The 112,506-nt window shown below is 71.6% G+C and carries 103 protein-coding genes, 1 tRNA gene and 1 pseudogene (2 of these 105 running past the window's edge); 56 read left to right on the top strand and 49 right to left on the bottom strand.

Features of this window, described 5'->3' with window-relative positions:
• The 4 genes from fxsBH to fxsT form a co-directional block, all read left to right on the top strand.
• Positions 1-1,108: the 3' portion of a radical SAM/SPASM protein FxsBH, inactivated beta-hydroxylase extension form gene (fxsBH, locus tag OG917_RS07135; RefSeq protein ID WP_328316693.1), read on the top strand. Its footprint begins 1,100 nt before the window's first position; the window shows 1,108 of its 2,208 coding nt (coding positions 1,101-2,208); its start codon lies beyond the left edge, outside the window; the stop codon is at positions 1,106-1,108.
• A gap of 37 nt (positions 1,109-1,145) precedes the next feature.
• Complete coding sequence (locus OG917_RS07130; RefSeq protein ID WP_328316692.1) at positions 1,146-1,868, top strand: AAC(3) family N-acetyltransferase; 723 nt, start codon at positions 1,146-1,148, stop codon at positions 1,866-1,868.
• A gap of 71 nt (positions 1,869-1,939) precedes the next feature.
• Complete coding sequence (fsxC, locus tag OG917_RS07125) at positions 1,940-3,271, top strand: FxsC protein (protein ID WP_328316691.1); 1,332 nt, start codon at positions 1,940-1,942, stop codon at positions 3,269-3,271.
• Entirely contained in the window at positions 3,255-7,208 is a 3,954-nt protein-coding gene (gene fxsT / locus OG917_RS07120) for an FxSxx-COOH system tetratricopeptide repeat protein (protein ID WP_328316690.1), read from the top strand. Before fsxC ends, fxsT begins: the two co-directional genes overlap by 17 nt.
• A gap of 30 nt (positions 7,209-7,238) precedes the next feature.
• Here the strand turns inward: fxsT and OG917_RS07115 are convergent, their stop codons facing one another.
• Positions 7,239-8,105: an alpha/beta fold hydrolase gene (locus tag OG917_RS07115; protein ID WP_328321704.1), complete on the bottom strand. Its 867-nt coding sequence runs from the start codon at positions 8,103-8,105 to the stop codon at positions 7,239-7,241.
• Between the two features lie 395 nt (positions 8,106-8,500).
• On the opposite strand from OG917_RS07115, the gene OG917_RS07110 reads away from it, so the two are divergent.
• Positions 8,501-9,586, top strand: a complete 1,086-nt coding sequence (locus tag OG917_RS07110) for a S1 family peptidase (RefSeq protein WP_443058917.1) — start codon at positions 8,501-8,503, stop codon at positions 9,584-9,586.
• 92 nt (positions 9,587-9,678) lie between these two features.
• Here OG917_RS07110 and OG917_RS07105 read toward each other — a convergent pair whose 3' ends face one another.
• A complete protein-coding gene (locus tag OG917_RS07105) occupies positions 9,679-10,713 on the bottom strand; it encodes a DUF3533 domain-containing protein (RefSeq protein ID WP_328316688.1) in 1,035 nt (344 codons plus the stop codon).
• A gap of 150 nt (positions 10,714-10,863) precedes the next feature.
• On the opposite strand from OG917_RS07105, the gene OG917_RS07100 reads away from it, so the two are divergent.
• The 3 genes from OG917_RS07100 (at position 10,864) to OG917_RS07090 (ending at position 16,340) form a co-directional block, all read left to right on the top strand.
• Positions 10,864-14,325: a DNA polymerase III subunit alpha gene (locus OG917_RS07100; RefSeq protein ID WP_328316687.1), complete on the top strand. Its 3,462-nt coding sequence runs from the start codon at positions 10,864-10,866 to the stop codon at positions 14,323-14,325.
• Positions 14,322-15,359, top strand: coding sequence for a DNA polymerase Y family protein (locus tag OG917_RS07095; protein ID WP_328316686.1), 1,038 nt, complete (start codon positions 14,322-14,324; stop codon positions 15,357-15,359). The genes OG917_RS07100 and OG917_RS07095 overlap by 4 nt, the downstream gene beginning before the upstream one ends.
• 120 nt (positions 15,360-15,479) lie before the next feature.
• A complete protein-coding gene (locus tag OG917_RS07090) occupies positions 15,480-16,340 on the top strand; it encodes an esterase/lipase family protein (protein WP_328316685.1) in 861 nt (286 codons plus the stop codon).
• A 67-nt stretch (positions 16,341-16,407) separates the two neighbouring features.
• Here OG917_RS07090 and OG917_RS07085 read toward each other — a convergent pair whose 3' ends face one another.
• Positions 16,408-17,415, bottom strand: coding sequence for a lytic polysaccharide monooxygenase auxiliary activity family 9 protein (locus tag OG917_RS07085; RefSeq protein ID WP_328316684.1), 1,008 nt, complete (start codon positions 17,413-17,415; stop codon positions 16,408-16,410).
• A 320-nt stretch (positions 17,416-17,735) separates the two neighbouring features.
• Between OG917_RS07085 and OG917_RS07080 the strand changes: the two are divergent.
• Positions 17,736-18,308 (top strand): annotated as a pseudogene (locus OG917_RS07080) (class I SAM-dependent methyltransferase); the annotation flags it as partial.
• Between the two features lie 52 nt (positions 18,309-18,360).
• On the opposite strand, the gene OG917_RS07075 reads toward OG917_RS07080, so the two are convergent.
• A complete protein-coding gene (locus OG917_RS07075; protein WP_328316683.1) occupies positions 18,361-18,843 on the bottom strand; it encodes a DUF402 domain-containing protein in 483 nt (160 codons plus the stop codon).
• Between the two features lie 145 nt (positions 18,844-18,988).
• Between OG917_RS07075 and OG917_RS07070 the strand changes: the two genes are divergently transcribed.
• Positions 18,989-19,363 (top strand): GntR family transcriptional regulator, encoded by a 375-nt coding sequence (locus OG917_RS07070; RefSeq protein WP_328316682.1) that lies wholly within the window; start codon positions 18,989-18,991, stop codon positions 19,361-19,363.
• A gap of 121 nt (positions 19,364-19,484) precedes the next feature.
• Here the strand turns inward: OG917_RS07070 and OG917_RS07065 are convergent, their stop codons facing one another.
• On the bottom strand, positions 19,485-20,579 hold the full coding sequence (locus tag OG917_RS07065) for a DUF5925 domain-containing protein (RefSeq protein ID WP_328316681.1): 1,095 nt from the start codon (positions 20,577-20,579) through the stop codon (positions 19,485-19,487).
• Positions 20,580-20,856: 277 nt separating this feature from the next.
• Between OG917_RS07065 and OG917_RS07060 the strand changes: the two genes are divergently transcribed.
• Positions 20,857-21,666 carry an SGNH/GDSL hydrolase family protein gene (locus tag OG917_RS07060; RefSeq protein ID WP_328316680.1) on the top strand — a complete coding sequence of 270 codons (810 nt, stop codon included), beginning with the start codon at positions 20,857-20,859 and terminating at the stop codon, positions 21,664-21,666.
• Positions 21,667-21,902: 236 nt separating this feature from the next.
• Positions 21,903-22,166: a hypothetical protein gene (locus OG917_RS07055; RefSeq protein WP_328316679.1), complete on the top strand. Its 264-nt coding sequence runs from the start codon at positions 21,903-21,905 to the stop codon at positions 22,164-22,166.
• Between the two features lie 346 nt (positions 22,167-22,512).
• Here OG917_RS07055 and OG917_RS07050 read toward each other — a convergent pair whose 3' ends face one another.
• Positions 22,513-23,736: a type ISP restriction/modification enzyme gene (locus OG917_RS07050; protein WP_328316678.1), complete on the bottom strand. Its 1,224-nt coding sequence runs from the start codon at positions 23,734-23,736 to the stop codon at positions 22,513-22,515.
• A gap of 67 nt (positions 23,737-23,803) precedes the next feature.
• Positions 23,804-24,691, bottom strand: coding sequence for a helix-turn-helix domain-containing protein (locus tag OG917_RS07045; RefSeq protein ID WP_328316677.1), 888 nt, complete (start codon positions 24,689-24,691; stop codon positions 23,804-23,806).
• 84 nt (positions 24,692-24,775) lie between these two features.
• Between OG917_RS07045 and OG917_RS07040 the strand changes: the two genes are divergently transcribed.
• From OG917_RS07040 to OG917_RS07030, 3 genes are all read left to right on the top strand, one after another.
• The gene (locus OG917_RS07040; RefSeq protein ID WP_328316676.1) at positions 24,776-25,387 is read left to right on the top strand and encodes a non-oxidative hydroxyarylic acid decarboxylases subunit B; all 612 of its coding nucleotides are present in this window, start codon (positions 24,776-24,778) and stop codon (positions 25,385-25,387) included.
• A 10-nt stretch (positions 25,388-25,397) separates the two neighbouring features.
• Positions 25,398-26,840, top strand: a complete 1,443-nt coding sequence (locus OG917_RS07035; RefSeq protein WP_328316675.1) for a non-oxidative hydroxyarylic acid decarboxylases subunit C — start codon at positions 25,398-25,400, stop codon at positions 26,838-26,840.
• 68 nt (positions 26,841-26,908) lie between these two features.
• The gene (locus OG917_RS07030) at positions 26,909-27,163 is read left to right on the top strand and encodes a non-oxidative hydroxyarylic acid decarboxylases subunit D (protein WP_328316674.1); all 255 of its coding nucleotides are present in this window, start codon (positions 26,909-26,911) and stop codon (positions 27,161-27,163) included.
• Between the two features lie 45 nt (positions 27,164-27,208).
• Here the strand turns inward: OG917_RS07030 and OG917_RS07025 are convergent, their stop codons facing one another.
• From OG917_RS07025 to hmgA, 4 genes are all read right to left on the bottom strand, one after another.
• On the bottom strand, positions 27,209-28,354 hold the full coding sequence (locus OG917_RS07025; protein ID WP_328316673.1) for a hypothetical protein: 1,146 nt from the start codon (positions 28,352-28,354) through the stop codon (positions 27,209-27,211).
• A gap of 11 nt (positions 28,355-28,365) precedes the next feature.
• Positions 28,366-29,493, bottom strand: coding sequence for an SPFH domain-containing protein (locus OG917_RS07020; RefSeq protein WP_328316672.1), 1,128 nt, complete (start codon positions 29,491-29,493; stop codon positions 28,366-28,368).
• A 155-nt stretch (positions 29,494-29,648) separates the two neighbouring features.
• Positions 29,649-30,398, bottom strand: a complete 750-nt coding sequence (locus tag OG917_RS07015; RefSeq protein WP_328316671.1) for a GntR family transcriptional regulator — start codon at positions 30,396-30,398, stop codon at positions 29,649-29,651.
• A gap of 74 nt (positions 30,399-30,472) precedes the next feature.
• Positions 30,473-31,828 (bottom strand): homogentisate 1,2-dioxygenase, encoded by a 1,356-nt coding sequence (gene hmgA / locus OG917_RS07010; RefSeq protein WP_328316670.1) that lies wholly within the window; start codon positions 31,826-31,828, stop codon positions 30,473-30,475.
• A gap of 101 nt (positions 31,829-31,929) precedes the next feature.
• On the opposite strand from hmgA, the gene OG917_RS07005 reads away from it, so the two are divergent.
• The 3 genes from OG917_RS07005 (at position 31,930) to OG917_RS06995 (ending at position 35,194) form a co-directional block, all read left to right on the top strand.
• Entirely contained in the window at positions 31,930-32,535 is a 606-nt protein-coding gene (locus OG917_RS07005; protein WP_328316669.1) for a TetR family transcriptional regulator, read from the top strand.
• Positions 32,536-32,696: 161 nt separating this feature from the next.
• Positions 32,697-34,091: an aldehyde dehydrogenase family protein gene (locus OG917_RS07000; RefSeq protein WP_328316668.1), complete on the top strand. Its 1,395-nt coding sequence runs from the start codon at positions 32,697-32,699 to the stop codon at positions 34,089-34,091.
• Positions 34,092-34,108: 17 nt separating this feature from the next.
• Positions 34,109-35,194 (top strand): Zn-dependent alcohol dehydrogenase, encoded by a 1,086-nt coding sequence (locus OG917_RS06995; protein ID WP_328316667.1) that lies wholly within the window; start codon positions 34,109-34,111, stop codon positions 35,192-35,194.
• Positions 35,195-35,310: 116 nt separating this feature from the next.
• Here OG917_RS06995 and OG917_RS06990 read toward each other — a convergent pair whose 3' ends face one another.
• Positions 35,311-35,967, bottom strand: coding sequence for a TetR/AcrR family transcriptional regulator (locus tag OG917_RS06990; RefSeq protein ID WP_328316666.1), 657 nt, complete (start codon positions 35,965-35,967; stop codon positions 35,311-35,313).
• Positions 35,968-36,046: 79 nt separating this feature from the next.
• Between OG917_RS06990 and OG917_RS06985 the strand changes: the two genes are divergently transcribed.
• The 3 genes from OG917_RS06985 to OG917_RS06975 all read left to right on the top strand — a co-directional run bounded on the left by OG917_RS06985 (position 36,047) and on the right by OG917_RS06975 (position 38,304).
• Positions 36,047-37,204, top strand: coding sequence for an acyl-CoA dehydrogenase family protein (locus OG917_RS06985; protein ID WP_328316665.1), 1,158 nt, complete (start codon positions 36,047-36,049; stop codon positions 37,202-37,204).
• Positions 37,205-37,288: 84 nt separating this feature from the next.
• Positions 37,289-37,576: a YiaA/YiaB family inner membrane protein gene (locus OG917_RS06980; RefSeq protein ID WP_328316664.1), complete on the top strand. Its 288-nt coding sequence runs from the start codon at positions 37,289-37,291 to the stop codon at positions 37,574-37,576.
• 104 nt (positions 37,577-37,680) lie between these two features.
• A complete protein-coding gene (locus OG917_RS06975; protein ID WP_328316663.1) occupies positions 37,681-38,304 on the top strand; it encodes a TetR/AcrR family transcriptional regulator in 624 nt (207 codons plus the stop codon).
• A gap of 95 nt (positions 38,305-38,399) precedes the next feature.
• Here OG917_RS06975 and OG917_RS06970 read toward each other — a convergent pair whose 3' ends face one another.
• Positions 38,400-38,861, bottom strand: a complete 462-nt coding sequence (locus OG917_RS06970) for a MaoC family dehydratase (RefSeq protein ID WP_328316662.1) — start codon at positions 38,859-38,861, stop codon at positions 38,400-38,402.
• Positions 38,862-39,022: 161 nt separating this feature from the next.
• Between OG917_RS06970 and soxR the strand changes: the two genes are divergently transcribed.
• Positions 39,023-39,508, top strand: coding sequence for a redox-sensitive transcriptional activator SoxR (gene soxR / locus OG917_RS06965; protein WP_328316661.1), 486 nt, complete (start codon positions 39,023-39,025; stop codon positions 39,506-39,508).
• Positions 39,509-39,523: 15 nt separating this feature from the next.
• Here soxR and OG917_RS06960 read toward each other — a convergent pair whose 3' ends face one another.
• A complete protein-coding gene (locus OG917_RS06960; RefSeq protein WP_328316660.1) occupies positions 39,524-40,135 on the bottom strand; it encodes a hypothetical protein in 612 nt (203 codons plus the stop codon).
• Positions 40,136-40,349: 214 nt separating this feature from the next.
• Here OG917_RS06960 and OG917_RS06955 point away from each other — a divergent pair, with 214 nt between their 5' ends.
• Positions 40,350-43,127, top strand: coding sequence for a penicillin acylase family protein (locus tag OG917_RS06955; RefSeq protein WP_328316659.1), 2,778 nt, complete (start codon positions 40,350-40,352; stop codon positions 43,125-43,127).
• Positions 43,128-43,217: 90 nt separating this feature from the next.
• Here OG917_RS06955 and OG917_RS06950 read toward each other — a convergent pair whose 3' ends face one another.
• Positions 43,218-44,468 carry an exo-beta-N-acetylmuramidase NamZ family protein gene (locus tag OG917_RS06950; protein ID WP_328316658.1) on the bottom strand — a complete coding sequence of 417 codons (1,251 nt, stop codon included), beginning with the start codon at positions 44,466-44,468 and terminating at the stop codon, positions 43,218-43,220.
• Positions 44,469-44,586: 118 nt separating this feature from the next.
• Here OG917_RS06950 and OG917_RS06945 point away from each other — a divergent pair, with 118 nt between their 5' ends.
• From OG917_RS06945 to OG917_RS06935, 3 genes are read left to right on the top strand one after another with little or no spacing between them, the layout of a single operon-like run.
• Positions 44,587-45,348, top strand: a complete 762-nt coding sequence (locus OG917_RS06945) for an SDR family oxidoreductase (protein ID WP_328321701.1) — start codon at positions 44,587-44,589, stop codon at positions 45,346-45,348.
• Complete coding sequence (locus tag OG917_RS06940; protein WP_328316657.1) at positions 45,345-47,009, top strand: class I adenylate-forming enzyme family protein; 1,665 nt, start codon at positions 45,345-45,347, stop codon at positions 47,007-47,009. Before OG917_RS06945 ends, OG917_RS06940 begins: the two co-directional genes overlap by 4 nt.
• Positions 47,010-47,065: 56 nt before the next feature.
• A complete protein-coding gene (locus OG917_RS06935; protein WP_328316656.1) occupies positions 47,066-47,662 on the top strand; it encodes a TetR/AcrR family transcriptional regulator in 597 nt (198 codons plus the stop codon).
• A 269-nt stretch (positions 47,663-47,931) separates the two neighbouring features.
• Here the strand turns inward: OG917_RS06935 and OG917_RS06930 are convergent, their stop codons facing one another.
• Both OG917_RS06930 and OG917_RS06925 read right to left on the bottom strand, forming a co-directional pair.
• On the bottom strand, positions 47,932-49,146 hold the full coding sequence (locus OG917_RS06930) for an acyl-CoA dehydrogenase family protein (protein ID WP_328316655.1): 1,215 nt from the start codon (positions 49,144-49,146) through the stop codon (positions 47,932-47,934).
• A 6-nt stretch (positions 49,147-49,152) separates the two neighbouring features.
• Positions 49,153-50,175 carry a phosphotransferase family protein gene (locus OG917_RS06925; protein WP_328316654.1) on the bottom strand — a complete coding sequence of 341 codons (1,023 nt, stop codon included), beginning with the start codon at positions 50,173-50,175 and terminating at the stop codon, positions 49,153-49,155.
• Positions 50,176-50,439: 264 nt separating this feature from the next.
• Here OG917_RS06925 and OG917_RS06920 point away from each other — a divergent pair, with 264 nt between their 5' ends.
• Together OG917_RS06920 and OG917_RS06915 are read left to right on the top strand one after the other, a co-directional pair.
• Positions 50,440-51,375 (top strand): NADP-dependent oxidoreductase, encoded by a 936-nt coding sequence (locus OG917_RS06920; protein WP_328316653.1) that lies wholly within the window; start codon positions 50,440-50,442, stop codon positions 51,373-51,375.
• A 123-nt stretch (positions 51,376-51,498) separates the two neighbouring features.
• Positions 51,499-52,431 carry an NAD-dependent epimerase/dehydratase family protein gene (locus OG917_RS06915; protein WP_328316652.1) on the top strand — a complete coding sequence of 311 codons (933 nt, stop codon included), beginning with the start codon at positions 51,499-51,501 and terminating at the stop codon, positions 52,429-52,431.
• 107 nt (positions 52,432-52,538) lie between these two features.
• Here OG917_RS06915 and OG917_RS06910 read toward each other — a convergent pair whose 3' ends face one another.
• On the bottom strand, positions 52,539-53,084 hold the full coding sequence (locus OG917_RS06910; RefSeq protein ID WP_328316651.1) for an NUDIX domain-containing protein: 546 nt from the start codon (positions 53,082-53,084) through the stop codon (positions 52,539-52,541).
• Complete coding sequence (locus tag OG917_RS06905) at positions 53,081-53,968, bottom strand: DMT family transporter (RefSeq protein WP_328316650.1); 888 nt, start codon at positions 53,966-53,968, stop codon at positions 53,081-53,083. Before OG917_RS06905 ends, OG917_RS06910 begins: the two co-directional genes overlap by 4 nt.
• 159 nt (positions 53,969-54,127) lie before the next feature.
• On the opposite strand from OG917_RS06905, the gene OG917_RS06900 reads away from it, so the two are divergent.
• Entirely contained in the window at positions 54,128-55,801 is a 1,674-nt protein-coding gene (locus OG917_RS06900) for an FAD-binding dehydrogenase (RefSeq protein WP_328316649.1), read from the top strand.
• A 231-nt stretch (positions 55,802-56,032) separates the two neighbouring features.
• Here OG917_RS06900 and OG917_RS06895 read toward each other — a convergent pair whose 3' ends face one another.
• Complete coding sequence (locus tag OG917_RS06895; RefSeq protein ID WP_328316648.1) at positions 56,033-56,455, bottom strand: ASCH domain-containing protein; 423 nt, start codon at positions 56,453-56,455, stop codon at positions 56,033-56,035.
• 148 nt (positions 56,456-56,603) lie between these two features.
• On the opposite strand from OG917_RS06895, the gene OG917_RS06890 reads away from it, so the two are divergent.
• The 4 genes from OG917_RS06890 (at position 56,604) to OG917_RS06875 (ending at position 60,520) form a co-directional block, all read left to right on the top strand.
• Positions 56,604-57,566 carry a hypothetical protein gene (locus tag OG917_RS06890; protein WP_328316647.1) on the top strand — a complete coding sequence of 321 codons (963 nt, stop codon included), beginning with the start codon at positions 56,604-56,606 and terminating at the stop codon, positions 57,564-57,566.
• A 22-nt stretch (positions 57,567-57,588) separates the two neighbouring features.
• Positions 57,589-59,142 (top strand): APC family permease, encoded by a 1,554-nt coding sequence (locus OG917_RS06885; protein ID WP_328316646.1) that lies wholly within the window; start codon positions 57,589-57,591, stop codon positions 59,140-59,142.
• 123 nt (positions 59,143-59,265) lie between these two features.
• The gene (locus tag OG917_RS06880) at positions 59,266-59,931 is read left to right on the top strand and encodes a molybdopterin-dependent oxidoreductase (protein ID WP_328321699.1); all 666 of its coding nucleotides are present in this window, start codon (positions 59,266-59,268) and stop codon (positions 59,929-59,931) included.
• The gene (locus tag OG917_RS06875) at positions 59,873-60,520 is read left to right on the top strand and encodes a cytochrome b/b6 domain-containing protein (RefSeq protein WP_328316645.1); all 648 of its coding nucleotides are present in this window, start codon (positions 59,873-59,875) and stop codon (positions 60,518-60,520) included. The genes OG917_RS06880 and OG917_RS06875 overlap by 59 nt, the downstream gene beginning before the upstream one ends.
• Before the next feature lie 22 nt (positions 60,521-60,542).
• Here the strand turns inward: OG917_RS06875 and OG917_RS06870 are convergent, their stop codons facing one another.
• The 4 genes from OG917_RS06870 to OG917_RS06855 form a co-directional block, all read right to left on the bottom strand.
• Positions 60,543-61,568: an L-idonate 5-dehydrogenase gene (locus OG917_RS06870; RefSeq protein WP_328316644.1), complete on the bottom strand. Its 1,026-nt coding sequence runs from the start codon at positions 61,566-61,568 to the stop codon at positions 60,543-60,545.
• Complete coding sequence (locus OG917_RS06865; protein ID WP_328316643.1) at positions 61,568-62,335, bottom strand: SDR family oxidoreductase; 768 nt, start codon at positions 62,333-62,335, stop codon at positions 61,568-61,570. Before OG917_RS06865 ends, OG917_RS06870 begins: the two co-directional genes overlap by 1 nt.
• 124 nt (positions 62,336-62,459) lie before the next feature.
• The gene (locus OG917_RS06860; RefSeq protein WP_328316642.1) at positions 62,460-63,854 is read right to left on the bottom strand and encodes a GntT/GntP/DsdX family permease; all 1,395 of its coding nucleotides are present in this window, start codon (positions 63,852-63,854) and stop codon (positions 62,460-62,462) included.
• A gap of 58 nt (positions 63,855-63,912) precedes the next feature.
• On the bottom strand, positions 63,913-64,422 hold the full coding sequence (locus OG917_RS06855; RefSeq protein ID WP_328316641.1) for a gluconokinase: 510 nt from the start codon (positions 64,420-64,422) through the stop codon (positions 63,913-63,915).
• Between the two features lie 143 nt (positions 64,423-64,565).
• Between OG917_RS06855 and OG917_RS06850 the strand changes: the two genes are divergently transcribed.
• The 4 genes from OG917_RS06850 (at position 64,566) to OG917_RS06835 (ending at position 68,647) form a co-directional block, all read left to right on the top strand.
• The gene (locus OG917_RS06850) at positions 64,566-65,267 is read left to right on the top strand and encodes a FadR/GntR family transcriptional regulator (protein WP_328316640.1); all 702 of its coding nucleotides are present in this window, start codon (positions 64,566-64,568) and stop codon (positions 65,265-65,267) included.
• A gap of 119 nt (positions 65,268-65,386) precedes the next feature.
• Positions 65,387-66,829 carry an amino acid permease gene (locus OG917_RS06845; RefSeq protein ID WP_328316639.1) on the top strand — a complete coding sequence of 481 codons (1,443 nt, stop codon included), beginning with the start codon at positions 65,387-65,389 and terminating at the stop codon, positions 66,827-66,829.
• 103 nt (positions 66,830-66,932) lie between these two features.
• Positions 66,933-68,018, top strand: a complete 1,086-nt coding sequence (locus OG917_RS06840) for an S-(hydroxymethyl)mycothiol dehydrogenase (protein WP_328316638.1) — start codon at positions 66,933-66,935, stop codon at positions 68,016-68,018.
• A complete protein-coding gene (locus tag OG917_RS06835; RefSeq protein WP_328316637.1) occupies positions 68,018-68,647 on the top strand; it encodes an MBL fold metallo-hydrolase in 630 nt (209 codons plus the stop codon). Before OG917_RS06840 ends, OG917_RS06835 begins: the two co-directional genes overlap by 1 nt.
• Before the next feature lie 54 nt (positions 68,648-68,701).
• On the opposite strand, the gene OG917_RS06830 is transcribed toward OG917_RS06835, so the two are convergent.
• From OG917_RS06830 to OG917_RS06820, 3 genes are read right to left on the bottom strand one after another with little or no spacing between them, the layout of a single operon-like run.
• Positions 68,702-69,508 (bottom strand): SAM-dependent methyltransferase, encoded by an 807-nt coding sequence (locus tag OG917_RS06830; RefSeq protein WP_328316636.1) that lies wholly within the window; start codon positions 69,506-69,508, stop codon positions 68,702-68,704.
• 58 nt (positions 69,509-69,566) lie between these two features.
• Positions 69,567-69,803: a DUF397 domain-containing protein gene (locus OG917_RS06825; protein WP_328316635.1), complete on the bottom strand. Its 237-nt coding sequence runs from the start codon at positions 69,801-69,803 to the stop codon at positions 69,567-69,569.
• Positions 69,804-70,664, bottom strand: a complete 861-nt coding sequence (locus OG917_RS06820) for a helix-turn-helix domain-containing protein (RefSeq protein WP_328316634.1) — start codon at positions 70,662-70,664, stop codon at positions 69,804-69,806.
• A 201-nt stretch (positions 70,665-70,865) separates the two neighbouring features.
• Here OG917_RS06820 and OG917_RS06815 point away from each other — a divergent pair, with 201 nt between their 5' ends.
• Both OG917_RS06815 and OG917_RS06810 read left to right on the top strand, forming a co-directional pair.
• Positions 70,866-71,324 carry an ATP-binding protein gene (locus tag OG917_RS06815; protein ID WP_328316633.1) on the top strand — a complete coding sequence of 153 codons (459 nt, stop codon included), beginning with the start codon at positions 70,866-70,868 and terminating at the stop codon, positions 71,322-71,324.
• On the top strand, positions 71,285-71,656 hold the full coding sequence (locus OG917_RS06810) for a hypothetical protein (RefSeq protein WP_443059061.1): 372 nt from the start codon (positions 71,285-71,287) through the stop codon (positions 71,654-71,656). Before OG917_RS06815 ends, OG917_RS06810 begins: the two co-directional genes overlap by 40 nt.
• 63 nt (positions 71,657-71,719) lie before the next feature.
• On the opposite strand, the gene OG917_RS06805 is transcribed toward OG917_RS06810, so the two are convergent.
• A complete protein-coding gene (locus tag OG917_RS06805; RefSeq protein ID WP_328316631.1) occupies positions 71,720-74,122 on the bottom strand; it encodes a glycosyl hydrolase family 95 catalytic domain-containing protein in 2,403 nt (800 codons plus the stop codon).
• A 650-nt stretch (positions 74,123-74,772) separates the two neighbouring features.
• Positions 74,773-74,860 (bottom strand) — tRNA-Leu (locus tag OG917_RS06800).
• Between the two features lie 188 nt (positions 74,861-75,048).
• Here OG917_RS06800 and OG917_RS06795 point away from each other — a divergent pair.
• The 3 genes from OG917_RS06795 to OG917_RS06785 all read left to right on the top strand — a co-directional run bounded on the left by OG917_RS06795 (position 75,049) and on the right by OG917_RS06785 (position 77,698).
• Positions 75,049-76,392 (top strand): M20/M25/M40 family metallo-hydrolase, encoded by a 1,344-nt coding sequence (locus OG917_RS06795; RefSeq protein WP_328316630.1) that lies wholly within the window; start codon positions 75,049-75,051, stop codon positions 76,390-76,392.
• 144 nt (positions 76,393-76,536) lie between these two features.
• Positions 76,537-76,770: a chaplin ChpH gene (gene chpH, locus OG917_RS06790; protein WP_328316629.1), complete on the top strand. Its 234-nt coding sequence runs from the start codon at positions 76,537-76,539 to the stop codon at positions 76,768-76,770.
• A 142-nt stretch (positions 76,771-76,912) separates the two neighbouring features.
• Positions 76,913-77,698 carry a chaplin family protein gene (locus OG917_RS06785; protein ID WP_328316628.1) on the top strand — a complete coding sequence of 262 codons (786 nt, stop codon included), beginning with the start codon at positions 76,913-76,915 and terminating at the stop codon, positions 77,696-77,698.
• Between the two features lie 69 nt (positions 77,699-77,767).
• Here the strand turns inward: OG917_RS06785 and OG917_RS06780 are convergent, their stop codons facing one another.
• Positions 77,768-77,956 (bottom strand): DUF5703 family protein, encoded by a 189-nt coding sequence (locus OG917_RS06780; RefSeq protein WP_164265516.1) that lies wholly within the window; start codon positions 77,954-77,956, stop codon positions 77,768-77,770.
• A gap of 47 nt (positions 77,957-78,003) precedes the next feature.
• Here OG917_RS06780 and OG917_RS06775 point away from each other — a divergent pair, with 47 nt between their 5' ends.
• Positions 78,004-78,714, top strand: coding sequence for a hypothetical protein (locus tag OG917_RS06775; protein ID WP_328316627.1), 711 nt, complete (start codon positions 78,004-78,006; stop codon positions 78,712-78,714).
• An 87-nt stretch (positions 78,715-78,801) separates the two neighbouring features.
• Here the strand turns inward: OG917_RS06775 and OG917_RS06770 are convergent, their stop codons facing one another.
• Together OG917_RS06770 and OG917_RS06765 are read right to left on the bottom strand one after the other, a co-directional pair.
• Complete coding sequence (locus OG917_RS06770; protein WP_328316626.1) at positions 78,802-80,991, bottom strand: ATP-dependent RecD-like DNA helicase; 2,190 nt, start codon at positions 80,989-80,991, stop codon at positions 78,802-78,804.
• Positions 80,988-81,971: an aldo/keto reductase gene (locus OG917_RS06765; RefSeq protein ID WP_328316625.1), complete on the bottom strand. Its 984-nt coding sequence runs from the start codon at positions 81,969-81,971 to the stop codon at positions 80,988-80,990. The genes OG917_RS06770 and OG917_RS06765 overlap by 4 nt, the downstream gene beginning before the upstream one ends.
• A gap of 128 nt (positions 81,972-82,099) precedes the next feature.
• Here OG917_RS06765 and OG917_RS06760 point away from each other — a divergent pair, with 128 nt between their 5' ends.
• Positions 82,100-83,149 carry an LLM class F420-dependent oxidoreductase gene (locus OG917_RS06760; protein ID WP_328316624.1) on the top strand — a complete coding sequence of 350 codons (1,050 nt, stop codon included), beginning with the start codon at positions 82,100-82,102 and terminating at the stop codon, positions 83,147-83,149.
• A 252-nt stretch (positions 83,150-83,401) separates the two neighbouring features.
• Positions 83,402-84,193, top strand: coding sequence for a ferritin-like domain-containing protein (locus tag OG917_RS06755; protein WP_328321697.1), 792 nt, complete (start codon positions 83,402-83,404; stop codon positions 84,191-84,193).
• Between the two features lie 67 nt (positions 84,194-84,260).
• Here the strand turns inward: OG917_RS06755 and corA are convergent, their stop codons facing one another.
• Entirely contained in the window at positions 84,261-85,253 is a 993-nt protein-coding gene (gene corA / locus OG917_RS06750; protein WP_328316623.1) for a magnesium/cobalt transporter CorA, read from the bottom strand.
• A 95-nt stretch (positions 85,254-85,348) separates the two neighbouring features.
• Here corA and OG917_RS06745 point away from each other — a divergent pair, with 95 nt between their 5' ends.
• From OG917_RS06745 to mshC, 4 genes are all read left to right on the top strand, one after another.
• Positions 85,349-86,035, top strand: coding sequence for a histidine phosphatase family protein (locus OG917_RS06745; RefSeq protein WP_328316622.1), 687 nt, complete (start codon positions 85,349-85,351; stop codon positions 86,033-86,035).
• A 72-nt stretch (positions 86,036-86,107) separates the two neighbouring features.
• A complete protein-coding gene (locus tag OG917_RS06740; protein WP_328316621.1) occupies positions 86,108-86,698 on the top strand; it encodes a DUF3090 domain-containing protein in 591 nt (196 codons plus the stop codon).
• Positions 86,662-87,480 carry an SCO1664 family protein gene (locus tag OG917_RS06735; protein WP_328316620.1) on the top strand — a complete coding sequence of 273 codons (819 nt, stop codon included), beginning with the start codon at positions 86,662-86,664 and terminating at the stop codon, positions 87,478-87,480. Before OG917_RS06740 ends, OG917_RS06735 begins: the two co-directional genes overlap by 37 nt.
• Positions 87,481-87,599: 119 nt before the next feature.
• Positions 87,600-88,829 (top strand): cysteine--1-D-myo-inosityl 2-amino-2-deoxy-alpha-D-glucopyranoside ligase, encoded by a 1,230-nt coding sequence (gene mshC / locus OG917_RS06730; protein ID WP_328316619.1) that lies wholly within the window; start codon positions 87,600-87,602, stop codon positions 88,827-88,829.
• Between the two features lie 139 nt (positions 88,830-88,968).
• Here the strand turns inward: mshC and OG917_RS06725 are convergent, their stop codons facing one another.
• The gene (locus OG917_RS06725) at positions 88,969-90,006 is read right to left on the bottom strand and encodes a PAC2 family protein (RefSeq protein ID WP_328316618.1); all 1,038 of its coding nucleotides are present in this window, start codon (positions 90,004-90,006) and stop codon (positions 88,969-88,971) included.
• Positions 90,007-90,272: 266 nt separating this feature from the next.
• Between OG917_RS06725 and OG917_RS06720 the strand changes: the two genes are divergently transcribed.
• From OG917_RS06720 to OG917_RS06700, 5 genes are all read left to right on the top strand, one after another.
• The gene (locus OG917_RS06720) at positions 90,273-91,598 is read left to right on the top strand and encodes an enolase C-terminal domain-like protein (protein ID WP_328316617.1); all 1,326 of its coding nucleotides are present in this window, start codon (positions 90,273-90,275) and stop codon (positions 91,596-91,598) included.
• The gene (locus tag OG917_RS06715) at positions 91,595-92,374 is read left to right on the top strand and encodes an SDR family NAD(P)-dependent oxidoreductase (RefSeq protein ID WP_328316616.1); all 780 of its coding nucleotides are present in this window, start codon (positions 91,595-91,597) and stop codon (positions 92,372-92,374) included. The genes OG917_RS06720 and OG917_RS06715 overlap by 4 nt, the downstream gene beginning before the upstream one ends.
• 137 nt (positions 92,375-92,511) lie before the next feature.
• Positions 92,512-93,549 (top strand): sugar ABC transporter substrate-binding protein, encoded by a 1,038-nt coding sequence (locus OG917_RS06710; RefSeq protein WP_328316615.1) that lies wholly within the window; start codon positions 92,512-92,514, stop codon positions 93,547-93,549.
• A 2-nt stretch (positions 93,550-93,551) separates the two neighbouring features.
• Positions 93,552-95,087 (top strand): sugar ABC transporter ATP-binding protein, encoded by a 1,536-nt coding sequence (locus tag OG917_RS06705; RefSeq protein WP_328316614.1) that lies wholly within the window; start codon positions 93,552-93,554, stop codon positions 95,085-95,087.
• Positions 95,084-96,118: an ABC transporter permease gene (locus tag OG917_RS06700; protein WP_328316613.1), complete on the top strand. Its 1,035-nt coding sequence runs from the start codon at positions 95,084-95,086 to the stop codon at positions 96,116-96,118. Before OG917_RS06705 ends, OG917_RS06700 begins: the two co-directional genes overlap by 4 nt.
• 36 nt (positions 96,119-96,154) lie before the next feature.
• Here the strand turns inward: OG917_RS06700 and OG917_RS06695 are convergent, their stop codons facing one another.
• On the bottom strand, positions 96,155-96,826 hold the full coding sequence (locus tag OG917_RS06695) for a FadR/GntR family transcriptional regulator (RefSeq protein WP_328316612.1): 672 nt from the start codon (positions 96,824-96,826) through the stop codon (positions 96,155-96,157).
• A 186-nt stretch (positions 96,827-97,012) separates the two neighbouring features.
• Between OG917_RS06695 and OG917_RS06690 the strand changes: the two genes are divergently transcribed.
• Positions 97,013-97,579, top strand: a complete 567-nt coding sequence (locus tag OG917_RS06690) for a MarR family winged helix-turn-helix transcriptional regulator (protein WP_328316611.1) — start codon at positions 97,013-97,015, stop codon at positions 97,577-97,579.
• On the opposite strand, the gene OG917_RS06685 is transcribed toward OG917_RS06690, so the two are convergent.
• The 11 genes from OG917_RS06685 to OG917_RS06635 are packed head-to-tail and all read right to left on the bottom strand — an operon-like array spanning position 97,573 to position 107,691.
• Entirely contained in the window at positions 97,573-98,610 is a 1,038-nt protein-coding gene (locus OG917_RS06685; RefSeq protein WP_328316610.1) for an aromatic ring-hydroxylating dioxygenase subunit alpha, read from the bottom strand. The two genes, OG917_RS06690 and OG917_RS06685, sit on opposite strands and share 7 nt — an antisense overlap.
• Before the next feature lies 1 nt (position 98,611).
• Entirely contained in the window at positions 98,612-98,836 is a 225-nt protein-coding gene (locus OG917_RS06680) for a recombinase-like helix-turn-helix domain-containing protein (RefSeq protein WP_328316609.1), read from the bottom strand.
• 25 nt (positions 98,837-98,861) lie between these two features.
• Entirely contained in the window at positions 98,862-99,809 is a 948-nt protein-coding gene (locus tag OG917_RS06675) for a PDR/VanB family oxidoreductase (protein WP_328316608.1), read from the bottom strand.
• Between the two features lie 10 nt (positions 99,810-99,819).
• Complete coding sequence (locus OG917_RS06670; protein ID WP_328316607.1) at positions 99,820-101,445, bottom strand: thiamine pyrophosphate-binding protein; 1,626 nt, start codon at positions 101,443-101,445, stop codon at positions 99,820-99,822.
• 10 nt (positions 101,446-101,455) lie between these two features.
• The gene (locus tag OG917_RS06665; RefSeq protein WP_328316606.1) at positions 101,456-102,244 is read right to left on the bottom strand and encodes an SDR family oxidoreductase; all 789 of its coding nucleotides are present in this window, start codon (positions 102,242-102,244) and stop codon (positions 101,456-101,458) included.
• A gap of 17 nt (positions 102,245-102,261) precedes the next feature.
• Positions 102,262-103,002 carry an SDR family oxidoreductase gene (locus tag OG917_RS06660; protein WP_328316605.1) on the bottom strand — a complete coding sequence of 247 codons (741 nt, stop codon included), beginning with the start codon at positions 103,000-103,002 and terminating at the stop codon, positions 102,262-102,264.
• Positions 103,002-103,523, bottom strand: coding sequence for a cupin domain-containing protein (locus tag OG917_RS06655; protein ID WP_328316604.1), 522 nt, complete (start codon positions 103,521-103,523; stop codon positions 103,002-103,004). The genes OG917_RS06660 and OG917_RS06655 overlap by 1 nt, the downstream gene beginning before the upstream one ends.
• 41 nt (positions 103,524-103,564) lie before the next feature.
• On the bottom strand, positions 103,565-104,362 hold the full coding sequence (locus OG917_RS06650) for an alpha/beta fold hydrolase (protein WP_328316603.1): 798 nt from the start codon (positions 104,360-104,362) through the stop codon (positions 103,565-103,567).
• Positions 104,359-105,147, bottom strand: a complete 789-nt coding sequence (locus OG917_RS06645) for an aspartate dehydrogenase domain-containing protein (RefSeq protein ID WP_328316602.1) — start codon at positions 105,145-105,147, stop codon at positions 104,359-104,361. The genes OG917_RS06650 and OG917_RS06645 overlap by 4 nt, the downstream gene beginning before the upstream one ends.
• A complete protein-coding gene (locus OG917_RS06640; protein ID WP_328316601.1) occupies positions 105,144-106,169 on the bottom strand; it encodes a VOC family protein in 1,026 nt (341 codons plus the stop codon). Before OG917_RS06640 ends, OG917_RS06645 begins: the two co-directional genes overlap by 4 nt.
• A gap of 22 nt (positions 106,170-106,191) precedes the next feature.
• On the bottom strand, positions 106,192-107,691 hold the full coding sequence (locus OG917_RS06635) for an aldehyde dehydrogenase family protein (protein WP_328316600.1): 1,500 nt from the start codon (positions 107,689-107,691) through the stop codon (positions 106,192-106,194).
• Positions 107,692-107,967: 276 nt separating this feature from the next.
• On the opposite strand from OG917_RS06635, the gene OG917_RS06630 reads away from it, so the two are divergent.
• Positions 107,968-109,368: an MFS transporter gene (locus OG917_RS06630; protein ID WP_328316599.1), complete on the top strand. Its 1,401-nt coding sequence runs from the start codon at positions 107,968-107,970 to the stop codon at positions 109,366-109,368.
• A gap of 113 nt (positions 109,369-109,481) precedes the next feature.
• On the opposite strand, the gene OG917_RS06625 is transcribed toward OG917_RS06630, so the two are convergent.
• The 3 genes from OG917_RS06625 to glpK all read right to left on the bottom strand — a co-directional run.
• Positions 109,482-110,540 (bottom strand): LLM class flavin-dependent oxidoreductase, encoded by a 1,059-nt coding sequence (locus tag OG917_RS06625; RefSeq protein WP_328316598.1) that lies wholly within the window; start codon positions 110,538-110,540, stop codon positions 109,482-109,484.
• Positions 110,541-110,673: 133 nt separating this feature from the next.
• Positions 110,674-112,278 (bottom strand): glycerol-3-phosphate dehydrogenase/oxidase, encoded by a 1,605-nt coding sequence (locus OG917_RS06620; RefSeq protein ID WP_328316597.1) that lies wholly within the window; start codon positions 112,276-112,278, stop codon positions 110,674-110,676.
• Between the two features lie 5 nt (positions 112,279-112,283).
• Positions 112,284-112,506: the final stretch of a glycerol kinase GlpK gene (glpK, locus tag OG917_RS06615; RefSeq protein ID WP_328316596.1), read on the bottom strand. The gene runs 1,307 nt beyond the window's last position; 223 of the gene's 1,530 nt are visible here — the last part of the coding sequence; its start codon lies off the right edge, out of view — the gene reads right to left on this strand; the stop codon is at positions 112,284-112,286.

Below are 112,506 nucleotides of genomic sequence, written 5' to 3'. Positions count from 1 at the left end.
CCGCACCGCGGCGGCCACCACCTCGCCCGCGCTCACCGATCCGGGCGAGCTGGACGCCGGGCAGCAGGAGCTGACGCGCACCCTGCTCGCGGCGGTGCACGCGGAACTCGCGGGCCGCGGCGGCGACGATTGGGCGCGGGCCTGGGAGCTGGCGGGCGCGGTCGAGCAGAGGTCCGACGGGCTCGACACGGTGCTCGCCCACCCCTACACCCGGACCTGGCTGCTCAGTTGCCTGGACGCCCTGCACGAAGGGCGGCCCGGAACTCCGGGCAGGCTCGCCGCCCATGTCGCCGCCGCTGCGCTGCGGGGCGGGCTCGACCTGCCCGTCACCGTGGCGTACACCGGCGCCCTGCTGCACCTTCCGACGTATGGCGCGTTACGCCTGCCCGGGCCCGCCGAGAGCGGCCGGGCCGAGGTCCGCCGTGCCGAGAAGGGCTTCCTCGTCAGGACCGCGGGCGCCGAACTGCGCGTTCCACGCCCGGACGAGGCCGCCGACGGCTGGCAGCCGGTGCGCCGGACCGACTGCGACGGTGCCCCCGATCTCGCACTGGACGATCTCGACCCGTACCGCGACTGCTTCGGCACACCGGCCGGTCCGCGTCTGACCCTGGCCGGAGCCGCCGGCTGGAGCCGGCGCTTCGCGGAGACCTGGTCCGCGCTGCGCGCCGCTGTCCCCGTCCACGCCGCGGACGCCGCAGCCCGCCTCACCACCGTGACCCCGCTGGCCGCGGGGGAGCCGGCCGTCGGCCGGCACGGCCACGGGGCCATCGGTGTCTCCCTGCCGGGGCTCACCCCCGGGGGGCTGCTGCGCGCGGTGCGCAGGACGAAGCTGCGGGCGCTCCTGGACGTCACCGACCTCTACGCCCAGGACGGCTCCTGGCTGCACCGGGTGGCCTGGCGGCAGGCACCGGTGCCGGTTTCGGAGCTCTTGTCCTGCGCCTACGAGGGCGTGGCGCTCGCCGCGTACGGGGGTGAGGACCGTGCGCGGACCCTGGCGCACACCCGGCAGGCGCTGGAAGCTCTGGAGGGCGCGGCCGAGCTGACCGTCAGCGGCAGGAGCCTGGTCGCCGCCCTGTGGGGCGAGTGGGAGGAGACGGCCCGTGGCTGAGGCAGCCGGGCCGGCCGCCGGGCTGAGAGCGCTCGGTGTGACCGAGGGGACGACGCTGCTGGTGCACGCGGCGCTCGGCGGCACCGGACTGGACGCGTGCACGCTGCGCGACGCGCTCCTGGAAGTGCTGGGCGCGGACGGGACGCTGGTGGTCCCTGCCTTCACCCCGGAGAACTCCACGACGTCGGACGCCCATCTGCGGCAGACCGCCGGACTCACCCCCGGCGCGCGGGCCCGCTTCCTCGACGCCATGCCCGCCTTCGACCCCGCCACCACACCGTGCCCGGGGATGGGCCGGCTGGCTGAATGTGTCCGGCTCTCCCCGGGCGCGGTACGCAGCGGGCATCCGCAGACCTCGTTCGCCGCGCTGGGCGCACGCGCCGAGGAACTGGTAAAGGGGCATCCCGCCGATTGCCATCTCGGAGAGGAATCCCCGCTGGGCAGGCTGGCCGGCTCCGGGGCCGAGGAATTGATGATCAATGTGGGATTCGGCGTGTGCACCTCCTTCCATCTCGCCGAATACCGGATTCCGGATATCCCCGGGAGGCTGTACCGGTGCGTGGTGAGTACAGCAGGCCGGCGCGAGTGGTTCGAATACCGCGATATCGAACTGGACGACAGTGATTTCGAACTGATCGGTGCGGATTTCCCCCGCGAGAGGATGCGTGAGGGGAAGCTGGGTAACGCGGCCGCCATGGTGTTTCCGATCAAGGACGCAGTGGCGCACGCGATGAAGTGGATGACCGAAAAGCGGCGTTGATTGACCGAACGTCGACGGGGTGGAGACTCTTCCCTCCGGAATGATGTCTTCATGGACGACGGGGGGCCGAGTTGGCAGCATCGGACGAGCCGAGAGCGGCGAACCACAGGCCGTATTTTTTTCTCAGCTACGCGCACACTCCGAAACACGGAGCCGTCGGGCCCGACCCGGACATGTGGGTCGAGCGGCTCTTCCGTGACCTCTGCGCCCATGTGATGGCGATGACCAACCTCCCCGCGGGAGCGCCCGCGGGCTTCATAGACCGGGAGCTGCGATCGGGGGAGGGCTGGTCGGAGCGGCTCGGTGAGGTGCTCGCCACCTGCCGGGTCTTCGTACCGCTCTTCTCGCCCCGCTATTTCGGCAGCGAGATGTGCGGCAAGGAGTGGTACGCCTTCGCCCAGCGCGCCATCCATGAACAGGTCCGCAGCAACCGCACCGCCGAGGCGATAGTCCCGGCCCTCTGGGTCCCCGTACCACCGCACCAACTCCCCGGCCCGGCAGCGCGGTTGCAGTTCAACCACCGCGCCTTCGGGGAGCGCTACGTGACCGACGGGCTCTACGGTCTCGTCAAGCTCCGGATATTCGCCGAGGAGTACGAGCGGGCCGTCTACGAACTGGCCAAACGCATCGTGAGCGTCGCCGACGCATCGGACATCGGCCCGTGCCGCCCCGTCGACTACCGGGCCATACCCAGCGCCTTCGGTTCGCCCAGCGCGGGGCCGCGCCCCATGAAGCTGACCGTCGCCGCCCCCACCCGGCACGATCTGCCGGAGGGACGGCACTCCGAGTACTACGGGGACACCCCGCTGGACTGGAATCCCTACCACCCCGTCTCCGCCCAGCCGCTGTCCCGGCTCGCCGAGGACCTGGTGCGCTCCCTCAACTACCAGGCCACCGTCTCCTCGTTCGACGAGGAGGTCCTCCACCTCGACGGGAAACAGCCTCCGTCCTGCCCCGAGGTCCTGCTCGTCGACCGCTGGGCGCTGCACGACGACGAACGGCGCCAGCGGCTCTCCGCCTTCGACTCCGAGCACCGCCCCTGGGTGAGCGTGGTCGTCCCCTGGAACCGCGACGACCACCAGAGCAGGGCCTCCGAGGCCGAGCTCACCGGCCGTCTGGAGGACACCATGCCCTCCAAGATGAGGGAGGGGCGCGCCCTGACGAGGGCCGCGGCCAAAGGCGTCCCGAGCATGGAGGCCTTCGGCCGGATCCTGCCCCAGGTGGCGGAGTCCGCCGCGCAGCAGTACCTCAAGCACGCGGCCGTCTACCCGCCCGGCGGCGGCCACCACGAACGGCCCCGGCTCATCGGCCCGATGGTGACCGAACAGGCCGCCACCCGCTCCATACCGGCTGTGCAGGATCTCGCGCTCGATGCGGAGGACACGGATGACAGCAGGTCGTGACGGACGCATCGTCACCTTCTATTCCTACAAGGGAGGTACCGGCCGGACGATGGCCCTGGCCAACACCGCATGGATCCTGGCCGCCAACGGCAAGCGCGTCCTCGCGGTCGACTGGGACCTGGAGGCGCCGGGCCTCTACCGCTTCTTCCACCCCTTCCTCGACCCGTCCACGCTCGGCGCCACCACCGGGATCATCGACCTGATCACCGAGTACGCCTGGGCGGCGACCAGCCCCGCTCCGCGCCCCGACGACTGGCACCGTGACTACGCGCGCATCCAGCAGCACGCGGTCTCGCTCACCCCGGAGACGCTGGGCTGGGAGTTCCCCGACGGGGGCACCCTCGACTTCGTGTCGGCGGGCCGGCAGAACCGCGAGTACTCCGCCACCGTCTCCACCTTCGACTGGGACAACTTCTACGACCGGCTGGGCGGCGGCCACTTCTTCGACGCGCTGCGCGACGACATGAAGGCCAACTACGACTACGTCCTCATCGACAGCAGGACCGGCCTCAGCGACATCGCCGACATCTGCACCGTCCATCTGCCCGACGCGCTCGTCGACTGTTTCACCCTCAGCGACCAGTCCATCGACGGCGCCGCCGCGGTGGCCCGCCAGATCGACAAGCACGACGGCGGCCGGGGCATCCAGATCCTGCCCGTCCCGATGCGGATCGACGAAGGCGAGAAGGAGAAGGCGGACGCCGGACGCGCCCTGGCCAGGCTCCGCTTCGACGGGCTGCCGCGCGGCCTCTCGGGCGAGGAGCTCACCGCGTACTGGGGGGCGGTCGAGATCCCGTACCGCCCCTATTACGCGTACGAGGAGACCCTGGCCACCTTCGGCGACGAGGCCGGGCTCACCAACTCGCTCCTCTCCGCCTTCGAGCGGCTCGCCTCCGTCGTCACCGGCCGCCAGGTCACCTCGATGCCGCAGATCCCCGAGGAGGTCAGGCTGCGCATCAGGGACGCCTTCACCCGCCGCCGCCCCGCGCTCCCCGCCGATCTGCTGCTCAGCTACGTGGCGGAGAACCGGATGTGGGCCGACTGGATCGAGGCCGTGCTCACCCGCGCAGGATTCCGCGTGGTACCGCGTGACGTGTCGGCGGAGGCGGTTCCCGCAGGCTCCGGGGCGGGGAAGTCCACGGCGGCCGAGACCACGGCGCGCACCGTGGTCGTCCTGTCCAGCGCCTACCTCAAGTCGGCCCGGGCGGTGGAGGTCTGGCAGCGGTCGGCGGCCGAGGACCCCTCCGGGACCCGCCGGCACCTGCTGCCGCTGCGCGTCGGTGACGTACGGCTGACCACGCAGTACATCGACCGCAACCCCGTCGACCTGTTCCGGCTGGACGAGGTGCACGCCACCGCGGCTCTGCTGCGCGCGGTGGACCGGCCGGGGCAGCCCGTCGACGGGGTCTCGCCCGGGCCGCGCTTCCCGGGGACCGTGCCGAAGATCTGGAACGCGCCGGCCCGCAACTCCGGCTTCACCGGGCGCTCCCTGGTGCTGGAGCGGATGCGCGACCAGCTCGGCGGGGGGATGGCGGTGGTCCTGCCGCAGCCCCAGACCCTGTACGGGCTGGGCGGTGTCGGCAAGACCCAGGTGGCCCTGGAGTACGTGCACCGCTTCATGGCCGACTACGACCTGGTGTGGTGGATCTCGGCGGAGCAGACCGACGATGTGATCGCGGGCCTCGCCGAACTCGCCGTCCGGCTGGGCACCCAGGGCGCCGAGGACATGGCGTCCGCCTCCCAGGAGGCCATCGACCTGCTGCGCCGCGGGGTGCCCACCTCGCGCTGGCTGCTGGTCTTCGACAACGCGGACGACCCCGAGCACCTGAAGCGCTTCTTCCCGCCGGGCGGCCCCGGCCACGTGCTGGTGACCTCGCGGAACCAGACCTGGTCGCAGTACGGCGACGCGCTGCCCGTCGACGTCTTCATGCGGGAGGAGTCCGTCGAGCACATCCAGCGCCGGGCACCCGGCCTCTCCGGCGAGGACGCGGCCCGGGTCGCCGATGCGGTGGGGGACCTGCCGCTCGCCGTCGAGCAGGCCGCCGCCTGGATCGCGGAGACCGCCACCCCCGTCGACACCTATCTGGAACAGCTGGCGCAGGAGGCCGAGAGCGTCCTCGGGCTCAACCAGCCCGCCGGATACCCCGAGCCGGTGGCCGCCACCTGGAACGTGTCCATCGCCCGTCTGAAGGAGCGCTCGCCGGCCGCCGTACGGCTGCTCCAGCTCTGTGCCTTCTTCGCACCGGAACCGATCTCGGCGAAGCTCCTCTACAGCCGGGAGATGATCGACGCGCTCAAGCCGTACGACGCGACGCTCCAGGAGAAGCTGGTGCTCGGCCGGGTCATCCGGGAGATCGGCCGCTTCGCGCTCGCCAAGGTGGACCCGGTGGGCGGCTCCATCCAGGTGCACCGGCTGGTGCAGGCAGTGATCAAGGCGCAGCTCACCCACCCGGAGCGGGACGAGGCACGGCACTGCGTCCATATGATCCTCGCGGGTGCCAGGCCCGACGGTGACGAACCCATAGACAACCCCGGCACCTGGCCCGACTTCGCCCCCATCTGGCCGCACCTGGGCCCGTCGGAGGCCAGGCTGTGCAAGGAGCCCGAGACCCGCCGGCTGATGATCGACCGGGTCCGATACCTCTGGAAGCGCGGTGACTTCGTCACGGCGGCGGCGCTCGCGGGCGAGCTGCGCGAGGTGTGGCGCGAACGCCTCGGCAACAACGACCTGCAGTATCTCTACCTCCGTTTCCACCTCTCCAACATCCTCCGCTCGCGCGGCCGTTACGTGGAGGCGATGGAGCTGGACGAGGAGACCCTGCGGCGCCAGCGCGAGCAGCTCCCGGAGCTCGGGCCGTCGCATCCGCACACCTACATGACCACCAGCGCCCTGGCCATGGACCTCGGAGCCGTCGGTGAGTACAGCAGGGCCATGACGCTGGCGACCGAGGCGTACGAGGGGTTCAAGGAGATCTTCGACGAGTCGCACCCGAGGACCCTGGCCGCGGCCAACAACCTGGCGCTGAACCTGCGGATCGCCGGCCAGTACGCCCGCGCGCGGGAGATGGACCAGGACGTCTACGACCGGCGCACCGAAGTGCTCGGCCCCGAGCACCCGTACACCCTCTCATCGGCGCAGAACCTCGCCCGCGACCTGCGTGAGGTCGGCCGGTACGAGGACTCCGTCGCGCTGCTGTCGCGGACGTACCAGATCTTCAAGGAGCAGCTGGGCCGGGCCTTCCCCGGCACACTCGCGGCTGCCAAGAGCCTGGCCGTCTCGCTGCGCAGGGCCGGCCGCCCGGAGGACGCCAGGCGGCTGACCGCGGCCACCCGGGACCGGTACCGCATCAAGTACACGGTGACCAATCCGGACTGGCTGGCCTGCGACCTGAACTTCGCGGCCGACCTGTTCGCCGCCGGGGACGCGGTGGGTGCGCGGGACACCGCGCAGGCGGTGGTCGACCAGTACATGAAGATCCCGGGGGAGCGGCACCCGTACACCCTCACGGCCATGAACAACCTCGGTATCTACCAGGGGGCCTGCGGCGCGCTCGACACGGCCGAGTCGATGCTCGCCGGCACGGTCAGGGTGATGAGCGACGTACTCAACCCCCTGCATCCGCACGTGCTGTTCGCGACCGTCAACCTGGCCAATGTCACGGCAGGACTGGGCGATCTCCCCAAGGCCCTGGAGATCGAGCGCCGGGTGGTCGCGGCCCTGCGCGAGGTCGTCGGGGCCCACCACCCGGAGACCCTGGCCTGTGCGTCCAACATGTCGGTGACGCTGGACGCGCTCGGCCGCAAGGAGGAGGCGCAGCTGCTGAGGGCCGAGACCGTCAGCGAGCTGCAGCGGCAGCTCGGTGACGATCACGACTACGTGGGGATCGCGGGCGACGCACGGCGGTTCAGCCGGGACCTGGAGCCGCTCGTCGTATGAGGGCCCGGGTCCCGCCGCGTGCCCCGCTCCTCACTCGTCCAGCAGCCAGGTGAGGATGCGGGGAAGCGCGTGCAGCGCGTCGAAGTGCGCGGCGGCCGGTTCGAGTACGGCCGTCGCGCCGGGGATGCGCCGTGCCAGCCAGCGGGAGTGGCCGACGGGTGAGAAGACGTCCTTCACCCCGTGCCAGAGCATGATCGGGGTGCGGATGGCGGCGGGGTCGAAGCCCCAGGGGCGGGAGAACGCCAGCGCGTCGTCGATCCAGCCGTACGGTGAAGTGCGCAGCGCCTCCTGGTAGTTGCGCAGCAGCATGGCCCGTACGCCTGCGTCGTTGACGACTCTGCGGTCGGAGTCGGTGAGGTCGCTGAACAGCTGGTCGAGCAGGCGGACGGGGTTCTTCCTGATCTCCGCCGAGCGGGGAATGAGCCGGGCCGCCAGACCGTCGGGGTCGTCGGACGCGCTGGTGTACTCCCGGACGTTGGACGCCGCCATGCCATCGAACCAGTCCAGCCCGACGGCGTCCCGGGGCGCGAGTGTCACCAGGGCGGCAGCCCTGGTGACGCGGTCGGGCAGCAGGGCGGCGCAGGCGAGCGCGTGGGGCGCGCCGCCCGAGCGGCCCGCGACGGCGAACTTCTCAAGGCCCAGGGCATCGGCGATCGCCCGGACGTCCTGGGCGACATCGGCGACGCTGCGGCCCGCCAGCCGGTCGCTGCCTCCGTAGCCGGGGCGGTCGAAGGCGATGAGCTGTGTGCGGCGCTGGTAGAGCACCATGCCGCGCGGGGCGGGCCCGAGCCTGCTGCCGGGGGTGCCGTGCAGCAGGAAGACCGGCCTGCCGCGCGGATCACCGAGGCGCTCCACTGTCAGATGACGTCCGTCCGGCGCGCGGACCCGTCCGCGCAGTCCCGGTCCCTCTGTGCCGTATGCATGCGTCGTGTGCACGGGCATCCCCCTCCGTTCCGATGATGGCCCATCAGCAGGACTCATGGAGTGAGGAGTTGGTGGCGAAGTGCAGATCCGGGCGGGGGTGCGCCGCAATCCGGTCCTGCTGCCGTGGATAGCGGACGGCGGGCCGTCGTACGGGGCGGGGATTTGTCCTTCTCCACGGCTTGCGTCGCTTTGTGTCCCCCTGGGTGGCCCGCCATTCGTGAACGGAGTGCGGGTGCCTTGTCGGTGTCGTGTGCCCGTCCTTGAGTCGACCTTGTGTGCGAGCTGTGACTGTCGGAATAGTGGGCGGCTCCATCCTCCGCTTCCGGTCACCCCACATGACCGGAAGCGGCCCCCACAGGAGGTCGAAGTTGAAGCACCGACGCATATCCAGGCGCCGAGTGATCGCGGCAGCGACCGGCGCCGCCGCGCTGATCGCCGCGGGTGTCACCTTCCAGACGGCCAACGCCAGCGAGTCGGCACCGGCATCCCCGGTGAGGACGCTTTCCGTGGCCGCGGCCGGGAACCTGGCATCGACACTGACCCGTGAGCTGGGCGCCGACGCGGCCGGTTCGTACTACGACGCCAAGAGCAAGCACCTGGTGGTGAACGTCGTCGACGAGGCGGCGGCCCAGGGTGTGCGCAAGGCGGGCGGCCGGGCGAGAGTCGTCCAGAACTCGCTGGCCGCGCTGACCGGTGCGCGCAAGACCCTGGCCGGCAAGGCGTCGCTGCCGGGCACCTCATGGGCGGTGGACCCGGTCAGTAACAAGATCGTCGTCACCGCCGACCGCACCGTCTCCGGTGCGAAGCTCTCGAAGCTGGACAGCGTCGTCAAGGGCCTCGGCTCCAAGGCCGAACTCAAGCGCAGCGCCGGTGAGTTCAAGCCCCTCATCGCGGGCGGCGACGCCATCTGGGGCTCCAGTGCCCGCTGCTCGCTCGGCTTCAACGTGGTCAAGGACGGCCAGCCGTACTTCATCACTGCCGGGCACTGCACCCAGGCCGTCACCAGCTGGTCGGACGCGCAGGGCGGCTCCGAGATCGGCACCAACGCGGCCTCCGACTTCCCAGGCCATGACTACGGCCTGGTGAAGTACACCTCGGACACCCCCCACCCGAGCGAGGTCGACCTCTACAACGGCAAGACCCAGCCGATCACCAAGGCGGCCGACGCGACCGTCGGCATGGCGGTCCAGCGCAGCGGCTCCACCACCCAGGTGCACGGCGGCACGGTGAAGGGGCTCGACGCCACCGTCAACTACGGCAACGGCGACGTCGTCAACGGTCTCATCCAGACCGATGTCTGCGCCGAGCCCGGCGACAGCGGCGGTGCGCTCTTCTCGGGTGACAGCGCGATCGGTCTGACCTCCGGCGGCAGCGGTGACTGCTCGGCCGGCGGCGAGACGTTCTTCCAGCCGGTGCCCGCGGCGCTGGCTGCCTTCGGGGCGACGATCGGCTGACCTCCGGTACCGGCGCGTTCCGCGACCACAGCACTGTGGCCCGGCCCGGACCGTCCTCGTGACGGTCCGGGCCGGGCCGCTGCCGTGAGTCCTCAGATCTCCGGCGTCGCCCGGGCGGGGCCCGGTGCGGCGCCCTGCTTCCTGCGGAACACGGACATACAGATCGTGATCACCGTGCCCACCACGGCCCAGCCGGAGAGCACCAGCAGCGGGCCGGTGACGGAGTTGCCCCTGAAGTACGCGAGGGAGCGCGCCGTCCAGGTGCCCGCGCCCGGGGGCAGCCAGGGGCCGATCGCATGCCAGAACGGCGGCAGCATCGGCAGCGGGAAGGCGCCGCCCGCGCTCGGGTTGCCCGCGATCACGACCAGCAGGACGGCCAGGCCGATCCCCACGATGCCGGTGAGCGCCTGCAGGGCGAGCGTGATCGCGCCGACCCCGAAGACGACCAGTGCGCCGAGCCCCCAGAGTCCCAGGACGCTGCCGGGCAGCGCGCCGAGCACCGGGCCGACGATGACCGCGCCCCCCAGCCCGCCCAGGACCGAGTAGAGCGCCATGGTGATGAGCCTGATCGCGGCGCGCCGTCCGTTGGCGGCCCGGGAGCCCGCGCTGATCGCCAGGATCGATGCGCAGAGGTAGCCGCCGACGCACCATCCGACGACCAGGTAGAACGCGGAGAGCCCGTCGAAGTCCGACGCCGAAGCCGGTGCCACGTCCACGGTGCGCACGCTCCGTCGCTGGGTCTTCTCCACTCCGGTGATGATCCGGTCGAGCGAGGAGGACAGTACGGTCCCGCCACCCGACGCGACCAGGAGTGTGTCCTTCGAGCCTCCGGGGCGGACGATCAGGGCGCCGTCGATGTCGCGGTCCAGGATCTTCCGGCGGGCCTCGGCCGGGCTGGAGACCGTACGCGGGTCCAGGGGGTCGCCGGGGAGCTGCTTGAGCCTGCCGGCGAGTCGCGGGGCCGCCTGCGCGGGCGCGACGACCCCGAAGGGGACGTCCTTCGGCTTGGGGTTGTGCAGGGCCCCCACATAGGACGCGATGAACAGCAGCTGCAGCACCAGTGTGCCGATGACGAGCAGCGCCGCGCGCGGAGTGACAGCGGTCTTCATCTCGTCCAGGAAAGTCATGGCCCCACGGTCCGGCAGGGCGGACGTTTGCGCAGGTGGGACGGGCCCGAATGGCTGACACACCGTTAATCGCACAAGTATTCGAAAGTGGTCTATGGTGGAGAAGGGGGTCAGGAACGGACTGGATCATCGGAGCAGGAGGTGCGGCGGATGCCCGGTTTCACGCATCTCCACACCGCCTCGGGATTCTCCCTGCGGTACGGGGCCTCCCACCCGGAACGGCTCGCGGAGCGGGCGGCCGAGCGGGGCATGGACGCCATCGCGCTGACCGACCGGGACACCCTCGCCGGCACGGTCCGCTTCGCCAAGGCCTGCGCCGCGGCCGGGGTGCGACCGCTGTTCGGCGCACGGCTCGCGATCGGCGGGCGGGCGCGCGCGGAGGGGCCCACCCACCGGATGCGCGCCCCCGTACGCGGCGGAGTGTTCGTCGACGAGTCCGTGCCCCGCGCGACCTTCCTCGCCCGGGACGGTGCGGAGGGCTGGGCGGCCCTGTGCCGGCTGGTCACCGCGGCCCACGCGGACGGGGAGCGCCCCCTGCTGCCCTGGGACGAGAACCACGGGGACGGCCTTGCCGTCCTGCTCGGACCGGACTCCGATGTCGGCCGGGCACTCGCCGCCGGCCGGCCGGACCGGGCCGCCGTCCTGCTCGGCCCCTGGCGGGAGGTCCACGGCGACGCGCTGCGCCTCGAAGCGGTCCACCACGGGCTGGGCGGCACCGGACCCGGCTCGCTCAGACTCGCCGCCCGTACGGTCGGCTTCGCCGCCGAGCAGGGGGTACGCCCCGTGCTGACCAACGCCGTCCGCTACGCCGACCAGGGGCAGGGTCCCGTCGCCGACGTCCTCGACGCCGCCCGCAGGCTGGTCCCCGTCGACCCCCGCAAGGGTCTCGACAGCGGTGAGCGCTGGCTCAAGGACGCGGACGCGATGTTCCGTACCGCCGAGCGGGTCGCCGAGGCGGCGGGCTTCCGGCGGGACACCGCGCACCGGCTGATCGACGAGACCCAGGCCCTGGCCGCCGCGTGCGCCGTCGATGCCGAGGACGACCTCGGCATGGGCACCGTCCACTTCCCGGAACCGCGCCTCGTCGGCGCCGCGCACCGCACCGCCCAGCGCGTGCTCGCCTCCCGCGCCGCCGCCGGCATGGTGGTGCGCGGCTACGACCGCAGGCGTGAGTACTGGGAGCGGATGCACCACGAGCTGGACATCATCGCCTTCCACGGACACGCCTCGTACTTCCTGACCGTCGCCAGGGTCGTGGACGATGTGAAGGAGATGGGAATCCGGGTCGCGGCCCGCGGTTCCGGCGCGGGATCCCTCGTCAACCATCTGCTCGGCATCGCCAACGCGGACCCCGTCGGGCACGGGCTGCTGATGGAGCGGTTCCTCTCCCGGCGCAGGCTCGCGCTGCCCGACATCGACATCGACGTCGAATCCGCCCGCAGACTCGACGTCTACCGCGCGATCATCGGCCGCTTCGGTGCCGAGCGGGTCGCCACCGTGGCCATGCCGGAGACCTACCGGGTGCGCCACGCGATACGGGACGTGGGGGCCGCCCTCTCCATGGACCCGGCGGAGACCGACCGGCTGGCCAAGGCCTTCCCGCACATCCGCGCCCGTGACGCCCGCGCCGCGATGGCGGAACTGCCCGAACTGCGCGCCGTGGCCGAGGAGTCGAAGCGGGACAGCGGGAAGTACGGACGGCTGTGGGAGCTGGTCGAGGGGCTCGACGCGCTGCCGCGCGGAATCGCCATGCACCCGTGCGGGGTGCTGCTCTCGGACGCCTCCCTGCTGCGGCGCACGCCGGTGGTGCCGACCAGCGGCGAGGGCTTCCCCATGTCCCAGTTCGACAAGGAGGACGTGGAGGACCTCGGGCTGCTCAAGCTCGATGTGCTCGGGGTGCGGATGCAGTCCGCGATGGCCCACGCCGTCGCGGAGATCGGACGGGCCACGGGGGAGCGCCTCGACCTGGACGACCCCGCGCAGGTACCCGCGGGCGACCCCGACACCTACGCGCTCATCCGCTCCACCGAGACGCTGGGCTGCTTCCAGATCGAATCGCCCGGCCAGCGCGATCTGGTGGGACGCCTGCAGCCCGCCACCTTCGACGACCTGGTCGTCGACATCTCGCTCTTCAGGCCCGGGCCGGTCGCCGCCGACATGGTGCGGCCCTTCATCGAAGCCCGGCACGGCCGCGCGCCGGTCCGCTTCCCGCACCCCGACCTGGCGGAGGCGCTGAGCGCCACGTACGGGGTCGTGGTCTTCCACGAGCAGATCATCGAGATCCTGCGGATCATGACGGGCTGCGGCCGGGACGAGGCGGACCAGGCCAGGCGCCGGCTCTCCGACCCGGAGTGGCAGGGGCGGATCCGCGCCTGGTTCGCCGGGGCGACCGCGGAGCGGGGCTATGCGCCCGAAGTCACCGCGCACACCTGGGAGATCGTCGAGGCGTTCGGCGCGTACGGCTTCTGCAAGGCGCACGCGGTGGCCTTCGCCGTGCCCACGTACCAGTCCGCCTGGCTCAAGGCGCACCACCCCGCGGCCTTCTACGCGGGGCTGCTCACTCACGACCCGGGGATGTATCCGAAGCGGCTGCTGCTGGCGGACGCGCGCCGGCGCGGGGTCCCGGTGCTGCCGCTGGATGTGAACCGGTCGGCGGCCGCCCACCGTATCGAACTGGTGTCCGGTACGTTCGGGGTCCGTCTCGCGCTCTCCGACGTCCACGGCATCAGCGAGGCCGAGGCCGGCCGGATCGAGGCCGGACGGCCCTACTCCTCACTGCTGGACTTCTGGCAGCGTGCCCGGCCGGGGAAGCCGGTCGCCCAGCGGCTCGCCCAGGTCGGCGCGCTGGACGCGTTCGGCGCGAACCGCCGGGACCTGCTGCTGCACATCTCCGAACTGCACGCGGGCCGCAGCGGATCCGCACACAGCGGCCAACTCGCCCTGGGAGAAGGGCGGAAGACGGCTTCGGCCGGGCTGCCTGATCTCAGCGAGACCGAGCGGCTCAGCGCCGAACTCGGCATCCTCGGCATGGACTCGTCGCGCCATCTGATGGAGGACCACTACGCCTTCCTGAAGGAGCTGGGCGCGCTCTCGGCCCGGCGGCTGCGCTCCGCCGAGCACGGGCAGAGTGTCCTGGTCGCGGGGGCCAAGGCCGCCACCCAGACCCCACCGGTACGCTCCGGGCGCCGGGTCGTCTTCACGACCCTCGACGACGGCACCGGCCTGGTCGACCTCGCCTTCTTCGACGACAGCCACGCCGCGTGCGCGTACACCGTCTTCCACTCCTGGCTGCTGCTGGTGCGCGGGGTGGTGCAGCGGCGCGGGCCGCGCAGCCTCAGCGTGGTCGGTTCGGCGGCCTGGAACCTGGCCGACCTGGTCGAACTGCGGCGCACCGGAGGGCTGGAGGCCGTCGCCGCCGCCCTGGCCGCACCCGCGCCCGGCGGAGCCGGGACGGATGAGGGCGAGGAATCGGGGCAGCCGGGCGGCGCCGGCCGCCGCATCCAGCTGTCCACCGGCTACGAGATGAACCCCTGGGCGGACCTCAGGCCCGCCGGGGACCAGACCGCCACCGGGCGCAAGCTCTGGCACTCCAGCCCGGGGAGCGCGGGATGATCCTCTCCGTACGGTTCGTGCCCGAGGCGCTGCCGCTGGCCCTGATCGAGGACCTCACCCCGCTGGTCCAGGCCTTCCCGCCCGATGCCGCACTCATCGATGTGCGCGGCGCGCAGCGGTACTTCGGGCGGAGCGCCACCGAGCTCGCCGCGCTGCTGCGGGTCCGGGCGCTCGCGCACCACGGTCTCGACTGTGTGATCGGGGTGGGACCCAACCCGATGCTGGCCCGGATGGCCGCCAGGGAAGCGCGGCCGGGCGCGACCCTGGTGGCCGGCGACGCCCGTACGTTCCTCGCGGACAGACCCGCTGCGGCGCTCCAGGGGGTCGGGCCGAAAATGGCCCGCACCCTCTGCTCGTACGGACTCGACTCCATCGGCAGGATCGCCGCCGCGCCCCTGGCCACCCTCCAGCGGATCGCCGGAGCGCGCGCCGGGCGTGAGCTTCAGGAGCGGGCGCGCGGCATCGACCGTACGCCGGTCGTGCCGAATGCCGCTGCCCGCTCGGTCTCGTCCGAACGGTCCTTCCCCCGCGACGAACTGGACCGCGGCCGGCAGCGCGGAGCCCTGCTCTCGCTCACCGAGGAACTGGGGAGCCGGATGCGCCGCGAGGGGCAGGTGTGCGGGGCGCTGGCGCTCACCGTGCGGTACGCCGACCGGACCACCACCACCCGCGGCCGCACCCTGCACGAGCGGACCGCGCACTCGGCCGCGCTCACCGCGGCGGCGTACGCGATCCATGACTCGCTCGGGCTCCAGCGCGCCCGGGTGCGCGGGATCGCGCTGCGCGCCGAGGGGCTGACGCCGGCCGAGCACGCCGCCCACCAGCTGATGTTCGACCCCGCCGACGACAAGGCGCGCAGGATCGAGGCGGTCGCCGACCGGGCGCGGGCGCGGTTCGGACCCGGGGTGATCGTGCCGGGGACGCTTGCGCAGAACCGGCGCCACACGCGCCGTGGCGCTCCGGCCCGCCACGGCGGACCGGGCTATCGTGACCGGCGAGGACCGGTCGCTGATCCTCCATCAGTTCTTTACTGACGCGTAACTTCCCCCGCTACCTTACCCGCGCGTAATTTGACGTGAGCAGAACATTCTTGTGGTCCGGACCGCAGGGCGAACATCCGTCGTCACTCCCTTGAGTCGCAAGGAGATCACTCGATGATGCCCTGGAAGCGTGCGCTCGGAGCCCTCCCCGCACTGGCGCTGGCGCTCGCCGCCGCCACGGTCCCCGCAGCCACGACGGCGCAGGCCGCCGCCCCCGGCAGCGGATGGAACAACTACTCCTGCAAGCCGTCGGCGGCCCACCCCCGCCCGGTCGTCCTCGTCCCCGGAACCTTCGGGAACGCGACCGACAACTGGCTGGTGCTCGCCCCTTACCTGGTCGACCGCGGATACTGCGTCTTCTCCCTCGACTACGGTCAGCTCCCCGGCGAGACGCTCTTCGACGGGCTCGCGCCGATCGACCAGTCGGCCGCCCAGCTCTCCGCCTTCGTCGACAGGGTCCTCGCGGCGACCGGCACGCCGAAGGCCGACATCGTCGGCCACTCGCAGGGCGGCATGATGCCGAACTACTACATCAAGTTCCTGGGCGGGGCCGCCAGGGTGAACTCGATGACGGGCATCGCCCCCGACAACCACGGCACCACACTGTCGGGCCTCACCGGACTCCTGCCGTACTTCCCGGGCGCCGCCGGCATCCTCAAGAAGGGTGCGCCGGGCCTCACCGACCAGGTCGCGGGCTCGCCCTTCGTCACCAAGCTCAACTCGGTGCCCGACACGGTGCCCGGAGTGCGCTACACCGTCATCGCCACCAAGTACGACGAGGTGGTCACCCCGTACAGGACACAGTTCCTGAGCGGCCCGGACGTCAACAACGTGCTGCTCCAGGACAAGTGCGCCGCCGACCTCTCCGAACACGTCACCATCGGTCTGACCGACAAGATCGCGTACCACGAGGTCGCCAACGCCCTCGACCCCGCCCACGCCACCCCCACCACCTGCGCCTCCGCCGTCGGTTAGGACGGGAGCGGGGGCGTGGTGTCCCCTCCCGTCCCCGGGCGGGAGGGGACACCACGCCGGAACCCGGTCAGCGGCCGCCGCGGCCCGCCGTACCGGACCTGCGGCGGACCCCTGCGAACAGGGCGGCCGCGCCGATGGCCACGGCGGCCGCACCGGCCGTCGCGAGATACGGGGTGCTGCTGTCCCCGCCGGTCTCGGCGAGGTGCTCCCCGCCGGCCGCGGCCGGGGCCGCCCGTCCGCCCTGGGGCTCCGGGGCATCCGTGCCCCCGGTGGTGCCCGCCGCGGTGCCGGCCGCCGCGCCCGGTGCGGCCTCGCCTGACGGCTCCATGGACCCCGTGCCGTGGTGCATGGGCATGCTGGACTTGCCGGCCCCGTCGGCGATCTCCTGCTCGGTCGGGGCGGACGCGCTGGGTGCGGCGGCGGCACCCGGTGCACCGGCGGACTGGCCGAAGACCACGTCGGAGCAGGTGTAGAAGGCCTCCTCGCTGTCCGAACGCTGCCAGACCGAGTAGATCAGCTGACGGCCCGTCCGCTGCGGGACCGTTCCGTCGAAGATGTACTCACCGTTCTCCAGTTTCGGGTCCGTGACCTGGGCGAACGGCTTCGACTCCAGATCCGTCCACGTCAGCGGCCGGGTGGGGTCGTAACCCTGCTTCGTGATGTACAGCGCGAAGGCGCCCTTGTGCGGCGCGGTGGCCCGGTAGTGGAAGGTGTGACTGCCCGCTGTCATCTTGGTGGAGGGCCAGTCGTCACGCGGCAGATCGAGGCCCTTGTACTCGTCCTTGCCCGCGCTGCACAGCTTGCCGTCGGGAACGAGCTCCTTCGACCGGCCCGCGGCATCGGCCATGTTGACCGCCGGCCAGTCGTACAGGGCCTGGGTGCCGCCCGCCGCGACGGCGGCCTTGCAGGCGGGCGTGGACGGGCTCTCGGGCCCTTCCGCGTAGCAGGCGGCGATCCGGCTGACCGGATCCGTCATCGAGCCGTGGGCGGCGGCCGGGGTGGCGGCCAGCCCGGTCAGCGCGAGCGGCACGATACCGAGGGCGGCGATACCGGCGGCCTTGCGACGAGCGGTCATCGGGGCGTACTCCTTCAGCGGTGGGGTGCGTGGGGGGGTGCCGGTGCACGGGGAGACCCGGCCGGACGCTCAGCACGCTAGCCCGCCGGAACCGCCGAAAAGGCTCTGGATACGGGCTGTTGGCGATCCTTATGGCGCGGTTAAGGACCCACTGAGCAGCGGTTAAGAGCGGTTGTATACGGATCCGCCGGTGCGGGGGAGCCGGGTGCCGCGTCCGCGCCGGGGGTACGAACTCCCCGGGTGCCGCCCGAGAGATACACATATGTTTCGCCGGGCATGGGATCAGCCGGATTGTCGGTGGGAGCTGAGAGCATCGGACCATGACGATCAACTGGGATGCCGCGGCAGACACGTTCGACGACGAGGCCGACCACGGCCTGCGCGACACCGGGGTGCGGGAGGCGTGGGCGGCACGGCTGAGGAAATGGCTGCCGGAAGGACCGGCCGACGTCCTCGACGTCGGCTGCGGCACCGGCAGTCTCGCGCTGCTCGCCGCCGGGCAGGGGCACCGGGTGACCGCGGTCGACCTCTCGCCCAGGATGGCCGAGCGGGCGCGCGCCAAGCTGGCCGGTACGGGCGCCGAGGTGCTGGAGGGGGACGCGGCGCAGCCGCCCGTCGGCGAGCGGACCTTCGATGTCGTGCTGGCCCGCCATGTGGTGTGGCTGCTGCCCGACCCGGAGGCGGCGCTCAAGCACTGGTGCTCACTGCTTGCCCCGAGCGGCCGGCTGGTGCTGGTCGAAGGGGTCTGGGGCGGCGTCGGGCTCTCCGCGGGACAGCTGATGGCGGCCCTCGACCCGCTCACCGAGTCCGTGCACCACGAACTGCTCTCCGCCGACCCCGCCCTCTGGGGCAAGGAGGTGGACGACGAACGCTACGTCCTGGTGGCGATGGCCTGAGGCGCGCACGGGGGCGGGCGGCGGAGGCCGGGCCCGGCCGCCGTGCGGGTCAGCCGGGCGGCAACCGGCCGCGTGCAGCGAGCAGTTCGAGCTCGTCCAGGGCCTGTACGGCCCGGCGCGCCGCCTCCGGGTCGCGCCCGGCCAGACCGCTCGCCTCGAACTCGTCCTCGTCCAGCCGGAGAATCCCGGACCCGTCCGCCGACACCCACAGGTCCAGGTCCAGGTCCTCCACGATCAGTTCGCCCTCGCGGACCTCGGCCGGGCGGGTCACATCGCAGTACCAGCCCTTGAGGTCACCGGTGCCGGTGCGGACCTCCTTGACCGCGTACCAGCGGTCCCGCCAGTAGTGCTCGGTGAGGACATCGCCCGGTTCGAACCGTACGAACCCGAAGTCCCGTACGCCCGCACCGGCCCACTCCGCCCGGACGGTCACCCGGGTGCCGTCGCCGGAGAGGACCACCGCCGGGTAACTGATCTTCGTGCGGCCCGCTTTCCGCAGGACGACCGTCACCCCGGCGGGACTCCCTGCCATGCCGTACCTCCATCGGGCACATCGCGGAGCCGGTGCACTTCCCCGGCCGACGCCGCAGATTACCCGGGGCCCCCGGCGGGCGGCCTCCGCTTTTGCGGCCTGCGCCGTCCCGGTGCGGCGGCGTCGCGTGGGGGAGAATCGCGGGGTGACTCTGAAGATCGCCATTGATGCGGATGCCGCCACCGCCCCGTTCGAGCAGCTGAGGGCCCAGATCGCCGGACAGGCGCGCTCGGGGAGGATTCCCGCGGGGTACCGGCTGCCCACGGTACGGGGCCTGGCCGAGGAGCTCGGTCTCGCCGCGAACACAGTCGCCAAGTCGTACCGGGCGCTGGAGGCGGACGGCGTGATCGAGACCCGCGGACGCAACGGAACCTTCGTGGCGGACGCCGGCGACGCGGCGGAACGGGAGGCGGCGGAAGCGGCGCGGGCCTTCGCCGAGCGCGCCCTGCGGCTGGGCCTCACACCGGAGGCCGCCCGCACGGCGGCCGAGGACGCGCTGCGGGCGGTCTACGGGAAGTAGCGTGTCCCGCGGCGGCGCCCGGCGCCGTCCACGGGAAGCGGCGCGCCCGCCGCGGGGTCGCTCCGGGCCGCGCCCGCGCAGGGAGCCCCCGGCCCCCTCCCGCCGCGGGGCCCCGCACCCGCTACAGGTACAGCCCCGCGTCCAGCCCCCGCTCCTGTGCGGGGACGGACGCGGGCCCCGCGCCCCGCCGCAGCGCGTACAGCTCCGCGAGGGTGGTGCCGTCCCGGCCGATGCCCTTCTCCGTGCCCAGCCACGCCGCGGACTCCGTGCGGGTCAGCGGGCCGACCTCGATCCGGGCCAGGCAGCGGCCCGGACGTACCACCGCGGGATGCAGACGCTCCAGGTCCTCATTGGTGGTGACGCCCACCAGGACGTTGCGGCCCTGGCCCAGCAGCCCGTCCGTGAGGTTCAGCAGCCGCGACAGCGCCTGACCCGCGGTGTGCTTGGCCTCGCCGCGGATCAGCTCGTCGCAGTCCTCCAGCAGCAGCAGCCGCCAGCGGCCCTTCGCCGAACCGTCGTCCTCCCCGATGGCGATGTCCATCAGATAGCCGACATCGCTGAACAGCCGCTCCGGGTCCAGTACGCAGTCCACCTGGCACCAGTCGCGCCAGGACCGGGCCAGCGTGCGCAGCGCGGATGTCTTCCCGGTGCCCGGCGGGCCGTGCAGCAGGAGCAGCCGCCCCGAGATGTCGTCGGGGGTGACCTTCATCAGGCCGTCCATCGCGTCGGCCACCGGCGCGGTGTAGTTGGCCCGCACCTCCTCCCAGGTACCCGCCGCGATCTGCCGGGTGGTGCGGTGCGGGCCGCGGCGCGGGGAGACGTACCAGAAGCCCATGGCGACGTTCTCGGGCTGCGGTTCGGGCTCGTCCTGCGCGTCGTCCGTCGACTGCTTCAGTACCTTCGCCGCCAGCTCGTCGCTCACGGCGGTGACGGTGACGTCGGCGCCGCGGTTCCAGCGCGAGACGAGCAGGGTCCACCCCTCGCCCTCGGCGAGCGTCGCACTGCGGTCGTCGTCCCGGGCCGCCCGCAGCACGGTCGCGCCGGGTGGCAGCAGGGTGAGCCCCTTCTTGACGCGGTCGATCGACGAGCTGTGCGAGAACGGCTGCTCGCCCGTGGCGAAGCGGCCGAGGAACAGCGCGTCGACGACATCGGACGGCGAATCGCTGTCGTCGACGTTGAGCCGGATCGGCAGGGATGCCTCAGGGTTTGCGGACATGGGCCCATGATCTGGTACCGGGGCGGCCCGTGCACGCGCTTTGTGCCACGCGTTCCGGTCCGGCACACCCGGCGTACGCCCATCCGGTCCACTGATGTCCTGTCACCGAAGTGATGAACGGCGGGCGTTTGCCCCCGGCGCCGCCAAGTGCCGGGTTTCACTGAAAACAGGGCGACCGTAAGCCGTCGGGCCGCCGAATACTTGGCATGGACACTTCCAGAAAGTGGCCGTGGGCTGGTACGACAGACGTGGCGGAAATCCTGCCCAGGGAGGTTCCATGAAATTGTCCAGATTTGTGACTTTCTCATCCTCTGTTCTGCTCGCCGTCGGACTCGCCCTCACCGGGGCAGGCGCGGCTCAGGCGGCCCAACCGGCCGCCTCCACCGGCTATGTGGCTCTCGGCGACTCGTACTCGGCCGGCGTCGGCTCCGGCAGCTACGACAGCGCCAGCGGGGACTGCAAGCGCAGCAGCCTCGCGTACCCGAAACTGTGGGCGGCGGCCCACTCACCCTCGTCGTTCGCCTTCGCCGCCTGCTCCGGCGCTCGTACGGGTGACGTTCTCTCCAGCCAGCTCTCGGCCCTGAACTCCTCGACCGGTCTGGTCTCCCTCACCATCGGCGGCAACGACGCGGGCTTCGCCGACACCATGACCACCTGCGTGCTGAAGTCCGAGGCGACCTGTCTCGCGAGCCTCGCCACGGCCAACACCTACATCGACTCGACGCTCCCGGGCCTGCTCGACAAGGTCTACGCGGCGATCTCCGCCAAATCACCCTCCGCACACGTGGTCGTGCTCGGCTATCCGCGCTTCTACCAGCTGAACGGCACCTGCATCGCGGGGCTCAGCGAGACCGAGCGCGCCGCGATCAACTCGGCGTCCGACCACCTCAACGCGGTGACCGCCAAGCGCGCCGCCGACCACGGCTTCGCGTTCGGGGATGTCACCTCCGCCTTCTCCGGGCACGAGATCTGCTCGTCCAGCAGCTGGCTGCACAGCGTGAACATCCTCAATCTGACCGAGTCCTACCACCCCACGGCAGCCGGTCAGTCCGGCGGCTATCTCCCGGTGCTCAACGCACAGGACTGACACCCGCCGCGGGGGAGGAGGCCCTGTCCCCAGGGCCTCCGTCCGGCTCCGGAGGTCCGCCGGGGCCTGCGGGGCCGGACCGGTCAACTCTCGCCGCAGGCAGATGTATTCGGAGAGTCACCGTCAACCTCCGTATGACAGAGGTGAATCCGGCGCCCGGGATACACGGGTGCCGCCGAGGGGCGATAGGGTTACTGTGCCCCGGGCCGGGTGCCCTCGTACGGGTGGGGAGTGACATGGAACAGATAACAGTGCGCAGCAGGCCACGAGTGCCTGCGATTACGTGCGGAAGCGGTGCGACCAGCTCGCGCCTCGACCGTCATCTCTCGGTGCTCGGCGGCCCTGTCGTCCCGCAGCGAGAGTCGGCAGAGGCGACGTCGCTGATGCGTGAGCTCACTTCACGCGATGTCGCCCACTCCAGGACGGGCAGAGGCGCACGGGTGAAGCTCTTCGCCCCGCTGCGACGACTGCGCCGCACGCTCTTCGGCAGCCGCGGCTGAAGCCACCGACTGGAACATCCGGTCCACGACCGGGCGACCACACCGTCCCGGTGCGGCGCTGCTCACGTCCCGCCCGTCATCCCCGGGGCGCGCAGTGGCGCTCCGGTGTGCTCGCCGGTCCGCGGGTTCCGGTCTCCGTACGTCATCGACAGCAGCCCTTGTTGCGCCCCCGCCCGGACCCGGGGCAGCCCTTCCGTCCTTCCGTGAGACGGCCCTCCGACACCCCGGCCCTCCGACACCCCGGCCCTTCTGGCGCCCGGCCAGCCGCGCCCGCCTTCCCGGTCCCGCGGGCCGCTCGTGCGTGAACGAACGCCGCAACGCGGTGCCGGAGCCCGCGGTGGCGGCGTCACATCAGTGCGAACTGCCCTTCCGGGCCCTCCTCGTGATGGTCGAACACCGAGGCGGGGCGGCGGGCCCCCTCGGGCACCGGAAGGACGCCGGCAGCCTCCAGTTCGGCCCTCCTGACGCAGGGGCTCTCCGATACCCGCCGGCGCAACGCCGCCTGTTCGTCCCGGAGTTCGGCCAGCAGGGCCAGTACGGTGATCAGCTCCAGCAGCTCGGAGCTCCACTCCGGCGGCCAGCCGGCCGGTCGCAGCGCCTCCAGCGTGCCGGGCTCCGCCGGAGCTGTCCTGTTCCCGAACCAGAGGTCGAGCACCCGCGCGCCGCCGACCGTGAAATCCCAGGCCCCGGCGGGCACCGGCGCGATGCGCCCGGCTCCGAGCAGCAGAGCCTCCTCGCCGGGGTCGTACTCCGGCGGCCCGGGCCGGGGCGGGACGGCGGCCCGCACATAGGGGCGGCGGCCACCGGGCAGCCGGGGACGGCCACCGCCGCGCGCTCCGCGCAGCTGGATCCGCAGCAGCCGCCGGCCCAGTTCGGTCCCGGACGACCAGAGTCCCGGGTCCGCGGTCAGGGGGACGGCGCAGCCGCCCGGCACAAGGCGGGCCACGGCGACCGCCCAGGCGAGGAGCTGCCCTGCGGTGACCTCCTGGCCGTAGCGCGCGGTGAGCAGAGCGGCCAGCCCCGGGGCGATGTTGGGCTCCGCCCCGCCGGGCCTGCGGTACAGCGGTCTGATCCGTCCCGGCCGGCCCGCCGGGGTACGGCCGTCGGGGAGCGCCGCGGAGACGAGCAGCGCGGGGCCCGGCTCCGCGGACCCGCTCCCGCCTGCGGCGCCGGCCTGCTCGACGGCGAAGATCTGGCGGTCGTCGGTGACCCGCCACAGCTCCGGCCGGGCGGCGTCCAGCAGCCGGTGGTCCGGGATCAGCCACTGCTCGTCGAACGGTCCGCAGCCGAACCGTACGGGTGCCGGGCACGGCCCCGCCTCCCGGCTGAAGCGGCCCGTCCCGGAGGGCTGTCCCGGCAGCGCCGGTACGGAACTCCCCGGCGTCCTGGCCCTGGTGGGGCGGAACAGCCGCTCCCGTTCGGCGCCGTCGGCCCGGACCAGAGCGTCCCAGCGGGCCTTGAGCGAACGGGCGTCGGGCGCCACCACCCAGCCGCGCCCCAGCCGTGGGGACCGCACCGACCAGGGCATCAGATCGTCGAGCAGAGGAACGTCATCGGTCACGGTCCGCATGCTAAGGGCTGTCGTCAACGCGCCGTCGTCCGGCCGGAGGTGGGGCCGCCCGGGTTCACCGGCGCGGCTACGGGGCCTCACGGAACGCGCCCGGCGTCGTCCCCGTGCGCAGCCGGAAGAACTTCGTGAAGTCGCTCGCGTCGGCGAACCCGAGCCGGGCCGCGACCTCCGTGGCCGCGAGACCGCTGTGCCGCAACAGCCGTTTCGCCTCCAGCAGCACCCGGTCGTCGATGTACTGCTTCGCTGTCCGGCCCGTCGCCGCGAGTGTCGCGCGGGTCAGCGTGCGCGGGCTGTAGCCCAGCGCCGCCGCGTAGTCCTCCACACGCCGGGTCACCGCGTGGTCCCGCTCGATCGCCGTGTGGAGGCGGTGGAACGTCCCGGACGCGGCAGCCGTTCGGGGCGCCGGTCCGCGCGCCTGGGCGAGCCGCACCATCAGTACGGACAGCAGGGCGCGCAGTACCTCGGTGTGTGCGGCCAGGGGGAGGGAGGCCATCGCCCCGTACTCGTAGGCGAGATGGTCGAGAGCCCGCCGCAGACCTTCCGCTGCCTGGCCTTCGGGGGTCAGCGGACCCTGTTCGTACGGCGGGTCCATGTGCGCCGCCGACACCGTGGCGGGCGGCAGGAAGCCCGGCTGGAACAGCACGACCACCCCGTCCGCCCCTTCCAGGTCCGGGCCGAACCGCTGTACCTGCCCCGGCCGGATCCACAGCCACGACCCGGGGCGCAGCTCGTGCTCGACGAAGTCCACCCCCACACGAAGGGGCCGTTCACGGGCGCCGATCAACTGGTGGAAGGCGGGGCGCAGCGGCACATACGGGTCGTTGCCGTGACGGCGGGAGCGCGCGTACAGGCCGGCGAGCTCCATCACCTCGACCCCGGCCGGTGTACCGGCGGTCGGGCTGTACGCCAGCTCCCTGACGCCGGGGCGTCCTGCATCGTGTCCGTTTTTCCCCATCGCGAGTCCCGAGGATACCGCTGCCGCGCCCGAACCTCCTTCTAGCGTGGAGGAACAGGTCAGCGACGTGTCAGGAGGGGTCAAGTGCGGTTGGTCGTGGGAATGACCGGGGCGACAGGCGCCCCGATCGGTGTCCGTCTCCTGGAGAACCTGCGGGAGCTGCCGGATGTGGAGACGCACCTGGTGCTCTCCCGCTGGGCCCGGACCACGATCGAGCTGGAGACCGGTCTGTCGGTGGCCGGGGTGTCGGCACTCGCCGATGTCGCGCACCACCCCGATGACCAGGGCGCCACCCTCTCCTCCGGGTCGTTCAGGACCGATGGCATGGTGATCGTGCCGTGCTCCATGAAGACCCTCGCGGGGATCAGTGCGGGATACGCGGACGGGCTTGTCGCGCGCGCAGCCGATGTGACCCTCAAGGAGCGGCGCAGGCTCGTTCTCGTCCCGCGCGAGACACCGCTGAGCGAGATCCACCTGCAGAACATGCTCGCGCTGGCCCGCATGGGCGTGCGCATGGTGCCGCCCATGCCCGCCTTCTACAACCACCCGCTGACGGTCGACGACATCGTCGACCACATCACGGCCCGCGTCCTCGACCAGTTCGACCTGCCGGCGCCCGCCGCCCGGCGCTGGGCCGGTATGCGCGAGGCGCGTGCCGCTCGCCCTGACGCGGTCCGAAACCCCGTACAGAGCTGAGGAATTCACCATGCATCATGATGATCTGCGCAGTTTTCTCGATACTCTGGACAAGGAGGGGCAGCTGCTGCGCGTCACTGACGAGGTGCTGCCCGAGCCTGATATCGCGGCCGCCGCCAACGCGACGGGCCGAATCGGCGAGAACGCCCCGGCCCTCCTCTTCGACAACGTGAAGGGATTCACCAGCGCCCGTATCGCGATGAACGTGCACGGCTCATGGGCCAACCACGCCCTCGCGCTCGGACTGCCGAAGAACACTCCGGTCAAGGAGCAGGTGGAGGAGTTCGCACGGCGCTGGGACGCCTTCCCCGTCGCACCCGAACGCCGCGAGGACGCGCCCTGGCGCGAGAACTCCCAGGAAGGCGGCGATGTCGACCTCTTCTCCGTCCTGCCGCTGTTCCGCCTCAACGACGGCGACGGCGGCTTCTACCTCGACAAGGCAGCCGTCGTCTCCCGCGACCCCGGGGACCCCGGCGATTTCGGCAAGCAGAACGTCGGCACGTACCGCATTCAGGTCATCGGCCCGGACCGGCTCGCGATCCAGCCTGTCCCCATGCACGACATCGCCCAGCACCTGCGCAAGGCCGAAGAGGTGGGCGAGGATCTGCCCATCGCCATCACCCTGGGCAACGATCCCGTGATGGCGATCGTCGCCGGGATGCCGATGGCGTACGACCGGAGCGAGTACGAGATGGCCGGCGCGCTGCGCGGTGCGCCCGCGCCGATCGCCACGGCGCCGCTCACCGGCTTCGACGTGCCGTGGGGCAGCGAGGTGGTCATCGAGGGCGTCATCGAGTCCCGCGAGCGTCAGATCGAGGGCCCGTTCGGGGAGTTCACCGGCCACTACTCGGGCGGCAGGCGGATGCCGGTCATCCGTGTCGACCGTGTCTCGTACCGCACCGACCCCGTCTTCGAGTCGCTCTACCTCGGCATGCCATGGACCGAGTGCGACTACCTCGTAGGCCCCAACACGTGCGTGCCGCTGCTCAAGCAGCTGCGCTCCGAGTTTCCCGAGGTGAAGGCGGTCAACGCCATGTACACGCACGGCCTGATGGTGATCATTTCCACGGCCCGGCGGTACGGCGGCTTCGCCAAGGCCGTCGGCATGCGCGCGATGACCACGCCGCACGGGCTCGGCTACGTCTCCCAGGTGGTCCTCGTCGACGAGGACATCGACCCGTTCGACCTGCCGCAGGTCATGTGGGCCATGTCCGCCAAGGTCAACCCCAAGGACGACGTCGTCATCATCCCCAACCTGTCGGTCCTCGAACTCGCGCCCGCCGCCCAGCCCGCCGGCATCACCAGCAAGATGATCACTGACGCGACGACCCCGGTCGCCCCCGACATCCGCGGCAACTTCTCCACCCCCGCCAAGGACCTCCCGGAGACCGCCGCGTGGGCAGCCCGGCTGCGGCGCATGATCGCCGACCGCCCCGTGACACCCGCCCCCTGATACGACCTGCCCCGTGACACCTGCCCCGTGACACCCGCCCCGTGAAACCTGCCGAAAGGACAACTGCCATGAGTGTCCCGCCCGTCGAGTGCCCCGAGTGCCCCCGCTGTGCCTTCACGGCGATCACTCGCCTCGCCGTGTCACCCGTGCCCGGAGTGTGGGACGTGCTGCAGTGCGGCCGCTGCCTCTACACCTGGCGCACCAGCGAACCAGCCCGCCGCACCCGCCGCGACGCCTACCCGGACGCGTTCAAGCTGACGCAGGCCGATATCGACAGTGCGATCGAGGTGCCCACGATCCCCCCGCTGCTCGGCCGGGACTGACCGATGCCGGAGCGGGCACACAGCGAAGGGATCATGTCCCCGGCCCTACTTTCTGACCACCAGGAAGACGATCACCGCGATGACGGCCAGGGCCGCCACCACCACGGCGGCGATCTTGCCCTTGCTGTACGGACGTTCGCCGATCACCTCGGCGGTCCGTGCGTTGACCATGACCTGCCAGCTCTTGCCCGCGTAGAGATAGGTCAGGAACCACACGGGCAGCAGCATCAGCTTGAAGGTGAGTCCGGAGTACCGGGTGTCCACCGAGTGGACCCGCTGCTCGTCCCCGCCGATGTCGGACCGGCAGTCGCGTGTGATGACCTCTGCCATCCGCTCCTTGGCCGTCACCAGCCCGTCCTCGGGCTCCACGTCGTACCGCACGGTCTGGAAACCGGCCAGGTACTCCGGCTGGAAGGGCTCGGCCTCCTCCAGTGGCCACGGCGTCAGCTTGTCCAGCTGCTTCGTGGCCACGTGGGTGGTCCCCGCGACCAGTACATCGTCGAAGTCGCGGCTGACCGTGCCGGAGGCCGCGAACCAGCGGGTATGGCGCACCTCACGGGTCTTGGTGACGGTCTCGCCGTTCTCCGTGGTGGTGTACGTCTCGGTCACGTAGTAGTACTCACCGCGCTGGCCCCGGTAGTGGGAGAGCGTCCCCGCGTCGTACGTCCAGTGCGGCAGATAGCTGCCCTTGAACGTCTCCGCCTCGCTGACCTTCTTGAGGCTGGAGGGGGCGAACCAGCGGGAGGACGTCCACGTGCGCAGCGCCTCACGGGCGTCGTTGCGGTCGAGACCGAAGGGGACCACCGCCTCCGGTGCCACCCGCTCGGTGGCGTCCGGCTCCGTGACCAGTGCGGTCGCGCAGAACTGGCAGCGGGCGGAGAGGTCGTCGCTCTCGGTGTGGGCGGCGCAGCCAGGACAGACATAGGTGCGCAGACCGGGGGGCGTGGAGCCCAGCGGTTTGGCGGGCAGTGCCGCGAGCTCGTCCCAGCTGTGCTCGCGCACCTGCCGGGGCACCGCGGTGACCGCCTGCTCCTGTCCGCAGTACGGGCAGCGCATCGCGCCGGAGCCCGGCGCGAACTCCACGGTGGCGCCGCACGCCTGGCACGGGTAGGAGCGGGAAGCCGGGCCCGGCACGGGGACCCCCTGGCCGGGCCCGGTGGCGGGGCCGGTGTGCTGATCGTCGGTCGTCATCGTCCGCCGCCTCAGCCCTGGGGCGGGAGCGGTGGCGGAACGGAACCGAAGAGGCCGCTGACCCCGGGCACCTGACCGGCCGGGAGCCAGCCGGACATCCCGTCCTTCCAGACGAGCGTCGCACGCGTCAGGGTGCCCGCACCCACCAGCCCGCTCAGCACACCGCTGTCGTACGGCCCCTGCTGGGCGCCGTCGACGCCGATGAACCACTGATCCTGCGCGGGCAGCGGCGGCGGACCCGCCGGGGCCGCGGCGGCGGCCGGAGCGGGCGCCGCGGGCTGCTGCGGGGCGAGCCCGGCTGCCATCCGCTGTCCGGCCGCCATCCCCAGGCCCAGCCCCATGCCCTCGCCGACACCGCTGCCGGGGGTCCTGGCGCCCGCGCCGAGCGCGTCCGCCGCCTGGAACTGGGTGTACTGGTCGAGATTGCCCGCGATGCCCATCCGGGAGCGGGTGTCGATGGCCTGCTCCACCTCGGGCGGCAGCGAGATGTTCTCGATGATGAACCTGGGGACCGCGATACCGACCGGCGACAGCTCCTGGGTGAGCGCGCCGGCCAGCTTCACACCGAGCGCCTCCTGCTGGGTGGCCAGATCCAGCATCGGTACACCCGAGCTGGCCAGCGCGGTGCCCAGCTTGCCGACGATCAGCTGCCGCAGGTACTCCTGCACCTCCTCGGTGCGGAACTGCGGGTCGGTGCCCGCGAGCTCACGCAGCAGCGCGGCCGGGTCCACCACACGCGCCGCGAAGGCGCCGAAGGCGCGCAGCCGCACCATGCCGAACTCGGGGTCGCGGACGATGACCGGGTTCTGCGTGCCCCACTTCATGTCGGTGAACTGACGGGTGGTGACGAAGTACACCTCGGCCTTGAACGGCGAGTCGAACCCGTACTTCCAGCCCTTCAGCGTGGAGAGCAGCGGCAGGTTCCGTGTCTCCAGCGTGTACGTACCCGGCTGGAACACGTCCGCGATACGGCCCTCGTTGACGAAGACCGCCGTCTGCGACTCGCGCACGACGAGCCGGGCGCCCATCTTGATCTCGTTGTCGTGGCGCGGGAAGCGCCAGACGATCGTGTCCCGGCTGTCGTCGGTCCATTCGACGATGTCAATGAATTCACCGCGGATGCTGTCGAACAGCCCCATGGGACATCCCCCGCTCTCGTTCGCGTGCTTCTCCTGACACGCCTGGGAACGATAGCAACCGGTTCGGACACCTGGTCGAGCCGTCCACAGGCCCCCGCGCGGACCTGCCAGCCGGGGCCGTCACGCCCGCCGGTACCGGGGGATCAGCCCAGGGATCAGGGCGCCTCCACCGTCACGGAGAAGGAGAACCTGTCGCCCCGGTACCGGATCCGGGCCACGTCCACGACCCGGTCCGCCTCGTCGTACGTCACCCCCGTGTAGTGCAGGATCGGGGAGAGGAGCGGGACCTGCAGGAGCTCGGCCGTCACCGGGTCCGCCAGCCGGGCCTCGACCGTGTCCGTGATCCGGCTGATCCGTACACCCACCCCGTCGCGCAGGACCTTGGTCATCGGCCAGCGCTCCAGATCGCTGATCCGCACGGCGGCGGCGGTCTCCGGACGGAGCGCGTTCTCCGCCCAGTTGGTCGGCTCGCCGCTCTCGCCGTCGCAGCGCAGCCTGGTGAAGCCGACTATCTCGTCCAGGCCCGGAAAGTACTCGGACAGGTCGCCCGGTACCGGGGCCGGACCGTGGCTCAGCACGGTCGTCCGCTCGCCCGACTGCTGGGCGACGATCGCGTCGATGGACCCCAGCAGGCGGCGCGGAGCGCTGGGCCGTGCGCCCGGGTCGATGAAGGTGCCGCGCCTCCGGTGCCGGGTGATCAGCCCTTCCTTCTCCAGCTCCTTGAGGGCCTGGCGCATGGTGAGCACGCTGACCCGGTAGTGCCCTGCCAGCTGTTCCTCGGTCGGCAGCCGCAGCGGATCCTGCGGATGGCGGCCCAGTATCGAGGCCCGCAGGGACTGCGAGACCTGGTACCAGAGCGGCAGCCTGCGGTTCAGGACCAGCGAGTCGGGCGCGAAGGCGGTCACATGGCTCTCCGTACGTACGGACGGCCGGCCGTACTGGCACCGGACGGCGGCCGGCCGTGGTGTCCGATTATCTCTCAGCCCTCCCAGTGCCTGGCCAGCCCCTGCCACACGTCGTCGTACCCGGCCTGCAGGTTTCCGGCCTGCGCCGCCTGCGCGGTCGCCGTCAGCGGCCAGCGCGTCTCGAACATGAAGGCAAGCCCGTCGTCGATCTTCTGCGGCTTGAGCTCGGCGGCTCCGGCCCGCTCGAAGGTCTCCCGGTCCGGACCGTGCGCGGACATCATGTTGTGCAGGGAGCCGCCCCCCGGCACGAATCCGCCCTTGCCCGCCGTCTTCGCGTCGTACGCGCCCTCGATGAGCCCCATGTACTCGCTCATCACGTTGCGGTGGAAGTACGGCGGTCTGAAGGTGTCCTCGCCGACCAGCCAGCGCGGCGCGAAGACCACGAAGTCGACACCGGCGAGACCCGCGGTGTCGGAAGGGGACGTGAGCACCGTGAAGATCGACGGGTCCGGGTGGTCGTAGCTGATGGACCCCAGGACATTGAAGCGGTGCAGGTCGTAGACGTACGGCACATGGTTGCCGTGCCAGGCGACGACGTCCAGTGGCGAGTGGTCGTACTGCGCGGCCCAGAGGTTGCCGCAGAACTTGTTCACCACCTGGACCTCGCGTCCGCCGTCGCCGTCGTCCTCGAAGGCGGCGACCGGGGCGAGGAAGTCCCGTGCGTTCGCCAGGCCGTTGGCGCCGATCGGGCCGAGGTCGGGGAGCTGGAAGGGGCGGCCGTAGTTCTCGCAGACATAGCCGCGGACCACCGGGTCCAGCAGCTCGACACGGAACCGGACCCCGCGCGGGATCAGTGCGATCTGACCGGGCCGCGCACTCAGCAGCCCCAGCTCCGTACGGATGAGGAGTCCGCCGCTCTCGGGGACGATCAGCAGCTCGCCGTCGGCGTCACTGAACGCCCGGTCGGTCATGGGGGAGTTGGCGTGGTAGAGGTGCACGGCCATCCCGGAGCGGCGGCTCGGGTCGCCGTTGCCGCCGAGGGTCCACAGGCCGGCCAGGAAGTCCGTGCCCGGCGCGGGCTCGGGGAGCGGGTCCCAGCGGAGCCTGTTGGGGTCGGGGACCGTCTCGGTGAACGGCCCGCCGCGCACCGCGCCGTTGTCGATCCGGACGAAGGGCGGGTGGGCGGCGGACGGCCTGATCCGGTAGAGCCAGGAGCGGTGGTTGTGCGCCCGGGGCTCGGTGAACGCCGAACCGCTGAGCTGTTCCGCGTACAGACCGAGCGGGGCGCGCTGCGGCGAGTTCCGCCCGTGCGGCAGGGCGCCGGGCACCGCCTCCGTGCTGTGCTCATTGCCGAAGCCCGAGGAGTACGCCAGTGCCCCGGCGGTCTCCCGGGCCCGCTCGATCTCTCTGGCCTGCTCGATGGTGCTCATCGCTCGCTCCCGGTGCCGAAAGAATCCTATGCTCAACAGTAGGATTGCGCTTACCGCGCGTCAACGGGCAGAAACCGGCGGCGACACGGCGCCGGGGCATCATGGAGCGCATGCCCGATCCGAACGCGCTCCGGCGCGTCCCCGTACAGCAGCGCAGCGCCGAGCGGCTGACCCGGATACTCGACGCCTGCGCGGAAATCCTCGACGAGGACGGTTACGAGCAGCTGACCACCCGCGCCGTCGCCGCTCGGGCCGCGGTGCCCATCGGTTCCGTCTACCGCTTCTTCGGGAACAAGCGCGCGATGGCCGACGCTCTGGCCCAGCGCAATCTGGACGGCTACGCCGGGCGGATCGCCGAGCGGCTGACCGCGCTCCCGGCCGCGGACTGGCGCGGGGTGATCGACGCCGTACTGGACGAGTACCTCGCCATGCGGCGGAGCGTCCCCGGGTTCGCCTTCGTCGACTTCGGTGTCCCCGCGGCACTGGACGACCCCAACCCGAAGGTCGCCGACCGCCTCACCGGGCTGCTCGCGTCGCACCTCGGCAGGGCCGCCGACGACAGGCTGCGCCGCAAGGTGCTCGTCGGGGTGGAGGCGACCGACGCCCTGCTCCAGCTCGCCTTCCGCGCCGAGCCGTCGGGGGACGCCGGGCTGATCGCGGAGGCCCGGGAACTGCTGCACGCCTACCTCGGGCCGGCGCTGGACTGAACGTGTTCCGGGCCGAACGCCGGACCGGCCGGACCCCGGGGCCCTGGCGCCAGAAAACTAACACCGCTAGTTTGGGCGGTGACGGTCAACCGGACGGCGCCGCACGGCGTCGCGCCGGTGCGGCAGGCACCGGCAGGCTCTGCAGGCTCAGGAGGAGTGCGATGAAGGCCCACGACGGCATGTACATCGGCGGCGAGTGGCGGCCCGCGGCGGGCCGGGACACCATCGCGGTGGTCAATCCGGCCGACGAACAGGTCATCGGCCATGTCCCCGCCGGCACTCCGGAGGACATCGACGCGGCGGTACGGGCCGCCCGCGAGGCCTTCCCCGCGTGGGCGGCGACGGCGCCCGCCGAGCGCGCGGCCAGGATCGGGGCGCTGCGCGACGTGCTGGTGGCCCGCCGCGACGAGATCGCGGAGACCGTCACAGCGGAGCTGGGCTCACCTCTGCAGTTCTCCCAGCTCGTCCATGCGGGCGTGCCCGCCCTGGTCGCCGGTTCGTACGCGGAACTGGCCGCCTCCCACCCCTTCGAGGAGAAGGTCGGCAACTCCACCGTCCTCTCCGAACCCATCGGTGTCGTGGGCGCGATCACGCCCTGGAACTATCCGCTGCACCAGATCGTCGCCAAGGTCGCCCCGGCGCTCGCCGCGGGCTGCACGGTCGTCCTCAAGCCGGCCGAGGACACCCCGCTGACGGCGCAGCTGTTCGCCGAGGCGACCGCGGAGGCTGGGCTCCCCGCCGGAGTCTTCAACCTGGTCACCGGGGCCGGGCCGGTCGCGGGCCAGGCGCTCGCCGGCCACGAGGGCGTCGACCTGGTCTCCTTCACCGGCTCCACGGCGGTCGGCCGCCAGATCGGGGCGGTCGCGGGCGCCGCGGTCAAGCGCGTCGCGCTGGAGCTGGGCGGGAAGTCCGCCAACGTCATCCTGCCGAGCGCCGACCTCGCCAAGGCGGTGGGCGTCGGCGTCGCCAACGTCATGGGCAACTCCGGCCAGACGTGCAGCGCCTGGACCCGGATGCTGGTCCACCGGGACCAGTACGACGAGGCGGTCGCCCTCGCGGCGGCCGCCGCCGCCAAGTACGTCCCGGGCGGCCGGATGGGCCCGCTGGTCAACGCCAAGCAGCTGGCCCGGGTGCGCGGATACATCGAGAAGGGGATCGAGGAGGGGGCCCGGCTCGTCGCGGGCGGCCCCGAGGCGCCCCTGGAGCGGGGGTACTACGTCAGTGCGACCGTCTTCGCCGATGTCACGCCCGACATGACCATCGCGCAGGAGGAGATCTTCGGCCCGGTCGTCTCGGTCATCGCCTACGAGGACGAGGAGGACGCCCTGCGCATCGCCAACGGCACCGTCTACGGCCTCGCAGGCGCGGTCTGGGCCGGTGAGGAGAGCGAGGCGGTGGCCTTCGCGCGGCGGATGGACACCGGACAGGTCGACATCAACGGCGGCCGGTTCAACCCGCGTGCGCCCTTCGGCGGTTACAAGCAGTCCGGTGTGGGCCGCGAGCTCGGCTCGCACGGCCTTGCCGAGTACCTCCAGACCAAGTCCCTGCAGTTCTGAGCCCGGGAGCAACGCACATGGTCCGCGCCGCCGTCCTGTCCGCCATCGGTTCCCCGCTGGAGATCACCGGCATCGAACTGCCCGAGCCCGGCCCCGGCCAGGTCCGGGTCCGCCTCGCCGCCGCCGGGGTCTGCCACTCCGACCTCTCGCTGGCCAACGGCACCATGCGGGTGCCCGTTCCCGCGGTCCTCGGCCACGAGGGCGCAGGTACCGTCGTCTCCGTGGGGGAGGGCGTCACCCATGTCGCCCCCGGTGACGGTGTCGTCCTCAACTGGGCGCCGTCCTGCGGGAAGTGCCATGCCTGCTCGCTGGGAGAGGTGTGGCTCTGCGCCGACGCGCTGTCGGGGGCGGCCGGGGTCCACGCCCGTACCGCCGACGGCACCGCGCTCCATCCCGGCCTGAACGTCGCGGCCTTCGCCGAGGAGACGGTCGTCGCCGCGAACTGCGTCCTGCCGGTGCCCGACGGCATCCCGCTCCAGGACGCGGCCCTGCTGGGGTGTGCGGTCCTCACCGGGTACGGCGCCGTCCACCACTCGGCCCGGGTCCGTGCGGGGGAGACGGTCGCGGTCTTCGGGGCGGGCGGGGTCGGCCTCGCGACGCTGCAGTCCGCGCGGATCGCGGGCGCGTCGGAGATCATCGCGGTCGACGTCTCCCCGGCCAAGGAGGAGCTGGCGAGGGCGGCCGGCGCCACCGAGTTCCTGGTCGCGTCCGGGACGACGGCCAAGGACATCCGCCGGCTGACCGGCGGTCACGGCGTGGACGCCGCAGTCGAGTGCGTCGGCCGCGCGGTGACGATCCGTACGGCCTGGGAGTCGACCCGGCGCGGCGGGCGCACGACCGTGGTGGGCATCGGCGGCAAGGACCAGCAGGTCACCTTCAACGCCCTGGAGCTCTTCCACTGGGGCCGCACGCTGTCCGGCTGCGTCTACGGCAACTCCGACCCGGCACAGGACCTGCCGGTGCTCGCCGGGCACATCCGGGCGGGCCGGCTCGACGTCGGGGCGATGGTGACGGAGCGGATCGGCCTGGAGGGGATCCCCGGGGCGTTCGAGAACATGCTGGCCGGCAAGGGCGGACGGGCGCTGGTGGTCTTCGACCAGTGACCGGTGGTCAGTGACCGGTGACCAGTGACCAGTGGCCGGTGAGCATGGGCGCGGGTCCGGGCATCCGCGGCGGCCTGCGGCCGGGTCCCCGCGGGTGCTGGCACCCGCCGCAGGTGTCAGCCGCCGTCCGGTACCGCCCGGACGGCGGCGAACTGCAGCGCCAGGCCGTCCACCAGGGCCCTGAGCCCGGTCTCGAAGGCGCCGTTGTCGACCTTCTGCCGCCGGTCGGCGAGCAGGTGGGCCTGGCCGAGGTGCGGGTAGTCGGCGGGGTCGTAGGCCGCCTCGTCGTCGACGAAGCCGCGGGCGAACGAGCCGAGCGCCGAGCCGGTGATGAAGTACCGCATCAGTGCCCCGATGTACGTCGCCTGCGCGGGCGGCCATCCCGCGCGGACCATCGCGCCGAACACCGCGTCGGCCACCCGCAGCCCTGCCGGGCGGCGTCCGGGACCCTGGGCCAGCACCGGGACGATGTTGGGGTGGTCGCTGAGGGCTGCCCGGTAGGAGACGGCCCAGTCGTGCAGCGCGGTCCGCCAGCCGCGGCTGTCGCCCTCGTCGAACATCGACAGGTCGACCTGGGCCGAGACGGAGTCGGCCACCGCTTCGAGGATCTCGTCCTTGGTGCGGAAGTGGTTGTAGAGCGAGGGCCCGCTGACGCCCAGCTCGGCGGCGAGCCGGCGGGTGGAGACCGCGGCGAGCCCCTCGGAGTCCACGAGCGCGCTCGCGGTCGTGACGATGCGCTCCCTGCTGAGGAGGGGCTTGCGTGGGCGGGCCATGGCGCACATAGTAGGGCCTGCCACCTGAAAACTAGCAGTGCTAATTTAGCCGCTTCGGCTGATGCGAATGAGGTGCCCCATGAATCTGGAGCTCAGTGAGGAGCAGTCCGCGGTCCGGCGGCTCGCCGAGGACTTCGTCGCCCGGGAGATCACTCCGCACGTCGTCGAGTGGGACCGGGCGGAGAGCGTCGACCGCTCCGTGGTGCGCAAGCTCGGCGCGCTGGGCTTCCTCGGGCTGACCGTGCCCGAGGAGTACGGCGGCTCCGGCGGCGACCACCTCGCGTACTGCCTGGTCACCGAGGAACTGGGCCGGGGCGACTCCTCGGTGCGCGGGATCGTCTCGGTCTCGCTGGGGCTGGTGGCCAAGACCATCGCGCACTGGGGCGACGAGGAGCAGAAGCGGCGCTGGCTGCCCGGTCTCACCTCCGGCGAACTCATCGGCTGCTTCGGCCTGACCGAGCCCGGCACCGGCTCAGACGCGGGCAACCTCACGACGAAGGCCGTCCGGGACGGCGGCTCGGGTGACTACGTCGTCAACGGTTCCAAGATGTTCATCACCAACGGCACCTGGGCCGATGTGGTGCTCCTCTTCGCCCGTTCCACCGACGCCCCCGGTCACCGGGGGATCTCGGCGTTCCTCGTCCCCACCGACACCCCTGGGCTCACCCGCCGCACCGTCCACGGCAAGCTCGGGCTGCGCGGCCAGGCGACGGCCGAGCTCACCTTCGAGGACGTGAGGGTCCCGGCATCGGCGATGCTGGCGCCGGAGGGCAAGGGCTTCGCGGTCGCCATGTCGGCGCTCGCCAAGGGGCGGATGTCGGTCGCCGCCGGCTGTGTGGGCATCGCGCAGGCGGCACTGGACTGCGCGGTGACGTACGCGACCGAGCGTGAGCAGTTCGGCAGGACGATCGCCCACCATCAGCTCGTCCAGGAGCTGATCACCGACATCGCCGTGGACGTGGACGCCGCCCGGCTGCTCACCTGGCGGGTCGCCGACCTGATCGACCGCGGCGAACCCTTCACCACCGAGTCGTCCAAGGCCAAGCTCTTCGCCTCGGAGGCCGCCGTGAGGGCCGCGAACAACGCGCTCCAGGTCTTCGGCGGCTACGGGTACATCGACGAGTACCCGGCGGGAAAGCTGCTGCGCGACGCCCGGGTGATGACGCTGTACGAGGGCACGAGCCAGATCCAGAAGCTGGTCATCGGCCGCGCGCTCACCGGCGTCTCCGCCTTCTGACCCGCCCCGGTCGCGCGGGATGAGTATCCGCGCTGAGTATCCGTGCGGATGTGGCCCGTGCCACATCCGCACGATGCTGTCCCCATGAGTGACACACCGGTCAGACAGCAGAACACCGCCGCCTACTTCGGCCAGGCCGTCGCGTCCTTCGCGGTCGCACTGGCCGCCATGGCCCTGGGGATCCTCAACCTGGACGTGAACGTCTGGGTGCGGGCCTTCCTCGGGCTGGGACTCCTCTACCTCACGACATCCGCCTTCACCCTCGCCAAGGTCATCAGGGACCGGCAGGAGGCCGGGCAGATCGTGACCCGTGTCGACCAGGCCCGTCTGGAGAAGCTGCTCGCCGAGCACGACCCGTTCCAGAAGCTCTGACGGCCCTCCCCGCCCGCCCCGCCGGTGTTCTAAGCGCTTGCTCACCCTCGGGGTATGGTGTGCGTCCTGCAGCGGTGCTGCGTCATGGGCGGAAGGGGCGAGCAATGAGCACGGCGGAGGAGACGGCGGGCGGCGAGGAGCCGTGGGCGGAGGTCGGCCCCGAGGCCGCCAGGCGGCTGCTCGTCGCCGCGGTCGAGGCCTTCGCCGAACGCGGCTACCACGCGACGACGACCCGTGACATCGCGGGCCGCGCCGGAATGAGCCCGGCCGCGCTCTACATCCACTACAAGACCAAGGAAGAACTGCTCCACCGGATCAGCCGGATCGGCCACGAGAAGGCCCTGGAGATCCTGGAGACGGCCGCCGGCGGTCCCGGCTCGCCCTCCGAACGGCTCGCGGCAGCCGTCCGCTCCTTCGTCCGCTGGCACGCGGGGCACCACACGACGGCCCGGGTCGTCCAGTACGAGCTCGACGCCCTCGGTGACGGGCACCGCGCCGAGATCGTCGAACTCCGCAGGCGCAGCGACGACGCCGTGCGCCGGATCATCGACGACGGTGTGCAGACGGGGGAGTTCGACGTCCCGTACGTCCCCGGGACCGCGCTGGCCGTGCTGTCGCTCTGCATCGATGTGGCGCGCTGGTTCAACGTGGAAGGGCGCAATACGCCCGACGAGGTCGGCGTCTTCTACGCCGGCCTCGTCCTGCGGATGGTCTCGGCCCGGAAGTAGCCCGGGCCCGGCGGCGGCCGGGCCGTTCAGCGGTACGGGCCCCGGGAGCCCCGCCGGGCCCCGGGAGCCCCGCCGGGCCCCGGGGCCCGGCCGGTTCAGAAGTAGTAGCGGGAGACCGACTCCGCCACGCACACCGGCTTGTCGCCGCCCTCGCGCTCCACCGTGACGGCGGCCGTCACCTGCACACCCCCGCCCGCGTCGGACACGTCCGTGAGGACCGCAGTGGCCCGCAGCCGGGAGCCGACCGGCACCGTGGCCGGGAAACGCACCTTGTTGGTGCCGTAGTTGATGCCCATCTTCATGCCCTCGACCCGCATGACCTGCGGGACCAGTGTGGGCAGCAGCGACAGGGTCAGATAGCCGTGGGCGATGGTGGTGCCGAACGGGCCCGCCGCGGCCTTCGCCGGGTCGACGTGGATCCACTGGTGGTCACCGGTGGCGTCGGCGAAGAGGTCGATCCGCTTCTGGTCGATCTCCAGCCACTCGCTCGGCCCCAGCTCCTCGCCGATACCGGCGCGCAGCTCATCGGCGGATGTGAAGATCCTCGGCTCTGCCATGCGTGATCCTGCCTTCCCAGCGGTCCGGGCGGCCGGCGGTGCTCCGGCGGCCCCCGTGAAGTGTCCAAGCGCTTGCTCAGCATTGTCGGGGGCGCCCGTCCCTGTCAACGACCGGCCGTCCGCCCCGGGGCGCGCGGCCGCCGGGCAGTAGGCTTCGCGGAGTGCCGCACATTCCAGAGAAGATCCAGGAACTCACGGTCGGGCAGCTCTCCGCACGGAGTGGCGCCGCCGTCTCCGCCCTGCACTTCTACGAGAGCAAGGGTCTGATCAGCAGCCGCAGGACGAGCGGCAACCAGCGCCGCTACACGCGTGACGCGCTGCGGCGCGTCGCCTTCGTCCGCGCGGCCCAGCGGGTCGGTATCCCGCTCGCCACGATCAGGGGCGCTCTCGCCGAACTCCCCGACGAGCGCACGCCCAACCGCGAGGACTGGGCCCGCCTCTCCGCCGCCTGGCGCTCCGAGCTGGACGGGCGCATCGCCCAGCTCGGCCGTCTCCGCGACCATCTCACGGACTGCATCGGCTGCGGCTGCCTGTCGCTGGAGAACTGCGTCCTCTCCAACCCGGACGACGCCGCCGGTGACCGTATGACCGGTTCGAGGCTGCTCCCCGGCCCTGCCGGTGCCGGTGCGGAGAGCGGAACCGGCTGACGCCCGTGCCGCTCCTCAGGCCGCCGAGGCCAGGGCGGCGGACCGCACCCTCCTCGCCCGGGCCAGCGCGGTGGAGGTCAGGACGGGCTGCGGCACCAGAATCCCGCAGCGGCTGCAGACCGGTCCCGACCACGGTTCGCGGCCGCCCCGCGAGGTCCAGGTGATGGTCTTCTCGGTACACACCGGGCAGGCGCCGGCCGGATCGGTCCTGAGGGCGGAAATCAGCCGCCGCAGAACCTCCGCCAGGGGCCGTGACGGGTGCACGGCGGGGTCGCCGCACCAGGCGACACCGCACCCGCCCCAGGTGCGCCGGTGCCAGTCGTCGAAGGCGCCGGGGCGCCGCAGCCCGTCGTGCTTCTCGCGCTTGCGCCGCTCCGCGAACTCCGCCTCGTAGGCCAGCCAGACGGTCCGCGCCTCTTCCAGTTCGTCGAGCGCGGCCACCAGCCGCGCCGGATCCGGGGCCCGGTCCTCGGGCCCGATGTGATGCCTGGCACACAGATGATCCCAGGTCGCCCTGTGTCCGTACGGGGCAAACCTCTCCAGACACTTGCGCAGCGAATACCGCCGCAGGGCAAGGTCGTGATGGGGATCGCGCACCTGTCTCGCGAGACTCCGGAAACCGGCCATCGCACTGCCACCTCCGTCGCTGAAAACTCCTGCGTCAGTGAATGGACGTACGGCTACCCGATTCGGCTCCATCGAATTCCCGATGGCTGCCATCACGGATGCGACCGCTCCCGCACCTGTGTGGCGATTCGGAAAAGGTGACGCATGTTCACCTTACTGACGGGTCACCTCGCCAGTAACGTCCGTCTCTTCGGCTTCCCTCTCAGGAGCATTCATGCGACGACGCACCGGAAAGCTCAGAACTGCCATCGCCGTAGCGGTGTTCGCACTCGGCGCCGGACTGACGACGCCCCTGCCGCAGGCGACCGCAGCGGCCGCGGATCCCGTCACCGACTACTGCAGGAGCCAGTGCAACGACATCCTGCCGCCGGGCGAGAACGGTAACGCCACCCTCGCCCAGATCCTTGCCCACCGTGCGCTGGGTACACGTCCCGAGCACAGCGCCGACCAGCTCGGACCGTACGACGCGCTGCCCGCAGGGGCGCCGTCGCTCACCGACTCCACCCTGAACAACTTCTTCAACGACGGCTCCTTCGGCGTCCCCGCCGACCAGGTGGCCTCGGTCACCAAGCCGCGCGACGACGTCAGCATCACGCGGGACAAGAAGACCGGCGTACCCCACATCAAGGGGACCACCCGCTACGGGACCGAGTTCGGCGCCGGGTACGCGGCGGGCCAGGACCGGCTCTGGCTGATGGACCTCTTCCGGCACATCGGCCGCGGCGAGCTCACGTCCTTCGCCGGCGGCGCCCTCGCCAATCGGGGCCTCGAACAGGAGTTCTGGCCCCAGGCGCCGTACACCGAGCAGGACCTCCAGGACCAGGCCGACCGGATAGCGGCCCAGGGCGCCCGCGGCAAACAGGCCATGGACGACGCACAGGCCTACGTCGACGGCATCAACTCCTACCGGCAGAAGTCGAAGGACGGACGGTACTTCCCGGGCGAGTACGTCCTCACGGGGAAGATCGACGCGATCACCAACGCCGGTGAGATCGAACCGTTCAAGATCACGGACATGATCGCGCTCGCCTCGGTCGTCGGAGGCCTCTTCGGCGGCGGCGGTGGCGGCGAGGTCCAGGCCGCGCTCTCGCTGCTCTCCGCACAGCAGAAGTACGGCGTCACCGAGGGCAGCAAGGTCTGGGAGTCCTTCCGGGAGCGCAACGACCCGGAGGCGACCCTCACCGTCCACGACGGCACCAGCTTCCCCTACGCGGTCAAACCCGCGGACCCCAAGGGCACCGCGATGCCCGACCAGGGCTCGGTGAAGGCCGAACCACTGGTGTACGACCGGACCGGCGGTGCCAAGACCGCGGCGAAGACCCCGGTCAAGGCGTCGAAGAAGCTGAAGCCCGTCCAGGGCATGTACGACAACGGAGTCCTGCCGGCCGACCTGTTCAGCAGCAAGAAGGGCATGTCCAACGCCCTCGTCGTCTCGGGACAGCACACCGCGAGCGGGAATCCCGTCGCCGTGTTCGGCCCGCAGACGGGCTACTTCCTGCCCCAGCTGCTGATGCTCCAGGAACTCCAGGGGCCCGGTATCAGCGCCCGCGGTGTCTCCTTCGCCGGTGTCGGCATGTACATCCAGCTGGGCCGTGGCCAGGACTACGCGTGGAGCGCCACTTCGGCGGGCCAGGACATCACCGACACCTACGCGGTGGAGCTCTGCCAGGACGACACCCACTACCTCTTCCGGGGGGTCTGCACCCCGATGGAGAAGATGGAGCGGACCAACTCCTGGAAGCCCACCGTCGCCGACTCCACCGCGGCCGGTTCCTACCGGATGCAGATCTACCGGACCAAGTACGGCATCGTGACGCACCGCGCGACCGTCGGCGGCAAACCCGTCGCCTACACCTCGCTGCGCAGTACGTACGGGCATGAGGCCGACTCGATCGTCGGCTTCCAGATGATGAACGACCCGTCGTACGTGAAGGACGCCAAGACCTTCCAGCAGGCGGCGGACCACATCGGCTACACCTTCAACTGGTTCTACGCCGACTCCCGCCAGGCCGCCTACTTCAACAGCGGCATGAACCCGGTGCGCGCGGCCGGAGTGGACGCGTCCCTGCCGGTCCTGGCCGAACAGGCCTACGAGTGGAAGGGCTTCGACCCCGACAGTCACAGCACCGACGTGACCCCGGCCGCCGAGCACCCGCAGTCCGTGGGCCAGGACTACTACGTCTCCTGGAACAACAAGCAGGCCAAGGACTTCTCGTCGGCCGGGTTCGGCAACGGCTCGGTGCACCGGGTGGACCTGCTCGGTGACCGGGTGGCGAAGCTCGTCGCCAAGGGCGGTGTCACGCGCGCCGGGCTGACCCGGGCCATGGCCGAGGCGGCCGTGACCGATCTGCGGGGCGAGGACGTCCTGCCCGAACTGCTCGACGTCGTACGGAGCAAGCCGGTCACCGACCCGGCGGAGGCCAAGGCCGTCGAGCAGCTTGAGGCGTGGGTGGCCGACGGGACGCAGCGCAAGGAGAACGCCCAGAGCTCGCACGTCTACACGCACCCGGACGCCGTGCGGATCATGGACGCCTGGTGGCCGCTGCTGGTGGAGGCCGAGTTCAAACCGGGGCTCGGTGACGACCTCTACTCCGCGCTCACCGCCAACCTCTCGGTCGACGAATCACCGTCGGCGGGCCACGGGCCCACCGGGGCCCACGCCGGATCGGCCTTCCAGTACGGCTGGTGGAGCTATGTCGACAAGGACATCCGCACGGTCCTCGGCCGCCCCGTCCAGGGCAAGCTGGGCAGGACGTACTGCGGCGGGGGCGACCTGAGCGCCTGCCGCGACGCGCTGCTCTCGACGCTCGGCCAGGCCGCGGCCAAGACCCCGGCGCAGGTCTACCCCGGCGACGACAGCTGCGCCGCCGGTGACCAGTGGTGCTCGGACGCGATCATCCACCGCCCGCTGGGCGGGCTGCAGTTCTGGCCCATCCAGTGGCAGAACCGCCCCACGTACCAGCAGGTCGTGGAGTTCCCCTCGCACCGGTAACGGGTGGCGCCGGGCACGGGAACAGCCGGCGAACCGAGCAGGAGGCCGCGGGCCGGACCGGACAACTCCGGTCCGGCCCGCGGCGGTTGCTCAGCGGTACGTCAGATACCGCTCGCGCACGGCCCGGAAGGCGCTGAGCTCGCCCTGCCAGGCGCCCACCACCTCATCGGTGTCCGCGCCCTTGTCGATCGCCGTGCGGACCTGCGCCGAACCCGTCAGCTTGTCGATCCAGTCGTCGGAACGCCAGGCGAACCCGGACCAGACCTTCTTCGCCGTGACCAGCAGCCCGATGGCGGTCCGCACCGGGTCGAACGCCGCCCGGTCCTGCACATGGAGCTGCACCCCGCCCGCCGTCTTCCCCTCGAACTTGGAGAACACGGGTGCGAAGTACGCCTCGCGGAAGGCGACCCCCGGCAGCTCCAGCGCATTGGCGGCCTCCGCCCACCGGCGGTCGATCCCCTCGGCCCCCAGCAGCTCGAACGGCCTGGTGGTGCCCCGCCCCTCGGAGAGGTTGGTCCCCTCGAACAGGCAGGTCCCGGAGTAGACCAGGGCGGTGTCGGGCGTCGGCATGTTCGGGCTCGGGGGCACCCAGGGGAGCCCCGTCGCATCGAAGAAGTCGCCGCGCCGCCAGCCGGACATCCGCACGGTCTCCAGCTCCACGGGCCTGGCCAGGAACTCACCGTTGAAGAGCCGGGCGAGCTCCGTCACCGTCATCCCGTGCGCCTGCGCGATCGGCTGCCGGCCGACGAACGTCGCGAACTCCTTGTGCAGCACAGGACCGAGCGCGGCCCGCCCGGTGACCGGGTTCGGCCGGTCGAGCACCACGAAGCGCAGCCCCGCCAGCGCCGCCGCCTCCATGCAGTCGTACAGCGTCCAGATGTACGTGTAGAAGCGCGCGCCCGCGTCCTGGATGTCGAACACCACGGTGTCCACTCCGGACGCGGTGAAGATGTCCGCCAGCGGCTGTCCGCTCCTGGTGTACGTGTCGTAGACCGGCAGCCCGGTGGCCGGGTCGTCGTAGCGCCCCTCGGAACCGCCCGCCTGCGCCGTACCGCGGAAGCCGTGCTCCGGGCCGAAGACGGCCGTGAGGTTCACGTTCTTGTCGGCGTGCATCACATCGACGATGTGCCGGAGGTCCTGGGTGACACCGGTCGGGTTGGTGACGATCCCGACCCGTTCCCCGTCGAGCAGGCCGTAGCCGTCGGCGGCCAGCCGGTCGAACCCGGTGCGCACCCGGGCGCGCCGCCCCTGCGCGGCGGCCGGTTCCGCCGCGCTGCCCACGGCTCCCAGCGCCCCCACGGCTCCGCTCGCGGCCAGTAGTCCCCGCCTGGAAAGGCTCATCGTGCTACCTCCATGATCGTGCCGGGTGTCATGGCCACGCAGGCTAACTCTCGCCCCTTCCCCTGCGACATACCGACTGGTTAGTCTGCTGGTGCATTCAATGGAGAGGCAGGTCCTGATGGGTACGGTCGACGGCGCGGGTGTAGTGGTCACAGGGGCGGGCGGGGGTATCGGCGCGGCACTGGCCCGGAGGTTCGCCGCAGAGGGCGCGCGTGTCGTGGTCAACGACCTGGACGCTGCGAAGGCGGAGGCGGTGGCGGCCGGGATCGGCGCCGTCGCGCTGCCCGGCGACGCCTCCGAGGTCGTCGGCGCCGCCCGCGACGCACTCGGCGGGCGTGTCGACATCTACTGTGCCAACGCCGGCCTCGGCTCACCCGGGGACCCCTTCGCCGACGAGGAGGTCTGGGCCTCGGCCTGGGACGTCAACGTGATGGCCCATGTCCGCGCGGCCCGGGAGCTCCTCCCCGACTGGCTGGAGCGCGGTGCGGGCCGCTTCGTCTCCACCGTGTCGGCCGCCGGGCTGCTCACCATGATCGGCGCCGCGCCGTACAGCGTCACCAAGCACGGGGCTCTCGCCTTCGCCGAATGGCTCTCCCTCACCTACCGCCACCGCGGGCTGAAGGTCCACGCGATCTGCCCGCAGGGCGTAAGGACCGACATGCTCACATCGGCGGGGTCCGCGGGCGAACTGGTGCTCGCCCCCACGGCGATCGAGCCCGATGACGTCGCCGACGCGCTCTTCGCCGCCATCGCCGACGAGCGGTTCCTGGTGCTGCCGCACCCCGAGGTCGCCGCGTACTACCAGGCGCGGGCCGCCGAGCCCGACCGGTGGATCGGCGGGATGAACCACCTCCAGCAGAAGTGGGAGGCGGGGCAGTGAGCACCTCCATCTACGCGGCGAAGCCCTGGCTCGGCCGGCTCAGCGAGGCCCAGCGCCGCCCGGTGCACCCGCAGCCCAGCGTGGTGCACGCCTTCCGCGACGCGGTGGCCCGGGCTCCCTCGCAGCCCGCTCTCGCCTACTTCGACGGGCGGCTCACCTACCGCGAGACCGACACCCTCTCCGACTCGGTCGCCGGGCACCTCGCGGCCAGGGGCGTGAACCGCGGTGACCGGGTCGCGATCATGCTGCAGAACACTCCGCACTTCGTGCTGGCGCTGCTCGGCGCCTGGAAGGCGGGGGCCACGGTCGTACCGCTCAACCCGATGTACAAGTCGGCGGAGGTCGGCCACGCCCTGCGGGACGCCGGTGTCACCGCGCTGGTCTGCTCGGACCGCGCGTGGGAGTCGTATCTGCGGGAGACCGCCGCGGGCTCCCCGCTGCGGTTCGCTCTCACCGCCTGCGAACGCGACCTGCAGAGCCGTGACGACGAACGGGTCCTCAACTTCGACCGGCTGCCGTGCCCCGAGGACACCGAGGATCTGCTGGCGGTCGCCCGGCAGGGGCTCCGGGCCCCCGCCGGCCGCGACCCGCGCGCCACCGACGTGGCGCTGATCAGCTACACGTCGGGGACCAGCGGACGCCCCAAGGGCGCGATGAACGCGCACGCCAACATCATGGTGAACGCCGAGCGCCAGCGCACCGGCCACCCGATCGCGGAGGGCTCGGCGTACTTCGCCCTCGCGCCGCTCTTCCACATCACCGGCATGGTCTGCGAGCTCGCCGCCTGCGTCGCCAACGCCGGCACTCTCGTGCTCGCCTACCGGTTCCACCCCGGTGTGGTCCTGGACGCGTTCACGGAGCACCGCCCCGCGTACACCGTCGGCCCTTCCACGGCCTTCATGGCCCTCGCGGCCGACCCGGCGGTCACCCCGGACCACTTCGCCTCCTTCGAGGTGATCTCGTCGGGCGGCGCGCCGCTGCCGCCCGCGCTGGTGGAGGGGTTCCGCGAGCGTTTCGGCCCGTACATCCGCAATGGGTACGGACTCACCGAGTGCACCGCTCCGTGCGCCTCCGTCCCGCCCGAGCAGGAGGCCCCGGTCGATCCGGTCTCGGGCACGCTCTCGGTCGGCGTGCCGGGTCCCGACACCGTGGTGCGGATCCTGGACCTCAACGGGGACGAGGTGCCCTTCGGTGAGCAGGGCGAGATCGTGGTGAGCGGGCCGCAGGTCGTCTCCGGCTACTGGGAACGCCCGGAAGCCACCGCCGAGGCGTTCCCCGGCGGCGAGCTGCGCACCGGGGACATCGGCTTCATGGACCGGTACGGCTGGCTCTACGTGGTCGACCGGATGAAGGACATGATCAACGCCTCCGGCTTCAAGGTCTGGCCGCGTGAGGTCGAGGACGTCCTCTACACCCACCCCGCCGTGCGGGAGGCCGCCGTGGTCGGCATCCCCGACCCCTACCGCGGGGAGTCGGTCAAGGCCTATGTGAGCCTGCGGCCCACGGAGTCCGGGGCCGTGGTGACGCCGGCCGAGCTGGCCGCCTACTGCAAGGAGCGGCTCGCGGCCTACAAGTACCCCCGGGAGGTCGAGATACTGCAGGAGCTGCCGAAGACCACCAGTGGGAAGATCCTGAGGCGGGAACTGCGTTCCCCGCAGTGAACGGCGCGGGCATACACGCACCGCGCGAGCACAGGAACGGACGGAAGGTGGCGGCGATGGCAGCCAGAACGACCGACGGGAACGGTGTCCCCGTCCCGCAGAGGCTGCTGGCCGCCGCCACCCGGCTCTTCGCCGAGCGCGGCTACGACCGGACCTCCGTCCAGGAGATCGTGGAAGCGGCAGGGGTCACCAAGGGGGCGCTCTACCACTACTTCGGCTCCAAGGAGGATCTGCTCCAGGAGGTCTACTCCCGGGTGCTGAGGCTCCAGCAGGAGCGGCTGGACGCGTACGCCGGCGCCGACGCGCCCGTCGAGGAGCGGCTGCGCGAGGCCGCGGCGGACGTCGTCGTCACCACGATCGACAATCTGGACGACGCGGCGATCTTCTTCCGCTCCATGCACCACCTGAGCCCGGAGAAGAACAAGCAGGTACGGCTCGAACGGCGCCGCTACCACGAACGCTTCCGGGCGCTGGTGGAGGAGGGCCAGCGCACCGGGGTGTTCTCGACGTCCACATCCGCGGACCTGGTGGTCGACTACCACTTCGGCTCCGTGCACCACCTGTCGACGTGGTACCGCCCCGACGGCCCGCTGACCCCGCGCGAACTGGCCGATCAGCTGGCCGGCCTGCTGCTGAGGGCGCTGCGGCCGTAGCCGCCGCTGAGGCCGCGTTATCCGAGCCGGGGCCCCGGTTGCCGGAGGCCCCGGCTCCCCGAAGCACCGTTTACCCGGGGTTCCGGCTACCCGAGGCCCCGGGTACCCGAGGTTCCGTTGGGGCGTTGGGGCGTTGGGGCGATGAGGGGCCGAAGGGGGTGGGGCTGGGCAGCAGCCCGGCCCCAGGGCGAGGCCGCCGTCCCGGGTCCGGATGGCAACCTCGCCCCACCTCACCTCACCTCACCCCGCCCTGGGCAACGGGCCGCCCGCTACAGGTACTTCTTCAGCTCACGCCGCGCCAGGGAACGCTGATGCACCTCGTCCGGCCCGTCGGCGAGCCTCAGTGTCCGCGCCCCGGCCCAGAGTTCGGCCAGGGGGAAGTCCTGGCTCACCCCGCCGGCGCCGTACAGCTGCACCGCGTTGTCGATGATGTCGATGACCGCGCGGGGCGTCGCGATCTTGATGGCCTGGATCTCCGTGTGCGCACCGCGGTTGCCCACCGTGTCCATCAGCCAGGCGGTTTTGAGGACCAGCAGCCGCAGCTGCTCCACGGTGACCCGGGCGTCCGCGATCCAGTTCTGCACGACGCCCTGCTGGGCCAGCGGCTTGCCGAACGCCGTACGTGACACCGCGCGCCTGCACATCAGCTCGATGGCGCGCTCCGCCATCCCGATCAGCCTCATGCAGTGGTGGATCCGGCCGGGGCCGAGACGGGCCTGGGCGATGGCGAAACCGCCGCCCTCCTCACCGATCAGATTCGACACCGGCACCCGGACCTGGTCGAAGACCAGCTCGGCATGGCCACCGTGCGAGTGGTCCTCGTAGCCGTACACCTGCATGGCCCGGCGGACTTCGAGTCCCGGGGTATCGCGCGGGACCAGGATCATCGACTGCTGGCGGCGGACGTCGGCACCGTCCGGATCGGTCTTCCCCATCACGATGAAGATCTTGCAGTCGGGGTTCATCGCCCCCGAGATGTACCACTTGCGGCCGCTGATGACGTACTCGTCACCCTCGCGCGCGATACGGGTCTCGATGTTGGTCGCGTCGGATGACGCGACCTCCGGCTCCGTCATGGCGAACGCCGACCTGATCTCACCGGCGAGGAGCGGCTCCAGCCACTGCTTCTTCTGCTGCTCCGTGGCGAACTGGAAGAGCACCTCCATATTGCCCGTGTCGGGCGCCGCGCAGTTCAGCGCGGTGGGTGCCAACTGCGGTGAGCGGCCGGTGATCTCGGCCAGCGGCGCGTACTGCAGGTTGGTCAGCCCCGCGCCGTACTCCGCGTCCGGCAGGAAGAGGTTCCAGAGGCCCTGGCGGCGCGCCTCGGCCTTCAGCTCACCGACCACGGCCGGGGTGTCCCAGGGGGAGGAGAGCCGTGCCCGCTGCTCGTGTGCGACCGCCTCGGCGGGCAGGACGTGCTCGTCCATGAAGGCGAGGAGCTTGCCGCGCAGCTCTTCGGTGCGTGCGTCGAATGCGAAGTCCATGGGGGTTCAGCCTTCCTGGAGGGTGGTGAGGCCGTGCGCGATGAAGACGGGGACCAGGGAGCCGATCTGGTCGAAACCGGCGCCGACGGTCTGGCCGAGGGTGTAGCGGTAGTGGATTCCTTCGAGGATCACGGCGAGCTTGAACCAGGCGAACGCCGTGTACCACGCGATGGAAGAGGTGTCCCGGCCCGAGCGGGACGCATAGCGCTCGATCAGCTCGGTGGGTGAGGGGTGGCCCGCCGCGCCGCTCGTGGTGGAGACGGGCGATTCGGGGAGGCCGAGGTCCGAGCTGTACATCACGAGGAGGCCCAGGTCGGTGAGGGGATCGCCCAGGGTCGACATCTCCCAGTCCAGGATCGCGTTGATCCGGTCGTCGTCCCCCAGCAGCACGTTGTCCAGGCGGTAGTCGCCGTGCACGACGGTGGGGGCGGGGGAGCGGGGCAGGTCGCGCCCGAGCGTGGCATGCAACTCGTCGATGCCGGCCAGGTCGCGGTTGCGTGAGGCGTCGAGCTGCTTGCCCCACCGGCGCAGCTGCCGGTCGAGGAAGCCCTCGGGGCGCCCGAAGTCCGCGAGACCGACCGCCTCCGGGTCCACGGCATGCAGATCGACGAGCGTGTCGACAAGACCGAGCACCGCCGCACGGGTCCGCTCGGCGCCGAGGGGCGCCAGCTGCGCGGCCGTACGGTACGGGGTGCCGTCGACGAACTCCATGACGTAGAAGGGCGATCCGATGACCGACTCGTCCTCGCAGAGCAGTACGGGCGCCGGTACCGGGACACCCGTCGGGTGCAGCGCGCTGATCACACGGTGCTCGCGCTTCATGTCGTGCGCGGTGGCGAGCACATGGCCGAGCGGGGGCCTGCGCACCACCCACCGGCCGGTGCCGTCGCTGACGGCGTACGTCAGATTGGACCGGCCGCCCTCGATCAGCCGCGCGCTGAGCGGTCCCCGCACCAGGCCGGGCCGCACCCGGTCGAGATGCCCGCGCAGCGCCTCGGGGTCGATTCCCGGTGGGTGGACTGCGCTCATGGGCACCTCCGTGTGCAGGGGCGGACCGTCCGGGGTGGACCGTCTCGCGGATCTCTCGGGACGCTCGCGGAAACGTCTGCGCCCATCATGCCGACCAGTCGGTATGCCGTCCACCCCCGGCCGATTTCCGGCGGCCGGTGCGCGGTCGTCACGTCTCTCATACACCGCCCGGCAGCGCCGGGTTCCCGCCGCCCGCGGATCACGGCCTCCCGTTCGTACGGGGTCCGGTTGCGCGAGGCGGGGCCTGACCAGAGGCTCTAAGGCATGAAGGCGATCAGTTACAGCCGTTACGGCGGCCCCGATGTCCTGGAGTACGGCGAGCGTCCGGAGCCCAAGGTGGGACCCGACTCCGTCCTGGTGAAGGTGCGTGCGGCGGCCGTCAACCCGGTCGACGTGCAGGCCCGTGAGGGGCACCTCGACGCGGCACTCGACGCCGTCTTCCCTGTGGTGCCGGGCTGGGACGTCTCCGGTGTGGTGGTGCAGCCGGGAGCGGCCGTGACCGAGTTCGCCGTCGGGGACGAGGTGATGGGGTACGTACGGGAGGACTTCCTCTCGCGCGGGACCTTCGCCCAGTACGTGGCGGCGCCGGTGCGCACCCTCGCCCGCAAGCCGCTGGGGCTGAGCTTCGAGGAGGCCGCCGGGCTGCCGCTGGCCGGGCTCACCGCCTACCAGGCCCTGCGCGCGCTCGAAATCCGTTCCGACGACACCGTGCTCGTCCACGCGGCGGCGGGCGGCGTCGGCTCGATGGCGGTGCAGCTCGCCCTGCATTCGGGGGCCCGGGTCATCGGCTCCGCCGGCGAGCACAACCACGACCATCTGCGGGCCCTGGGCGCCGAACCGGTCGCCTACGGGGACGGGCTCTCCGAGCGGGTGCGGGCCCTGGCGCCCGAAGGGGTGGACGCGGTGCTCGACACGGTCGGCGGCGACACCCTGAGGCTGTCGGCGAACCTGCTCGCCCCCGAGGGCCGCCTCGCCTCCATCGTCGACGGCGACGTCGCCGAGTTCGGCGGCCGCTATGTCTTCGTACGGCCCGACGCCCTCGACCTCCACGTCCTGGGCGAACTGGCCGATCAGGAGGTCATCGCCGTGCACGTGGACCGGACCTTCCCGCTGGAGCGGACGGCGGACGCGCAGCGGCTGATCGCCGAGGGCCACACCCGCGGCAAGATCGTCGTCACGGTCGACTGGGACGCTGTCTGACCGGACACGCCCGGGCTCTCGCGCCGCCCGGCGCTCCGGCGGGCTCTCCGCCGGTGTCACATCCGGCCGGGCCGCCGCGTCCAGGTACCGGAGGCAGGCTCCGATACCGGGAAGGTGAGAGTCATGCGGGTGTTCGTGGCAGGCGGGACCGGGGTCATCGGGCAGCGGCTGGTGCCGCAGCTGGTGGCCCGCGGCCACCGGGTGACGGCGACGACGACGAGCGCCGCCGGGCTTGGTGCGGTGGAACGGCTCGGCGGTGAAGGTGTGGTGATGGACGGCCTCGACGCGGAGTCGGTCCGGGAAGCGGTGGCCGCGGCCCGGCCCGATGTGGTCGTGCACCAGATGACCGCGATCTCCACGGCGCACGCGGGCAAGCCGGACATGAAGCACATGGACCGGTGGTTCGCCCCCACCATCCGGCTGCGTACCGAGGGCACTGACCACCTGCTGGCCGCTGCCGCGGCGGCCGGTGTGTCCCATGTCGTCGCCCAGGGGTACGCCAGCTGGAACGGTCTCCGCGAGGGCGGCTGGGTGAAGACCGAGGCGGACCCGCTGGACCTCTACGAAGGAACCGCGGCGCACGCCGGTATGGAGGCGCTCCGCCACGTCGAGGACGCCGTCACCGGGGCCGGCGGCGCGGTCCTGCGCTACGGCGGCCTCTACGGGCCGGGCGCCGGGGAGGACCAGCTCGCCCTGGTGCGCAAGCGGCAGTTCCCGCTCGTCGGCGACGGCGCAGGCCACAGCTCATGGGTGCACGCCGACGATGCGGCGAGCGCCACCGTCCTGGCCGTGGAGCAGCGGGCGAAGGGTGTGTTCAACATCGTCGACGACGATCCGGCCCCGGCCGGCGCGTGGCTGCCCCACCTGGCCGTGTGCGCCGGGGCGAAGCCGCCGGTGCGGGTCCCCGCCTGGCTGGCCCGGCTGCTCGCAGGGGAGGTGGCGGTGGCGATGATGACCGAGGGACGCGGCTTCTCCAACGCCAGGGCCAGGCGGGAGCTGGGCTGGGAGCTCCGCTATCCGTCGTGGCGGCAGGGGTTCGCGGAAGGGCTGACGTGACCCCGCCGCCGGATCGCGGCCTCGGGCGTACCGGTGCACAGGGCGCCCAGGAGACCCCTGCGACCGGGGCTGTGGCTCCGGCTCCGCCCGGCGAAGGCGTCAGGCCGTCACCGCGGGCGCAGAGCGGTCAGACGGCGGTACGCGTCGAGGCCGTCGGGCACCCATTCCCAGCTGCCGATGCGGAGTGCCAGCTCCTCGTCCGTGAGGAAGCCGTGCCAGGCGACCTCCTCCACCTGGGGGTTCACCGGCAGGGTGCAGCGCACCTCGTACACCCACGACCACCAGCCCTGCCCCGGGCCCTCGTACAGGAACTTGAGGAGCGGCCGGGGCGCGGGCAGTCCTGAGACGCCCAGCTCCTCCTCGGCCTCCCGCAGCGCCGCCGCGTCGTAGGTCTCGCCGGCGCCGACCACCCCGCCGACGAACATGTCGTGGAGGGAGGGGAATACCAGCTTCACCGGCGTCCGCCGGTGGACGAAGATCCGGTCGTCGGCGTCACGGACGAGGATGAATACGCAGCGGTGCAGCAGCCCCTTCTCGTACACCTCGCCCCGTCGGGCCTGTCCGGTCACCTGGTCGGACGCGTCGACCACATCGAGGATCTCGTCGGCGGGCGAGGCGGGCGAGGCGGGCGGCACCGGGTTCGCGGGGGTCATGCGGCTATCTTCTCGCGTGGTGCCTGCGCCGAACCCGACGGCATCGCGGGATGCCGCCCCAGCAGCACGATGCCCACGACGATCGCCGCCAGCCCGGCCGACTCCCAGGCCAGGGCCCCGGTGTCGGTGTGCAGCCGGTCGCCGAGGAAACCCACACCGCAGACGATTCCCGCGAGCGGCTGGGCCGCGGTCAGCGCGGGCAGCGAGCTGCGCAGCGGCGCTGCCTCGAAGGCGCTCTGCACCAGGACCAGGCCGGTGACACCGAGCACGATCACCGCGTACACCTCCCAGCCGCCCACGAGCCCCGCCCAGCCGCCGCTCTCCAGATGCTGTCCGCTGACCCGGGTCAGGGCGTCCTGGAGCCCGTACAGCAGTCCGGCCCCGAGGGCGAGCAGGGCGGGACCCACGGTCAGCCGGGTCCGTTTGGCGCAGAAGGCCAGGACTATGGCCGTGCCGGCCACCACGCCGATGATCAGCCAGTGCCGCACCTCGTTGACCGACGCGGCGCCGGCCTTCGGCTGGCCCGCCAGGATGAAGGCGGCGACACCGCCGGCCAGCAGCGCGAGACCGCCCCAGCCCTGCCGCCCCAGCGGCTGGCCCGTCTGATGGCGGGAGAGCGCCATCGCGAAGAGCAGGTTCGTCGCCAGCAAGGGCTCGACCAGCGAGATCTCTCCCTGGCCGAGTGCCAGGGCGCCCAGGACCATGCCGCAGACCATCAGCCCGATGCCGCCCAGCCAGAGCGGCACCCGCACCAGGTCGAGCAGCAGCCGGAAGGAGAGGAAGTCCTTCATCGGGGCGTGCCGGGCCGCTCTCTGCTGGAGTACGAAACCGAAGCCGAGGCAGCAGGCCGCGCTCACGGAGAGCACGAGGACGAGTACCGACACGTGATCAACCTCAAGACCGTCCAGAAGGGGCGGGTTTCTGGCGACGATAGCGCCTGAGAGGCCACCCGTACTCGTTGAGTGCCCCGAACGGGACGGTTGACGCAGCTTCGGGACGAACTGAAGATGTGACCCACAAGTAACCTGGCAGGGATGGGGCGCATGGCGGACGACGCTGACGTGATCGTGATCGGGGCCGGACTCGCCGGTCTGGTGGCCACCGCCGAGCTGGTCGACGCGGGGAAGAAGGTGATCCTCCTCGACCAGGAGCCCGAGCAGTCGGCGGGCGGGCAGGCCCACTGGTCCTTCGGTGGTCTCTTCTTCGTCGACTCGCCCGAACAGCGGCGTTTCCGCATCAAGGACAGCCGTGAGCTGGCGATGCAGGACTGGCTCGGCACGGCCGGTTTCGACCGGCCCGAGGACCACTGGCCCCGGCAGTGGGCCGAGGCGTACGTGGACTTCGCGGCGGGCGAGAAGCGGGCCTGGCTGCGCGCCCAGGAGATGCGGTTCTTCCCCGTCGTCGGCTGGGCCGAACGCGGCGGGTACGACGCGACGGGCCACGGCAACTCCGTGCCCCGCTTCCACATCACCTGGGGGACAGGACCCGGTGTCGTCGCGCCTTTCGAGCGCCGGGTGCGCGCGGGCGTGGCGCGCGGCCTGGTGCAGCTGAGGTTCCGCCACCGGGTCACCGGCCTGGCCCGTACCGCGGGCGCCCTGGACACGGTGACCGGTGAGGTGCTGGAGGAGAGCGCGGCGGAGCGCGGTACCGCGAGCAGCCGGGCGGTCACCGGCGCGTTCTCGTACCGGGCGCAGGCGGTCATCGTCACCTCCGGGGGAATCGGCGGCAACCACGACCTCGTGCGGGCCCAGTGGCCCGAGCGGCTCGGCACCCCGCCCGCACACATGCTGTCGGGCGTCCCGGCCCACGTGGACGGGCTGATGCTGGGCGTCGCGGAGGCCGCGGGCGGCAGCCAGATCAACCGGGACAGGATGTGGCACTACACCGAGGGCATCCAGAACTGGGACCCGATCTGGGCGAAGCACGCCATCCGCATCCTGCCGGGTCCCTCGTCGCTCTGGTTCGACGCGCGCGGCAGGCGTCTGCCGGTACCGCTCTTCCCCGGCTTCGACACCCTGGGCACCCTCGACCACATCATGAAGTCGGGTCACGACTACACCTGGTTCGTGCTCGACCAGCGGATCATCGGCAAGGAGTTCGCGCTCTCGGGCTCCGAGCAGAACCCGGACCTGACCGGGAAGTCCATCCGTGACGTCATCGGCCGGGCGCGGGCCGACGTACCCGCGCCGGTGAAGGCGTTCATGGACAACGGCGCGGACTTCGTCGTCGAGAAAGACCTGGCCTCGCTGGTGCGCGGGATGAACGCGCTCACCGGCGAGCCGCTGATCGACGAGGCCGCGCTGCGCCGGGAGATCGTCGCCCGCGACCGTGAGATCAGCAACCCGTTCACCAAGGACCTCCAGGTGACGGCGCTTCGCGGTGCCCGGAAATACCTGGGCGACAAACTCATCCGTACGGCCGCGCCGCACCGGATCCTGGACCCCGCGGCGGGTCCGCTGATCGCCGTGAAGCTTCACATCCTGACCCGCAAGTCGCTCGGCGGCCTGGAGACGGACCTGTCGTCCCGGGTCCTCGCCGGGCCGGGGGGCGGGCCGGGGAGGGGCGCTCCGGTGCCCGGTCTGTACGCGGCGGGGGAGGCGGCCGGCTTCGGCGGCGGCGGGGTGCACGGCTACCGGTCGCTCGAGGGCACGTTCCTGGGCGGCTGCATCTACTCCGGGCGGATCGCGGGCCGGGCTGCTGCCCGGGCGGTGGGGTAGGCAGCGCCGGGTGGCGGGACGGGCGCGGCGGGCGGTGACGGCGCGCCCGTCCGGGGCGGGCGCGCTCCTAAGGGCTGTCCCGTAATCCCCGGCGGGCGCACGACGTCAGCTACGGCACCTCGCCGCGTTGTCGGAACGCCCGAATACATCCAGTATGCGAGCGCCCCTCCGCCTTGCGATGCACCGCATCTGACGCCCCGCGCTGATCCACCAGGGATTATGGGACAGCCCTTAGCGCGGTTCCACCACCCGGAACCTCTCGGCCACGATCATCGTGTCGTCGTCCACGGTGAACCCAGGGTCCCGCATCGCCTCCCGCATCTCGTCGCTGTGCCAGAACCGCTCGTGCCCGGCGCGCCATTCGGCCACCGAGGCGTACCCCTCGCCCTCGTCCAGCGCGTGCTGGAGGCCGACATCGCCCAGCCGAAGCACCCGTACCCCGGTCACCTCGACCACCGCGACCTCGCGGCCGTCCGAGTCGATCAGCGCGGAGCGCTCGCCGACGGGCGGGAGTTCCTCCTGCTCCAGCTCGTACTCGGCGAGCAGTCCGCTGGTCGAGACCTTCTCGCCGCTCAGCACGGCCCGGACGAGCCGGTCACGGAGCGGGCCGGGGAAGGCGAGCAGCAGTGGCTTGAGAGGCTCGGGTTCGGTCATGGCACCACAGCGTACGCACCCGGGTAAAACATTGCGGTGCAAGGGGAGTTGACGCGGGGGTGGCCTTGGTGCGGCCTTGACGCGGAGCCACCACTACCGGTTTGCTGTGCGTGATCATTGCCCCCGGCGCCCCTGAGGAACCCCGCGGATGCCCCCTCTCCTCGGCCGCTCCCGAAGACGGGCCGGCCAGCTCGCCGACCCGGCCCTCGACGATGTCGAACTCGCCGAGGCGAGAACCCAGTTGGCCCAGGGCCGCTGGGTCAGAGTCAGTGCACTGCTCACCGCGACCGCCGACGACTGGGACCGCCGCGGCCATCGCCTCGTCGTACTCGCCGACGGCGCCGGTTCCGCGGCCTGGGCGGAGGACTGGCTGCTCGCCGAGCCGGAGAGCGCGGACGCCGCAGCCCTGCTGGCCTGTGCCACCGTGCTGCGGTCGCTGCGCGGGAAAGCGGGCAAGGGCAGCGGCGGACGCGGCGAGGAGGCGGCGAAGGAGGCCTGCCGTGCCGCGGCCCGGATGGCGCCCTCGGACCCCACGCCCTGGCTCGGTCTGCTCATCCTGGCCCGCAGCCGCGGCACCGAGGAGGAGGTCAGCCGTCTCTTCGACGAAGTGCGCTCGCGCCACCCCGAGCACCACCATGCCCACCATCTGATGGCGGCGCGGCTCGCCGAGCGGCATCCGGAAGCCGGTCAGGACCCGCTCCACGAGGTCTACGACTTCGCGGCCTGGGCGGCCGAACAGGCGCCGGCCGACTCGCCGCTCGCGGTGCTGCCGGTGGTGGCCCACGCGGAGCGCTACCGGGTGCTGGCCACCGCCGGCAGTGAGCCGGACGATCCCGCACGCTCCGCGCACTGGACCGGCCGGCGGGCCCGCCAGGTGATGAAGGCGGCCTTCGACTGGTGGCTGGAGTGGGAGCGCGAGGACCATCCGCGCAACCGCATCGACCTCAACTTCCTTGCCCACGCCAAGGTCTGCGAGGGCCGGCCGGCCGAGGCCGCCGCACTGTTCCACCGCATCGGGGAGCACGTCACACCCGCCCCCTGGGGGTACCCCGACCGGGACCCGTACCAGGCCTTCACTGCCGCGCGCGGTGCCGCGCTCGGCTCCGTCTAACTCCCGAAAGGACCGACCCGCCATGCCGCCGGGCAGTTCGAGCACGAGCGAGATCAGCGAGATCAGCACGTTCAAGGGCCAGGACCAGGCGCTGCGCGCCGGCCGTCTGGGGACGGCGGGGCTGCTGCTCTCCGTGCTCGCGGCCAGCGCCCCCCTGATGGTGGTCGCGGGTGTCATGCCCACGATCTTCGGCCTGATGGGAATCGTCGGACAGCCGATCCTCTACGTCATCCTGGCGGTCGTCCTGGCGCTGTTCAGCGTCGGTTACGCGGAGATGAGCCGGCACGTCCACAACGCCGGGGCCTTCTACGCGTACATCGCCCGCGGTCTCGGCGCCACCGCCGGCGCGAGCGCCTCCTTCGTCGCGCTGGTCGCCTACAGCGCCATGCAGGTCGGTATCTACGGCATCTTCGGCTTCGAGGTCTCCAACCTCTTCACCACCTATCTGAGCACCGAACTCGCCTGGTGGATCCCGGCGCTGGCGGCCGTCGCGGTCGTCGGAGTGCTGTCCTGGCTGAAGATCGACCTCAACGCCAAGGTCCTCGGGGTACTGCTGCTCATCGAGTGCGCCCTCGTGGTGATCTTCGACATCGCTTCGCTGGCCCACCCGGCGAACGAAGGGATCTCGCTGCACGCCTTCAACCCCGGCACCCTCACCGGTGCGGGCTTCGGCACCGCGCTCTGCTTCTGCATAGCCGCGTTCGTCGGCTTCGAGCAGGCGCCCGTGTACGCCGAGGAGACCAGCAGGCCGCAGGTGGTCGTCCGCCGGGTGATGTTCCTCGGCGTCGGATTCGTCGCGCTGTTCTTCGCCATCAGCTCCTGGGCGCTGACCGTGGCCGCCGGGCCCTCGGAGATCGGCGCCAAGGCCGTCAGGCTCGGCCCCGGCCTGCTCTTCGGTCTCAGTGAGGGAGTGCTCGGCAAGTCCTTCACCGACGTGCTCCATGTCCTCTTCGTCACCGGCATGTTCGCGGCGATGCTCAGCTTCCACAACGTGGTCGCGCGCTACGCCTTCGCGATGGGCCGCGAGGGGCTGCTGCCCGCCGCCTTCGGCCGTACCAACAAGTCCAGTGGCGCACCGGGCATCGGCTCACTGCTCCAGACCGTGATCTCCTTCGTCGTCGTCGTCGCCTTCGCGGTGACCGACAGCAAGCCGAACGGCGACCCGACCTCGCCCGTGCTGCACCTCTTCACCTGGATGGGGAACATCGGCGCCCTCGGCATCATCCTGCTGATGGCCGCGGCGTCGGTGGCCGTCATCGCCTTCTTCGTGCAGCGGGGGGCGGGGCGCGCGCAGCTCTGGCGGCTGATCGCATCGGGACTCGCCTGCCTCGCCCTGCTCGCCATCGCCTTCATGACGGTCAAGGACTTCGACGTGCTGGTCGGCGCGGGCCCCGGTTCCGTACTGAGCTGGCTGCTGCCCGGCATCATCGGTCTCGCCCTGCTGGGCGGTCTGGTCTACGGGCTGGTGCTGCGCTCGGGCAGGCCTCAGGTGCACGCCCGGATCGGGCTCGGCAACGAGGCCTTCCAGCTCGACAAGGCCGCCGAGGCGCGGGCGGGGGCCGGCGCGGATCTGTGACGGAATTCTGACGGGCACCCGCGGCCGCTGGCTTCCGGCGGCCGCGAGTGCTCGAATTGCCGGGTGAACGAAGAACCGTCCGACCGCGACGGCGCCCCCGTCGGCCGCCGCCTCGTCCTCGGCATGCTCGGCCTCGGCACGGCAGGGCTGGTCACCGCGCCCTGGATCCAGCGCGGGGTCGACTCGGCGCTGGGGGCGGTCTCGGGAAAGGACCCCACCGGCCTGACCGGCCTGCTACCCAACGGCGGCGGATTCCGGTACTACTCGGTCACCTCGTCGGTGCCCCGCAAGGACGCCGGGAACTACCGGCTCACCGTGGACGGCATGGTCGAGCGGCCGGCCACGTACACCCTCGGCTCGCTGCGCGGGCTCCCGCAGACCAGGCTGGTGCGTGATGTGCAGTGCGTCACCGGCTGGCGGGTGCCCGGGACCCCCTTCGAAGGCGTCCGGCTCTCCCGGCTGCTCGACGCGGCGGGCGTCCGGCCGGGGGCCGGCGCGGTCCGCTTCACCTGCTTCGACGGCGCGTACAGCGAGAGCCTCACCCTCGACCAGGCGCGCCGGGCGGACGTCCTGGTGGCGCTGAGGATGCAGGACGAGCCGGTGAGCCACAACCACGGCGGTCCCGTCCGCCTCTATGTCGCGCCCATGTACTTCTACAAGTCGGCGAAATGGCTGTCCGGGATCACCGTCACCCAAGACGTGCGACGCGGCTACTGGGAGGAGCGCGGCTATGACACCGACGCCTGGGTCGGCAAGTCCAACGGACGCGACGACCACCCCACGCTCTGAACCGCGCCGCCGGTTCACCCGACCCGAGCGGTGGGTGCACCGCACGACATCGGCCCTGATGCTGGTGTGCATCGCGTCGGCGGCCTGTCTGTACGTCCCGCAGCTCGCGGAGCTCGTCGGCCACCGCTATCCGGTGGTCACCGTCCACGAGTGGTCGGGGGTGCTGCTGCCGGCGCCGGTCCTGGCCGGCCTCGCCTCGCGCGCGCTCCGGGCCGACCTGGGCCGCCTCAACCGCTTCGCCCCGTACGACCGCGCCTGGCTGCGGTCGGCGCTGCGCAGGGACGGATCACCGCGCACGGCGGGCAAGTTCAACGGCGGCCAGAAGATCTACGCCGGGTGGATCGCCGGCGCCGTGCTGGTGATGCTGGGCACCGGGCTGCTGATGTGGTTCACGCATCTGGCGCCCCTGGTCTGGCGGACGAGCGCCACCTTCGTCCACGACTGGCTCGCCCTGGCCACCGGCATCGTCGTCGCCGGACACATCTGGATGGCGGTCGGCGATCCGGAGGCCAGGCGCGGGATGCGGACGGGGCGGGTCGCGCGTGGCTGGGCGCGGCGGGAGCACCCGCTCTGGCCGGACGAGGAGTGAGGCGCCGGCCCCGGGCCCTCCCTCAGCCGCCGAAGTCCAGCAGGACCTTGCAGGACCGCGACCGGTCCGCCGCGAGCGCGAACGCCTCAGTGGCCTGTTCCACCGGGAGCACGGCGCTGACCAGCGCGTCGAAGGACTCCTCGCGGGCCAGCAGGCCGATCGCCTCGTCGAACTCCGCATCGAAGCGCAGCGACCCGCGCAGCTCGATCTCCCGGCTCACCACCAGATTCCCCGCGAACGGGCTCATCCCCGGTGGCAGCATCCCCAGCTGTACGACGACCCCGCTCCGCCGTACCAGCCGCAGACAGGTGTCGAGGCCGGCTGCGGACCCGGACGCCTCGATCGCCGTGTCGACCTCGGCCGGAAGGCCCGGGTCCGCCGGGTCGCCCGCCCGCACCAGCGCCGTCGCGCCCGCGGCGGCCGCGAACTCCAGTGCCCTCGGGAGCAGATCGGTGACCGTGACGGCTGCGGCGCCCGCGGCCCGCAGCGCCGCGACCACCAGGGAGCCGATCGGCCCGGCGCCCGTGACCAGGACGTGCCTGCCCTCGACCGGGCCGGCCCGGCGCACCGCGTGCAGCGCCACCGACAGGGGTTCGGCCAGCGCGGCCCTGCGCAGTCCGAGCCCTGCGGGAAGCGCCCTCAGCTGGCCGGCGGGCACCGCGATCCGGGCCGCGAACCCGCCCTGCACATGCGGCGTACGGGCCGCGCTGCCCAGATAGCGGGTGTCCCGGCAGACGTGGGCCCGCCCGTCCAGGCACTCCGGGCACGCGCCGCACGGCGTCGCCGGGTGCACGGCCACCGGAGTACCGGGAGCGGGGCCCCCGGCCCCCGCTCCGTACCCGACCACGGTGCCGACGACCTCGTGCCCCAGCACCATCGGCTCGCGGAGCAGGAAGTCACCGACCCCGCCGTGCCGCCAGTAGTGCAGATCGGAGCCGCACACCCCGCCGTACCGCACCGCGACGACCGCCTGGCCCGGACCTGCCACGGGCTCGGGAAGCTCCTCGACCCGCAGGTCGTCCGCCGCGTGAATCACACATCCGCGCATCACAGCACACTCGTCATTCCGCCGTCGACGTAAAGGATCTGGCCGCTCACGAAGTCCGCGGCCGGGGATGCCAGGTAGAGCACCCCGCCCACCAGATCACCGGTGCGCCCCCAGCGCCCGGCCGGGGTCCGGCCGCGTACCCAGGAGCTGAACTCCTCGTCCTCCACCAGCGGCCGGGTCAGCTCGGTCTCGATGTAGCCGGGCCCCAGGCCGTTGACCTGGATGCCGTGCGGCCCCCAGTCGGCGCACATGCCCTTGGTGAGCATCTTCAGGGCGCCCTTGGTGGCCGCGTACGGGGCGATGCCGGGGCGGACCACCTCGCTCTGCAGGGAACAGATGTTGATGACCTTCCCGTGGCCGCGCGGGGCCATCCGGCGGGCCGTCGCGCGCCCCACCAGGAAGGCGCTGGTGAGGTTGGTGTCCACGATCCGGTGCCAGTCGGCGTCGGTGAAGTCGAGCAGCGGCGCCCGCAGCTGCATGCCCGCGTTGTTCACCAGGATGTCGAGCGGGCCCGCCTGCTCCTCGGCCACCGCGATCCCGGCGGTGACCGAGGGCCCGTCGGTGACGTCGAAGGCGGCGGTGAGCACCCTGCCGCCGGTATCGGCGAGACCGGACGCCGCCGCCTTCAGCCGGTCCTCGTCCCGGCCGTTGATGACGACGGTGCAGCCCGCCTCCAGCAGGCCGCGGGCGAGCGCGAGGCCGATGCCCCTGCTGGCGCCGGTGACCAGCGCCGTACGGCCGCCGATCTCGAACAGTGGATGTGCCATGAGGTGTGTCCGTCCTTCTCGTACGAGCGGCGGCCGGCGGGGACGGCTGCCCCGCCGGCCGCCGCCGGACCGTACTCCGCTGTCCCCGGTACTCCTGTCCCCGGTACTCCTGCTGTCCGCGGTACTAGAGAACCAGCGAGAGCAGCATGATGAAGATCATGGAGACCACCGAGATGATGGTCTCCATCACCGACCAGGTCTTGATGGTCTGGCCGACGTTCATCCCGAAGTACTCCTTCACCAGCCAGAACCCCGCGTCGTTCACATGGCTGAAGAAGAGCGATCCCGCACCGACGGCGAGCACCAGCAGTGCCACGTGCGCCGTGGACATGTCGGCGGCGAGCGGAGCGACCAGACCGGCGGCCGAGACGGTCGCCACCGTGGCGGAGCCCGTCGCCAGGCGCATCACCACGGCGATCAGCCAGGCCAGCAGCAGTGCCGGGATCGACCAGTCCTTGGAGATGTCCAGGACCATCTGACCGACACCCGAGTCCACCAGGGTCTGCTTGAAGCCGCCGCCGGCGCCGACGATGAGCAGCACGCTCGCGATCGGCGCGAGGGACTTCTCGACGGTCTCCGACATCCGGCCCTTGCTGAACCCGGCGGCCCGGCCGAGCGTGAACATGGCGACGATCACCGCGGCCAGCAGGGCGATCAGGGGCGAGCCGATGACGTCGAACGCGCGCTGGACGGTGTCCGCGGGGTCGTCGATCGTGATGTCGACGAGCGCCTTGGCCAGCATCAGGACGACCGGCAGCAGCACGGTGGCCACCGTGGCACCGAAGCCGGGCCGCTTGGCGAGGTCCTCCGACGGGCGCTCCGGCACCATGCGGTCGGGCGCCTGGATGTCGACCCAGCGGGCCGCGTACCGGGAGAAGACCGGTCCGGCGATGATCACGGTGGGAATGGCGACCAGGACACCCAGCGCGAGCGTCACACCGAGGTTGGCGTGCACGGCGGCGATGGCGACCAGCGGGCCGGGGTGCGGCGGGATCAGACCGTGCATCACGGACAGGCCGGCCAGCGCCGGGATACCGATCCGCATCAGCGAGAAGTTGCCGCGCTTGGCGACCAGCAGCACCACCGGGATCAGCAGCACGATGCCGATCTCGAAGAAGAGCGGCAGACCGACGATCGCCGCGATCAGCACCATGGCCCACGGCATACTGCGCCGGCTCGCCTTCGCGAGGATGGTGTCGACGATCTGGTCGGCGCCGCCCGAGTCCGCGAGGAGCTTGCCGAGGATCGCACCGAGCGCGATCAGCACACCGACGCTCGCGGTGGTGGAACCGAGCCCCGTGGTGAAGCTGGTGATGACCTTGTCGAGCGGAGCGCCCGCGACCGCTCCCAGGACGAGCGATCCGATGGTCAGCGCCAGGAACGCGTGGAGCTTGGTCTTCGTGATGAGCAGGACGATGACGGCGATGCCCGCGAGGACGGCGATCCCCAGCTGGGCGTGACCGGCCGACGATATCGGCGCTGCGTCCGCTGCCAGCATCTCGACACTGAGACTGGACACGGTGGATTCCTTCGGTTCGTGAGGGGGTGGTCCGGTGGGGCGGTGAGGTGCGCCGGTACTACTGGCCCAGGCCGCGCAGTGCGGCCACGGCCCGCCCGGTGATCTCCTCGGGGGTCCCGGAGATGTCGACGGCGGTGCCCGCCTCGTCCTCGGCCAGCGGCTGGAGCGCGGCGAACTGCGAGTCGAGGAGAGCGGTGGGCATGAAGTGCCCCTTGCGCTCCGCCATCCGCTTCTCGATCAGCTCCCGGTCCCCGGTCAGGTGCAGGAAGACGACGCCGGGCGCCTCGGCCCGCAGCCGGTCGCGGTACGAGCGCTTGAGCGCGGAGCAGCTGACGACGCCGCCGTGGCCGGCCCGGTCGTGGGCCCAGCGGCCGATCGCGTCCAGCCAGGGCAGGCGGTCGGCGTCCTCCAGAGGCGTCCCCGCGGACATCTTGGCGATGTTCGCGGCGGGGTGGAAGTCGTCCCCCTCGGCGTACGGAACGCCCAGTGCGGCGGAGAGCAGCGGACCGATCGTGGTCTTGCTGGTCCCTGCCACGCCCATCAGGACTACGACTCGGGGGGTGCTCATGGGTGGTGCCTCGCTGTCTTCTTCGACATGAGTCGACATGGATCCGTCGCGCTACTGAAACCCATTAGGTACGACTTATTCAAGAGGCTGTGACTTAAAAGTCATACGTAATAGCTCCGGCGTATGCCCCGTAGGGTGAGGCCATGACCACTCAGGGCCCGGGGCTGCACGCCCGCGTGCTGGAAAACCTCGGCCCGTCGATCACCTCGGGGGAGTACCCGCCGGGCAGCGTGCTGCGCACCGACGAACTGGCCCAGCGCTTCGACGTGTCCCGCACGGTGATCCGTGAGGCGGTCCGCGTCCTGGAGTCGATGCACCTGGTGGAGTCGCGGCGCCGGGTCGGCGTGACCGTCCGCCCCACCGAGGAGTGGAACGTCTACGACCCGCAGGTCATCCGGTGGCGGCTGGCCGGGGCCGACCGGTCACGCCAGCTCCGCTCGCTGACGGTGCTGCGGTACTCCGTCGAGCCGGTGGCCGCCGGGCTCGCGGCCCGGCACGCGACGGCCGGACAGTGCGCCGCCCTCACCGAGCAGGCGCTCGGCATGGTCGCCACGTCACGCGGCCACCAGCTGGCCGCCTATCTCGTGCACGACATCGCCTTCCACCGCCTTGTTCTGCGCGGATCGGGGAACGAGATGTTCGCCAGGCTCGGTGATGTGGTCGCCGAGGTGCTCGCAGGACGCACGGAGCACCAGGTGATGTTCGACGACCCGGACCCGGCCGCTGTCACCTTGCATGTGCAGGTGGCGGAGGCCGTACGGGAAGGTGATGCGGACCGGGCGGAGAAACTGACCAGGGAGATCGCGGTCGGCGCGCTGAAGGAGCTCGACGTCCTGGCGCCCTGACCGGTGCGGTTTCAAACGTTTTGTGACATAGATTTCATTCTGTTCTCGGGCTCGTCATGCCCCGTTTACGCTGACGCCTTGATATAGCCGCCACCTCCCCACGTAAGGCGACGCACCCTATGAGCGACCGCACCCTCACTGCGGCAGAACCTCCACTGCACGTCGATGCCGGTGACGAGGGCTACAGCAAAGACCTGAAGTCCCGCCACATCAACATGATCGCCATCGGCGGGGCCATAGGCACCGGCCTCTTCCTCGGCGCCGGCGGCCGGATGGCAGGTGCGGGCCCCTCACTCGCCATCGCCTACGCGGTCTGCGGCGCCTTCGCCTTCTTCGTCGTGCGGGCACTGGGCGAACTCGTCCTCTACCGCCCCTCGTCCGGCGCCTTCGTCAGCTACGCGCGTGAGTTCATGGGAGAGAAGGGCGCCTACACCGCGGGCTGGCTCTACTTCCTCAACTGGTCGACCACCGCGGTCGCCGACATCACCGCCGCGGCCACCTACGCCCACTTCTGGTCGATGTTCAGCTCGGTCCCGCAGTGGGTCTGCGCGCTCATCGCCCTGGCCCTCGTCCTCACCGCCAACCTGATCTCGGTCAAGTACTTCGGTGAGACGGAGTTCTGGTTCTCGATCATCAAGGTCGCCGCACTGGTCATCTTCATGTGCATCGGCATCTACCTGGTGGTCACCCAGCACTCGGTCGACGGGCACACCCCGGGGTTCGGCACCATCGGGGACAGCGGCGGTCTCTTCCCCAAGGGCGTGATGCCCATGCTGCTGGTCATCCAGGGCGTCGTCTTCGCCTACGCCTCCGTCGAGCTGTGCGGCGTCGCCGCGGGCGAGACCGAGAACCCGGGGAAGGTCATCCCGAAGGCCATCAACTCGATCATGTGGCGGGTCGGCATCTTCTACGTCGGCTCCGTCGTCCTGCTCGCCCTGCTGCTCCCGTACACCGCCTACTCCGACGGGGAGAGCCCCTTCGTCACGGTGCTCTCGAAGATCGGCGTTCCCGGTGCGGCCGGCGTGATGAACCTGGTCGTCCTGACCGCGGCGCTCTCCAGCCTCAACTCGGGGCTGTACTCCACGGGCCGGATCCTCCGCTCGATGGCGCTCTCCGGGTCCGCCCCGCGCTTCACCGGCCGGATGAACAAGGGCCAGGTGCCCTACGGAGGCATCCTGCTCACCGCGGGCTTCGGAGCGCTGGGCGTCGTGCTCAACTACCTGGTCCCCGGCAAGGCCTTCGAGATCGTCCTCAACTTCGCGTCCATCGGCATCCTCGGCACCTGGGGCATGGTCATGCTCTGCTCGCTGCTCTTCTGGCAGCGCTCGAAGGAGGGCCGGGTCACCCGCCCCGCCTACCGTCTGCCGTGGGCGCCGTACACCCAGATCGTCACTCTCTGCTTCCTGGTCGCCGTCGCGTTCCTGATGTGGTGGGGCGGGGGAGTGGGCCGCACGACCGTGGAGTGCCTGCCGCTGATCGCCGCCGCGCTCGTCGGCGGCTGGTTCCTGGTGCGCGGCCGGGTCGCGTCCGTCGCCGCCGAGCGCCGCGGCCTGGAAGACTGAGGCCACATACCGCTCGGGTCCCCCGTCCGGATCGTGCCGGACCCCGCCGTCCCGGCACGGTCCGGACGGGAGGCCCTGGACGACACGGAAGGCTGTTGACGGCATGACGCAGCAGGTCCAAGGGGTCGTGGCCCCCGGCAAGAACCAACCCCTCCGCGTGGAGACGATCCTGGTCCCGGACCCGGGGCCAGGTGAGGCCGTGGTCCGGATCCAGGCCTGCGGGGTCTGCCACACGGACCTCCACTACAAGCAGGGCGGGATCAACGACGACTTCCCGTTCCTGCTCGGCCACGAGGCCGCGGGCACCGTGGAAGCGGTCGGCGCCGGTGTCACCGACGTCGCCCCCGGCGACTTCGTGATCCTCAACTGGCGCGCGGTGTGCGGCCAGTGCCGGGCCTGTCTGCGCGGCAGGCCGCAGTACTGCTTCGACACGCACAACGCGAAGCAGCGGATGACCCTGGCCGACGGGACGGAGCTCACCCCGGCGCTGGGCATCGGTGCCTTCGCCGAGAAGACCCTCGTCGCCTCCGGACAGTGCACCAAGGTCGACCCGGCCGTCTCCCCTGCCGTCGCGGGGCTGCTCGGCTGCGGGGTCATGGCGGGCATCGGCGCCGCGATCAACACAGGACAGGTCGGACGCGGCGACTCCGTCGCGGTCATCGGCTGCGGCGGCGTCGGTGACGCCGCCGTCGTCGGCGCCCGGCTCGCCGGCGCCGCGAAGATCATCGCAGTCGACATCGACGACAAGAAGCTCGCGACCGCCCGGCGGATGGGCGCCACCCACACCGTCAACTCGCGCGCCTCGGACCCGGTCGAGGCCATCCGGGAACTCACCGGCGGCTTCGGCGCGGACGTGGTGATCGAGGCGGTCGGCCGTCCCGAGACGTACCGGCAGGCCTTCTACGCCCGCGATCTGGCGGGGACGGTCGTCCTGGTCGGCGTCCCGACGCCGGAGATGCAGCTGGAGCTGCCGCTGCTCGACGTCTTCGGCCGCGGCGGGTCGCTCAAGTCCTCCTGGTACGGGGACTGCCTGCCCTCCCGCGACTTCCCGATGCTCGTCGACCTGCACCTCCAGGGCCGGATCGACCTCGCCGCCTTCGTCACCGAGACGATCGGTCTCGACGACGTCGAGAAGGCCTTCGGCAGGATGCAGGACGGCGACGTGCTGCGCTCGGTGGTGGAGTTCTGATGGCGGCCCGCATCGACCATCTGGTCACCTCCGGGACGTTCTCGCTCGACGGCGGCACCTGGGACGTCGACAACAACGTCTGGATCGTGGGCGACGACAGCGAGGCGATCGTCATCGACGCCGCTCATGACGCCGGCGCGATCGAAGCGGCCCTGGGCGGCCGTACGCTGCGCGCCATCGTCTGCACGCACGGGCACAACGACCACATCGACGCGGCGCCCGCGCTGGCCGCGACCACCGGGGCGCCCGTCCTCCTGCACCCGGACGACCTGCCGCTGTGGCGGATGACCCACCCCGGCTGCCTCCCGGACGGCGAGCTCAGGGACGGGCAGACCCTGACGGTCGCGGGAACCACCCTGACGGTGCTGCACACGCCGGGCCATGCGCCCGGTGCGGTCTGTCTGCACGCCCCGGACCTGGCCACGGTCTTCACCGGTGACACGCTCTTCCAGGGCGGCCCCGGCGCGACCGGCCGGTCGTTCTCGGACCACCCGACGATCGTCGCGTCCATCCGGGACCGGCTGCTGACACTCGACCCGCAGACCGTGGTCCGCACCGGCCACGGCGATCCGACCACGATCGGCGCCGAGGCCCCCGGCCTGCCGGAGTGGCAGGCGCAGGACAGCTGAACGACCGCGGGGTGCTCCGCAAGCCGTCCCGGCACACCGGAGCACCCCGCGGGTTCAGGACTTGCGGGCGACGCCGACCCAGCCCGGGATGGGCTCGTCGCCGGGGACCGGCACCCGTTCGCCGAGCTCGGGCCGCCACTCGGCGGCCAGTGAGACCCCGGGCTCAAGGAGCTCGAACCCCTCGAAGAAACGGGCCGTCTCCGCACGCGAACGGGGCCGCAGCGTCAGACCGCGGGCCCGGTACATCTCGACGGCCTTCGCGGAGCCCTCCGGATCGAACTCCCCTGTGACGTGCGACAGGACGAGACAACTGCCGGGCGCCAGCGGCCCCATCAGCCGGTCCACCAGCGCGTACGCGTCCTCGTCGGCGACGAAGTGCAGCAGCGCCACCAGCGAGAGGGCGATCGGCCGGTCGAAGTCCAGGAGCTTCCCGGCCGCCTCCAGGATGGTGGAGGGCTCCCGCGCGTCCGCCTGGATGTAGTCGGTCGCGCCCTCGGGGGTGGAGCGCAGCAGCGCCGCCGCGTGCGCGAGCACGATCGGGTCGTTGTCGCAGTAGACGACGCGGGAGTCCGGCGCCGAGCCCTGGGCGACCTGGTGCAGATTGGGTTCGGTCGGTATCCCCGTCCCGACGTCCAGGAACTGACGGATGCCGCTCTCGGCGAGACAGCGGGTCGCCCGGTGCATGAACGCCCGGTTGACCCGCGCCATCTCCCTGCCCCGAGAGTCCAGGGCGAGCAGCTGCTCGGCCATCTGCTGGTCGACCGGATAGTTGTCCTTGCCGCCCAGGAACCAGTCGTACATCCGGGCAGGATGCGGCTTGCTGGTGTCGATCTGGGCGGGCGCGGGATCTGATCCGGTCATGGGCGCTCCAGTCGGTGAAGAAAGTCGACAACGATATCAACGACGACAACGGTGCTGGTCAGGTGAGGAGGAAGTCCGCCTGGCCGGACTTCGCACCCTGGATGAAGGCGGCGATCTCGCCGGTGGAGTAGATGAGTGCGGGGCCTTCAGGGTCTGCGGACTGGCGCACGGCGACCCTGCCGTCGGCCAGTTTCATGGCCTCGATGCAGTTCCCGCCGTTGCCGCCGCTCCACGGCTTGTGCCAGCCCTCGGCGCCGAGGTCCGCGGCAGGCATGCCGTTGTATATGCGATCCATTTACAGCTCCTTGCGGAAATCCTTGAGGATCTCCTTCGTGCGTTGTGCAGTTGCGGCCTGAGCCGCCATGCGGTCCATGACCTCGAGGTGGGCCGCCACCTCGGGGCGCGCGTCCAGATAGACGGCGCCGGTCAGGTACTCGCTGTAGACCATGTCGGGAAGTTCGGGCATGGCAAAACGGAAGAGGACGAAAGGCCCGTAGGTCCCCGGATGGTGACCACCGGAGAACTCCGCTATCTGCAGCGTGACATGCGGCAGCTCGGCGGCGCGCAGCAGCTTGTCGACCTGGCCCCGCATCACGTCGGGGCCGCCCGCGTGCCGCCGCAGCACCGTCTCGTCCATCACGACCCAGAGCGTCGGAGCGTCCGGCCGCGTCAGCAGCGACTGCCGCTCCATCCGCAGCGCGACATGCCGGTCGATGTCCGCGGGGCTGGTCTCGCCCACGGCGCCGCTCAGCATCACCGCGCGCGCGTACTCCTCGGTCTGCAGCACGCCGGGCACGAAGTGCGGCTCGTACTGCCTGATGAGTGACGCCGCGCCCTCCAGGCTGACGTACATACTGAACCAGTCGGGCAGGATCCCGTGGAACCGCTGCCACCAGCCGGGCTGGTTGGCCTCTTCGGTGAGTTCGACGAAGGCGTCGTTCTCGGCGTCGTTGATCCCGTATGCCTTCAGCAGTAACTGCACATAGGGGATCTTCAGCGCCACCTCGGCGGTCTCCATCCGGCGGATGGTTGCCTGGGCGACTCTGAGCACCTTGGCAGCCTGTTCGCGACTCAGACCGGCTCGCTCGCGCAGTTCCTGCAGGCGCTTGCCGAGCACGACCTGGCCAACGGTCGGGGCGGACCGCGGCTCACTCAACTGAGACCTCCATTTGGACAGTTGTCCAGCAGTGTGCCATGCCCGCCCCATCGGTGAAACGGCACTCTGAACTTTGCAAAGTGCCTCTTGCCAAGGTGTCCGTTACGGAGGACAGTGGGCGGGTGACCTTTACGCGACGGGCGCATACCCATGGGGGATGGTGCGCCGGTCGCAGTACCCCCCACCGTAAGGATTTCGGCTGTGGCTCCAGGCACCGCGCTCATCCCCCAGCTCATCGACCAGTGCCCCGGAACTGACGTACGGCGGTACGCGTTCGAATTACCCGCACGCACCGATTCCGTTTCCCGCGCGCGCCGCCTGACCCGCAACCGGCTCGCCTGCTGGGACTTCCCGGAGGAGATCGGCGACACCGCCCTGCTGATCGTCTCCGAACTGGTCACCAACGCGGTCGTCCACACGGCGGGTGACCACATCGCCTGTGAACTGAGGGACGACCGGGGCCAGTTGCGCATCGCGATACAGGACCAGGGCTACGCGGCCTCAGGGCCGCAGCTCTGCCGCTCCCCCCAGGGGGAGCACGGGCGCGGACTGCTGCTCGTCGACGCCCTCAGCAGCGCCTGGGGCGTGCGTGAATCGGCGCACGGGCCAGGCCGCCTGGTCTGGGCGGAGCTGGATCGTCACGCGGGGCCGCCGTGCTGAGGAATGCGCTCGCGCGCGTCCCCACTCTCTCGACACCGCTCGGCTGCGATGCGGTGGGTGTGCCCGAAAGCCACGGTTTCCGGCTGCTGGCCCGGCTGCCCAAGCCCGGCTGCGTCTTCGCCGACGACGACTGGTGGTGGTGGATCGTCCCGGCGGGCTCGGACCACGAACTCGCCTGGCCGGACCGGGTGCGCTACGCCCCCGGCGCGTATGTTCCCGCGGCCCGCCCGCGACTTCTCCACTGGCCGCAGGACTCCCTGCCCTACACCCCGCCGATCCCGCTGTACCTCATGGTGTGTCAGCTCATGGGTGAAGTGCCGGAGTGGGCCTGAGGGTTCACCGCCGGCAGCGGCCCGGGCGGGACAGCCGCGCACCCGCCGGCCCGGGCCGCGCAGTCACGGCCTGAGGGTGACCGCCCGGCCGGGCTTCAGCCGTACCGTGTGGCGCCGGTCCCCGGCCCGCACCTCGGTCGTCGTGCTCACCGTGGAGCGCAGTACCGCGCGGGTGACCTTCCCCGCGCGCCACTCCAGGTCGACGGTGATGCCGCCGCGCGCCCCGACGCCCGTGATCCGGCCCGCCGCCGCCCAGGCACCGGGCAGCGCGGGAAGCAGCTCGATCACCCCCGGCCTGGAGTACACCAGCATCTCGATCATCGCGGTCGGAGTGCCGAAGTTCGCGTCGATCTGCAGGGTGGCGCGTGAGCCCAGGTCGTACATGTCGAAGAGGTTCTGCGACGTGCCGTTGCTGGTGCCGTCCGACGGGGCCATGACCGTACGGACCAGCTGATAGGCCTTGTCGGCGTCCTTGAGCCGTGCCCAGCTCGCCGCGCGCCACGCGCAGCCCCAGCCGAAGCTCGACATGCCGCGCGCCGTGAGCAGATTGCGGGCTCCGGTGACCAGTTCGGCCGGACTCTCGCCGGGTGTGATCCGGTCGCCGGGGAAGAGGCCGATCAGCGGCGACAGATGCCGGTGCGTGGTCTCGCCCAGGTTCTCCGGCGTCATCCACTCCTCCAGCCAGCCGGTCTCCGGGCTGACCCGCGGCAGGTAGAGGCGGGACTGGAGCCCGGCGACGGTCTTCGCGTACCCGGCGTCCCTGGAGAGCAGGGCGGCCGCGGTGCGGTACGAGGCGAAGAGGTCCCGGACGAGTTCCTGGGCGTACGTGATGCCCCTGGCGTCGGTCGGCCCCTGCTCCGGGGACCAGTCGCTGTCGTCGATCAGGACCTGGCGGGAGGCGCCGGTGGCCGGGTCGGTCACGGTGGTGGTCACCAGCCGCGCCTCCCAGAACTCGCAGGCACCCTTGAGCAGCGGGTAGATCTTCTTCAGTTCGGTGCGGTCCTGGGTGTACTCGTAGTGCTGCCAGAGCGAGTTGCAGAGCCAGGCGTTTCCGGCCGGGTGCCACCACCAGCCCATCCCGCCGTGGATGTTGGCGGAGATGGCGGTCGTCCAGCCCGCGACCTTCCCGCTGGAGTTACGGAATCCGTTGCGCGGATCGTTGAAGGCCTTGGCGGTGGTGCGGGTCCAGGAGGGCACCTGGGCGAGGCAGTAGTCCAGGAAGGCGCCGAAGCAGCCGGAGAGCCCGGCCCGGTCGGCCAGCCAGTAGTTCATCTGGACGTTGATATCCGTGTGGTAGTCGCCCATCCAGTCCGGGTCCGTGCGGTCGATCCAGAGGCCCTGGAGATTGAGCGGCACGCTGTCGCGCGAACCGCTGATCATCAGATAGCGGCCGAACTGGAGGTAGGCGGCCTCCAGCTCGGGGTCGGAGGGCGCTCCCTGCGCGCCGAGCGCGGTCAGGCGGGACCAGGTATCGAGCGAACGCTGAGCGCCGCTCGACGTCCCGAGCTCGACCGTCATCCGGTCGTACAGCGGCCGGTAGTCGGCGAGGTGGGTGCTGAGCAGCGCCGGGCCGCCAGCTCCGGCCGCGGCGCGCAGCCGGCCTGCCGCGATGGCGTGCGGGTCGGCGCCGGGGTCCCGGTAGCCGTTCGCGGGGTCCGGTGCGTAGTCCGTACCGCCCGCGATGACCACGAGCACCTCGGAGCAGCCGGCGAAGGCGACATGGGAGCCGTCGGCGGTCACGGTGCCCGCGCGGCCCGTGACGCCGGCGGCAGCCGCGTACGTCAGACCGTTGGGGAGCGCGCCCGTGAACGAGGTGGTGCCGGCGGCGCCGTCCGCGGTGGCCGTCTCGCCGTGCCATCCGGCGAGCGAGAGCGAGCCGGTGTAACTGCCCCCGCCGCTCTGGGTCAGGCGGACGACGACGACCTCGTCGGGGTGGCTGGCATAGACCTCACGCCGGTAGGTGACCCCGTCCAGCAGGTAGGTGACCGTGCTGAGCCCGTTGCTGAGGTCGAGGGTGCGGCGGTAGCCGGTGACGGCGGACAGCTGGTGGTCAGGGAGGTCGACCGACGCCTTCGCGAGGAGCGTGAAGCTGCCGAAGTCGTCCGCTCCGTAAGGGAACTGGCCGTCGCTCTGCAGGGTGTCGTTGAGGCCGCCGGTCCACAGGGTGGCATCGGTGAGGTAGAGCACGTCGTGTGCGGGGTCACCGGTCAGGAGGGCGCCCGTGCGGCCGTTCCCGACCGGCAGCCCCTGCTGGATGATCAGGCTCTCGCTCGCGGGCGCCGGGTACCACAGCTCGGTGGCGGCGGGACCGGGTACGAGAGGGGCGCCGCCCTCCCGGCGGGGCTCGGCGGCAGCAGCGGTGAAGGGGCGGAACCCGCCGAGGGCGAGACCCGCGGCGAGGGTTCCGCCCGCTGCCCCCAGAACGTTTCTGCGCGACGGTGCGGGGTGTTCCGGGGCATGGGTCATCTACCGGTCCCTTCGACGTGGTGTGCCACAGAGGCACCTCGGGAAGCGACGGAAACGTACGATGTCTTCTGAGGGGTGTCAACGCTCCTGACGGGATTCTCCGCTTGAGGGCGGCCGGACGGCACCATGAGATCCGATGTATCTGCCGAGGTGTCCGATGTGCTGCCTGATATCCACCGCCTGATACGCGCCGACGGGGGGCGCCGCGGCCGAGGGCCGGTACGCGCCGTCCGGGGCCGCTGCCGGGGTACGCGCGGGTCACATGACCCGGGTTGCGATCGGCCGGCCGCGGACCGAACAGGCGTCGTCCCTGCCGGTTGTCCCTTCGGGGCCGGGACCGCCGGCGCGGAGGCATCTCCGAAGCCGTGCGATCCGGGGATCCGCGCCCACGCGTCCGGTGAGTGGCCGTGCCGGATGCCGGCCACGCCGCCGGGGTTCCCGGCTGCCGGGGGAAGGTGTGAGGACGCCTCCATGGCCCGGTACGGGCACTCATGCAAGGACGGAGCGCGGGAGCCCTCCGCCCTCCGGGGCGGGCTGACCGGGCCCGTCATCCCTTGTCCGGCAAGGGGAGGCTCCACGCTGCTGGTCGGCCGGCCGGTCACGCCACAGCCCCGGAACGCAGAAAACCCCACATGGAGTGGGGTCTCAGCTGGTGTCCGAGGGGGGACTTGAACCCCCACGCCCGATAAAGGGCACTAGCACCTCAAGCTAGCGCGTCTGCCATTCCGCCACCCGGACAAGGTGTCTGCCGTGCGGCCCTGGGCCGTTCCGACGTGGAAAACCATAGCAAACATCGGGAGGTGCTCGATCACGGGCCCGGGTCTGTGAACCGTGGATGACGGCCGCTCCCCGGGCTTGGGTCCCGGGGGTCGCGAGGGCGAGTATGGGGGAGGGGACCACCAGCAGCGACAGTGGGAGGAATCAGCGTGAGTGAGTCCAGCGGGTCAGGCAGGTCGGGCACGGAACACCGGGTGACCGGTGAGGACGAGGTCGTGGACCTCTGCCGTGACCTGATCCGGATCGACACCAGCAACTACGGCGACCACTCGGGCCCGGGCGAGCGTGCCGCCGCCGAGTACGTGGCGGAGAAGCTCGCCGAGGTCGGTCTCGAACCGCAGATCTTCGAGTCCCACCCGGGGCGGGCGTCCACGGTGGCGCGGATCGAGGGGGAGGACCGCTCCAGGCCCGCGCTCCTCATCCACGGCCACACCGACGTCGTCCCGGCGAACGCCGACGACTGGACCCACCACCCCTTCGCCGGGGAGATCGTGGACGACTGCGTGTGGGGCCGCGGCGCGGTCGACATGAAGGACATGGACGCGATGACCCTCGCGGTCGTGCGCGACAGGCTGCGCAGCGGCCGCAAGCCCCCGCGCGACATCGTGCTTGCCTTCCTCGCCGACGAGGAGGCGGGCGGCACGTACGGCGCACGACACCTCGTGGACAACCACCCGGATCTCTTCGAGGGCGTCACCGAGGCGATCGGCGAGGTCGGCGGCTTCTCCTTCACCGTCAACGAGAACCTGCGGCTGTATCTCGTGGAGACGGCGCAGAAGGGCATGCACTGGATGCGCCTGACGGTCGACGGCACCGCGGGCCACGGCTCGATGACCAACACCGACAACGCCATCACCGAGCTCTGCGAGGCGGTCGGGCGGCTCGGGCGGCACCAGTGGCCGGTACGGGTCACCAAGACCGTGCGGTCCTTCCTCGACGAGCTGTCCGACGCGCTCGGGACCCCGCTGGACCCCGAGGACATGGAGGCGACGCTCGCCAAGCTCGGCGGCATCGCGAAGATGATCGGCGCGACGCTGCGCAACTCGGCGGCGCCCACCATGCTCGGCGCCGGCTACAAGGTCAACGTCATCCCCGGACAGGCCACGGCCCATGTCGACGGGCGCTTCCTGCCCGGTTACGAGGAGGAGTTCCTGACCGACCTCGACAAGCTGCTCGGCCCCCGGGTCAGGCGCGAGGACGTGCACGGCGACAAGGCGCTGGAAACGGGCTTCGACGGGGATCTGGTCGACGCCATGCAGGTCGCGCTGAAGGCCGAGGACCCCATCGCGCGGGCGGTGCCGTACATGCTCTCGGGCGGTACGGATGCCAAGTCCTTCGACGACCTGGGGATCCGCTGCTTCGGGTTCGCACCGCTGAAGCTGCCGCCCGAGCTGGACTTCGCCGGAATGTTCCACGGGGTCGACGAGCGGGTGCCCGTCGACGGCCTGAAGTTCGGGGTACGGGTGCTGGACCGGTTCCTGGACAAGTGCTGAGACGACTGTCCAACTAATCGGCCGTCTGTGCCTATGCCACTGGAAAGAGTGAATAGACCGATCGCTTCGTAGCCCTGCCGGGTTCCCCTCGTTACAGGTGGTGCGGTCCGCAGTCTGGACCGTTTTGCCGACTAGGAGGAACTAATGATCAAGAAGGTCGTCGCTGCTGCGGCAGTCACTGGTGGTCTGGTGCTCGCGGGTGCGGGCATGGCCGTCGCTGACGCGGGCGCGCAGGGTGCCGCTGTGCACTCTCCCGGTGTGCTCTCGGGCAACGTTGTTCAGGTGCCCGTGCACGTGCCGGTGAACCTGTGCGGCAACACGGTCTCCGTGATCGGGCTGCTGAACCCCGCCTTCGGCAACACCTGCGTCAACAAGTGACGTTGTACCTCCGACCCGCGAGGGTCTGAGTCCTGCCGGCCCCGGAGCGCGCGCCATGCGCTCCGGGGCCGGAGGGGCATTCGGCCCATGGGCAACGAAGTCCGCGGGCTTTCCGGAAGGCCAGAAGGCAGGAAACGAACCTATGCGACAGGTCACGAAGAAAGGCCTGATCACCGTTGCGGCCGCGAGCGGAGTGCTCGCCATGAGCGGCGGCTACGCGTACGCAGACGCGTCGGCTGACGGGGCCGCATCGAATTCGCCCGGAGTGCTGTCCGGCAATTCGGTCCAGGTGCCGGTGCACGTGCCGGTGAACGTGTGCGGCAACACCGTCGATGTTGTCGGGCTGCTCAACCCCGCGTTCGGGAACAGGTGCGGCAACGTGTCGTCGGCCAAGCCCGGCTCCGGCACGTCCCACCCCGGACACCCGGGCCAGGGCGGCGGCCACCACAGGATCCCCGGCAGCGGTAACGGCGGAAGCCGGGACTCCGGGAGCCACAGTGGTGGCGGAGCGGTGGCAGAGGGCCACACGGGCGGTTCGCCGGGCGTCCTCTCCGGCAACAACGTGCAGGTCCCGGTCGACGTCCCGGTGAACGCCTGTGGCAACAGCGTCGACGTCGTCGGTCTGCTCAACCCGGTCTTCGGCAACGACTGCGCCAACGTCGAGGGCACCCCGCCGCCGGCCCACGTCCCGCACCACCCGGTCCAGCCGGGGAAGCCCGGTCACCCGGTCAAGCCCGGGACGCCGCGCGGCCACACGCCGAGCACGCCGAAGCCGCATGCCCCGGTCACGCAGACCGTCTCGGTGCCCCCGCGTGCCGAGCAGCTCGCGCACACCGGTTCCGCCCCGCTCGGGCTGATCATCCCGGCGAGCGCCGGGCTGATGCTCGGGGGGATCGTCCTGTACCGGCGGTCCAGGGCAGCCGCGTAACGGGCCGATGAGGCCTTCGCGTACGCACGGAAGGGAGCGGGTCCCGCAGTCGCGGGCCCCGCTCCCTTTTCACCATGTGGCGCGCACCTGGCGAATGATCCGCCGGCGCAGCCGCACTCTGCGGCTGCCGTCCCGGTGCAGAGTCAGTCGGTCCAACTCCCAGTGTCCGTACTCGGCGTGGTCGGTGAGCAGGCGTGTCGTATCCGTGCGGGAGACCCCGCGCGGTACGTACACGTCGACAAATTCGTATTCCGGCATCGCATCTATTGTGCGGGCAGAGGCCCTGTACGGATAGCGTCTGCCCTATGTCTGATGCTGCGCAGCCCACGGCTGCCGAGGTACGCGCCGCCGCCGAGGCGGTCAAAGCCGCGCTGGACCGCCACCTCGACGCGGTCGAAGCCCGTACGGGAGAGGACGACCCGGCCGTCTACAGCGCGTTCAACGCGCTCGCCGCGGCGGCCGAGGCGTACGACGAGAGGCTCTACGACCGGTACGACGAGGTCACCCCCTTCGAGATCCCCGCCGCGGACGACTCGCTGCCGCCGTACGCGGGTCCGGACGACCCGCACGCGGTCACGGTGCTCATCCGCCGTGACTACGCGGTGGCCCAGCCGCAGCGGCTGCTCGGGCAGGCACAGCGCATCGTGGATCTCGGCCCCGAGGCGGAGAGCGGCCCCGGCGCGGGGCCGGTGGTCGGCAGCAGCACACACGCGGCGCTTGGGGTGCTGTTCGGGGAGTACGAACCGGACGAGATCGCCTCCCGGCACAAGGAGTTCGGCCTTGAGGAGGGCGACTCCACGCTCTGGGTCTCGGCCGCGGACGACCTGCCCGAACCGGGGGAGTGGCTGAGCGCGCCGTTCGACCAGGCGGATCCGCAGCAGATCGTCTGCCGCTTCGACGTCAGCTCCGTCTTCGACGACGAGGAACTGCTCGATCACGACGACGACGGCCCGGACGACGAGGACGACGCCGCTGACGAGGCCGCGCACAGCGACCCGGAGGACGAGCGGGTCTGAGTCTGAGCGGCCGGGCCTGTGCTGCCCGGCACGCGGTGTGGCGGGTGGCCGGGGCTCCTGCCCCGGCCACCCGCCCGTACGGCCGGGCTAGACCGCGGGCCGCAGCAGCGTCCGCAGGCGGGTGGTGCGCTGCTGGGCCGGGACTTCGGCCACCGCGTGCGGCAGCGCCTGGTCGACGCCGTGCACCACGGAGAGGTGCTGTTCCGCGCGGCCGAACGCGGTGTAGATCCAGGGCCTGCTCAGCCCGCCCGCCGCGTCACCCGGCAGCACCACGACCACGGCGGGCCACCGCAGCCCGGCGGCCTGGTGCGCGGTGAGCGCCCAGCCGTGCCGCACCGATGCCTCGACCCGCTCCTTCGGCACGACGACGGGCGTGCCGGCGCAGTCCAGACGCAGGCCGTCCGCGTCGGCCGAGACCACCGTGCCGGGCAGGGTCCTGCCGGGCGCCGGGGTGTAGGCGGCGCGGTCGCCGGGGTCGAAGCCGCCGAACCGGCCGGGGCCCGGGTTCAGGCGTTCCTTCAGCGCCGCGTTGAGCGCGCGGGTACCGGCGGCGCCGCCGTGCCCGGGCGTGATGACCTGGGTGTCGGCCACCGGCACCCCGATGGCCCGGGGCACGGAGTCGGCGACGAGCTGGACGGTGCGGTGCACCGCCTCACCGGCCTCCCGGACAGGAACGATCACGACCTCCTTGCCGGGCGCCGCCACCTGGTTGAGCTCGCCGATGCCGATCCCCGAGACCAGCTCGCCGATGGGGCCCGGATCGGGCGTACGGGAGGCCACCTGCGGGCAGGCACGCGCGGCGAGGACATCGGCGAAGACCTGCCCGGCGCCGGCGGAGCCGAGCACCCCGGGGTCACCGCTGAGGACCAGGCGGCTGCCGTCGGCCAGTGATTCCGCCAGCACGGCCGCGGTCTCGACATCCAGCTGCGGGGCGTCGACCACGGCCAGCAGATCGAGGGCCAGGGCCCCTTCGCCGTCCCGTCCCGGCCCCTCCGCACCGGACAGCAGCCCGGACACGGTGACGGCTGCCTCCGGGGCGCCCAGGGCGGCGGCGAGCCGCCGCCTGCCGTCGGGGGTGTGGGCGGCCGCATAGGCCCGCAGGCCCAGGGCGCGCGCCGCCGTGACCACCGCCGCCGGTTCGCCGCGGGCGGCCTCGCCGCCGGTGTGGGCGACCAGTCCGTTGCCCGCGACCGCGCGGATCAGTTCGGCGGCCGAGGGGGACGGGGCATCCGCCGCGGCCTGCTCCCAGTCGGCCGGTTCGCCGCCGGCGGCCGGGCTGCTCGCGTTCACCAGCCGGGCAAGCCCGTCCGCCAGGCTCTCCTCCGCGAGTGCGTACCGGTCGAGACCGAGCAGCACCCGCACGGGGGGCGCGGCTTCGCCCTCGTCCCCGCCGTCCTCGTCCGGTACGGAGGACTCGCCGGGGGCGCTGTCCAGCGCGTCCTGGAAGACCAGCACAGCCCCGTCCGCCACGGCGCTCTGCAAGGCTTCGTCGGGGTCCGGCACGGACCGCTCGGCGAGCGCCGCACGGACCGCGCCGGACTCCAGCGCGGTGTGGCCCTGGAGCGCGGCCCGCTCAAGGAGCCATCCGACCAGCGCGGCGGCCCGCCGCCCGTCACCGGGGCCGCACTCCGCGCCGAGCAGGGCGCGTGCGAAGCCGTCCGCCTGCTCCGGCCGCACCCCGGGGACCGACAGCAGTTGCCAGGGGTCGTCGCGCAGGACGTCGGCCGCCTGCTCGCCGAGCGTCGCGGTGGCGGGTACGGCCAGGGACTCGGGGGCACCGCCCTCGGCCAGGACGGCCCGCACGGTCGAGACGGTCTCCGGCGCCGGGGCGGGGGCAGCGGCGGCCTGCGGGCGCGTTTCGGGCCGGGGCCCGGCCGGAGGAGACGCAGGGCGCCGGGGCTCGGGCGCCGGGGGAGGGAAGTGCGTGGCCGGCGGCGTCTCGCCGCCCTCCACCGCCCGGACGGCGGCGAGCAGATCGGCGGCCCGCCCGCTCAGCTTGGCGCCCGCCTGGATGGGCCCGTCCTTCTCCGCCTTGCGCTGCTCGATCCTGGCCCGCAGCTCACGCTGGGCGGCCAGTTCGGCCTCGGCCTCCGACGGAGCGGGGGCCGGGTCCGCCGCGGACCCCTCCGCGGCTGCTGCCTGCGCTCCCTCCGGAGCGCTCTGCTCCTGCGTTTCCGCTTCCGCCGCCGTCGCGGGCTCCGCCTCCGTCTCCGGTGCGGCGGCGGAAGCGGTCTCGGTCCCGGTGCTGGCCTCGGTGTCGAGGCGATCCGTACTCACAGCTCGGTCCAGTCCTGGTCGGGATAACGGTGAACGGGCTCCGACACATCGTCGAGGGCCCGGCAGATCTCGTCAGGAAGACTAAGCGTCTCCACTGACAATGCCGCCGCGAGCTGCTGCGCGTTGCGCGCGCCGATGATCGGGGCGACCACGCCGGGCCGGTCGCGGACCCAGGCGAGCGCCACCTCAAGCGGGGTGGTCGCGAGGCCGTCCGCCGCCGTGACGACCGCGTCGACGATCCTGCTCGCCGCATCGTCCAGATACGGCTCGACGAAGGGCGCCAGCTGCTCCGAAGCCCCGCGTGAACCGGCCGGGGTCGCATGGCGGTACTTGCCGGTGAGGACCCCGCGCCCGAGTGGCGACGACGGCAGGAGCCCGACCCCCAGGTCGAGCGCCGCAGGCAGCACCTCGCGCTCCACCCCGCGCTGGAGCAGCGAGTACTCCATCTGCGTACTGGCGAGCCGCGTCCTGACCCCTGGTGCGGCGAGCTGCCAGGTGGCCGCCTTGGCCAGCTGCCAGCCGGAGAAGTTGGACAGCCCCGCGTACCGCGCCCGTCCGCTGGAGACCGCGATGTCCAGCGCCTGGAGCGTCTCGTCCAGCGGGGTCTCCGGGTCGAAAGCGTGCACCTGCCAGAGATCCACGTAGTCGGTCCCCAGCCGCTCCAGGGAGGCGTCCAGCGCCGTCAGCAGGTGTCCGCGCGAACCGTCGAACCTGCGGTAGGGGTCGGGGACACTGCCCGCCTTGGTGGCGATGACCAGATCGCTGCGGGGTATCAGCCGTTCGCAGAGCTGCCCGAGCAGGTACTCCGCGTCGCCGTCGCCGTACACGTCGGCCGTGTCGACGAGGGTGCCGCCGGCCTCCCAGAACGCCTTCAGCAGGTCGGCGGCGTCATGCTCGCCGGTACTGCGCCCCCAGGTGAGGGTGCCGAGTCCGATCCGGGATACGCGCAGGCCCGTGCGGCCGAGATGCCTCTGCTCCATGGGCGCTGAGAGTACTGGCCACAGGGCTACTCGGTGGAGGCCTGTGGACAACGGCCCCCTGACGGATGGAGCCACCGCGCGCTAGAGTCCCCGGCACAGAGACGTTACTCATCAGTAAGGGAGCGGTCATGCGGCTCGGAATCAACCTCGGCTACTGGGGTGCCGGGATGGACGGCGACAACCTCGCCGTGGCTCAGGAGGCCGACCGGCTCGGCTACGACGTCTGCTGGGCGGCCGAGGCGTACGGCTCGGACGGCCCCACGGTCCTCTCCTGGGTCGCGGCGCGGACGGAGCGGATCGACGTCGGCTCCGCGATCTTCCAGATCCCCGCCAGGGCGCCCGCGATGACGGCCATGACCGCGGCCACCCTCGACTCGCTCTCCGGCGGCCGGTTCCGGCTCGGCCTCGGCGTCTCGGGCCCGCAGGTCTCCGAGGGCTGGTACGGCGTCAAGTTCGACAAGCCGCTCTCGCGCACCCGTGAGTACGTGGAGATCGTCCGCAAGGCGATGTCCCGCGAGCGTCTGTCGTACGAGGGCGAGCACTGGACGCTGCCGCTCCCCGGCGGCCCCGGAAAGCCCATCAAGCTCACCGTCCACCCGCAGCGCGAGCACATCCCGCTCTACATCGCGGCGATCGGGCCGAAGAACCTGGAGCAGACCGGTGAGATCGCCGACGGCGCTCTGCTGATCTTCCCCTCGGCCGAACACCTGGAGTCCACCGCGATCAGCCCGCTGCGCGCCGGCCGGGAGAAGGCCGGGCTCACGATGGAGGGCTTCGACGTCTGCCCCACCCTGCCGCTCGCGGTGGGCGACGACGTGCAGGCGCTGGCCGACACGTTCCGTCCGTACACCGCGCTGTACGTGGGCGGGATGGGCAGCCGCAAGCAGAACTTCTACAACAGGCTCGCGCAGCGGATGGGGTACGAGAAGGAGGCGGCCGAGATCCAGGACAAGTACCTGGCGGGCGACAGGGACGGTGCGGCTGCCGCCGTCCCGCACGACCTGATCGACCGGACGACGCTGCTCGGATCCGTGGAGCGGATCGCCGACCGGATGCAGGCCTACGCCGCTGCCGGGGTCACCACGCTGACGCTGGCCCCCGCCGGGTTCACCCTCGACGAGCGCGTGGCCGGGCTGCGCGCCGGTACGGAGGCGCTGGAGCGGGCCGGGCTCGCGTAACGGAACCACAGCGGGGGCCCGGGGGCCCGGGGGCCCGGGCCCCCGGGGAGTCCGCGGCCGTGGTGGGGGCTCGGGGGATCCTCCCCGCCACGGCCGTCGTGCTGAACAACGCCCGGCGGGCCGCTCGGTTACGCCCCTGGGCCATGAGGGGGCGTACACCTTTTCGGCCGAACCGGGCAGGGGCACGCATTGCCGGTCATGCGATATCGCATTTGACTCATAACGTCAGGTATCGGCATGGAGGTGGCAGTGATGCTTTCGGCGCGGAGCATTTTCCAGGAGATCGTCGACAGCGACGACGCCTTCCGACTCTTCTGCTCCATCGCGGCCGGGGGAGAGGCGCAGGGCGGCTGGGAGAACGGCCGGATCGCCGCACTCGCGCCGGAGAGCATGAGCGCGCTCGCGCCGAAGATCGCCCGGCACGGAGCCGACGAGGACAAACACGGCCGCATCTTCCGCGCCCTGCTCAAGAAGCGCGGGCTCGACCTCGTCGAGGTGCCGGCGGAGGCCGACTACACGATGCTGCTCGAACGCCGGGGCGTCGGCCTGAGCCACCGGACGCTGCGCTCGGACGAGCGGCTGAGCGAGCGGGACATCGTCGTCTACCTCGCGCACAGCAGAGTCACCGAACAGCGCGCATCGGGGCAGATGAACACCCTGGTCAGGTACTTGGGCGACCAGCCGGACATCGGCCGGGCGATGCGCATGATCTGCCGGGACGAGGACGACCACCTGGCCTACTGCCACGAGGAACTGCTGCGCCTGGCCGCCCGGGGCCACGCCCGCACGATCCACGCCGTCCTGCGGGAGAGCGCGCTGGAGGAGATCCGCGTCTACCGCGAGGTCGGGCTGGCCGTGATGGCCCGGATGGGAGCGCTCCTGGGCTGGCCGCCGGGCAAGTCGGCCCTCCTGGCCGCCGGCATCCACGGGCTGTACGCGTACGAGCGGGCGGGCGGCTGGCGCCGGTCGGTGAGCCTGGCCATGCCCGAGCGGCGCAACGCGCTCGGCGGGCCGGCCACCTCCGCGGCGGCCGAGTTCGCCTGAGCCCGCCCGGGCCGGCCCCGCCGCCGTCCGGTCCCGCGGACGGGTCCGGTGGACGGGCGGCCCCGCCTCAGAGCCAGCCGCGCCGTTTGAATCCCCGGTGGAGCGCGAAGACGATCACGGCCATCACCGCGATCACCACCGGATAGGACCAGGTCCACGTCAGTTCCGGCATGTGCTCGAAGTTCATGCCGTAGATGCCGGCCACCATGGTCGGCACCGCCGCCATCGCCGCCCATGCGGAGATCTTCCGCATGTCGTCGTTCTGCCGGACGCCCATCTGTGCCAGATGCGCGGAGAGGATGTCGGACAGCAGCCGGTCCAGCCCCTCCACCTGCTCGTTGGCGCGGGTCAGGTGGTCGCCCACATCCCGGAAGAACGGCTGCGAGTGTTCGTGCACGAACGGCACCCCCGCGCCCGCGAGCCGGGCCATGGGAGCCGCCAGCGGCCCGGTGGCGCGGCGGAATTCGAGCACCTGGCGCTTGAAGGTGTAGATCCTGGACGCGATGTTCTTCGAGTCGCCGCCGCTGGGCGCGAAGACCTCGGCCTCCAGCTCCTCCAGGTCGGTCTGGAGCTCCGCGGCCACGTCGATGTAGTGGTCCACGACCGTGTCGCTCACCGCGTACAGGATCGCGGTGGGACCGTGCTTGAGCACGTCGTGCTCCTGCTCCAGCCGCTTGCGGACGGCGGCCAGCGGTGCCCCCTCGCCGTGCCGGACCGTCACGACGAAGGAGTCACCGAGGAAGACCATCAGTTCGTCGGTGGTCACGGTGTCGCTGTCGGCGTCGTACATCACCGGCTTCAGGACCATGAACAGGGTCTCGTCGTAGACCTCCAGCTTGGGACGCTGGTGGGCGCGCAGGGCGTCCTCGACGGCCAGCTCATGGAGTTTGAACTCACTTCTGACCAGGTCGAACTCCTGCTGCGACGGCTCGTGCAGACCGACCCAGAGGAAGGCGTTCCCGTCGGCGCGTGCCTCGGCGAGGGCATCGGAGAAGTCCGGGGGCCCCTCGACGCGGCGTCCGTCCCGGTAGATGGCGCAATCGACAATCACGGCGCGCATTCTTCCCTGACCGGGCCGCCCGTGCACGCGCGGGGGCGGAATCCCCGCCGGGACCGGGCCCCACGAGCCGGCCGGCACGCTCTAGGCTGGCGGTCATGGCCACGCTGATTCTTGTACGGCACGGACGGTCCACCGCCAACACCTCCGGGGTGCTCGCGGGACGGACGCCGGGGGTCGCCCTCGACGAGCGCGGCGTCTCGCAGGCCGCCGCGCTCCCCGGCCGGCTGGACGGACTGCCGCTCGCCGCCGTCGTCACCAGCCCGCTGCAGCGCTGCCGGGAGACCGTCGCCCCGCTGCTTGCCGCCCGGCCGGAGCTGAGCCTGCACCCGGACGACCGGATCAGCGAGTGCGACTACGGCGACTGGTCGGGGCGGAAACTCGCCGAGCTGGGCGACGAACCGCTGATGCGGACCGTCCAGCAGCACCCGTCGTCCGCCGCGTTCCCCGGCGGCGAGTCGATGCGCGCCATGCAGGCGCGTGCCGTGGAGGCGGTACGGGAGTGGAACGCGAGGATCGACGCCGAGCACGGCGAGGACGCCGTGTACGCGATGTGCTCGCACGGCGACATCATCAAGTCGGTGATCGCCGACGCCCTCGGGATGCACCTCGACCTGTTCCAGCGGATCCACGTCGACCCGTGTTCCCTCACGGCCATCCGCTACACCGCTGTGCGGCCGTTCGTCCTGCGGCTCGGCGACACCGGTGAGTTCGGCTCGCTGGCGCCGCGTGAGAGCGGCTCGGGATCGGACGCGGCCGTCGGTGGTGGCGCGGGCGCGCCGTGATCGCTCCGCGCAGTAGGGTGGGCGGGCCGTAAACCGGACCACCCCGCAGCCGAACCCCATGGAGATCAGGACGTGTCCCGTCAGGTGTACTTCTACGACCCGCCGGACCGCTTCATTGCCGGTACGGTCGGGCTGCCTGGGCGCCGTACGTTCTTCCTGCAGGCGTCGTCCGGGCCCCGGACCACCAGCGTGGCGCTGGAGAAGACCCAGGTGGCCGCGCTGGCCGAGCGCATCGACGAACTGCTCGACGAAGTGGTGCGCAGGACCGGGGGCAATTCCCCGGTGCCCGCCGTCGCCCCGTCGGAGGCGGGGGACACCGCGCCGCTGGACGCCCCCGTAGAGGAGGAGTTCCGTGTCGGCACGATGGCGCTGGCCTGGGACGGCGACGAGCAGCGCATGATCATCGAGGCTCAGGCCCTCGTCGAACTGGACGCGGACACCGACGAAGACCTCGCGGAGGCCGAGGAACGGCTCCTCCAGGACGACGAGAACGGCCCGCCGATGCTCCGGGTCAGGCTGACCGGAGCGCAGGCCCGGGCCTTCGCCAAGCGCGCGCTCGATGTCGTGAACGCGGGACGGCCGCCGTGCCCCCTGTGCAGCCTGCCGCTCGACCCGGAGGGACACGTATGCCCGCGCCAGAACGGATACCGCAGGGAGGCGTGACGGCCTCCAGGCTCCTCCTGGAGGGGGAGCTGACGGTTCGCGGCCGGGTGCGCGAGGCATCGAACGCGGTGCTCTACTGCTCGGTCGCGCTGGAGGGCCGGGAAGCGGCCTGTGTCTACAAGCCGGTCGCCGGTGAGCGTCCGCTGTGGGACTTCCCCGACGGCACACTCGCCCAGCGCGAGGTCGCGGCCTACGAGGTCTCGGAAGCGACCGGGTGGGGCTTCGTCCCGCCGACGGTGCTGCGCGACGGGCCGTACGGCGAGGGCATGTGCCAGCTGTGGATCGAGTCTGCCGCCGAGCCGTCGCTGCTGGCCCTCGTCGAGGACGAGGAGCCCGCCGACGGCTGGAAGGCCATCGGGTTCGCCGAAGTGGGCGAGGGCCGGACGGCGCTGCTGGTCCACGCCGACGACGAGCGGCTGCGGCGGCTCTCGGTCCTGGACGCGGTGATCAACAACGGCGACCGCAAGGGCGGCCATCTGCTGCCGGCCGGCGAGGGGCGGCTCTACGGCATCGACCACGGAGTCACCTTCAACGCCGACGACAAACTCCGGACGCTGCTGTGGGGGTGGGCGGGTGAACCGCTGACACCCGAGACGGCCGGTGTGCTGGACGGGCTGGCAGAGGCGCTGGCACCCGGCACAGGGCTCACGGTGCGGCTGGAGGCCCTGATCACCGGGGCGGAGCTGGCGGCGCTGCGGGGGCGCGTGGAAGCGCTGCGCCTGGCCGGACGGCACCCCGTTCCGAGCGGTGACTGGCCGGCGATTCCCTGGCCCCCGGTGTAGGCGTACGGGGCTGCGGCCCCGGTTACCACGTGGGCAGGCGACCGGTGCAAGAGGGTCTATTCGGCCAACGTCACTACTCCGGTTCGTTCCCTGAACTGACGTCCGGTTACGCTCGTGTCATGCATGCCTGGCCCGCTTCTGAGGTTCCCGCCCTGCCCGGCAAGGGCGCCGACCTCCAGATCCACTCCACCGCGACCGGCGGACGAGTCACCCTCGACCCCGGCCCCGTCGCCCGCATCTACGTGTGCGGCATCACGCCGTACGACGCGACCCACATCGGTCATGCGGCGACCTACAACGCGTTCGACCTCGTTCAGCGCGTGTGGCTCGACACCAAGCGGCAGGTCCACTACGTCCAGAACGTGACCGACGTGGACGATCCGCTGCTGGAGCGGGCCGTCCGCGACGGCGAGGACTGGACCGAGCTCGCGGAGCGCGAGACGGCGCTCTTCCGCGAGGACATGACCGCGCTGCGGATGCTCCCGCCGAAGCACTACATCGGAGCGGTCGAGGCCATCCCCCGCATCGTGCCGCTCGTCGAGCGGCTGCGGGACTGCGGCGCGGCCTACGACCTCGACGGCGACGTCTACTTCTCCGTGGAGAGCGACACCCACTTCGGTGAGGTGTCGAACCTGGACGGCGAGGCGATGCGCCTGCTCTCCGCCGAGCGGGGCGGAGACCCCGAGCGGCCCGGCAAGAAGAACCCGCTAGACCCGATGCTGTGGCTGGGCGCGCGTGAGGGCGAGCCCAGCTGGGACGGCGGTTCACTCGGCCGCGGCAGGCCCGGCTGGCACATCGAGTGCGTGGCCATCGCCCTCGAACACCTCGGGATGGGCTTCGACGTCCAGGGCGGCGGTTCCGACCTCGCCTTCCCGCACCACGAGATGGGCGCGTCGCACGCCCAGGTGCTGACCGGTGAGCACCCGTTCGCCCAGGCCTATGTGCACGCGGGCATGGTCGCCCTGGACGGCGAGAAGATGTCCAAGTCCAAGGGCAATCTCGTCTTCGTCTCGAAGCTGCGCCAGGACGGCGTGGACCCGGCCGCGATCCGGCTCGCCCTGCTGGCCCACCACTACCGCTCGGACTGGGAGTGGACGGACCAGGTCCTCCAGGAGGCCGTGGAGCGGCTCGGACGCTGGCGCGCCGCTGTCTCCCGGCCTGACGGGCCGTCCGCCGACGCCCTGGTCGAGGAGGTCAGGCAGGCGCTCGCCGACGACCTCGACGCACCTGCCGCGCTGCGTGCCGTGGACCGCTGGGCCGCGCTCCAGGAGTCGGACGGCGGTACGGACGAGGGCGCACCGGGTCTGGTGTCGCGTGCGGCCGACGCCCTGCTCGGGGTGGCCCTCTAGGGAGAAGGCCCGCGGTACCGGAGGCCTCGCCTCCCCGCGGGCCCCGTCCTGCGGCAGGCCCCCGCTTCCGCCGTCGCCCCCGGACTCCTGAGGAGTCCGGGGGCGACCGACTTCCACCGGGGGTGCCTGCCCTCAGGTGTCACTCCCCGGGAGAGTCCTCCGGGCCGTCCTCGTCGTCCGCGGGACCGCTGCCGCCCGGCTCCTTGCCGCTGCCCGGTTCGGGCCGCTGCGGTTTCGGGGGCCTGGACCGGCTGCCCGGGGCGTCCCGCAGATAGCTGCTGCCCTCGCCGCCGTCCGTGGCGTGCCCGCCTGCCTGGCCGGGACCGGCGCCGGGCCCGCCGTCACGGCGCCGCAGATACCGTTCGAACTCCCGGGCGATGGCCTCGCCCGATGCCTCCGGGAGCTCGGCGGTGTCGCGTGCCTCCTCCAGCGTCTGGACGTACTCCGCCACCTCGCTGTCCTCGGCGGCCAGCTGGTCCACCCCGACCTGCCACGCGCGGGCGTCCTCGGGGAGCTCACCCAGCGGGATCCGCAGGTCGATGAGGTCCTCCAGCCGGTTCAGCAGGGCGAGCGTGGCCTTGGGGTTGGGCGGCTGGGACACGTAGTGCGGGACGGCGGCCCACAGGCTCACCGCGGGCACACCGGCGTGCGTGCACGCCTCCTGGAGGATGCCGACGATGCCCGTCGGGCCCTCGTACCGCGTCTCCTCCAGATCCATCGTCCTGGCCAGGTCCGCGTCCGATGTGACCCCGCTGACCGGTACGGGCCGGGTGTGCGGGGTGTCGCCCAGCAGCGCGCCCAGGATCACCACCATCTCGACGCCCAGCTCGTGGGCGAAACCGAGGATCTCGTTGCAGAACGAGCGCCAGCGCATGGACGGTTCGATCCCGCGGACCAGCACCAGGTCACGGGGTTTGTCGCCGGTCACCCGGATCACGGAGAGCCGGGTCGTGGGCCAAGTGACCTTGCGTACCCCGCCGTCCAGCCACACCGTCGGCCGGTTGACCTGGAAGTCGTAGTAGTCCTCGGCGTCGAGCGCCGCGAACACCTCGCCCTTCCACTCCCGGTCCAGGTGGGCGACCGCGGTGGAGGCTGCGTCGCCGGCGTCGTTCCAGCCCTCGAACGCGGCCACCATGACCGGGTCGATCAGCTCGGGAACCCCCTCGAGCTCGATCACCCAGTGCCTCCCTCCGAAGTTCTTCTCTTACGCACCAACCTTACGGCTTCCCGGGTACCCCGACGCAGCCCTTGTGCACGCCCCCCGTTCCTTGCCGCGCCCCTCCCCGGCAGCTGGACAGGCCGTCCGGAAAGTCTGCCCCTATCGGACCGATTCATCCGAGCTGTACCCGCAAATTTCGTCCCGCCCCTGGACGGTGCGGCATGTGCGGGGCTATACATCGGATGACAAATTAAAGGTCCGATGTTCTTACCAAGGGAGTGTGGATGAGTCCGACCGTCACGGGGTTCGAGGTCCACGACATCCGATTCCCCACCTCGGAACAGCTCGACGGCTCGGACGCCATGAACCCGGACCCCGACTACTCGGCGGCCTACGTGGTGCTCAGCACCGACGCACCGGACGGCGTCGCGGGACATGGCTTCTGTTTCACCATCGGGCGCGGCAACGAAGTCGTCGCCGCCGCCATCGAAGCGCTGCGACCCTATGTGGAGGGGCGCCCCGCGCCGCTGACCGCCGCCGGGCTCGCGGCGCTCCACCGCGACCTCACCCACGACTCGCAGCTGCGCTGGCTCGGCCCCGAGAAGGGGGTGATGCACATGGCGGCGGGCGCCGTCATCAACGCCGCCTGGGACCTGGCGGCCACCGTGGCGGGCAAGCCGGTCTGGGAGTTCCTGGCCGGGATGACACCGGAGGAGCTCGTCTCCCTCGTCGACTTTCGCTACCTGACCGACGCTCTCACCCCCGGCGAGGCCCTCGGTATCCTGCGCGCCGCCGAACCCGGCCGCGCCGAACGGTCCGCGCTGCTGCGCGCCGACGGCTATCCCGCGTACACCACGTCGCCCGGCTGGCTCGGCTACTCCGACGAGAAGCTGGTACGGCTCGCCAAGGAGGCGGTCGCGGCCGGCTTCGGGCAGATCAAGCTGAAGGTCGGCGCCGACCTCGGGGACGACGTCCGCAGGATGAAGCTGGCCCGCGCGACCGTCGGACCGGACATCCGGGTCGCGGTGGACGCCAACCAGCGCTGGGACGTCGCGGAGGCGCTGCGGTGGATGGAGGCACTCGCCCCCTGCGACCCGCACTGGATCGAGGAGCCGACCAGCCCCGACGACATCCTCGGCCACGCGGCGGTCAGATCGGGGCAGCCGGTGAAGGTCGCCACCGGCGAGCACGTCGCCAACCGGGTCGTCTTCAAGCAGCTGCTCCAGGCCGGCGCCGTCGACTTCGTCCAGATCGACGCCGCGCGGGTCGCCGGGGTCAACGAGAACCTCGCGATCCTGCTGCTCGCGGCCAAGTTCGGCGTCCCGGTCTGCCCGCACGCGGGCGGCGTCGGACTGTGCGAACTGGTCCAGCACCTGGCGATGTTCGACTACGTCGCCGTCTCCGGCAGCCAGGACGACCGTGTCATCGAGTACGTGGACCACCTGCACGAACACTTCACCGACCCCGTGGTGATCGAGGACGGACGCTACCTGGCGCCCCGCGCACCGGGCTTCTCCGCACGTATGCACCCCGCTTCCCTCGCCGCACACCGCTATCCCGACGGGCCCGTCTGGCAGGCCCGCCGTACCACCGAGGAGGTCAACTCGTGACCACTGCACGCGACTTCGAAGGGCTCGGCGCCCTGGTCACCGGCGGAGCTTCAGGCATCGGAGCCGCCATCGCCACCGAGCTGCTCGCCCGGGGCGCCCGGGTCGCCGTACTCGACCGCGAGACCAAGGGGGCGCCGGACGGCACCCTCGCGCTCACGGCGGACGTCACCGACGACGGCGCGGTGCGGGAGGCGGTCGACGCGGCAGCGGCGGCATGCGGCGCGCTGCACACCGTGGTCTCCAACGCGGGCATCGGCGCCGTCGGCACGGTGGCCGACAACACCGACGAGGAGTGGCAGCGGGTCCTGGACATCAACGTCCTCGGCATGGTCCGCACCGCCCGCCACGCGCTGCCGCATCTGCGCCGTTCCGCCGCCGACCGCCCGGGATGCGTCTCCGTCACCCACACCTGCTCCATCGCGGCGACCGCCGGGCTGCCGCAGCGCGCCCTCTACAGCGCCAGCAAAGGCGCGGTCCTCGCACTGACCCTGGCCATGGCGGCGGACCACGTCCGCGAGGGGATCCGGGTCAACTGCGTCAACCCCGGCACAGCGGACACCCCGTGGGTCGGGCGGCTGCTCGGCCAGGCGGACGACCCGGAGGCCGAGCGCGCGGCGCTCAACGCCCGCCAGCCCACCGGCCGGCTGGTCACGGCCGGGGAGGTGGCGGCGGCCGTCCTCTACCTGGCGAGCCCCGCGGCGGCGGCGGTGACCGGGACGTCGCTCGCGGTCGACGGCGGAATGCAGGGACTGCGCCTGCGCCCCGCCGCCGGCTGAGACGCACACCGGGCACAACGCACCGAAGCACACGCACGGAACCGGCCGGCCGGGCACAAGCGCCGGGAGAACGGTCCGCGCACACCGGCCGCACGGCCGACAGAGCACCAAGCGCCACTATCCAGGACGGGACACCAATGAGAGTGCGTACTACGAGTGCGGCAGCCTGCGCCGTACTGCTGGCCGTGACTGCGCTCGCGGGCTGCAACCGCGACTCGGGGAGCGGAGCGGCCGACAAGAAGGTCGGTATCGATCTGCCGCGCAGCGACAGCGACTTCTGGAACTCCTACCAGCAGTACGTCAAGAAGGGCGTCGCGGCCGGCGAGGTCAGGGCGCTCCCGCTGACCAACTCGCAGAACGACATCGGCAAGCTCGTCGCCAACGTCCAGACCTTCAGCGACCAGGGCGCCAAGGCCGTCGTGATGGCCCCGCAGGACACCGGGGCCGTCGCCTCGACGCTGCAGAGCCTCAACCAGAAGAAGATCCCCGTCATCAGTGTCGACACCCGCCCCGACAAGGGCGATGTCTACATGGTGGTGCGCGCCGACAACCGCGCGTACGGCGAGAACGCCTGCAAGTACCTCGGAAAGCAGCTGAAGGGCGAGGGCAAGGTCGTCGAGTTCCAGGGCGACCTGTCGTCGATCAACGGCCGGGACCGGTCCGTGGCCTTCAAGTCCTGCATGACCAAGAACTTCCCCAAAATGAAGGTCTTCGAGCTGGCCACCGACTGGAAGGGCGATGTCGCGTCGGCCAAGCTCCAGTCCACTCTGGCTGCCCACCCCGACATCAACGGGATCTACATGCAGGCGGGCGGTGTCTTCCTGCAGCCCACGCTGGCCCTCCTGGAGCAGAAGAAGCTGCTGAAGCCGGCCGGCTCGAAGGGCCACATCACGATCATCTCCAACGACGGTATCCCGGAGGAGTTCGACGCGATCAAGGCCGGGAAGATCGACGCGACCATCTCCCAGCCCGCCGATCTGTACGCGAAATACGCGCTCTACTACGCCAGGGCGGCCGTCGACGGCAAGGCCTTCAAGCCCGGTCCGACCGACCACGGCTCCACCATCATCAAGATCCCGAACGGATTCGAGGACCAGCTTCCCGCGCCGCTCGTGACCAAGGCCAACGTGAACGACCCGAAGCTGTGGGCCAATCAGCTGGGGAAGAAGAACTGACCATGCCCGATGCACCCGCGGTTCATGCGCAGGGCATCGTCAAGCGCTTCGGTCCCACCGTCGCACTCGACGATGTCCGCCTGACAGTCCGGCCCGGTGAGTCGCACGCCCTGGTCGGGCGCAACGGCGCCGGGAAGTCCACCCTCGTCAGCGTCATCACCGGACTCCACAAACCGGACGCGGGGACGGTCACCTTCAGCGGTGAGCCGGCCCCCGCCTTCGGGGACACCATGGCCTGGCAGTCGAAGGTCGCCTGTGTCTACCAGAAGTCCATGGCAGTACCCGATCTCACCGTGGCCGAGAACCTCTTCCTGAACAACTTCGGCCTCGGTCGCGGTGCGGGGGGCGGCCGGTGGATCAGCTGGTCCCAACTGCGCAGGCGGGCCGCGGCGCTGCTCGCCGACTACGGGGTGGACGTCGACCCCGGCGCCCGCGCGAAGGATCTCTCCGTCGAGCAGGTGCAGTTCGTGGAGATCGCCCGCGCCCTGTCGTTCGGCGCCCGGCTGATCATCCTCGACGAGCCCACCGCGCAGCTCGACGCACGGGGCATCCAGACTCTGTTCACCAGGCTCAGGGACCTCCAGAGCCAGGGGGTCGCGTTCCTCTTCATCTCGCACCACCTCCAGGAGGTGTACGAGCTGTGCACGGCCGTCACGGTCTACCGCGACGCCCGGCACGTCCTGACCGCGCCCGTCGCGGACCTGGGCAAGGCCGATCTGGTCGCCGCGATGACCGGCGAGTCCGCGGCAGGCCCGGTGGCCTGGCACGCGGCGTCCGGTACGAAGCCGGCCGCCGGCGCCGGGGCGGCCGAACCGGTCCTGCGGACCGAGGGACTCGCACTCGACGGTGAGTTCGAGCCGCTGGACATCGAGGTCCGCCCCGGCGAGGTGCTCGGTATCGCGGGCGCGGCGGCCAGCGGCAACACCGCGCTGGGCGAGACGCTCGTCGGCATGCGCAAGGCCACATCCGGGCGGGTCTCGGTCCGGGGCCGCGATGTCAGACCGGGAAGTGTGCCGCATGCCCTGAACGCGGGGATCGGCTACATCCCGGAGGACCGGCACCGGCAGGGCCTGGTCATGGAGCGCAGTGTGGCGGAGAACGCGACCCTGACGGTCGCCGGCCAGCTCGGGCGGTGGGGCACCGTACTCCCTTCCCGTACACGGGAGTTCGCGAGCAGCATGATCTCGTCGCTGGACATCAAGACCACCGGACCCGACCAGAGGGTCTCGGGGCTCTCCGGCGGCAACCAGCAGAAGGTGGTGGTCGCCCGCGCCCTGGCGCGCAACCCCAGCACGCTGGTGGCGGTACGGCCGACGGCCGGCGTGGACATCAAGTCCAAGGACTCGCTCCTGGGCGTGGTGCGGCGGGTCGCCGACGAGGGCAACGCCGCGGTGATCATCTCCGACGAACTCGACGACCTGCGGGTGTGCGACCGGGTGGTCGCACTCTTCCACGGACGGGTGGTCGCGGAATACGACAGCGGGTGGACGGACGGCGAACTGGTCGCCGCCATGGAAGGTGTGGGGGAGCGGGCATGACCGACACGATCCGGCCGGCAGCGGCCGAGGGGACCACGGCCCGGGTGAGCCCGGTGCGCGCCAGGCTGGCGCTGATCCGCTGGAGCGACTTCTCGCTCGTGCCGGTGATCCTGGTGCTGATGGTGATCGGATTCATCGTCTCGCCGGTGTTCCTGACGTCCCAGAACCTGATCAACGTCATTCAGCAGTCGTCCGAACTGAGCCTGCTGGTACTGGCCCAGGCGTTCATCCTGATCTGCGGGCGGATGGACCTGTCGCTGGAGTCGACGATCGGTATCGCACCGGTCATCGCGCTCTGGCTGGTGCTTCCGTCGTCCGGCGACCGCTTCGCGGGGCTCGGGCTGCTCCCCGCCTGGACGGCGATCCCGCTCTGCCTGCTCGCGGGCCTCGCCATCGGCGCCTTCAACGGCTTCCTGATGCTGAAGCTGCGGGTCAACGGCTTCATCGCGACGCTGGGCATGCTGATGATGCTCCGCGGGCTGCACATCGGGATCACCGAGGGGAAGTCGATCATCGAGGTCCCGGCCTCGTTCAGCTACCTGGGCAGGGCGTCCTGGCTCGGCGCCCCCGCGGCGGTCTGGATCTGTCTGGCCCTGTTCGCCGTCGGCGGGGCCGCACTGGCCTGGACCCGGCACGGCCGGTCGCTGTACGCGATCGGCGGCAACCCGGAGGCGGCCCGCGCGGCCGGGATCCGGGTGGACCGGGTCACCTGGATCGTGCTGGCGATCGGCGGGCTGCTCGCGGCCTTCGCCGGAATCCTCTACACCGGCCACTACGGGTCGGTGGGCGCCGCGCAGGGCAAGGACATGATTTTCCAGGTCATGGCCGCCGCGGTGATCGGCGGCATCGGGCTGAAGGGCGGCCGGGGCACCATCTTCGGCGCGCTCACCGGTGTGCTCGCCCTTCAGCTCGTGGTCAATGTGATGACGCTCGCCGGGGTGCCCGGCCAGTGGGAGACGTTCCTGAACGGAGCGATCATCATCATCGCGCTGATCGCCTCCCGCTTCGCGAGCGGGGAGGAGCAGGACTGACGGCGCGGCCCCCGGGCCCGGCCCGGGGCGCCGGGCTCACAGGGTCGAACGCAGCCACTGCTCGACGCTGGCGATGTGCACCGTCGCCCAGGACCGGGCCGCTTCGGCGTCCCGGTCCCTGAGGGCCGTCAGGATGGCGCGGTGCTCGTGGAGCGTGCGGCTCACCGCGTCCTCCTGGGTGAGTCCCCGCCAGACCCTGGCGCGGGTGGTGGGCCCCGAGAGGCTGTCGAGCAGTGAGCAGAGCACCGAGTTCCCCGAGCTCTGCACGATGCCCCGGTGGAACTCCAGGTCGCAGGCGACCAGCTCTTCCACCGACGGCTGTGGGCCGAGGGCGTCCAGCTGGGCGCTGAGGGACTCCAGCTCCTCCTCGCCGATCCGGTGCGCGGCCATCGCCGTGGCGGCCGGCTCCAGGATGCGGCGTACGGCCAGGAACTCCAGCACGGTGTCGTCCCGGTGGAAGTCCACCACGAAGCTCATCGCTTCGAGCAGCAGCTGCGGGTCCAGACTCGTGACGTACGTGCCGTCGCCCTGCCGTACGTCGAGGATGCGGATCAGGGACAGCGCGCGCACCGCCTCGCGCAGCGAGTTGCGTGAGAGCCCCAGCTCGGCGGCGAGTTCGCTCTCCTTGGGCAGCCGGTCGCCGGGCCGCAGTGCGCCCGAGACGATCATTTCCTTGATCTTCTCGATGGCCTCGTCGGTCACAGCCATGGGAACCTCGCCTCAACAGACATCCGATGTATCTGCTGATTATGGCTCCTCCCGGGCCGTTCGCGCACACGGGTCCGCGGAAACGGCCCCGCCGGTCCGTTCGGGAACTGTGCGAGCCGACATATTTCAGGGCTAAGATTTCATCCTTGTATGACGTTGTGAGCGGTGACAGGGAGGCTGCGGCGCATGGCCGGGAAGAAGACGGCGGGAGCACACCAGGACGCTGTCGCGTCCATTGTGGGGGACTGGGCGCGGGAGCGGCCCGAGCTGGACACCGCGCCGCTGGAGGTCCTGGCCAGGCTGCACCGTACCTTTCTCCGGTACAGCACCCGGCTCACCACCGCGATCGACCGGCACGGCCTCTCCGTGGCGGGGTTCGACGTCCTGACCGCGCTGCGCAGGTCGGGAGCGCCCTACCGGCTGACGGCGGGCCAGCTCGCAGACTCCGGCCTGGTGTCATCGGCCGGGGTGACGCTGCGGATCGACCGGCTGGAGAAGGACGGCCTGATCGTCCGGGAGCGCGACGCAGGGGACCGCCGTGTCGTCTACTCGCGGCTCACGGTTGCCGGGCTCGCCAAGGTGGACGAGGTGTTCGCCGAGCATCTCGACAACGAACGCCGGATGCTCGGCGGCCTCACCCCCGCGGAGTGCCGTCAGCTGGCGCGGCTGCTCTCCCGTCTTGAGCGGTCCATCACCGATTCGGACACGGACCCCGGCCCGGCCGGTGGGCAGGACGCCCCCGGCGGTCAGTGAGCGGGCGCCGCCTGCGACGGGGCCTTCGCCCCTGAGTGGCCCTGGGACTCGGCCTCCGCCCGGTACATCCGGCGGAGCCTGACCACCCCCAGGTCGTGCTGGTACAGGTTCTCCCGCTGGTCGGCGTCGGCGGGCATGGCCTCCAGCATCACCCGGTCCTGTTCGAGGACCTGCCAGTGGCGCTCCTCGATCAGGGTCCGGTAGAGGAAGCGCCAGCTGTCCCGCTGCCATCCCCCGACCTTGCGGTAGCGCCAGAAGAAGACGCCCGTACGGCTCTCGTCCACCGGGCAGACCATCCCGACGATGCCGAACGGACCGCCGGGCCCCGCCGACGGTGGATAGGGGATGGACAGGTCGACCCAGTCGACACCGGTCCTGCAGAGCTCCACCCAGTCGAAGTTGACGCCGCGCTGGTCGGTCTTCTCGAAGAAGTAGCCGCGGTCCGTCTCACGGATACGGAACCTGGCCGTGGTGTCACCGTCGAACATGGTGTGCGATTCCCGGTGCAGGAACGCGCCGTGCATGGGGTCGAGCAGATTCTCCACCGCGTACCGCCAGGGGCCGTTCCACTCCGCGTAGCAGAGGATCGCGTCGGTGCCCGGGTCGGTGAGCGGCTCCGGCAGGGTCAGCGGCGCCGGCTCCGGATGGCCGTCGTCGCCGAACCAGGCGAGCACCGCCCCGCCCACCTCAACCACCGGCAGGCTCCGCACCAGCTTCTTGCCCTCCAGATTGCAGCCGGGCAGCCCGGGCACCGACGACACCGTGCCGTCGGTCCCGATCTCCAGGCCGTGGTACCAGCAGGCCACCCGGTCGCCCAGGTGTTTGCCCAGCGAGAGCGGTGCGCCGCGGTGCGGGCACCGGTCGGCGAGCATGCTCAGTGTCGAGTCGGAGCGGCGGAACAGCAGCCACTGCTCACCGAGCACGGTGACCTTGCGCATGGCGCCCGGTGCCACGAAGCGGGAGGGCACGACGGGGTGCCACTGGTTGCGCAGGCCGGTGGCGTAGATGTGGTCGGCGGTCAGAGTGGTCATGTCACGCTCCCAGTCGGTTGATCTCGGCGCGGAAGGACTGCTCGGTCCACGGGGCGCCGTCGGGGGAGCGCACCTGGCGGGCGTTGAGTCCCCGTACGACGTCGGCCAGTTCGTGGCCCTCGTGGGTGAAGACCTCCTCCAGGGCCGAGGCCAGCCGGTACTCGTAGGGGGTCGGCTCATGGGTGCGTGACTGGTGTGCGTCCAGGTAGGGCCAGTCGGTGGTCACAGTGCCTCCAGGGGGTTCGGGGGGTTCAGAGGTCGAGGACGAGAGAGCCGGAGGCACAGCGCGACACGCAGATCATCATGGTCGCGTTCGACGCGTGCTCGCTCTCGCTGAGGACGAAGTCCCGGTGGTCGGGGGTGCCTTCGAGCACCCGGGTCTCGCAGGTCCCGCAGATGCCGTCCCGGCAGGAGCTGCCGGCGCGGACACCCGCGGCCTCGACGGCCTCCAGGACAGAGGTGCCGCTGCCGACCGTGACGGTGACGCCGGACGCCCGGCACTCCACGTCGAAGGCGCTGCCGTCCCCGGCCGGCGCGGTGGCCGGGGCGGCGAACCGCTCCACCCGCAGCAGCCCGGCGGGGCAGACCGCTTCCACGGCGGCGAGCAGCGGCTCAGGTCCGCAGCAGTAGACCAGCGTGCCGGGACCCACCCCGGCGAGCGCCGCCGTCAGGTCGATGTGCCCCAGCTCGTCCTGCGGGTGCAGGAGCACGTCCCCGCCGCCGAGCTCCGCGAGCTCGGCGGCGAAGGCCATGGACGCCCGCGTCCGGCCGCCGTGCACCAGGGTGTACGGGACGGACCGGCGTGCGGCCTCCCGGGCCATCGGCAGGATCGGGGTGATGCCGATACCGCCCGCGACGAAGACGTACCGGTCGGCCGCGTCCAGCGCGAAGTGGTTCCTCGGCCCGGCCGCGGTGATCCGCTGACCGGGCCGCAGCCGGGTGTGGACATAGCGGGAACCGCCGCGCGACGACGGCTCGTCGAGTACACCGACGCGGTACCCGGAGAGGTCGTGCGGGTCTCCGCAGAGCGAGTACTGCCGGGTCAGCCCGCCGATCTCCAGATCGAGATGGGCGCCGGGCGCCCAGGCGGGCAGCGGCTTTCCTTCCGGGTGGACGAGGCCGACCGAGAGGACCCCGTCGGCCTCCAGGGTCATGGTGCGGACAAGCAGGTCGAGCCGGGGTTCGCCGGGCGCTTCCATGGTGGTCTCCCTACGCCGTGGGGATCGTGACGGGCGGGGTGAACGGGGACTTCATCGGGCCGAGTGCGGCCAGATCGACCTCGACGAGCACCGGCCCGCCGGAGGCGACCGCGCGTTCGAGTACCGGGTGCGCGTGGCCGGGTTCGGCGATCCGCGCGTAGGCGAGTCCGCAGGCGCCCGCCAGCCGTGCGAAGTCCGGCGTGGTCAGATCCACCCCGGACCGGCGCCCGCTGTAGCGGTCCTGCATGTTGCGCAGCACCCCGTAGCCGCCGTCGTTGAAGACGACCAGCGTCAGTGCCGGGCGCTCCTGGGCGAGCGTGAGCAGTTCACCGAGGTGGACCGCGAGCCCTCCGTCGCCCGCCAGCACCACCGTGGGGGTGCCGGGCCTGGCCAGCGCGGCCCCGATGCCCATGCCCAGTCCCTGTCCGATCCCGCCGCCGCGCGGGAAGACATTGGACCGGGGGTCGTACATCTCCAGGAGGCGGTTCCCCCAGCTGCTGGAGGCGATGGTCACGTCGCGGGCGACGACCGCTTCCCGGGGCAGCACGGCCCGCAGCGCGTCGCAGACCGCGGCCTGCGGGCCGATGGACTCGTGCAGTGCCGCCCGGACCTCGTCCCGTACGGCCGTGACCCGGGCCGTCCACCCCGGCCCGGCCGGCCGCGCGTACGGCAGCAGGGCATCCAGCACACCGTCCGCGCGCCCGTGCAGGGCATGGCGCGCCGGGTGGACACGGCCGATGGCCGCCGGGTCGACGTCGACCTGGATGTGGGCCGCGGGCAGCGCGAGGGTGTAGTCGGCGGTCTCGTTGGACCGGAAGTGCGTGCCGATGCTGAGCAGGACGTCCGCGTCGGCCAGCAGGGCGCGTGCCGCCGGCGCGGTGGCGAAATTGCCGATGACCGCGGGATGGTCCTCCGGCACCGCCCCCCGCCCCGAGTTGGACGTCAGCAGGCCCGCGCCGGTCGCGGCGAGCAGCGCGGTGAGCTGGGGCGCGGCCCCGTTCGCGCCACCGCCTGCCCAGATCAGCGGGCGCCGGGCGGACGCCAGCAGCGCGGCGGCCGGCGCCAGTACCGCCGGATCGGGCCGCGGGTGCGGATCCCCGGCGGGCACCGGTCCGCCGTCCGTCTGCGCCGCGTACTGGAGATCCACCGGCCACTCGACGCTGCCGGGGCCGCCCGGGGCGGTGAGCGCGGCCCGGGCCGCCTCGCGGAGCAGACGGCCCGCGTCATCGGCCGACGTGACCGTCGCGGCGTACGCGGAGACCGCGCGCAACATCGCGAGCTGGTCCCTGGTCTCGTGGATGAAGCCGCGCCCGCCGCCCAGGTAGGCGCTGTCGATCTGCCCGGTGACGTGCAGGACCGCCGTTCCCGAGCTGAGCGACTCGACGAGCGAGCCGGCCGCGTTGCCCGCGCCGGTGCCGGTGGAGGTGAGCGCACAGCCGATGGAGCCGCGCGCCCGGCCGTATGCGTCGGCGGCGCTGACCGCGGTGGCCTCGTGCCGCACCGGCACGAAGCGCAGCTCCCGGTCGACGGCCTCGACCAGCGGCAGATTGTGCACGCTGACGATCCCGAAGACCGTGTCGATGCCGAGTTCGCGCAGGACGGCGACGAGGAGATCGCCTCCGGTGGTGTATCGCATGGTGGTCTCCTCAGAGGATGGAGCGGCTGATGCCGCCGCAGACGTCGACAGCCGTGCCTGTGATGTACGAGGCGCGCGGCGAGAGCAGGGACACCACCGCGTAGGCGACCTCCTCGGCGCGGCCGAGCCGGCCGAGCGAGATCCCGCGGTCCGCGGCGAGCTCCGCCTGCCACGCTTCGTAGGGCAGCGAGGTGCCGGACGCCGCGTGGCGGCGGGTCCACTGCCCGGTGTCGATCAGGCCCAGGCAGACCGAGTTGACCCGGATGTTGTCCGGGGCCAGCTCCTGCGCGAGGGAGGCGGAGAGGTTGAGGATCCCGGCGCGTGCGGCGCTGGTGGTGATGAGCCGGGGTTCTGGTTGTTTGGCGAGTACGGCGTTGATGTTGACGACGGAGGCGACGGGCGAGGCGCGCAGCAGGGCGAGTCCGGCGTGCAGCGGGTTCAGGACGCCGGAGAACTTCAGCTCCAGTTCGTCCCGCCAGTCCGCCGCGGTGCTCTCGGTGAAGTTCTTCATCCGCGACTGGCCGGCGTTGTTGACGAGCCCGTCCAGCCCCCCGAAGTGCCCGGCGGCGTGCTCGGTGAAGCGGCGGACCGCTTCGGCGTCCCGGACGTCGCAGACTCCGGTGAGCAGCCGGTCGCGGCCCGCGCCGAGACCGGCGGACGCCGCGTCCAGCCGGTCCCGGTCGCGGCCGCAGGCGGCGACGTACGCGCCTTCGTCGAGCAGGGCGCGGACCGTGGCCAGGCCGACGCCCGAGCTGCCGCCGGTGACCAGTACGGTGCGGTCGGCGAGGCCCAGATCCATATCAATTGCTCCGAGGGTCAGTTCATGGTGAAGCCGCCGTTGACGGCGATCACCTGTCCGGTCAGATAGCGGGACTCCGCGCCCAGCAGGAACGAGACGATCCCCAGCAGGTCGTCGGGGCGCTGCGGGCGCGAGATGGCACGGTTGGCGCGGTACAGCTCATGGCGCTCGGCCGGTACGGAAGCGGTGGCCTCGCCCTCGGTGATGCCGGGCGCCACCGCGTTCACGGTGATGCCCCGGTCGCCGAGCTCCCGGGCCATGGCGCGGGTGAGCGCGATGACGGCGCCCTTGGACGTGACGTAGTGGGCGAGCCGTACCGAGCCGTACAGGGCGGCGTCGGAGGCGAGATGGACGATGCGCCCGCCGTTTCCGTGGGCCAGCAGCTGGGGCAGCAGCGCCCGGGAGACCAGCCAGGGGGAGCGGGCGTTGACGGCCATCAGCCGGTCCCACTCCGCCACGGTGATGTCCTGGAACTCCTTGCCGCCCACACCGTTGGCGAGCGCCGCGTTGTTGACCAGCCCGTGCAGCGGGCCGAGACCGGCCACGGCCGACGCGAGTGCGTCCACCGAGCCGGGGTCTGCCACGTCGCACGGGACGAAGTGGGCGTCGAGCCCCTCGGCGCGCAGCGTGCGGACCGCCGACTCGCCGCGTTCCCCGTCCAGTTCGGCGACGACGGTACGGAAGCCGTCCGCGCCCGCCCGGCGGGCCATGGCCAGTCCCAGGCCACGGCCCGCGCCGGTGATGACGACCGTGCGCATCAGCCGCGGGTCACGCCGTGCATCGGCGAGTGCTCGGGGTAGGTCGGGACCTGCGGCTTCCGGGTGCCGATGACGACGCAGAACAGCGCGTCGGTGTCGCCCTCGTTCTTCAGCGAACGCGCCACGCCCGCCGGCACCACGATCATGTCGCGGTAGCCGAGCGTGCGGTACTCCGATTCGCCGGCGCCGCGGTGGATCCCGACACGGACCTTGCCCTCCAGGACGAAGAAGGCCTCCTCGACGTCGTGGTGGGTGTGCTCGGGGCCCTCGGCGCCCGGCGGGAGCAGCATGTTGGAGAAGGTGAAGCCGCCGGACGGCAGGATCCGGTTGTCCCCGTCGTGATCGCCGGTCGCGCCGGAGCCGACGTAACGGATCTGCGCGCGCCGGTACTGCTCACCGGCCTTCGCCTGGAAGGCCAGCGTGTCCCAGTCGGGCTCGCGGGAATCCCGGGTGGCGATCAGGGCGTCGGTGTAGCGGGCGAGGTCGCCGCCGTTGTCGTACGCGGTGGTCGTGATGGGCATGACGTGCTCCTTCGGTAGCTGCGCGGGGGTGCGCGGGCCGGTCATTCCGGGATCTGTGCGGTGATGCGGAGGTGGGAGAGCACCCAGGCGTTGAAGGCCCGGGGCTGCTCCTGGTTGGCCAGGTGACCGGCGTTCTTGACGATCACGTAGGCGGACTTGTGGAGAGCGCCCGCGAGGAGCTGGCTCGCCTTGACGCCGGTGACGCGGTCCTCGTCGCCGCAGATGACGAGGGCGGGGACGGTGATCCCGGCGAGTTCGGGGCGGAGATCGGTTGCGGCCATCGCCTCTGCCGCGTAACCGTGTCCGGGCAGCCGGACGGCGCCGGCCATGGTGTCGACGACCCGGAGGACCAGGTCCGGGGGCGCCCCCGCGGAGACGAGCCGGGGTCCGCGCCGCTCGGCGAACGCCCGCGGCCCGGCGTCGGCGAGCTCCCGCGCCCGCTCGCGCATCGCCGCCGCCTTCGCGGGATCGGCGCCCGACCCGGCGCTGGAGTCGGCGAGGATCAGGGAGTCGACGAGCCCCGGGTGGCGGGCGGCCAGCCGCAGCGCGATGACCCCGCCCCAGGACACCCCCAGCACATGGGCACTGCCGCCGCGCTCCTCGATGAGCGCCGCCGCCGCGTCCGCGTAGCCGTCGAGCGTCAGCGGCCCCCGGGGGTCGGGTGAGGCCGCGTAGCCCGGGGCGTCCCAGGCCACCACCCGTACGTACGCGGAGAGCTCCGCGAGCTGCGGGGCGAAGGCGGCGGACGACGAGCCGATGCCGTGGAGGCAGAGCAGCAGCGGGCCCTCCGCCCCGGCCTCCGTGACGTGCGGGCCGGCCGCCGGTACGGCGGCGCTCACAGGAGCTGCCCCGTCCGCCCGGCGACGGCCGCGATGCTGCGCAGCACCGCGTACGGCACGATCCGGCTGGTGGCGGGGTTGCCCGGATCAGGCAGGTGCGCGACCTCGAAGCGGTAGCTCCCCTGCGGGCCGTGCGCCTCGATGAGGTGGCGGGTGCGGACGGCGCCCGGATCGGCGATCACCCGGACCCGTACGGCGTCGAGGTCGCCCACGGCGAGGGCCACCGAGGCGGCCACATTGGTCGACTTGGGAAATTTCACCGGGATGTCGCGGGCGGTGCCGGCCATGACCTCGACCGGACCTGTCGCCGTCCGCATCCGGGTGAGCAACTCCTCGTCCATCCAGGGCTGTTCCAGAGTCGAGGGCAGTTTGGTGGTGGTCAGCCGCACGTCGTGCAGCGGTCCGAGCCCCCGGGCGGCCTGGAGCAGGTCGAGCCCTCCGACGGCGCCCGAAGTGAAGTACACGCGGCCGGGGCCTGCGGCCAGCAGCCGCTTCGCCAGTTCCTCGTCGGTGAGCGCCCCGGTCGACGCGATGAGCAGATCGGTACCGGACCGCAGGATGCGCTCGCCCCACTCCCGCACGACGCCCTGGCCCGCAGCCTCCACGATCAGATCGCAGCGCTCCAGGGCCTCGTCGAAGGCCAGCTGCGGGGCGGGCGCCCCGCCGATCGCGCGGTTGTCCACCACGCAGACCAGTTCGGCTCCCTCGACGGCGCCCGCCGCGAGTGCGGTGCCCACGGTGCGGCCGATGGCACCCCAGCCGACGAGTCCCACGCTGCGGGTCATGCGGGAATCTCCTCGGTGGCGGTGGCGGTGGCGGTGGCGGTGGCGGTGGCGGTGGCGGTGGCGGTGGCGGTGTCGGTGTCGGATGCGGTGGCCGCTGTCCCGGTGCGGGCCGGGAAAGCGGCGAGCGGGCCGGGGTCGGGGGTGCCCGCCATCCGCTCGCGGATCTCCGCCGACGGCGGACCGGCTGTCCCCCAGAGGTCGGAGAGTTCGGGGGTCCGCCGCCAGACCCGGGCGATCCAGGCGTCCTCCACGATCTGCGCGACCTCCGACGTGTACTCGCAGACGAGCCCCGCCGGGTCGGTGAAGTACGAGAAGGTGTTGTCGCCGGGCCCGTGCCGTCCGGGGCCCCACTGCGGGACGATCCCGTGGTGGCGCAGGCGGCCGAGCCCGCGCATGAAGTGGTCGACCGAACTCATCTCGTACGCCACGTGGTTCAGCGATGCCCACTCGGCCTGGTTGAAGGCGACGCAGTGGTGGTCCGCGTTGCACCGCAGGAACGCCATCCGGTGCTCGGACCAGTCGGAGACCCGCAGGCCGAGCACGTCGCGGTAGAAGGCCACGGAGGCGTCGATGTCGGTGGTGTTGAGCACGGTGTGCGTGACACCCACCGGCACGGAGCCGTCCCGGCCGCGCGGGGCGACCGCCTCGACCTCGGCGCTTATCTCGATCAGCCGGTGCTCGGGGTCGGTGAAGCGCAGTCCGTAGCCGCCGCCCACCTGGCCGAGCGGGCCGGGGCCCGCGGCCGGGGTGATGCCGCGGGCGAGCAGCCGCCGGGCCGCTTCGTCCACCTCGGCCGGTGTCGCCACGGCGAAGGAGATCCGGCCGAGGCCGGTGCGGTCGGCGCGGGTGAGGTGCAGGACGTGGTGCTCGGTCCCGGTGCCGCGCAGCCAGCGGGCGCCGGTGTCCGACTCGACGCTCTCCAGGCCCCAGACCTCCTCGTAGAAGTCGGCGGTCTCGGTGAGGGCGGGCGTGAACAGCTCGACGCTGCGCAGCGACCGCAGCCGGGCGATGGGTGGGGGCATGACTGTCTCCAGACAGGAGGAGTTAAGAAGCGGCCCAGGGCAGGGGAGCGTCCGATGTGCCCCAGTACAGGGACTTCTGGTGCTGGTAGGCGCGGATGCCGTCGCGGCTCTTCTCCCGCCCGAGACCGCTGTCCTTGAGGCCGCCGAAGGGGGTGGCGGCGCTGAACTGCTTGTACGTGTTGATCCAGACGGTGCCTGCCTCGATCCGGCGGGCGATCCGCCAGGCGGCGCGGTGGTCGCGGGTCCAGATCCCGCAGGCCAGCCCGTACACCGAGGCGTTGGCCTGCCGGACGAGGTCGTCCTCGTCGTCGAAGGGCAGCGCGCAGAGCACCGGGCCGAAGATCTCCTCCTGGCAGGTCCGTGCGGAGTTGTCCAGGCCGTCCAGGAGGGTGGGCAGGTAGTAGGCGCCGTCCCGGTACTCGTCGCCCTGCGGCGCCGATCCGCCGCAGAGCACCCGGGCACCCTCGGCGCGGGCCAGGTCGACCCGGGCCGCCACGGCGTCCCGGTGCCGGTGGTGCACGAGCGGGCCGACCTGGGTGTCCGGTGCGGTGCCGGGGCCGACCCGCAGCTTCCGGGTGCGCTCGGCCAGTTCCCCGACGAAGGTGTCGTAGATCCCGCGCGCCACGAAGAGCCGTGATCCGGCTATGCAGGACTGGCCGCTGGAGGAGAAGACCCCGAACATCACACCGGCCAGGGCCTGTTCGATGTCGGCGTCGTCGAGCACGACCGCCGGTGACTTGCCGCCCAGCTCCAGGGAGACCGGCATCAGCTTCTCCGCCGCGGCGTGCGCGATCGTCCGGCCGGTCTCCGTGCCGCCGGTGAAACTCACTTTCCCGGTGCGCGGATGCCGCACGATGGCGTCGCCCACGACGCTGCCCCGCCCCGGGAGTACCGACAGCAGGCCTGCGGGCAGCGAGAGTTCACCGAGGGCGCGGGTGATCAGGCGCCCCAGCGCGAGCGAGACCAGCGGGGTCCACTCGGCGGGCTTCAGCAGCACCGCGTTGCCGGCGGCCAGGGCAGGCGCGAGCTTCTGCGCGTCGCTCGCCACCGGGGAGTTCCAGGGGTTGACCGCGCCGACGACGCCGATCGGCTCGTACGTGCTCATCGTGAGGTAGTCGCCGCGCGACGGGGTGATCGCCTCCTCGGCGGTCTCCAGCGCGGCCGCCGTGTAGCGGAAGGTCCCGGCCGCACTGGCCACCAGGGCGCGGGTCTCATTGAGGGTCTTGCCCGTGTCGGCGGTCTGGAGCGCGGCGAGGTGACCCGCCGCTTCGTCGGTCAGTTCGGCGATCCGGTACAGCAGCCGGGCGCGCTGGTGGGGGAGGAGGGCGCGCCAGGCGGGATCGGCGGCGGCGCGGGCCGCGCCTTCGGCCGCCTCGCCGACCTCCGCGACGGTGACGGCGTGCACGGTGGCGAGGACACGGCCGGTGGCCGGGTCGACGGTCTCGGCCGGGGCGCCGGCGCCCCGGCGCCATACGCCGGCGACGAGCGCTTCGTCGGGCACGGCGGCAGGGGACCTGGGCATACGGGAGCCTCCTGGCTGAACAGGGTGGGGTGGAGGTGGGGTTGGGTGAGGGCTTGAAATCTAAGGGCTTAAATACTCGGGCGCAACCCCTCAATCGTTTGGTGATTTACCTGTGCAGACCCTTGACGTCGTCCGGTGTGCAGGCGATACAACTTAAGCGCTAAGAAACTTTGGCCTAATGCGCTTCGTAGTCCGGGTTGCGGGCAGCCCTGTGGGACACCGCGCTCCGCCCGCCTCGCCCTCGCCCCTCAGCCGTGGAGTCGGAGGACCCTGCATATGACGACCGACGCTTCAGCGGACCGAGCTGTCCGGGCGGCTGTCGCCGCCCGCTTCGAACGGCTCCCGATGAGCCGCTGGCATGTCACCGTCCGGCTCATCGTGGGAGCAGTCACCTTCTTCGAGGCGTTCGACCAGCTGCTGATCGCGTACGCGATGCCCCAGCTGCGCACCGAGTGGCAGCTGACCGACTCCGCCTCCACCTGGCTGCTCACCGTCGGGTCCGCCGGGATGCTGCTCGGCGCGGTGCTCTCCGGCCGTCTCGCCGACCGGATCGGGCGGGTCAGGGTCATCGCCCTGTGCGTGGCGGTATCCAGCGTCGCCAACCTCGCCCTGGCCGCCACCACATCGCCCGGATCCTTCATGGCGGTCCGCTTCGTCCAGGGTCTGGCCATCGGTGGTGAGGTCCCGGTGGCCGCCACTTTCATCGCCGAGATCACCCGCAGCCACCGGCGGGGGCGCTTCGTCCTGCTCTACGAGCTGGTCTTCCCGGCCGGCCTCACCGTGGGCGCGCTGGTCGCCGCCTGGGTGGTGCCGCTGCTCGGCTGGCGCTGGATGTACGTACTGGCCGCCGTACCCGGGATGTTGTGCGTCCTGGTGCAGCGCGCCGTACCCGAATCCCCGCGCTGGCTCGCCGAACACGGCAGGGCCGATGAGGCGGCCGAGGTGATGACCAGGATCGAGGCGGAGGTCCGCCGCGCCACCGGGAAACCGCTGCCGCCCGTCGCAGCCGCGCCGGCGGACGGGGCGGGCGCGGAGGCCCGGCCGGTCCCGGAAGCCGGGGCGAGCGGCCTGCGCGGACTGTTCACCGGCCGCTACCGCCGCCGCACCCTGGTGATCGGGGCCCTCTGGTTCACCGGCTACTTCGTCAACTACGGCATCACCTCCTGGCTGCCGGTGATCTACCAGAACCGCTACGGCCTCTCGCTCTCCGACGCGCTCCTCTACTCGACGGTGACCGCCTGCGCGGGGCTCGCGGGCTGTCTGGCCGCCGCCCTGACCGTCGACAGCGCCGGGCGCAGGCGCGTCATCACCGTCTGCCTCTCCGGCGCCGCCGTCACGCTGTTCGCCCTCGCGTACCTCGGCGCCGGGACACCGCTCCAGGTGCTGGTCTGGACCTCACTGGCCGCGGTCTTCTTCTTCGGCTCCAACATCTGCCTCTACCTCTACACACCCGAGCTCTACCCGACCCGGATGCGGGCCCTGGGCAGCAGCGTGGGCGGGGCGATGAACCGGCTCGGTGTGATCCTCGGCCCCATCGTCGTCGGCATGGTGTACGCCGGGGGGCACGTCCCCCCGGTCTTCGTGGTGCTGGGGGCGGTGGCACTGGCGGGCGCCTTCGTCGCGGTGGCGGGCGCCGAGGAGACGGCGGGGCGGCGCCTGGAGGAAGTGTCGCCCTGACCCGGCGCCGGCCCGGACCGCCCGGTCGGAGCCGCCCCCGGCCCGGACCGCCCGGTCGGAGCCGCCCCCGGCCCGGACCGGTTCGGGCCCGCCCGGCCGCCTGCCCGCCGTCCTCACTCCCAGAGGGACGTCGGCGCCTCCTTGCGCACCACAGGGGCGATCTCCTCCGCGAACCGCTGGAGCGTCTCCAGCTGCTCCCCGCCGGAGAGGCCGAAACCGTCGACACTGACGGACTGGAGGTCGTGCCGGTAGACCTCGTGGTACCCGAGGATCTTGTCGATGATCTGCTGCGGCGACCCGATGAGCTGCGGACCGCTCCCCATCGCGTCCTCGATGGTGCGGAAGGGGGTGTTGTACCCGGCCCTGCCCGCCAGATGCGGCTTGAAGTTCTGGGCCACCTTCGCCTCGTACAGCTCCTTGAAGCGCTCCACCGCCTGCTGCGAACTGTCGGCGATGAGCAACCCGCCCGAACCGGCGGCGACATGGGCCTGCGCCGGGTCGTGGCCGTACTCCTCGAACCTCTCGCGGTAGTGGGCGATCAGCCCGGCGTACGCCTCGCGCGGCTGGACGGCGTTGGCGGTGAAGAGCGGGTCCCCGTGACGGGCCGCCAGCTCGGGAGAGTTGAGACTGGTCGCCGAGCCGTGCCAGATACGCGGAAGTCCGCTGTACGGCCGCGGGAGCGTCGTCACCCCCTTGAGAGCGGGCCTGAACTCGCCCTCCCAGTCGACCTCCTCCTCGCTCCAGAGCCTGCGCAGCAGCTCGTACTTCTCCTTCTGGAGGTCCCACTGCCGCTCCTCGTCGAGCCCGAAGAGGTCGAAGTGCCCCGCCTCCGCCCCCTTGCCGACGACCAGCTCGATACGGCCCCGCGACAACTGGTCGAGGGTCGCGTAGTCCTCGGCCACCCGGACCGGATCGAGGATCGCCACCACCGTCACCCCGGTCAGCAGTCTGATGCGGGAGGTGCGCGCGGCGAGGGCGCCGAGCACCACCGTCGGGCTCGACGACAGGAAGGGGCCGGCGTGCCGCTCGCCGACGGCGTACCCGTCGAACCCGAGCTGCTCGGCCGCCGCACCGATGTCGACGACCTCCGCCAGCCGGTCGGCCGCGGAGGGGAGTTCGCCCGTCAGCGGGTGCGGGGCATGGCTGATGAGGGAGAGCACCTGAAACTTCATGCTGCCACTGTGAGCGCCGGACATTGCGTCCCTGTGGCAACCGTGTGGCAGGCCTGGGGGCGGTCCGGTGACCGCCCGGGCCCGGGCACGGATGAGGGGCGGCCCGGCAGGACCGCCCCTCACCCATGTGCCGTTACTTCTTGCCGAGGATGTCCTCGACCCTGCCGCGGATCTCGTCCGTGGCCAGGCCCCGGATGGTCAGCGTCGTACGGCGGCGCAGCACGTCGTCGGCCGTCTCGGCCCACTCGTGGTCGCGGGCGTAGACCACCTGCGCCCAGATCTCCGGGGCGTCCGGGTGGACTCGCTCGGCCAGCGCCGGGTTGTCGTTCGCGAGCCGCGCGATGTCGAAGGAGAGCGAGCCGTAGTGCGTGGCCAGATGGCGGGCCGTGTCCGCCCCCATGCTCGGCCCCGGCGTCCCGTCGACGAGGAGCCGGTGCGCGACGGCGTGCGGGTTGGCGATACCGGGCAGCGGCTGCTTCTTCGGCAGGTGCGAGATCGGCTCCATGTCGTGGCCGAGCGGGTGGCCAGGCAGCGCCGCCAGCTTGTTCATGACCGTACGGCCGATGTGCCGGAAGGTCGTCCACTTGCCGCCCGCCACCGAGAGCATCCCGCCGCGCCCCTCGGTGACGACCGTCTCGCGCTTGGCCTTCGACGTGTCGCCGGGGCCGCCGGGCAGCACCCGGAGCCCCGCGAAGGAGTACGTGATCAGATCGCGCGAGAGCTGCTGGTCCCGTACGGAGAAGGCGGCCTCGTCCAGGATCTGGGCGGTGTCCTTCTCGGTGACCGAGACGTCGGCCGGGTCGCCCTCGTACTCCTCGTCGGTGGTGCCCAGCAGCAGCTGGTCCTCCCACGGGAGCGCGAAGGTGATCCGGTACTTGTCGATCGGCGTCGCCAGCGCGGCACGCCAGGGCGAGGTGCGCTTGAGGACCAGGTGCGCGCCCTTGGAGAGCCGTATGGAGGGCGCGGCGTTCGGGTCCTCAAGCTTGCGCAGGTGGTCGACCCAGGGGCCGGTGGCGTTCAGTACGAGCCGGGCGCTGACGCCGAACTCGCTGCCGTCGAGGCGGTCCTTGAGCTCCGCGCCCGTCACCCGGCCCTCGGTGAAGCGCAGCCCGGTGACCTCCGCGTGGTTGAGCACAGTGGCGCCGGACTCGACGGCCGCGCGCACGGTCATCAGGGCCATGCGGGAGTCGTTCATCTGGTCGTCGCCGTAGACCGCGACGGCCTTGAGGTTGTCGGTCCGCAGCTCGGGCACATCGCGCTGCGCCTTCGCCGGGGAGATCACATGGCCGACACCGTCGCCGAAGGCGGAGAGCGCGGAGTAGGCGAAGACGCCCGCACCGAGCTTGGCCGCGCCGTGCGGGCCGCCCTTGTACACGGGCAGGTAGAACGTCAGCGGATTGGCCAGGTGCGGGGCCACGTCACGGGAGACGGCACGCCGCTCGAAGTGGTTCTCGGCGACGAGCTTCACGGCCCCGGTCTGGAGGTACCGGAGGCCGCCGTGCAGAAGTTTGGACGAAGCGGACGATGTGGCGCCGGCGAAGTCGCCGGCATCCACCAGGGCCACCCGCAGCCCGGACTGCGCGGCGTGCCAGGCGGTGGAGATGCCCAGGATTCCGCCGCCGATCACCAGGAGGTCGTACGTCGCCTTGGAAAGCTGCTCCCGAGTCTCGGCGCGGCTCGGAAGGGAGCCGGAGGCCGGGTGCGTCCCGAGGGCCGGGACGCTCTGCAGGGTGGTCATATTGGTTACTCCTCGTCTTCGAGCCAGCCCATGGTCCGCTGTACGGCCTTGAGCCAGTTCTTGTACTCGCGGTCACGGACGGCCGCGTCCATCCGGGGTGTCCACTCGGCGGCCCTGCGCCAGTTGGCGCGCAGTGCGTCGGTGTCCGGCCAGAAGCCGACGGCGAGACCGGCGGCGTAGGCAGCGCCGAGGCAGGTCGTCTCGGCCACCATCGGGCGCACCACGGGT

The sequence above is a fragment of the Streptomyces sp. NBC_00388 genome (assembly GCF_036061255.1).
GTDB lineage: Bacteria > Actinomycetota > Actinomycetes > Streptomycetales > Streptomycetaceae > Streptomyces.
This window is presented reverse-complemented; position numbering and strand designations above follow the sequence as displayed.

Bases quoted from the DNA above. Each gene is read 5' to 3' on its own strand.
- OG917_RS07020 (WP_328316672.1), bottom strand. From the start codon at position 29,493: ATGGGGCTGTTCGACAGCATCCGCGGTGAATTCATTGACATCGTCGAA.
- OG917_RS07025 (WP_328316673.1), bottom strand. From the start codon at position 28,354: ATGACGACCGACGATCAGCACACCGGCCCCGCCACCGGGCCCGGCCAG.
- OG917_RS06910 (WP_328316651.1), bottom strand. From the start codon at position 53,084: ATGACCCCCGCGAACCCGGTGCCGCCCGCCTCGCCCGCCTCGCCCGCC.
- OG917_RS06845 (WP_328316639.1), top strand. From the start codon at position 65,387: ATGAGCGACCGCACCCTCACTGCGGCAGAACCTCCACTGCACGTCGAT.
- fxsT (WP_328316690.1), top strand. From the start codon at position 3,255: ATGACAGCAGGTCGTGACGGACGCATCGTCACCTTCTATTCCTACAAG.
- OG917_RS06670 (WP_328316607.1), bottom strand. From the start codon at position 101,445: ATGCGATACACCACCGGAGGCGATCTCCTCGTCGCCGTCCTGCGCGAA.
- OG917_RS06975 (WP_328316663.1), top strand. From the start codon at position 37,681: ATGAGCACGGCGGAGGAGACGGCGGGCGGCGAGGAGCCGTGGGCGGAG.
- OG917_RS06655 (WP_328316604.1), bottom strand. From the start codon at position 103,523: ATGCCCATCACGACCACCGCGTACGACAACGGCGGCGACCTCGCCCGC.
- OG917_RS06830 (WP_328316636.1), bottom strand. From the start codon at position 69,508: ATGACCGGATCAGATCCCGCGCCCGCCCAGATCGACACCAGCAAGCCG.
- OG917_RS06920 (WP_328316653.1), top strand. From the start codon at position 50,440: ATGAAGGCGATCAGTTACAGCCGTTACGGCGGCCCCGATGTCCTGGAG.
- OG917_RS06760 (WP_328316624.1), top strand. From the start codon at position 82,100: ATGCGGCTCGGAATCAACCTCGGCTACTGGGGTGCCGGGATGGACGGC.
- OG917_RS06840 (WP_328316638.1), top strand. From the start codon at position 66,933: ATGACGCAGCAGGTCCAAGGGGTCGTGGCCCCCGGCAAGAACCAACCC.
- OG917_RS06875 (WP_328316645.1), top strand. From the start codon at position 59,873: ATGACACCGACGCCTGGGTCGGCAAGTCCAACGGACGCGACGACCACC.
- OG917_RS06950 (WP_328316658.1), bottom strand. From the start codon at position 44,468: ATGAGCCTTTCCAGGCGGGGACTACTGGCCGCGAGCGGAGCCGTGGGG.
- OG917_RS06780 (WP_164265516.1), bottom strand. From the start codon at position 77,956: ATGCCGGAATACGAATTTGTCGACGTGTACGTACCGCGCGGGGTCTCC.
- OG917_RS06970 (WP_328316662.1), bottom strand. From the start codon at position 38,861: ATGGCAGAGCCGAGGATCTTCACATCCGCCGATGAGCTGCGCGCCGGT.
- OG917_RS06835 (WP_328316637.1), top strand. From the start codon at position 68,018: ATGGCGGCCCGCATCGACCATCTGGTCACCTCCGGGACGTTCTCGCTC.
- OG917_RS06675 (WP_328316608.1), bottom strand. From the start codon at position 99,809: ATGGAAGCGCCCGGCGAACCCCGGCTCGACCTGCTTGTCCGCACCATG.
- OG917_RS06900 (WP_328316649.1), top strand. From the start codon at position 54,128: ATGGCGGACGACGCTGACGTGATCGTGATCGGGGCCGGACTCGCCGGT.
- corA (WP_328316623.1), bottom strand. From the start codon at position 85,253: ATGCGCGCCGTGATTGTCGATTGCGCCATCTACCGGGACGGACGCCGC.
- OG917_RS06745 (WP_328316622.1), top strand. From the start codon at position 85,349: ATGGCCACGCTGATTCTTGTACGGCACGGACGGTCCACCGCCAACACC.
- OG917_RS07100 (WP_328316687.1), top strand. From the start codon at position 10,864: ATGCCCGGTTTCACGCATCTCCACACCGCCTCGGGATTCTCCCTGCGG.
- OG917_RS06660 (WP_328316605.1), bottom strand. From the start codon at position 103,002: ATGCGCACGGTCGTCATCACCGGCGCGGGCCGTGGCCTGGGACTGGCC.
- OG917_RS06645 (WP_328316602.1), bottom strand. From the start codon at position 105,147: ATGACCCGCAGCGTGGGACTCGTCGGCTGGGGTGCCATCGGCCGCACC.
- OG917_RS07090 (WP_328316685.1), top strand. From the start codon at position 15,480: ATGATGCCCTGGAAGCGTGCGCTCGGAGCCCTCCCCGCACTGGCGCTG.
- OG917_RS06695 (WP_328316612.1), bottom strand. From the start codon at position 96,826: ATGGCTGTGACCGACGAGGCCATCGAGAAGATCAAGGAAATGATCGTC.
- OG917_RS07060 (WP_328316680.1), top strand. From the start codon at position 20,857: ATGAAATTGTCCAGATTTGTGACTTTCTCATCCTCTGTTCTGCTCGCC.
- OG917_RS07000 (WP_328316668.1), top strand. From the start codon at position 32,697: ATGAAGGCCCACGACGGCATGTACATCGGCGGCGAGTGGCGGCCCGCG.
- OG917_RS06625 (WP_328316598.1), bottom strand. From the start codon at position 110,540: ATGAAGTTTCAGGTGCTCTCCCTCATCAGCCATGCCCCGCACCCGCTG.
- OG917_RS06935 (WP_328316656.1), top strand. From the start codon at position 47,066: ATGGCAGCCAGAACGACCGACGGGAACGGTGTCCCCGTCCCGCAGAGG.
- OG917_RS06630 (WP_328316599.1), top strand. From the start codon at position 107,968: ATGACGACCGACGCTTCAGCGGACCGAGCTGTCCGGGCGGCTGTCGCC.
- OG917_RS06955 (WP_328316659.1), top strand. From the start codon at position 40,350: ATGCGACGACGCACCGGAAAGCTCAGAACTGCCATCGCCGTAGCGGTG.
- chpH (WP_328316629.1), top strand. From the start codon at position 76,537: ATGATCAAGAAGGTCGTCGCTGCTGCGGCAGTCACTGGTGGTCTGGTG.
- OG917_RS07095 (WP_328316686.1), top strand. From the start codon at position 14,322: ATGATCCTCTCCGTACGGTTCGTGCCCGAGGCGCTGCCGCTGGCCCTG.
- OG917_RS06885 (WP_328316646.1), top strand. From the start codon at position 57,589: ATGCCGCCGGGCAGTTCGAGCACGAGCGAGATCAGCGAGATCAGCACG.
- OG917_RS06865 (WP_328316643.1), bottom strand. From the start codon at position 62,335: ATGGCACATCCACTGTTCGAGATCGGCGGCCGTACGGCGCTGGTCACC.
- OG917_RS06985 (WP_328316665.1), top strand. From the start codon at position 36,047: ATGAATCTGGAGCTCAGTGAGGAGCAGTCCGCGGTCCGGCGGCTCGCC.
- OG917_RS06805 (WP_328316631.1), bottom strand. From the start codon at position 74,122: ATGACCCATGCCCCGGAACACCCCGCACCGTCGCGCAGAAACGTTCTG.
- OG917_RS06640 (WP_328316601.1), bottom strand. From the start codon at position 106,169: ATGCCCCCACCCATCGCCCGGCTGCGGTCGCTGCGCAGCGTCGAGCTG.
- OG917_RS06705 (WP_328316614.1), top strand. From the start codon at position 93,552: ATGCCCGATGCACCCGCGGTTCATGCGCAGGGCATCGTCAAGCGCTTC.
- OG917_RS06685 (WP_328316610.1), bottom strand. From the start codon at position 98,610: ATGACCACTCTGACCGCCGACCACATCTACGCCACCGGCCTGCGCAAC.
- OG917_RS06700 (WP_328316613.1), top strand. From the start codon at position 95,084: ATGACCGACACGATCCGGCCGGCAGCGGCCGAGGGGACCACGGCCCGG.
- OG917_RS06990 (WP_328316666.1), bottom strand. From the start codon at position 35,967: ATGGCCCGCCCACGCAAGCCCCTCCTCAGCAGGGAGCGCATCGTCACG.
- OG917_RS06665 (WP_328316606.1), bottom strand. From the start codon at position 102,244: ATGGATCTGGGCCTCGCCGACCGCACCGTACTGGTCACCGGCGGCAGC.
- OG917_RS07105 (WP_328316688.1), bottom strand. From the start codon at position 10,713: ATGACTTTCCTGGACGAGATGAAGACCGCTGTCACTCCGCGCGCGGCG.
- OG917_RS06895 (WP_328316648.1), bottom strand. From the start codon at position 56,455: ATGACCGAACCCGAGCCTCTCAAGCCACTGCTGCTCGCCTTCCCCGGC.
- OG917_RS06880 (WP_328321699.1), top strand. From the start codon at position 59,266: ATGCTCGGCCTCGGCACGGCAGGGCTGGTCACCGCGCCCTGGATCCAG.
- OG917_RS06890 (WP_328316647.1), top strand. From the start codon at position 56,604: ATGCCCCCTCTCCTCGGCCGCTCCCGAAGACGGGCCGGCCAGCTCGCC.
- OG917_RS06785 (WP_328316628.1), top strand. From the start codon at position 76,913: ATGCGACAGGTCACGAAGAAAGGCCTGATCACCGTTGCGGCCGCGAGC.
- OG917_RS06870 (WP_328316644.1), bottom strand. From the start codon at position 61,568: ATGCGCGGATGTGTGATTCACGCGGCGGACGACCTGCGGGTCGAGGAG.
- OG917_RS07055 (WP_328316679.1), top strand. From the start codon at position 21,903: ATGGAACAGATAACAGTGCGCAGCAGGCCACGAGTGCCTGCGATTACG.
- hmgA (WP_328316670.1), bottom strand. From the start codon at position 31,828: ATGAGCACCATCGAGCAGGCCAGAGAGATCGAGCGGGCCCGGGAGACC.
- OG917_RS06735 (WP_328316620.1), top strand. From the start codon at position 86,662: ATGCCCGCGCCAGAACGGATACCGCAGGGAGGCGTGACGGCCTCCAGG.
- OG917_RS06765 (WP_328316625.1), bottom strand. From the start codon at position 81,971: ATGGAGCAGAGGCATCTCGGCCGCACGGGCCTGCGCGTATCCCGGATC.
- OG917_RS07065 (WP_328316681.1), bottom strand. From the start codon at position 20,579: ATGTCCGCAAACCCTGAGGCATCCCTGCCGATCCGGCTCAACGTCGAC.
- OG917_RS06755 (WP_328321697.1), top strand. From the start codon at position 83,402: ATGCTTTCGGCGCGGAGCATTTTCCAGGAGATCGTCGACAGCGACGAC.
- OG917_RS07050 (WP_328316678.1), bottom strand. From the start codon at position 23,736: ATGCGGACCGTGACCGATGACGTTCCTCTGCTCGACGATCTGATGCCC.
- OG917_RS06690 (WP_328316611.1), top strand. From the start codon at position 97,013: ATGGCCGGGAAGAAGACGGCGGGAGCACACCAGGACGCTGTCGCGTCC.
- OG917_RS07030 (WP_328316674.1), top strand. From the start codon at position 26,909: ATGAGTGTCCCGCCCGTCGAGTGCCCCGAGTGCCCCCGCTGTGCCTTC.
- OG917_RS06925 (WP_328316654.1), bottom strand. From the start codon at position 50,175: ATGAGCGCAGTCCACCCACCGGGAATCGACCCCGAGGCGCTGCGCGGG.
- OG917_RS06980 (WP_328316664.1), top strand. From the start codon at position 37,289: ATGAGTGACACACCGGTCAGACAGCAGAACACCGCCGCCTACTTCGGC.
- OG917_RS07005 (WP_328316669.1), top strand. From the start codon at position 31,930: ATGGAGCGCATGCCCGATCCGAACGCGCTCCGGCGCGTCCCCGTACAG.
- OG917_RS06775 (WP_328316627.1), top strand. From the start codon at position 78,004: ATGTCTGATGCTGCGCAGCCCACGGCTGCCGAGGTACGCGCCGCCGCC.
- OG917_RS06930 (WP_328316655.1), bottom strand. From the start codon at position 49,146: ATGGACTTCGCATTCGACGCACGCACCGAAGAGCTGCGCGGCAAGCTC.
- OG917_RS07035 (WP_328316675.1), top strand. From the start codon at position 25,398: ATGCATCATGATGATCTGCGCAGTTTTCTCGATACTCTGGACAAGGAG.
- OG917_RS06995 (WP_328316667.1), top strand. From the start codon at position 34,109: ATGGTCCGCGCCGCCGTCCTGTCCGCCATCGGTTCCCCGCTGGAGATC.
- OG917_RS06825 (WP_328316635.1), bottom strand. From the start codon at position 69,803: ATGGATCGCATATACAACGGCATGCCTGCCGCGGACCTCGGCGCCGAG.
- OG917_RS06620 (WP_328316597.1), bottom strand. From the start codon at position 112,278: ATGACCACCCTGCAGAGCGTCCCGGCCCTCGGGACGCACCCGGCCTCC.
- OG917_RS06710 (WP_328316615.1), top strand. From the start codon at position 92,512: ATGAGAGTGCGTACTACGAGTGCGGCAGCCTGCGCCGTACTGCTGGCC.
- OG917_RS06850 (WP_328316640.1), top strand. From the start codon at position 64,566: ATGACCACTCAGGGCCCGGGGCTGCACGCCCGCGTGCTGGAAAACCTC.
- OG917_RS06915 (WP_328316652.1), top strand. From the start codon at position 51,499: ATGCGGGTGTTCGTGGCAGGCGGGACCGGGGTCATCGGGCAGCGGCTG.
- OG917_RS06855 (WP_328316641.1), bottom strand. From the start codon at position 64,422: ATGAGCACCCCCCGAGTCGTAGTCCTGATGGGCGTGGCAGGGACCAGC.
- OG917_RS06960 (WP_328316660.1), bottom strand. From the start codon at position 40,135: ATGGCCGGTTTCCGGAGTCTCGCGAGACAGGTGCGCGATCCCCATCAC.
- OG917_RS06635 (WP_328316600.1), bottom strand. From the start codon at position 107,691: ATGCCCAGGTCCCCTGCCGCCGTGCCCGACGAAGCGCTCGTCGCCGGC.
- OG917_RS07085 (WP_328316684.1), bottom strand. From the start codon at position 17,415: ATGACCGCTCGTCGCAAGGCCGCCGGTATCGCCGCCCTCGGTATCGTG.
- OG917_RS07045 (WP_328316677.1), bottom strand. From the start codon at position 24,691: ATGGGGAAAAACGGACACGATGCAGGACGCCCCGGCGTCAGGGAGCTG.
- OG917_RS06720 (WP_328316617.1), top strand. From the start codon at position 90,273: ATGAGTCCGACCGTCACGGGGTTCGAGGTCCACGACATCCGATTCCCC.
- OG917_RS07075 (WP_328316683.1), bottom strand. From the start codon at position 18,843: ATGGCAGGGAGTCCCGCCGGGGTGACGGTCGTCCTGCGGAAAGCGGGC.
- OG917_RS06945 (WP_328321701.1), top strand. From the start codon at position 44,587: ATGGGTACGGTCGACGGCGCGGGTGTAGTGGTCACAGGGGCGGGCGGG.
- mshC (WP_328316619.1), top strand. From the start codon at position 87,600: ATGCATGCCTGGCCCGCTTCTGAGGTTCCCGCCCTGCCCGGCAAGGGC.